Raw genomic sequence first — 115,343 nt, 5'->3', positions numbered from 1 at the left:
CGTCGCCCAGCGGCCGCTGTCGGCGGCCGCCTTCACCGAGCCCGCCGGTGCCGCGGCCTGGAGAACGAAACCGGGCTGGGGCATCGTCTCCGCGGCCGATCACACCATCAACCCGGATGTCGAACGATTCGGGTACCGCCGCGCCGCCCTGCGCTCGATCGTGGAGATCGACGCACCGCATCTGGTGATGCACACCCACCCCGGCGAGGTGGCCGCCGTCATCACCGGCGCGCTCACCGAACTCGCCTGACCCGCTGTTCCATTCGACAACCCGGAAGGTACATCCACAGTGACCGGAAATCCGCTGAACATCTCGCTCGAACAGGCCGCACAGGAGTTCGTCGACGCGACCTCACAGCCGCCGTTCCTCTACCAGTTGCCGCCCGAGGAGGGACGTAAGGCGGTGGATTCGGTACAGGATTCACCGATCGACAAACCCGAGGTCGCCGAGGAATGGATCACCGTCGAGGGCGGGCCGACGGGTTCGGTGCGGGCCCGGATCGTCACCCCGCCCGACGCGACCGGCCCGCTGCCCGTGATCGTCTACACCCACGGCGCCGGCTGGGTTTTCGGCGACGCCCACACCCACGACCGCCTGGTCCGCGATCTCGCGGTCGGAGTCGGTGCGGCGGTGGTCTTCCCGGAGTACGACCGCTCCCCCGACGTTCGCTATCCCGTCGCCAACGAACAGTCCTATCGCGTCGCCCAGTGGGTACGCGCACACGGCGCGGAGAAGGGTCTCGACCCGGCCCGGATCGCGGTCGCGGGTGATTCGGTAGGCGGCAATATGGCCATCGCGCTGACCCTGATGGCCAAGGAACGCGGCGATATCTCCTTCGTCCAGCAGGTGCTGTTCTACCCGGTCACCGACGCAGCCTTCGATACCGGCTCCTATCGGCAGTTCGCGGAGGGCTACTTCCTCACCCGGGAGGGAATGAAGTGGTTCTGGGACCAGTACACGACCAGCGAGGCCGACCGGGCACAGATCACGGCGTCCCCGCTGCGCGCCACCCGCGAACAACTCGAGGGGCTGCCGCCCGCGCTGGTGATCACCGCCGAGGCCGATGTCCTGCGCGACGAAGGTGAGGCCTTCGCGGGCAAACTCCGGGACGCGGGGGTCCCGGTGACGCAGACCCGCTACGGCGGGATCGTGCACGATTTCGTGATGGTCAACTCGATGCACGGGACGCAGGCCGCCCGGGCCGCGGTCGCCCAGGCCGTCGCAGTCCTGCGCGAGGCCCTGCACACCGACTGACCGGCGCGGTCGCCTCCACAAAGAAGCTCCGTGGCCGCTTCGCCCGTCTCGCACGAAGACAGCGAAGCGGCCACACCCGGCCACGGATCCGGACGGGAGCGAGGGTTCGGCGAACCGGCCACTGTCGGCGACCGATCACCCGAACCCCGGACCGCCGGCGCGAAGCCGCCCAGGACCGAATATGCGGCGACACCGATGGCCCGCGAACTCTACGAGAGTTTGCTGACACTCACGGGATGGGCCGACCGGCACAGTCGAACCATCGCCGCGGCACGGCTGGCCTACGACGACCGGGCCACCCGCTCGGACGGTCCGCCCGGCGCGGCCTGAGCGAACGGCCGCGCACCGGTCCGAACGCACCGACCACCAGGGGCGGGACCGAAGGCATCGTGCCGGACCGGATCGTCGCGCCCGGATTTCCACCGCGGCGCCGGGGCACCGGGTGGCGGCCTCCCGCGGACCTGTGCATCTCGATACCGAGAACGGGCGTGATCACTACTCTGGACCCGTCCGGCGCCGCCGGGGAGGGCGGTGATCCGCAGCTGATCACCACTGCCAGTATTTGATACTCTGACGACAACTTGTACCGAAAGGGTGGTTATGCGGTCTACTCTGCTGTCCCGGCGCGACCTCGAATTCCTGCTCTACGAATGGCTCGATATCGAGAACCTCACCGGGCGGCCGCGTTTCTCCGACCATTCGCGCCAGACCTTCGACGCCGTACTCGAACTGAGCGAACAGCTGGCCACCAGGTACTTCGCCACCCACAACAAGCTCAACGACGCCCACGAACCCAGCTTCGACGGCGAAACGGTCACCATCATCCCGGAGGTCCGCACAGCGCTGACCGCGTTCGCCGACGCCGGCATGATCGGTGCGACCATGGACAACGATCTCGGTGGCGCGCAGCTGCCGGCCGCGGTCGCCCAGGCGGCCTTCGCCTGGTTCCACGCCGCCAATCCCGGGACCAGCGCCTATCCGCTGCTCACCATCGGCAACGCCAATCTGCTCATCGCCCACGCCGGTGCCGAGGTGGTAGAGCGTTTCGTCCCGCCCATGCTCGAGGGTCGCTATTTCGGCACCATGTGCCTGTCCGAACCCCAGGCCGGTTCCTCCCTCGCCGATATCGTCACCCGTGCCGAACCGCGCGACGACGGTAGCTACCGGGTCTTCGGTACCAAGATGTGGATCTCCGGCGGCGATCACGAACTCGGCGAGAACATCGTGCACCTGGTGCTCGCCAAGATCCCGGGCGGCCCGGCGGGCACCCGGGGAATCTCGCTGTTCGTGGTGCCGCGCTACCTGGTGGCCGCGGACGGCTCCCGCGGCGAACGCAACGATGTGGCCCTGGCCGGGCTCAACCACAAGATGGGTTTCCGCGGCACCGTCAACACGGTGCTCAATTTCGGTGAGGGCCGCTGGACGCCCGGTGGCGCCCCCGGCGCGATCGGCTACCTGGTCGGCGAACCGCACCAGGGCCTGAAATACATGTTCCACATGATGAACGAGGCGCGCAGCGGAGTGGGACTGGTCGCCGCGGCGCTCGGCTACACCGGTTACCTCGAATCGCTGGAGTACGCCCGCGACCGTCCACAGGGCCGCACCAAGGGCGCCGCGGATCCCACCGCACCACAGCGTCCCATCATCGAGCACGCGGATGTCCGGCGGATGTTGCTGGCACAGAAGAGCTACGCCGAGGGCGGCCTGGCGCTGGTGCTGTACTGCGCCCGCCTCATCGACGAACAGCACACCGCCGGCACCGACGACGAACGCCGCGCGCTCACCCTGCTGCTGGACATCCTCACCCCGATCGCCAAGAGCTGGCCCTCCCAGTGGTGCCTGACCGCCAACGATCTCGCCATCCAGGTACTCGGCGGCTACGGCTACACCCGGGAGTACAACGTCGAACAGCACTACCGCGACAACCGGCTCAACCCGATCCACGAGGGCACGCACGGTATTCAGGGACTGGATCTGCTGGGCCGCAAAGTGACCCAGCAGTCCGGTGCGAGTCTGCGCGAACTCGATACCAGGATCCGGGCGACCGTCGCCGCCGCACAGGAACTCGGCGGTGAGACCGCCGATCTGGCCGACCGGCTCGACAAGTCCTGGACCCGGTTGGTCACCGTCACCGGCGGCCTGTTCGCCACCGGTGATATCGAGGTGACGCTGGCCAACAGCTCGGTCTATCTGGAGGCGTTCGGCCACCACGTGGTGGCCTGGATCTGGCTGTCGCAGACCGTCGCCGCCCACGGCCGCGACGGTGACTTCTACGCCGGGAAACGACATGCCGCCCGCTATTTCTTCCGGCACGAACTCCCCCGGACGGGCCCGCAACTCGATCTCCTCGCCGATCTCGACACCACGACCCTCGATATGCGCGAGAGCTGGTTCTGATACCGGCGGCGGGCCGCTCCGGCCGAAAAGAACTGGCGCCCGCCGATACGGTGACCGGATGAGCTGGATCGCGCCCCCGGTGAATCTCGTCGATACCGTGCCCAACGGTATGGAACGGCCGATGCTGCAGTCCTGGCTGGACCGCCACCGGCGGATACTGCTGCACCGATGCGCCGGCCTGGACGCCGCACAACTCGCGCACCGCAGTGCGCCCCCGTCGGGACTGTCACTGCACGGTCTGGTGCGGCATCTGGCCGAGGTGGAGCGCGGCTGGCTCCGGATGGCGGCCGCCGGCGAACAGTTGGACTACCTGTACTGTTCGGCCGCCGACCCGGACGGAGATTTCGACAATGTCGAATCCGCCGACCCCGCTGCTGATTTCGCCGTGTACCGGCGGGAGATCGAGCTGGCCGACGCGACGGTGGCCGGTCTCGCGCTCGACCACCGCTGCCGTCATCCCAACGGGACCGAGTACAGCCTGCGCTGGGTGTATCTGCACCTCATCGAGGAATACGCGCGCCACAACGGCCACGCCGATCTGCTGCGCGAACGGATCGACGGCCGCGTGGGCGACTGAGCCGCGTCCCGGTCAGGCCGGTCCGGTACCGGCCGCCGCGCGCACCGCCGCCGCCACCCCGGCGGCCGCCGCCGAATCCCCACGCGCACACGACCATCCGGTCCGGCCGCCGCGCCGGTACTCGAGGTAGGCGATGTCATGACCGGCCACACGATGGCCGGTCAGGGCCAGGACCTCGATATCGCGACCGGCCGCCGCGAGGGCGCTGACCACCGCGTCCACCGGATCGACGCCCGCGTGCTCGGTACGGTGGGCGCGGCCGCCGACCACCAGCCCCACCGCGACAACCGAGCCCCGGTCCGGCCCGGACACCCGCAGATCCTTCAACTGCACGTCCGGCGGCTCGACGGCGTCGATATAGGCCGCGTCGAACAGGGCACGCAACTCGGCGGCGCTCACCTCGCCGCCGGTCCCGTCGACATGGCCCTGCACCCGCGCGGCGAAGTCGATCTGCAGCCGGCGCGGCAGTTCCAGTCCGAATTCGGTGGCCAGCAGATAGGCGATACCGCCCTTACCGGACTGTGAGTTGACCCGGACCACGGCGTCGTAGCTGCGGCCGATATCGGCCGGGTCGATGGGCAGATACGGTACGCGCCACTCGATCTCGCGTTCGGCACGCCCGGTGACCGCGGCCCGGGTCCGGTGTTCGGCGAAACCCTTCTTGATCGCGTCCTGATGAGTCCCGGAGAACGCGGTGTGCACCAGATCGCCCACATAGGGGTGGCGGGGATGAACGGGCAGCCGGGTGCAGTACTCGACGGTGCGGCGGATCTCGTCGATATCGGAGAAATCGATCATGGGGTCCACCCCCTGGGCGTGCAGATTCAGCGCCAGCGTGGCGATATCGACATTCCCGGTACGTTCGCCGTTGCCGAATACGCAGCCCTCCACCCGCTGTGCCCCGGCCAGCACCGCGAGTTCGGCACAGGCCACACCCGTACCGCGGTCGTTGTGCGGATGTACCGACAGCACGATGCTGTCCCGGCGGGCGAGGTTGCGGTGCATGTACTCGATCTGATCGGCGTACACATTGGGTGTCGCGATCTCCACCGTGGCCGGCAGGTTCAGCGTCACCGGACGTTCCGGTGTGGCCTGCCACAATTCGGTCACGCTGTCGCAGATCTCGAGCACGTACCCGGGTTCGGTCTGGTTGAACACCTCCGGAGAGAACTGGAAACGCACCCGGGGCAGGTCCGCGGCGAATTCGAGCACATCGCGGGCACCGGCCAGGATCAGCTCGCGCACGGCTCCGGCGTCCTTGCCCAGCACGGTGTCCCGCCAGATGGGCGCGGTGGCGGTGTACAGGTGGATCACCACCTCGTTGTCCATCCCGCGGACCGAGTCCACGGTACGGGCGATGAGATCGCGCCGGGCGGGGGTGAACACCACCGGGGTCACATCCGGTGGAACCGCACCGGTATCGGCCAGCATCCGGACGAAATCGAAATCGGCCCTGGAGGCCGAGGGATAGCCGACCTCGATCTCCTTGTAGCCCATGGCGACGAGCATGGTGAAGAACCGCATCTTGCGATCCGGGTCCATCGGCTCGGCCAGGGCCTGGTTGCCGTCGCGCAGATCCACCGGGACCCACAACGGCGCCCGGTCGATCCGGGCCTGCGGCCACCGGCGTTCGGCGACGGGGATATCCACCCGGTCGTAGCTGTCCCGGTACCGGTGCGAGGGCAGCTGGGAATGCCGCTGCCGGTACCACTGTGGCGCGTCGCCGGGGATCGGACCGGCGGGAGTATCGATGGTGGGATGGGCCTGCGTGGCCATGGGGCGCTCTCCGGATTTCCTGTTCGTTCGGCCGTCTCCGCGACGGTGATCGGCCGACGACAACCCCACGGCGGGGCGGCCGATCGATCAGGCCCCGCCGTGGCGGTCGAGGAGAAGCTCCGGGTGCGACATATGGCAGACTGTACACGACTCCTCAGACAAGTAGCGAGGCTCGAATTGGTTTCCCAGGTACGACGACATCCGCTGGCCGAGCAGACGGCCGAACTCCTGCTCGCCCGGATCCGCGGCGGCGAATGGCCGCTGGGGCATCGACTACCCGGCGAGACAACGCTCGCGGCCCAGCTCGGCGTGGGACGTTCGACATTGCGCGAGGCCATCCGGGAGCTCGCCGGGCGCGGAGTGCTGAGCAGCCGGCAGGGCGCCGGCGTATTCGTCACAGCCCTGGATATCGCCGAGGACTGGGATATCGTCGTGCGGCGCGCGAGTATCGCCACGGTCGTCGAGGCCAGGATGGCCATCGAGACCGAGGCCGCCGCCCTGGCCGCGGATCGGCGCACCCCCGCCGATCTGCGGACGATCCGGCGAACTCTCGCGGCCCGGGCCGTACCGGGACTGTCGGTGCCCGAGCACGTCGATGCCGATATGGCTTTCCACCGGGCCGTCATCGTGGCCGCGCACAACGACATACTCATCCAACTGTTCGATACCTTCCTGCCCCGGCTGCGGATCGCGATGATCGATATGCTGCACATCCGCCCGCTGCCCTCCCCGCCCGCCGACCACGCGGCGCACGAACGGCTCGCCGCCGCCGTCGCCGCCCGCGACCCCGACGCGGCGGCCGCACTCAGCCGCGATCATCTGCGCGCCATCAAGGAGGCCTTCTCGTGAACACACCCGTCCTGGAGCTGACCGATGTCACCTTCCGGCGCGACGGCAACCAGATCATCGACGGCATCTCGCTGACGGTGCGCGCCGGTGAGCACTGGGCCCTGCTCGGCCCGAACGGCGCGGGCAAGAGCACCCTGCTCGGCTTCTGCGGTGCCCTCACCCATCCGACCACAGGTACCGTCCGCGTCCTCGGCGCGCAGCTGGGACGTGTCGAGTTGCAGAAGCTGCGGCGGTCGATCGGACATGTCGACCCCCGGCACCCGCTGCGTTCACCACTGCCGGCGCGCGATGTCGTACTCACCGGACTCACCGGGTCGGTCGACACCCCGATGCGCTGGACCGCGACCGCCGAGCAGATCGACGCCGCCACCGCCGCACTCGATGCCGTGGGCATGGCGGCCAAGGCGGAGCGGAACTGGTTCACCCTCTCGCAGGGCGAACGCGGGCGCACCCTCATCGCCCGCGCCTTGATCACCGCGCCCCGCCTGCTGCTGCTCGACGAACCGACCACCGGCCTCGATGTGGCCGCCCGCGAACAGCTGCTGCATACGATCGATTCACTGGACCGCACCCATCCCGAACTCGCCTCGGTCCTGGTGACCCACCATCTCGAGGAGCTCCCGACCACGACCGGGCACGCCCTGCTGATCGCGGACGGCCGCACGGTCGCCGCGGGGCCGGCCGCCGAAACCATCACCACCGCACATATTTCCACGGCTTTCGACCATCCGGTCCGGGTCACCCGGGAAGGCGGCCGGTGGTCCGCGCGGTCCCCGCTGGCCCAGCCGGTCTGATGCGCTCTACACTCGATAGCCCGTGACCGGGTCGTCCACGGTTTTAGATACACGAAGCAATGTGTGTACCATAACGAGGTGACCACCGCGAGCCGCACCTCCAGACCGCCCGGCCGCCCGGCCTCGGCCACCCGTGAAGAAGTCGTAGCACTGGCCCGCCAGGCCTTCCTGGCCGGGGAACGGGTCGATGTCCAAGCGATCGCCGCCCAGCTCAAACTCAGCCGGGCCTCCATCTACCGCTGGTTCGGTTCCCGCGACGGTGTCCTGGGCGCCGTCCTGGCCGGGGAATTCGAATCCCTCATCGAACGCGCCGACGCCCGCCGCCGCGAATCCGGCGCCCGGCGCATCCTCAGCGTCCTCGACCGGGTCAACCGCTGGATGGCCGGGAACGAACCGTTCCGGCAGTATTTCGAGAACGAGCCGCTGGCCGGCCTGCGCATTCTCACGGCGAGCGACGGCCCGGTACAGCCGCGCATCCTCGTGGCGGTGGAGCGGCTCATCATCCGCGCCGAGGAACAGGACGGCTACGCGCCCCGGCTGGAACGGTCACTGCTCGCCTACTCCCTGGTGCGGCTCGGCGAGGCATTCCTCTACCAGGACAACGTGACCGGTCTGCGCGGCGATGTGGACCGGCTGCACCAGGTCCAGACGGCACTGCTGGGCATCGATCCGGTCGAGGACGAAGATCCGCGATGATCTCGGTATGGATCCACTGACGGCGCCGACGGAGGCGACCGGGCTGGTACTCGCCGCGGGCGCCGGGCGCCGATTCGGAAAACCCAAGGCAGAGGTCCTGTTCGAGGGTGAACGGCTGGTCGATCGGGCCGTGCGGCTGCTGAACGACGGCGGATGTGACCGGGTGCTCGTGGTATCCGGCGCGGTGGAACTGCGAGTGCCCGGAGCCACCGTGGTGCACAACCCGCACTGGGCGACCGGTATGGGCTCCTCGCTGACCACCGGCCTGGCGGCGATCCACGGCAGCGCGGCGGTTGTCGTCCCGGTCGATATGCCCTGGCTGGGCGCCGATGCGGTCCACCGGCTCCGCGCCTGCGGCGCGCGCCTGGCCGTCGCCACCTACGCCGGCCGCCCCGGCCATCCGGTACTGCTCGGCGCCGAGTACTTCCCGGCGGTGGCCGCCCGGGCGGTCGGCGATATCGGCGCCCGGAAGTTCCTGGCCGCCAATCCCGGACTGGTTCAGCGGGTGCCGTGCGACGGGACGGGTTCGCCCGAGGATGTCGACACCCCGCAGGACCTGATGCGGTGATCAGCGGCGCGCACCGATTCCGCGGGCCCGGAGTCCCCGGATCCCGGCACGGTGGCGTGGATCGGCCGCTGGGTGGCCGACAAGGGATGCGCTGACCCGCCGTGCCGTAGCGCGACGATCTCCGCGCCGATGGCCACCGCGGTCTCCTCCGGTGTCCGGCCACCCAGTTGCAGCCCGATCGGGGAACGCAACCGGACCAATTGCTCCTCGGAGAGCCCCGATTCGCGCAGCCGCGCCCGTCGTTCGGCGTCCGCGCGGCGCGATCCCATGGCGCCGATATAGGCGACCGGCCGCCGCAGCGCTTCGACCAGTATCGGGATATCGAATTTCGGATCGTGGGTGAGGACACACAGGACGGTCCGCGCGTCCAGCGCGGTGTCGCGGAGATAGCGGTCGGGCCAGTCGGTCACCACCTCGTCGGCCTCCGGCAGCCGCATCCGGTCCGCGAAAGTCGCCCGGGCCTCGCAGACCGTGACGTGATACCCCAGCAGTTTGCCGACCCGGCAGAGTGCGGCCGCGAAGGCATTCGCGCCGAAGACGATCATGCGTGGGGGCGCGGCGAATACGGCGACGAAGATCTCGCGCGCCGAAGCACCGCAACCGATCACCTGCAGCGCGCTCACCCCCTGGTGGAGCAGGTCACGCGAACGCTCCAGCACCTCGTCCGGCCAGGACCCACCGGCCGTGATCACCGCCCGGGGCGTCACCGCCACCATCGCACCGGTGGTGAGATCGCGGACCAGCGCCACCGGTTCGGCGGGGTCCAGCGCGGCCTCGATCACCGGGTAGTGCGCGGGCGTGATCCGCTCGACGACGATATCGAGTTCACCGCCGCAGGTCAGGCCGACCGCGAAGGCATCGGAATCGCTGTAGCCGAAGGTCTGTCGTGTGGGCGCGCCCGAGGCCAGCACTTCCGTGCAGAGTTCGTACACCGCGCCTTCGACGCAGCCGCCCGAGAGACTCCCGCGCACCGCACCCGCCGCGTCGACGGCCATTGCCGCCCCCGGCGGCAGCGGCGCGCTCCCCCGGACCGCCACCACGGTCGCCAGGGCGTAGGAGGCCCCCTCGGCATGCCATCGGACCAGGTGCGTGGCCAGATCGCGCATCTCCACCTCCGCACCGCAACACTGCCGTAAAACCAGGAACAACATGCGAGAATACCACTTCCGCAAACCGACATTCTAATTCTTCAAGACGGCATATCCTGTATTGACACTGTCCGCGCGCCGGTGCTAAACAAGTGCTCAGCATCGGCGTGCCGGAACCCGGGCGCCCACGTTGCCGGTGCCCGTGACATCCCGCGAACGGAGGAACGGCCGGATGGGTCGAATCAGGCCGGCGCGCAGCGCCCCACACCACATCCCGACGCGACGGAGCCGACGATGAGCACCACCGAGAAGACGACGGCCGTCGGCGCCCGGGTCCCCCGGATCGAGGATCTGCGCCTGCTGACCGGCGCCGGAACCTTCGTCGACGACATCACCCGGCCCGGTATGGTGCACGCCTGCTTCGTACGCAGCCCACTGGCCCGGGCCCGGATCACCGCGATCGATACGAGCGAGGCCGCCGGGCTCGAGGGCGTGGTCGCGGTCTACACCGCCGCCGAGCTCAACCCCCGGGTCAGCGAGATCTCCTACGCACTGGACACTCCCGGCTTCCCCGAGGTACCCCGGCCGCCACTGGCCGAGGGCGAAGTACGTTTCGTCGGCGACCCCGTCGTCCTCGTACTGGCGACCGACCGCTATATCGCCGAGGACGCCGCCGAACTGGTGATCGTCGACTACGACCCACTCGATCCGGTCGTCGACTACGAAACCGCCGCCGCCGCGACCGAACTCGTCCACGCCGAATATGCCGGTAACTCGGCCGGCGGCCTGGCCGGCCGGGCGCCGGCGGATCTGGCGGCGGTCATGGACGCGGCCCCGCACGTGGTCCGCCAGACCATCCACCAGCAGGCCTACGCACCGGTACCGCTGGAAACCCGCGGGGTGGTCGCGGAATGGACCGCGCCCACCGGCGAGATGACGATCTGGATCTCCACCCAGTCACCGCACGAGGTCCGCGGCTTCTGCTCCCGGCTGCTCGGCATCGACGAACACCGGGTCCGGGTCATCGTGCGCGATACCGGCGGCGGCTTCGGGCAGAAGGTGGCGCCCCAGCGCGAGGAGACCTGCGTGATGCTGGCCGCGCGCACCGTGCGGTACGCGGTGAAATGGATCGAGGACCGGCAGGAAAGCCTCATGGCGGCCGGTATGGCCCGCCACGAACACGGTGACGTCGCCATGGCCTTCGACGAGGACGGACATATCCTCGCCGCGACCATCGAACACGTCCAGAACGTCGGCGCCTATCCGGTGCCCTCACCGCTCACCTCGTCGATCGCGGTCGGGATGCTCTTCCCCGGCCCCTACCGGGTGCCCGAATCCGGTTTCAGTACCGCCTCCTACTACTCGAACACGGTGGGCCGGGTCGCCTACCGTGGACCCTGGCAGTTCGAATCGGTCTCCCGGGAACTACTGCTGGACAACGCCGCCCGCCGGCTGGGCCTGGACCCGGTGGAGCTGCGCCGGCGGAATATGCTGAGCCACGACGAGATGCCGGTCGCCAATCCGAACGGCATGCCCTACTCGGACGCCTCACCGCGCGAAACCTTCGAGCAGGCCCTGCAGATCCTCGACTACGACGCCTTCCGGGCCGAACAGGCCGCCGCCCGCGCCGAAGGCCGCTATCTCGGCGTCGGTACCTGCACCTATGTGGAGCCGACCACCGGCGCGACCCCGTTCCTGAGCACGGAAGGGGCGACCATCCGGATCGCGCCGACGGGCAAGGTCAACGTCTATCTCTCGGGCGGTTCGGCGGGTAACAGCCTGGAGACCACCGCGGTCCAGCTCACCGCGGACGCGCTCGATATCGATATCGCCGATGTGCAGACCATCCAGGGCGATACCGCTGTCGCGCCGCAGGGCGGCGGTACCAACGGCAGCCGATCCGGATCGATGGCGGCGGGCGCGATCCGGCAGACCGCACAGGTTCTGCGCGACCGGATCGTCGCGATCGCGGCGAAACAACTCGGCGTCGCCGTCGAGGACGTGGAGTTCGCGCACGGCCGCGCGGGGGTGCCGGATTCGGAGAAATCCCTGTCGCTCGCCGAGATCGCCCAGATCGCCTACTACCAGACCGAATTGCTCCCACCCGGGGTGCCGCCCGGATTGGAGGCCACCGGCCGCCACCGCGCCGACCAATTGATGATCTGGGCCAACGCCACCCATGTGTGCACCTGCGAGGTCGATATCGAAACCGGCCATGTCACCCTGCTGCGGTTCGTCGTCAGCGAGGATGTCGGGCCGATGATCAACCCGAACGTCGTCGAGGGCCAGATCTACGGCGGTACCGTCCAGGGCATCGGGGGCGCGCTCTACGAGCATCTCGCCTACGACGACGACGGCAACCCGGTCGCCACCACCTTCCTGGACTATCTGCTGCCCACCGCGACCGAGGTACCCGAGATCGAACTCGGCCATATCGAAACCCCGAGTACCGGGCCGGGTGGATTCAAAGGTGTCGGCGAAGGTGGCGCCATCGGCGCGACGCCCGCGGTACTCAACGCCGTCGCCGACGCGCTGGCGCCGTTCGGGGTCGAGATCGACCGGCTCCCCCTGTCCCCCGCCCGCATCGTATCGATGATCGAAGCGAGCGGCACCTCGGAGGTCACCTCATGAAACCCGCTGCCTTCGAGTATCACGCGCCCACCACCGCGGACGAGGCCGTGACCATGCTCGCCGACCTGGGCGACGAAGCCAAGATCATCGCGGGCGGGCAGAGCCTGGTACCGATGCTGGCCCTGCGGCTCGCCGTTTTCGATCACCTCGTCGATCTGCGCAAACTCGAGGAGTTACGCGGTATCGAAGCCCGTGGCGACACGATATGGGTCGGCGCGGGTACCACGCACGCCGCCGTCGGCCGTGACCCCGGTATCCGCCGGGATATCCCGCTGCTGCATCGGGCGACACCGCTGATCGGGCATTTCCAGATCCGCAATCGCGGCACCATCGGCGGCGCCGTCGCGCACGCCGATGCCGCCGGCGAGTACCCGGCGGTGGCGCTCACCCTCGACGCGCGGATGCACACCTTGTCCCCGCGCGGCACGCGGGAGATTCCGGCCGCCGAGTACTTCACCGGTATGTGGAGCACCGCCATGGAACCCGACGAACTGCTCACCGGGATCACCTTCCCGGTATGGCGGGGCCGGACCGGTTTCGCGATCGAGGAATTCGCCCGGCGCGCGGGTGATTTCGCGATGGCCGGCGCCGTGGTCGCGGTGCGGCTGGACGCCGATTCGCGGATCGAGCGGGTCGCGCTGGGGCTCATCGGCCTGGCACCCACCCCGCTGCGGGCCACGGCGATCGAAACCGAGCTGGTCGGCCGCCCGGCCGCGGAGATCACGGCCGCGGAGATCGGCAATTCGGTGACCGCGGGACTGAATTCGGTACCGGCCGATATCCACGGCTCCGCCGATTACCGGCGCCGGATCGGGGCGGTCATGGTCGCGCGGGCCTGGACCCGCGCGGTAGAGGAGGCGAGCAATGACTGATATCGAGATCTCGGTGGTCGTCAACGGGCGCAAGCGCCGGGACCGGATTCCGCCGCGCCGCACGCTGGCCGACTACCTCCGCGAGACCTGCGGCCTCACCGGCACCCATCTGGGATGCGAACACGGGGTCTGCGGCGCCTGTTCGGTACTGCTGGACGGGGCCGCGGTACGCGCGTGCCTGATCTTCGCCGTACAGGCCGACGGTGCCGAGGTGACGACGGTGGAGGGACTGGCCGATACCGACGGCACCCTGTCCCCCGTCCAGCAGTCCTTCCGGGACCATCACGGCCTGCAGTGCGGTTTCTGCACACCGGGTTTCGTCGTCTCCGCGACTGCCTTCCTCCAGGAGACACCCGACCCCAGCGACGACGAGATCCGGGAGGCCCTGTCCGGCAACATCTGCCGCTGCACCGGCTACCAGGGCATCATCCGCGCCGTCCGCGACGCCGCCGCCACTCTCAGCGCCGAAACATCCGCGCACCCGCAGGCCACCGCCGGTGCCGACGCCAAGGACCGCGTATGAAACTAGAGAACACTTTCCAGATCCCGGTTCCCGCCGCGGATGCCTGGCCGGTACTGCTGGATCTGGAGCGGATCGCGCCCTGTGTCCCCGGGGCCGTCCTCACCTCCCGGGACGGGGACGATTTCCACGGCAAGATCAAGGTCAAACTGGGGCCGGTCGGGCTCACCTACAACGGCATCATCAAGGTCGTCTCCCAGGACGAGACCGCGCGGGTGGCGGTACTCGAGGGCGGCGGCCGGGAGACGCGCGGCAACGGTACGGCCAAGGCCGTGATCACCTGCCGGCTGGTCGAATCCGAGGGCATCACCGATGTTTTCGTCGATACGGATCTGGCGATCACCGGCAAACCGGCCCAGTTCGGCCGCGGCGCCCTCGCCGATGTGGCGGGCAGCCTGATCGGTACCTTCGCCGATAATCTCGCGGCCGAGATCACTGCTTCGGCCCCCGGAAACGCCGAACCGGACACCGCTGCCGCAACCACCACGCCGGAAAGCGGCCGAGCTACGGTGACCCGGCTCGATCCCCGCCCGGGCGCCGAACCCATCGATCTGATGGCAGCCGCCGGCATCACCGCCAACCGGCAGGTGATACTCGGCCTGGGCGCGGCGGTCGTGGTACTGCTGCTGTTGCTCACCCGGCGGCGCCGCCCCGCCCGGTGACGCGGTAGTACCGCGAGCTGCGGCCGGCACCCGGCATTCGCGCTCGGTCAGGCGTTCGGCGACCACCGTTTCCGGACCGAGGTCGGCGGTCGGCGTGGCAGGCAGCCCGGGACCGGGTGCGGTCACGATCCGCGAAATCGGCGGACCGCCGAGGGGCTCCCGCACTGCCGAGCGCGCCGGGGCCGGGCTGCTCCGGCACCGAGAACGCCACACCGGTATCCCCCGTGGCCGGCCCGGCGGAGCGTTCCCGAGGGGCCGGACCGAAATCGGCTCTTGTGTACCGTCGTCGGTGTACAAAAGTACACAGACGGAGGGATCGGTTATGTCGCTGGCGCTGCTCGGGGCGGCCATTGTCGCCGAAATCGTGGGCACCAGCCTGCTCAAGGCCACCGAGGGTTTCACCCGGCTCTGGCCCACCGTCGCCTCGCTGTCCGCCTACGCTCTCGCCTTCGTACTGCTCGCCCAGGCCATCGCTCGCGGGATGAACGTCGGTTTCGCCTACGCGGTCTGGTCCGGACTCGGCACCACCCTCATCGTCATCATCGGCGCGCTGTTCCTCGGCGAATCGCTCAGCGCCACCAAGATCGCGGGGGTCGCCCTGGTGGTCGCCGGCGTGGTCACCCTCAATCTCGCGGGTGCGCATTGACCCCCCGCGACCCGCATCGCCGCCAGCGCATCCTCGATGCCGCGCGTGCGCTGATCCCGGCCCACGGGATCGCCGGCCTGACCCATCGCCTGGTGGCCGCGGAGGCCGGGGTCCCGGTCGGATCGACGACCTACTACTTCGCCGATCTCGCCGACCTCACCGCCGCCGCACTCGCCGATACCGCGACCGCCACCCGCGCGGCCCTGGCCCACTGGTCCGCGGCACTGGACGGCAGCGCCGATCTGCCCGCGACCCTGGCCGGACTCACCGCGGAGTATCTCGCGCACCCCGGTCAGCCGATCACCGTCAACGAACTCTGTCTCGCCGCGGCCCGGCTACCGGAACTGCGTCCGCCGGCGCGGGTCTGGTTCGACGGCCTCGTCGATATCCTCACACCGCACACCGGACCGGACGCCGCCCGGGCGATCGCGATATACCTCGAGGGCAGCCTGCTGCACGCACTGACGACCGGGTCGGCACCGGACACCGCCGACCTCATCGCACCGATCGCCGCACTCACCGGGATCACGCCCGGCACCGCCCGCTGACTCACGACCGTGTTCCGCCGGCCGGTACGGCGTCCGGACGCAGGTCCAGCCGGCGGAGCAGCTGGGCGTTGAGCGCGACCACCACGGTCGATACCGACATCAGGATCGCGCCGACCTCCATCGGCAAGGTGATATGCCAGGGGGCCAGCACACCGGCGGCCAGCGGAACGGCGACGATGTTGTATCCGGCTGCCCAGACCAGATTCTGGACCATCTTGCGATAGGTCGCGCGCGATAATTCGATCACCGAGAGCACCGCGCGCGGATCGTCACCGGCCAGCACGACACCCGCAGACGCGATCGCCACATCGGTCCCGGCGCCGATCGCGATGCCGATATCGGCCCGGGCCAGCGCCGGAGCGTCGTTGACACCGTCACCGACCATCGCGACGGTCCGGCCCGCCGCCTGCAGTTGCCGGACCTTCTCCCCCTTGTCCGCGGGCAGTACTCCGGCGAACACCTCGTCGATACCGAGTTCGGCGGCCACCGACCGGGCGACGGGCTCGGCATCACCGGTGATCATGGCGACGTGGATACCGTGGGCGTGCAGCGCCGCGACCGCCGGCGCCGATTCGGGCCGGACCGCGTCGGCCGCGGCCAGTGCGCCCACCACCGCGCCGTCGCGGACGATATGCAGGACAGTCGATCCCGCGCCGGCCCATCCGGCAGTTCCGGGAAGCGGTGTGAGCCCGTATTCGGCGAGCAGCCCGGGCCCGCCCACCTCTACGGTCACGCCGGTAACCGTCGCGGTGACCCCGATGCCGTTGCGGGCGGTGAAATCGGTGGCTTCCGGAACCGCGAGGTTCCGGTGCGCGGCGGCCGCGACGACGGCGCGCCCGAGCGGATGCTCGCTGTCGCCCTCGACCGCGGCCGCCAGAGCCAGTACTTCGTTCTCGTCGTATGCCGCCGTTCCGGTGACCGCCACGACAGCGGGGGCACCTTCGGTCAGCGTGCCGGTCTTGTCGAAGAGGACCGCGTCGACGGTACGCATCGCCTCGAGCGCGCGCCGATCCGTGATCAGTACACCGGCCCGCGCGGCACGCTCGGTGGCGAGGGCGATCACCAGCGGGATCGCCAGGCCGAGCGCATGCGGGCACGCGATGACGAGCACCGTGATCGTCCGGGTGACCGCGGATTCCGGCTGCCCCAGCAGCAGCCAGGTGAGCGCGGTCAGTACAGCGGCTCCGGAGGCGAACCAGAACAGCAGGCCCGCGGCCCGGTCGGCGAGCACCTGGGCCCGCGAGGAGGAGTTCTGCGCCTCGGCGACCAGCCGCTGGATCCCGGCCAGCGCGGTATCGGCTCCCACCGCGGTGATCCGCACCCGCAGCGCGGAATCGGTGCTGACCGTGCCCGCGACCACCCGGTCGCCCGGTTCCCGCCGGACCGCGCGGGATTCACCGGTGATCATGGACTCGTCCACATCGGCGGTGCCGGATTCGACCGTCCCGTCCGCGGGAACCCGCCCGCCGGGCCGGACGATCACCAGATCCCCGGGGACCAGATCTCCCGCGGGGACAACGGCGGTACCCGTGGGGTTCACGCGTTCGGCCTCATCGGGCAGCAGTGCCGCCAGCGACGCCAGCGCGCTCGTCGCCTGCCCCAGCGACCGCATCTCGAGCCAGTGCCCGAGCAGCATGATCACGATGAGCAGCGCGAGTTCCCACCAGAAATCGAGTTCGTGCGAAACCGCTCCGAGCACCGCGCCCCACGAAGCCAGGAAAGCGACCGTGATGGCGAGCGCGATGAGCAGCATCATGCCGGGGCGCCGGGTCCGGATCTCCGATACCGCACCGGTGAGGAACGGCCGACCGCCCCAGACGTACATCACGGTGCCGAGCACCGGAGACACCCAGGTCAGGGCGGCGGGGACGCTGTATCCGACCAGATCGGCGAACATCGCGTCGGCGGCCACGACGGGTACGGCCAGCAACGACATCCACCGGAACAACCGGCCGAATATCGCCGCGTGATCACCGTGCCCACCGTGCCCGCCGTGGTCGAGGTGGTCGACGTGCCCACCGTGGTCGATGTGCCCACCCGAGTCGCCGTACGCCTCGTGGGTTCCGGTGTGACCACTTCCGTGCGACGGGGCGATATCTGCTCCGGCGTCGTGGGGCACCTCCGGTGACGTGGGCGCGCCCCCGTACCGGGTGTGCTCGGATCCGTGTTCGGTCGCCATACCCCGACCATACCCCTCCGGGGTATCCAGAGGGCGCGTTCGGACCGGATGAGGACGCGGAGCCGGATGACGGCCCGGCGCTCGCAGCACCGCGAACACCGGACCGCCCGCTCGATCAGCCGTTCAGCATGCTCTGCATCTGCTGGATCTCGGCCTGCTGCGTATCGATGATCTGCTGTGCGAGCGCCACGGCGTCAGGGTCGACTCCCTCGACCAGTTCGGTCTCGGCCATCCGCACCGCGCCTTCGTGGTGGGCGATCATCATGGTGAGCCACATCCGGTCGAATTCCGGACCCCGGGCCGCCTCGAGCTGTGCCATCTCCTCGCCGGTCATCATGCCCGGCATACTTCCGTGATCCATTCCGGAATGATCACCGGCCTCGGGCGTCGCGACACCCCATGCCTGCAGCCATCCGGACATGGTGGCGATCTCGGGGTCCTGGGCCGCCTGGATCCGTGCGGCCAGATCGATCACCGCCGGATCACTGGAGTGGGACGGCACCAGCGCGGCCATCTCCACCGCTTGGCGATGATGCGGGATCATCTCCTCGGCGAAGCGGATATCGGCCTGATTGTGCTCACCGGCCGCCGGTGCGGTCGCCGTGGCGGAAGCGACCGGCGATGTGGTCACGGTATCGGTCGCCGGAGACGTGTCCGCGTTGTCGTCGCTACAGCCGGTCAGTACGACGGCGGCGGCGAGGATCGCGAAGGCGGTTCCGGTGACAGGTTTGCTGATCATGGATGTACTCCTGGGAGTTCGGGTGTGTTGCGTACGACGAAGCAGCGCCGCGACCCGGACGTACCGGACCCGGCGGGCGTCGATCACAGCCGCAACACGCCCAGAACTGCCAGGCGCCGCGATATCGGAACAGGCGGCGGGGGCCGGGCCGTCGCTCCGGGCCGGAACACCGCCGCGCGCGTGGGCTCCGTCGTGAACAGATATCGGCCCAGCGCCGCGAAGATCAGCACCGACGCCAGAGCCGCGACCAGGATCGCCAGGCACAAGTGCAACAACTCGTGGCCCGCACCGTGGCCGGCCGGGGCGTCGTCGCCCGGGGCCGCCGAGATCGCGGCCGGCGGCCGCGGACAGCACCGCGCCGCCTCGCCGTGCGCCTGCCACCCATCCGGGGCAGGCGCGGCCGATACGAGGGACCGGGGGCTGGACACCGAATGATGCGTATCACCGCCGGCTCGCGCGGGCAGGTGGTGCATCCCCGATACGGCCACCGCGAGCACGACCGGTAGCAACCAGCGCACCAGCGTGCTCGCGAGACCGGAGTACACAGCCCGAATCTAGCATCGGGCCGCCGGGCGGACCGCCACCGCACACCGCTGCCGCAGATCGGCGCGGTCGATGGAGCGGACGTCGAGTCCGAGTCCTCGATCCGGCCCGGCCGGCCGCGAGAATTCGATGTGGTTCAGCCCATGATCGCGTTCATGATCGTGCCCGCGCTGGTCGCCACCGCGCCTCCGGCCATGGCACCCGCGATCTGCTTGGGAGCCGTCAGTGCCCCACCGTTCCACTTCTCCCACGCGAACTTGCCGCCGCCGAAGACGATCGAGGTGACGCCGGACAGCAGGACGAACCAGGTGAGATACCTGGTCATCTGGATGATCTTGTCCGACAGCGGGGGCGCTTCCGGACTCGGATTGCCCAGCTGGGCGAGTACGTAGTGGTCGTGTAATGCGGGAAGGCCGTCGTGCAGTGCAGTGAGAATCGTGCTCATCTGGTCGTGCCCCTCTCGGATGCCGGTATATGCGGTGACGACGAATGCCGATTCCGTAAAGCCGAACCCGACCGGTTATTGAAGCGCAAATGGGCGCACAATGGGGGGAGACTCACCGAAATTATCTGGTCGGGCCGGTGGGAAGCGGCGTGTCGCCGATGCGACACGCCCCCGGCATGCGCGCCAGCACTCGATCAGCATCCGGATCAGCGCCCCGGGCTCCGGTCCACGAACCGGCGTCATCGATCGGTCACAGCCGGGCCTCGACACGGCCGCCACCGCGGCGCGGGAGCGGGAACCGGGACGCGTCGCGCGGAACCGGGGCAGCCGGTCAGGAGGTGGCGGCGATACGCACGCCCAGCAGCTCCGTGAACTCGCCGAACGTCCGCACGGCGGCGACCCGCCGCGGCGGCAGTTCGAGCCCGTACTCCTTCTCGACCAGCACGACGATCGACAGGACGGTCAGCGAATCCACCTCGAGGTCGTCGAGGGTGGCGTCGGCCGGTATCTCGTCGAATTCCAGATCGCAGTGGATGCGCAGGAATTCCGCCACATAGTCCCGGATCGGCACGGTATCGGGCACAGCGATCGACCTTCCTGCGCTGTCGGAGATCCGGCACACCGGGCGAACGACGCTGTCCACCCGGCCATGTGCAGGATGGACCCCGGATACGACACCGGGATGTTCTGTATCCGAACAGATTTCGTCGCGAAAGTGTCCGGATGCCGAACGGCCGAGCGCCTTACCAGGTGAGCACGGGTTTGATCACCGAACCCGCATATTGTTCCGCGAGTGCCTTCTCGATCTCGGTGTAGGGGAAGCGGGTCACCAACCGGTCCACCGGCAGCAGACCGCGGGTGTGCAGATCGAGTAGATGCGGGATGAATGTGGCCGGTACCGCGTCGCCTTCGAGGCAGCCGCGGACTGTCCTGCCGCTCAGCACCAGATCGCGTACATCGATCTGCGGGACACCGGCGCCGAGCCCGACCGCGACCACCGTGGCACCGGTTCCCAGCGCCGCGAAGGCGTCGGCGAGGACCTTCGGCGACCCGGTGGTGTCCAATGCGTGTGTCGCGCCGCCGCCGGTGATCTCACCGATCGCGGCGATCGTATCGACCCCGGCGGGATCGAGCACCTCGTCGGCGCCCAGATCCCGGGCCAGCGCCCGCCGCGACGCGGCGGTTTCCACCACGATCGTCCGGACCCCGGGCACGGTACGAGCGGCCAGCAGTGCCGCCGAACCCACCGCGCCGGCGCCGTAGATCGCCAGCCAGGCCCCGGATTCCGGCCGCAACGCGTTCAGTACCGCGCCCGCACCGGTCTGGAAGCCGCACCCGAACGAGGCGGCGACGGCCGGATCGGCCGCCGGATCGACGGTTATCGTATTGTCCGCGGTGGTCAGTGCGTATCCCGCGAAACTGGACTGCCCGAAGAAACCGTCGCGCACCGGCAGGCCGTCGACGGTCACCCGCGCGGATCTGTCCGGCCGCCGGCCGAAATGGTTGAGCGCGGTCGAGTTCCGGCAGTAGGCCGGCCGTCCGGACGCGCAGTTGGGGCAGGTACCGCAGTGCCGGAAGGTCAGCACTACATGGTCGCCGGGCGCGACCGAGGTCACCGCCGCACCGACCGATTCGACGACTCCGGCGCCTTCGTGGCCCAGCAGTACCGGCCGGTCGGGTCTGCCCAGCGCCCGGTTGACCAGATCGGTATGGCAGATCCCGGAGGCGACTATGCGGACCAGGATTTCGTTGTCGCGTGGCTCGTCGAGGTCCACCGTCTCCACCGAGAACGGTGCCGCCGGATCGCGGGACAGTACCGCCGTCGTCCGCATGGCTACGCCCGTTCCAGCAGGAAGTAGAAGTACTGGCCGTCGGCGAGCACCAATTCCGGGCGACCGTTCATGATGCCCATCAGAGTGGTGTCGTCGAGCCATTTGAAGTGGTCGAATACGGCCCGGCCGTCGTAGACCATGGTGGCGGTCACTTCCCCGCGGAACTCGATGTTCCACAGCGTCGCCTCACCCTGCCCCAGTTCGACATCGGAGAAAAGGGTGCCGTCCTCGGCGCGGCAGATGAGCGGTTTCGCGTCGCCGAGCGAATGGAAGGTCTTGCCGTACCAGCGGCTCTCGGGCAGGGCCCGGCACAGCGGATGGCCGGTCTGGAACGCGTCACCGCGCCACTGGCCCAGGATCTCCTCGGCGCGAGCGGGCCGCAACCGGGCCCACAGATCGTCGAGTTCCGTCACCGAAACGCCCTCGGCCTGCTCCCGCAACTGCTGCCACCGTGGTTTGTCCGCGCTCATTGCTGTCCCATCGACTGGATTCGGCGAACCATCTGGTTCGGCAACGACCATAGTTCCGAACCATCCGGTTCGGCAAGATAGGATTCACGGTATGCGCGCGGCAGGCCAGGCAACCCGGGACCGGATCCTCGTGGCCGCCAAAGCGGAATTCGCCGAATACGGAGTCGCGGGCGCCCGGATCAACCGGATCGCCGCGGCGGCACAGGCGAGCAAGGACCGGCTCTACGCCTACTTCCCCGGGAAATCCGAGCTCTACGCGGCGGTCACCGAGCAGTGGACCCGGCAGACCACGGCCGAGACCGCACTACGCGCCGACGATCTGCCCGGCTACGTCGGCCGGCTCTTCGACCATTTCCTGGCCCATCCGGAGAACGCCCGGCTCCAGGCCTGGGCCGATCTGGAACCGGCCGACGAACGGATCGAACAGGTACTGCGCCGCACCGTCGACCCCAAACTCGCCGAGATCCGGCGCGGCCAGCGGATCGGCCTGGTCACCCCCGATATCGCGGCGCCGATGCTGTTGCGCATGCTCACCGAACTGGCCCGGACGACCGCCGTACACGCGGGCCCCGGCCCGGCCGGACGGATCGAAGCACAGCGATCCGCCGTGGTACTCGCCGCGCAACGCCTGGTCGGAGTACCGGCGGACCCCACCGGCCGCCTTACCGCGGGTGCTCATCCGAGCGCGGACGGCTCCCCTTCGGCCGGGGCGTCACCGTAGACGACCAGCCAGATCGCCCGGCCGAGCGCGGCCGCCAGTTCCGCATCGCCGATCCCGGTGCGCACCGCGAAGGCGGTGGTGATGGAGCGCTCCACCATGGCCGCCAGGACCAGGGCCGTCGCCGCGGGATCCAATTCCGGCGCCACCAGGCCGGCCGCCCGGTCGGCTTCCAGACGGATGCGCACCAGGTCGACGAAGATGGCCACCCGCGCGCGCCAGTAGGCACCCACATCACGGTCGTAGGCGGCGAGCTCGCTCAATGCCAGCAGCAGGTAGCGATGCCGCCGGAACCCGGCGATCATCGCGCCCATCGCCCGCCGCACCCCCGCCTCCCGGTCGGTGTGCTCGGCGCCCCACCACCGCTCGGCGGCCTCGAACAGATCAGCGGTGGCCAGATCCGCCGTCCGGATCAGCAGCTGACTCTTGTCCGGGAAGTACCGGTAGAAGGTGGACCGGGCCATCTGCGCGGTAGCGGCGATCTTCTGTACCGCGATCTCGGTGAACGGAGTCCCGTCGGCCAGCAGCTCCTCGACGGCGCGCAGGACCCGCTGCTCGAATTCGGCCCGGCGGTCCTCGTCCGGCTTCCGGGCGGACCGCGGGGGCCGGGTCAGCGAGGGCATTCCGCGCCCGCCGGATCGTTCGTGCGGTGCAGTGGATATCGGCTCGCAAGGTGCATGGGGCCATTGTGCCCGCTGCCGCGCGTTCCGCCGCGGGGCCCGGCAGCGCAGCCGGCTCGCCGACCGGCGCGGCGAGCACGAGTGGCCGGTTTGCCGCAGGTCGCGGAAAACTGTGCGGGACAGTGCCGCTCGGGCTGTTGACAATCGCGGCCGCGGACCGCACCATCAATCGGACATAGTGTCCGAGACTCGATGACCGAGGCGGTACCGATGGCTGACTCCCCCGACGCGGTCGAGCACGCCGATACCGTGGTCGTCGGCGCCCGGTGCGCCGGTTCGGCCACCGCGACCACGCTGGCCCGGGCCGGCCGCCGGGTCGTCGCACTGGACAGTGCGCGCTTCCCCTCCGACACCCTCTCCACCCATCTGCTGTGGCCCGCCGGCGTCGCGGAACTGTCCCGGCTGGATGCGCTCGAAGCCGTCGAAGAACTCGGCGCACCGCACCTCACCAAGGCCTACGCGGCCGGCGGCGGCCACGCGATCGCCAGCACCTTCCAGCAGGTAGAAGGCATCGACTACACGCTCTGCGTCCGCCGGGCCGGACTCGATCACGCGTTGATCCGCACCGCCCGTGCGGCCGGTGCCGAGATCCGCGAGAAATGCCGGGTCACCGATCTCGTCTGGGACGGGGCGCGCTGCGCCGGCGTCCGCTACACCGATTCCGGCGGCCACCCGGCCGAGATCCGCGCCGCCCTCGTGATCGGCGCCGACGGCCGCCGCAGCACCGTCGCGAAACTCGCCGGCGTCACGGACCCGTACGAATCCGAGCCCAGCGGTCGCGACTGCTATTTCGCCTACTGGCGTGATACGTCCACCGAATGGCGCGATACCGCGGCCCAGTGGCGGATCGGTGCCGATCTGGGCACCGCGTTCCCCTGCGACGACGGATTGCTGCTGAGCCTGGTTCAACCGCCCGCGGAATCCGGCAGGTTGCGCCCCGGCGACGCCGAACGCCGCTACGCCGCCGCGATCGACCGCCTCCCACCGCTGCGGGAACGCCTCCGCGGCTGCGAACAGGTGGGCCGGGTGCGCTCGGCTACCGATATCGTGTCCTATTTCCGCCGCTCCAGCGGACCGGGCTGGGCCCTCCCCGGCGACGCCGGGCATTTCAAGGATCCGGTCACCGCGCAGGGCATCCGCGACGCGCTGCACTACGGGCGACTGCTGGCCGAGACCGTCGCACCGGTACTCGACGATCCGGTACGGCTCGACCGTGCTCTCGACGCCTGGGAACGCCGCCGGGTACGCGAATGCCGCGAGATCTATCACTGGACCAACCGGCTCGCCCGCGGCACCGAGATGAGCCCACTGGAAGTCGAGCTGTACCGGGCCGCGACCGGGGACCGGGCACTCGCCGCGATCACCACCGGCATCTTCTCCCGCACCCGGCGTCCCGCCGAGCTCTACACCCCGGCCCGGATGGCCCGCCTCACCGCCGGCGCACTGTGGCGCCACCGCGACGACCCGAAACCGGTGCTGGCCGATCTGGCACACGAGATCGCCACCACCGCCGACGAATTCCGCACTTCGTGCACCATATTGCGCGGCACGCCGCCTGCTGTCCCCCCATCCTCCACCGGTACCGCCACCGCTTGACCAGGAGTACACAATGTCGGATCAGCTGCCGAAGAAGTCAGCCTCGATCGACCGCCGCACCGCCCTGCGCGGCGCCCTCACCGGTGCCGCCATCCTCGCGGCCGGTTCGGCGGTGGGCGGTACCGCCAACGCGGCCGTGCCCCGCCGCCGGACGCCGGGCCTACGCACCGGCGGACGAGAGGTCGCCGTCTTCGGCGGCGGTATGGCCGGACTCTCCGCCGCCCACGAACTCGCCGAACGCGGTTTCCGGGTGACCGTCTACGAACCGTCGTTCCTCGGCGGTAAGGCGCGCAGCATGCCGGTCCCCGGCACCGGTGCGGGCGGCCGCGCGGATCTGCCCGGCGAGCACGGTTTCCGCTTCTTCCCCGGCTGCTACCAGAACATTCCCGACACCATGCGCCGGATTCCCTTCCCCGGTAATCCGAACGGAGTGCTCGACAATCTGATCCGGGTCGAGGGGACGGTCGCGGGATTCCGTGACAAACCGCCGATCTTCGCCCCGGTGGAAGTGGGCGCCCTGGATCAGCTCACCCCCGAACGCCTGCAGAACAGCATTATCGGAGCATTCGGCTTCATCCCGGAACTACCACCGCACGAATTGGCCTTCTTCGCCAAACAGATGCTCATGTGGTTCACCTCCAGTACCGAACGGCGGTTCGGGCAGTGGGAATACCTGACCTGGGAACAGATCATGCGCGCCGACGGGAAATCGCAGGCGTACCGGTCCTATCTGGTGAACGCACTCACCCGGATCACGGTCGCGGCGAAACCGCACCTCAGCTCGGCACGTACCATCGGCACCATCGGCGAGGCACTGGTCCTCGCGGGGAGCGGGATCGTCCCCGAATTCTCCGGCGGTGTGGACCGGATACTGAACCGCCCGACCAATACGGCCTGGATCGACCCGTGGGTGGCCTATCTGCAGTCGCGCGGTGTGCAATTCGTGATGGGTCAGCGGGCGAGCCGGCTGCACTACGCGAACGGCCGGATCGAATCGGCGACGGTCACCGACAGCGGCGGCACCACGACATCGGTGGTCGCGGACCATTACGTCTGCGCTATGCCGGTAGAGAAGACCGTGCCCCTGCTCGACGGCCCGATCCTGTCCGCTGATCCGCACCTGGCCGGGATGCGGGAACTACTCACCGACTGGATGGTGGGAATCCAGTTCTACCTGCGCCGCCCCACCGATATCCCGGAGGGCCATATCGCGGCGCTCGGATCACCGTGGGCGCTCACCGCACTGCGCCAGGCGCCCATGTGGGTAGGTGATTTCGCGGCCCAGTACGGCGACGGTTCGGTCGCGGAGTGTTTCTCGGTGGATATCTCCGATTGGGATACCCCGGGAATTCTGCACCACCGGCCGGCCAAACAGTGCAGCGCCGAGGAGATCGCGAGCGAGGTGTGGGCACAACTGAAGATGTGGTTGAACAACGGGACCGGATGGCTGCGCGACGAGGATATCCATTCCTGGCACCTCGATCCCGGAGTGAGCTGGTCCGGCGGCACCACGCACAACGAGACTCCCTTGCTGGTCAACACCGTCGGTTCCTACGACAATCGGCCGACCGCGCACTGCGCCGTACCGAATCTGTTCTTCGGCGGAGACCATGTGCGCAGCAATATCGACCTCGCGACCATGGAGAGCGCCAACGAATCCGGCCGGTCGGCGGCCAATGCGATCATCGATGCCGCCGACGATCCCGCACCGCACGCGCCGGTGTTCCCGCTGGTGGCGCTGCCTGCCTTCGAGGCAGCGAAACGACTCGACGCGGATCGCTTCCGGGCCGGGCTGCCGCACATCCTGGACGTGTGAGGGTATGGCCGTATGCGGCAGGGCGGCGTCCTGCCGCATACGGTGCGGGGCCGGCGGACGAACCCGCTGGACTCGCACGGCGGCGGCAGTGCGCATTCCCCGGTGCACCGGGATCCGGCGCACCGGCAATTCCCGGAAAGCGGCAATTCCCGGAAAGCATTGTCCGACCGATCTTGTTCCGTGAGAATGGGTTCCGAGCCGAGATCCGGCTTCCTGGGGACCCGTCGGCGCGACTGTGCGCCGGCAGAACAAGTGGGGAACACCATGAGAATCAAGCAACTCGCCGCAACCGCACTGCTCTCGATCGGCGCCCTCGGTATCGCCGCGGGTACGGCGCAGGCGCAGCCGGCCGACAGCGCGATCGCCGTACACGGGGCCGAGCAGGGGGTCGGTTATGTCGTGGCGCCGAACGAGGCGGGTACCGCGATCGTCACGACCCTCGAATCCGGGAGCTTCGCGCTCACCGCCGACGGCGCGGCCGTCACCCTGGCGGACCCGTCGGGCCGCGTACTCACCACGCTGCCGCTGGGTGTCGCCGCCGCCGGGCAGACCGCACCGCTGGCCTCGGCGATCTCCGCCGACGGCCGTACTCTCACCCTGACCCCCGATGCGTCCACCCCGGCCGGACAGCATGTGGCCCAGCTCGTCGCCGATCCGGACACCGAATCGCGCAAACTGCACAATGCCGGAATCGGCGCCCTGATCGGCGGCGGTATCGGTGCCGTTCTCGGTTTCTTCCTGGGCGGCGTGGGCGCCCTGATCACCATTCCGATCGGCGCCGGTGTCGGCGCGCTCATCGGCTACTCCACCCCGTGATCGACGAACCCGGCTGCGGCCCACCGCAACAGGTGGGCCGGGCCGGGTTCGCTTCCCTGGCCGGCACACCGAAGCTGTTGCGCCGGAACGGGAAACCTTCACACGGCCCCGGCCCGGACAGGCGCCGACGGGCCGTTTTCTGTCGGACCCCCACCGTAGAATCATGCAGGTAGGACACAGTCGGAGGGGTTATGGGCAGTCGGCGAACCGGCTGCGTGACACACCCTTCCGGCGCTTCGGAACCGGGGGTTCTGTGATGAGTGAAATCGGACAGGAACGACTGCTGCCGCCGCGTCAGCACGGGACGTCGTGGCGCGAATCCGAATACCGGGCCGTCGCCACCGAACTGCGAGCGGGTAAGGGCTTGCCCGAGATCGCCGCGGAGCTCGGCCGCACACCGTCCGCCGTACAGGCGGCACTGCGGAATTTCGTGCCGCCGGAGGAGAAGGTGCGGGCCGGTGATCGCGCCGGCTGGATCCGGGACCGGATGGCGGCCGAACCCGGATGGGACTGGTGGTCGGTGGTGCTGGACCACCATCGGCACGGCCCCTCCGCGCTCTGGCTCACCGAACACGAGCATATCGCCCGAGGAGCCTGGCGCGATCGCACACCGATGCCGGTACTGGCCCAGCGGCTCGATACCGCGGAAATCGAGGTGGCCGGTTTCCTGCGCGCCCTCGGGCTCGCGGAGAACATGGCCGAGGTCGCCGACCGGCTCGGCGCCACACCGGGTCAGGCGCTGGCCAAACGGGTGAACGCGGCGCGCGATCAGGAACAGTCGGCGAACTGGATCCTGGTGGTCGACGGTGCCGCCGGCACGGTGAAACCGCGGAGTGCGCCGGTCCGCCGGCATGTTTCGGTACACGAGAGCCGGGCGGCCGCCGAAGCGGACCGGGATCGGGTGCTGCGCTGGCATCGCCGGTCCGCGGGCGACAGTTCCTCACCCGTCTGGTGGACCATCGCCCAGCGCGGAGTCGGTGATACCGCCGGCCGCACCTACTGCGGCGTGCTCGCGCCGCGTCTGGTGGACAGCGGAGTCCGCGCCGACGCGCTCGAGATCGGCGATCGCATCCTGATCGCCGGATCGGACGGCCGTCCGCAGGAGGCATCGGTGGAATCGGTGGCGCAGCGCGGCGAAGTGGTCGTCGCGGATCTGGGGCCGGTGGGAGATTCGCGGGTGCACCAGGTGATCGAGTTCGATGCCGGAGAGCGTGTGGAGGTGCTCACGGCTCGGGAGTGACGGCCGGCCGGCCGCCGGGATCCCCCCGGCCGCCGGGCATGAAGGCAGCGGCGACCACGACGGCCACGGCCATCACCGCCACTGCCACGAACACCAGATGCACCCCCTCGGCCAGCGCCGCGGGCGAGGGGGTGCCGGTATCGCCCACGCGGGAATTCACCAGCGCACCGAAAACGGCCACGCCCACCGCGCTGCCGATGGACCGCGCGAACATGTTCGCCGAAGTGACCACGCCGCGTTCGCGCCAGGTCGCACTGGTCTGGGCGGCGATCAGCGTCGGGCTCGCCACCAGACCCATACCCAGCCCGATGACGAAACAGGTGACCGCGACCTGCGCGACACTCGACCCGGGACCGATGAACAATGTGCCCGCCGCACCGAGCGCGGCGGTGACACCGCCGATGAGGGCGGTCCGGCGGAAGCCGATCCGCAGATACACCCGGCCGGATTGCGATGCCGAGACCGGCCAGCCGAGTGTCAGCGCACCGACCGTCAGGCCGCCGATCACCGCACCCGCGCCCAGCACACCCTGGGTGAAAGTCGGAACATAGGACGTGAGGCCGAGCAGTAGCGCGCCCACCAGTGCCGAGATCGCCGAACTGGCCACCACGACACGGCGGCCGAACAACCACAGAGGTAGCACCGGGTCGGTCGCCCGGCGTTCCACGAGGACGAATGCCACCAGTACGGCCGCACCACCGGCGAAGATCGCGATACTCACCGGTGCGTTCCAGGCCCACGCACGGCCACCTTCGAGGAGGCCGAGGATGAGCGCGCCCGCGCCGGAGGTCAGCAGTACCGCGCCCGTGTAGTCCACCCGCCGGCGCTCCCGCGACGGGGTTTCGGTGAAGTGGCGCAGCAACATCCACCCGGCCCACGCCGACAACGGCAGATTGACGAGGAAGATCCAGCGCCAGCCGACATATTCCGCGAACACCCCGCCCAGTAACGGCCCGCACACCGAGGAGAAAGCCCAGACGCCCGCGAGATATCCCTGCACCTTCGCGCGTTCCGCCAAGGTGTACAGGTCGCCGGCGATGGTCATGGTCATCGGCTGGATGGCGCCCGCACCGATTCCCTGTACAGCTCGGAACACGATCAGCCACAGCATGCTGCCCGCGAGTCCGCACAGCAGGGAGCCGAGGGCGAAGACCGCGATACCGAACAGGATCACCGGTTTACGGCCCACCGTATCGGCGATCTTGCCGTACACCGGCACGGTCACGGCCTGCGCGAGCAGATAGATGGAGAACAGCCAGGGGAATTGGGCGAAACCGCCCAGACTGTCGGTGATGGTCAGGACCGCGGTCGCGATGATCGTGGAATCCAGTGCGATCAGACCGGTGCCCAGCATGAGCGATGCCAGGATCGGGCCGCGTTCGGAGCGGAGCCCTACTTCGGTTCGCACCGTCTCCGCCACCACGTACCGCACCCCTTCTCCACCGGACCGGAAAGATCAACACGGCCGCCCGTCCACCGTATTCCCCGCACCGCCGGATCCGCCGCCGGTTTTCCATATGGTGGGAGCACAGACAGTGCCGGGGATGTCGCGGCGCCGCGCCGCGGCTCGGATCTGCCTGCCCGCCGGGCTCGGCCGGTTCGGCGTAAAGCCTGCCACACACCGACGGCCCGGCGTTGTGGCACAGCGCAACACCGCTCGTGAAGCGCCTGTGAGCCCACACAGAGTGCCTGTGACACCGTGGAACAGACGGATAGCATCCGCGGCATGAGAGCACCGGTATCCCCTCTCGACCGCCGGGTCCACCCACGAATCCTGCTGAGCGCAGTGATCTCCGCGGTCGCGATCCTGACCGCGGGATGTGGCGGCGCCCCGGAATCGGCGGATCCCGCGGCCGTCTGGGACCCCTGCGGTCTGCCCGCCGATCTGCTCACCGAATCGGGATTCGCCGCCGGTTCGATCCGGCGCGATGTCGCCACCGAACCCGGCTGGGCGGGATGCGGATGGAGTAGTGCGGATGCCGCGCTGCGGGTCCTGTTCGCCACCTCGGGGTCACCCGAGGAGGTGGCCGGTGACGGCGATACTCGCGCCGAGGTCACCGTCGCGGGCCGGACGGGCCGGCGATTACACACCGGCACCGCCGATACCGCGGCAACCTGCACGATCGCCCTGCCCACCGCGGACGGCGGGGTGGTCCGGGTACGGGTCGACAGTACGCCCGGCGGTACCGAGGGCGCCTGCGCCGGGGCCGAACGCGCGGCAAGCACCCTTGCACCCGCGTTTCCCGTCTGAGCAGGCGGTTAGACCATAACTCACACCACTGTGAACGATCACAAGGCAGATGGTTCGCCCCTGCACGGTCGTCCAGTCGAGTCCGCAAACCCGCCCGCGATCCGGCACATGATCATTACTGTTGAGCCCCAGTCTCGCCACCAGGGGTAGAAGGAGTCAGCAGCATGACCGTCGATACGACCAGAACGAAGCTGACGCTATCCGGCCAGCCCATGTCGGCCCCCCTCCAGGACGTGCGCAAACTGTCCCGGCGCATGGTGGGCCATTTCGTGGAGAACGTGGTCCCGTGTGGCACGCTGCCGGGTGACGCGATCCACGGTGATGTCACCACCATCACCCGTACCTGTCTCGAACTCGCGGTCAGCATGCTCGACGGCAAGGACATCCCGGAGAAGACGCGGCGGCTGGAGAACGCCGCGGCCGGCTGGGCGCGTGAGGGGGTACCCATCGACACCATCCATCACGCCGTACACGAGGGTTTCCGGCTCGGCCTGGAGCTGGTGGTGTCCAATGCCACGGTCACCGACTACTCGGCCCTGGTCGACGGAGCCAAGCTCGTCGTCGAGATGCTGGACAAGATGACCGTCTGCATCTCCATGGCCTATGTCCGTGAACTGCGCTCGGTGGTCAGCGAACACCACACCGCCGTCCATACGCTGACCTCCGCGCTGCTGGGCGGGCACAGCACCTCGACCATGGCCCGGGAATGCGGTATCGAGATCGCCCCCGCCTACACCGTCCTGGCGATGGCGATCCCAGCACATCCGGACGAAGCGGTCCCCGCGCTCGACGGCAAGGTGGTGGCGCGGCGCAAACTGCGCCGGGTCCAGGCCGAACTGGCGACCCGCTGCGAGGATTCGGCCCTGTCGCTGCTGAGCGTCGACGGCGGCACAGTACTGCTGCCGTCGGAGATCCTGACCGGCGCGGCGCTCGACGAACTGGTCACCCATCTGTCGCGGGCGGCACAGGTGCCCGTCAGCGCGGCAGTGGTGGAGGCGCCCACCGCGGACGTGCCCTCGGCGGCCGATCAGGCCCACGAACTGCTGGATATGGTGCAGCGGCTCGACTGCGTGCCCGGACTGTACCGATTCGACGATATGGCGCTGGAATACCAGCTCACCCGCCCGGGGCCGGGCCGGGAGTATCTGGGCTCGCTGCTGGATCCGCTGGACGATCATCCGGAGTTGCTGGAAACCCTGCAGCGGCACATAAGCAACAACCTGAACCGGCAGCGCACCGCGCGTCTCATGCATATCCACACCAACACCATCGACTACCGGCTCAAGCGGGTCGCCCAGCTCACCGGCTTCGATCCCACCCAGCCCTCGGGACTGTGGTACCTGCGGTCCGCGCTCGTCGCGCGCAGTTACCGCGCGAGCTGATCCTCACGCCCCGCCCTGTCCGCTGCGCACCTGCGCCACATAGGCGCGCGATACCGCCGCGGTCAGCGTGCCGAGTACATCGACCACGAAACAGCCGTCCACGCCGTCGGCCGCGGCGTCGGGTGTCCGCGGCGCCGACGGGTAACGAAGCCCCAGACCACTTTTCACACCCTCGTGCAAGGCGTGCTGGATGACCTCGAGCGGTATCTCCTCACGGGCCCAGCGGGCGGCGGCCACCTCCAGCCGGGCCAGCACCCGGCGGCCGGAGGGATCCGAATCGTCCAGCAATGCCAGTGCCAGACCCAGCCCCACCCGGAAGGCCGTCTCGAAATCCGCGCCCGGCCGCTCGGTCGTCGCCGGGCGCGCACCGCCGGCCGACCAGATACGCATCAGCTCGGCCGGATCCGGCACCTCGAACAGTTCCCGGGAGTCCCCGGGCTCGCGGTCGTACTGCCCACTCGTGCACATACGTGCTCCCTCCACCAGCGACCGGTAACCGATATGGACAAACGTACAGTTACCCGGCTGTCGCGGTACGACACAACGACCGGACTTCGGTCCACCTCGGAAAGCGACCGGGCAAAGATAGTGAGACGTCCCATCAACACATACTTCGATTTCGTGTAGTCGCCCACCGGCACCGCCCGCTCGTCCCGCCCGGCCACACGACGAGCGCCCCGCCGCTCCCCCCGGTTAAGGTGCGGCGGTGGATACCGGTGATCTGATAGACCGCAGCAGTTCCATCGCGGAGCGGCTCACGACGACCCAGGCGGCGCCGCCGCCCTGGCTGGTACTGGCCACGGCGGTGGCGGCACTGATATTGGTCGCCTACCGGCCGCTGTGGCGGATCACCCGCAATGTGGTCACCATCGCGCACGAGGGCGGGCACGCCCTGATCGCCCTGCTGAGCGGACGCCGTCTCAACGCCATCACACTGCACTCCGATACCTCCGGGCTCACCGTATCCAGCGGAAAACCCTACGGACCGGGCATGATCCTGACCGCGCTGGCCGGATATCCGGCGCCACCCCTGGTCGGCCTCGGTTTCGCGGCGCTCCTGGGCGCCGGGCGGATAACCCTCATGCTGTGGATCGCGATCGCGTCACTGGCCGTGATGCTGGTGATGATCCGGAATGTGTACGGCGTGGTCTCCGTGGTGAGCACCGGCGCGCTGGTTTTCGTGGTGTCCTGGTTCGGTTCCGATGCCCTGCAGGCCGGATTCGCCTACCTGGCGACGTGGCTGCTGCTCCTGGCGGGCAGCCGGCCGGTACTGGAACTGCAGCGCACTCGCTCCCGGATGCGCGACGGCACCACCGACGCCGACCAACTGGCCCGGCTCACCCGGCTGCCCGGCCTGTTCTGGGTGGTCGTATTCCTGGCCGTCGCCCTGGGCGCGCTCGTACTCGGGGCCGGACTGCTGCTGTCGGCGACCCAGGGAATCTGCCTCCCGATCCCCAACGGCGCCGACTGCCCGGCGAACTGAGCGCGCCAGGGGCGGACTAGCCCGCGCTCTCGGCCTCGGCGAGTTCGCGCTTCCACGTCCGGAAGGTCTCCTCGGTACGACCCCGGCGCCAATATCCGGAAATGGAGGCGAATTCCGCCGAGACGCCGCGCTCCTTGCGGATGTAGGGGCGCAGATTGTGCATCACGGTCTGCGCCTCGCCGTGAATGAACACCTGCGCCCGGCCCGGCAGCCACGGTGCCGCGCGCACCGCGCCGATCAGCGGCGCGTTATCGCCGGCCCGATCGTCGCCGACCTCGTGGGCGGCACCGCCGCGATGCACCCAGGTGACGTCCACCAGCGCTTTGGATGTCAGGTGGATCTCGTCGGCGGCGTCGGCGACCTCGATGAACACCTTCGCGGGCGCACCCTCCGGTAGCGCCTCCACCGCGGCGGAGATAGCCGGTAGCGCGGATTCGTCACCGGCGAGCAGATGCCAGTCCGCGTCCGCCCGCGGGGCATACGCCCCACCCGGCCCGAAGAAGGTGACCGGTTCACCGGGGCGGACCGCGGCAGCCCAGGGTCCGGCGATGCCTTCGTCACCGTGCACCACGATATCGATGGCGATCTCGCGGGCCGCGCCGTCCACCGAACGGACGGTGTAGGTGCGCGTGACCTCGCCGTCCGGGCGGTCGAAAAGCAGTTTCACGTAGGCGTCGGTGAACGCGCTCGTATCGAAATCGTCGAATCCGGGGTCACCCAGGTACACCCGGACGATATGCGGGCCGAGCCACTCCGTCCGGGCGACGGTCATGGTCGTGCGCTTCCTGGCCATCCGGCCTCCTCAACTATTTAGGCTTACCTAAGCAACGTACCAGCCGACTCGGGCACGTTGTGTAGCGTCCGTCTCGTACTGACCGAAATATCAGGCAAGGAACCGTTATTGGGTTAATCTCACACAAACTTCCGGACGAAGGCACCGATCATGACCGCGGCAACTGTCATCCGCCCGCTCGCGCCGAGCGAACAGATCTTCGCATTCAGCGAAGTTTTCGTCGGATACTGCGCCCGAATGTCCGGACGGCTCGACCTCAGCGCACTGTCCACCGCCTTCGAAGCCCTGGTCACAGCCCATCCCATCCTCGGCGCCCAGCTCGCACCCACCGAACCGGTCGGGCACACTCTGGTCACCTCCGGACCGCCCGAGATCGTGCTGACCGTCGCCGACGGCGATCCGGAACTGCTGCTCACCGGTGCCGATCCGGATCAGCGGAAAGCCCTGGGGACCCTGCATGTGGTGCGGTCCGGGGATACCGCGAGCGTCACACTGCTGGTTCATCACAGCATCGCCGACGCCACGCACGCGCTCAACCTGCTCGAACAACTGTGGCACTGCTACGTGGCGGCCACGGCCGGGCGGATACCCTCGCTACCGCCGACCGGGCAACCCATGCCGGTGGAGGATCTGCTCGCCGCGCGAGGGGTCGTGCGGCGGCCGGTCCCCGGTAGCGACGGCCCGCCCCGCACCGCACCGCCGTTGCCCCCGGCGGAGGCGCTGACCGCGAACGAGAACGTGTATCCGCCATTGCGCACCACCCGCTGCCGGCTCAGCCGGGAACAGACCGCCGCCCTCGTCGCCCACGGACATCGCGCGGGGGTGACAGTACACAGTCTGGTGGCGGCGGCGCTGCTGCTCACCGAGTCCGAGGCCCGGCAGCTACCGGTGGACGAACTGCTGTGTTCGTATTCGGTGGATCTGCGCCGCCGGGTCGCGCCCCGGATCGGACCCACCGAGGGCACGAACGTACTGGGCTTCGCCGGCTACCGGCCGGACCCCGGGACCGAGGGCACGCTCACCGCGCTGGCGCACGGAGTTCTCCACGCGCTCCGCGCGGGACTCGCCTCCGGCTACATCCAGCAGACCCCGCTACAACTCCCCGACACCCTGGCCGCACCACCGGCGAATCCGTTCGACACGGTGATGACCACCAACTGGGGCCGATTACCCCGGCTCTCGGTCCCGACATTGCGAATCCACGATTTCCGCACCACCATGATCGCCAAACCCGACCCGACCGGGCGCCGGCCCCCGCAGGCCGGCGGCGGCACCAGCATCATCAGCACCTACGACGACCGTCTCAGCGTCGAGATCCACCATCCCCCCGAGTTCACTCCGGTGCAGACACCCCGGATCGAACGGCTCGAGAATCTGCTCGCCCTCCGCTGATCCCGCCGCCGGGTCACACGCCCTGCAACGACGCCAGCTCGAGCACGGTGATGTCCGACGGAGCCGCCACCCGCACCGGCGGGCCCCAGGCGCCGGCGCCGCGGGTCACATACAGTGCCGTACCCCCGTACAGTTCCAGCCCCGCGACGGTCGGATTCGCCAGCCGCGCGATCAGATTGCCCGGCCACAGCTGCCCCCCGTGCGTATGCCCGGACAGCTGCAGATCGACCCCGTGGGCCACCGATTCGTGGATCACCACCGGCTGATGGGCCAGCAGTACACAGGCCCGGCCGGTATCGCGACCATCCAGGGCAGCCGCGAAATCCGGCCCGCGGCCGATACCGGTTCCGCGCGGGTCGTCGACACCGGCGAGATCGAAATCGGGCAGTGACACCCGATCGTTGAGCAGTACCTTCATCCCGAGTTCGCCGACCCGGGTGAGCCAGGAGTCGGCATCGGAGAAGTACTCGTGGTTACCCGGTACGAAGAAGACGCCCAGCGGTGCGTCGAGCCCGGCCAGCGGTTCGGTTTCGGCCCGCAGGTCCGCGGCGGTGCCGTCGGCGAGATCGCCCGCGACCGCGATCAGGTCCGGCCGGGTGTCGTTCACCGTACGCACCACCCGTTCGCAGAACGCGCGCCCCAGCACCGGGCCCAGATGTAGATCGCTGACCAGGGCGATCCGCAGACCGTGCGCCCGGGCGGGCAGCTTCGCCAGCGGAACGGTCACCCGGCGGACCACCGGACCGTCCAGCACTCCGTAGGTGCCGGTACCGACCAGCGCTCCCGCCGCGATCACGGTTGCCCCGGCCGCCATCCGCGAGACCAGCATCCGCCGTGAGATCGGCGGCCGCTCCGGTGCCGGTTCCGCGTGCGGTCCCGGCGCCTCCGGCCCACCGGCCGCCGCCCCCTGCGGACCGGGCGTACCACCCCGCGGGACACCCTCGCCGGGGACTTCGCCGACGGCCGCGCCGACCGGTTGCGGTACAGCGGTCGCGGCGACGGGTTCGGGGGCGGGGGCCGCATCCGGTGCGGTGGAGCCGGCACCCGCCGGCGCGGCGGTACCGGCGTCCCGGCGCACCAGACCGCGCAGCAACAACGGCCGGACGACCTCACCGGCCAGCACACCGAGCAACAGATAGAGGAACAGCGCGGCCCACAGGAAGCCGGGCCAGGTCAGCCAGCGCCACGAAGCCCGATCCACCTCGGCGAACATCACCGCGAACGCGCCACACATCGCGCACGTGCCGAGCGCGAGCACCACGGCGCCGGGTATCCGCCAGCGGGACCCGTCCCGGGTGGTGTCACGCACCAGCCGCCGCCACAGGTACCAGTGCAGCGCGGCGATCAGCCACACCACCGCCAGTCCGGTGAGCACGGAAACTACTACCACGGAGGATGCCTCTCCCGACCGATTGATTGTGCGGCTGATGAATCTACCCCTCGCCGCCCGGCCCACCGTGCCCCCCGCACCTGTTACCGCACCGCGTGACGGTTCCCGCAGCGGCGCGCGACGACCGGCAACCATGGATAACTCCATGTCGCGGTGATCATCGGGTCCCTCGGCATCACACCGGCATTCAGGCGTTCGAGGTCACCGCCGCATTCGCGTGCGCACCGCCGGAATCACACCGATCCGGTGACTCCCAGTCCGCCCAGGCCCGAGGGCGGGAGGTCTCCGTCCGGCCGTCCGGCGAGTAGCCATTTCAGGATCTTCCCGGTCTCTCCGCGCGGCAGCGCCGACATGAAGGTCACATCGCGGGGCACGGAGAATCGGCTCAGTCGATGCCGGATATAGGTGCGCACCATATCCGAGTCCAGTCCGGCCCCTTCGTGTTTCACCACGAACGCCGCCAGCCGCTGACCGAATTCGGGGTCCGGGACGCCCACCACCGCGACTTCGCTCACCTGGGGCAGATGCGCGAGGGCTTCTTCCACCGGCCGCGGGAAGACGTTCTCGCCGCCGGAGATGATCATCTCGTCGTCCCGGCCGGCGATGAACAGTCGGCCGTTGACGTCGAAATAGCCGATATCACCGGTATCGAGCATTCCGTGCGCCTCGTCGGGCGGCGCGGAGTTCACATAACCGTCGAAAAGCATATGGTTGCTCACGAAGATATGTCCGGTGGCGCCGATCGGGACGGGTTTGTGGTCGGGCCCCAGCACCGAGACCCGGGTGCCCAGCGGCGGGCGGCCCGCGGTGGTGGGGGCGAAGCGCAGATCCGCGGGAGTGGCGATGGTCGCCCAGGAGACTTCGGTGGATCCGTAGACGTTGTAGAGGATATCGCCGTAGGTGTCCAGGAAACGCAGTACGGTGGCTCCCGCCAGCGGCGCCCCGCAACTGATGACGTGCCGCAAGCTGGAGGTGTCGTAGCGGGCACGTACGGCCGGGGGCAGATCGAGGATCCGGTTCACCATGGTGGGCACCACGATCATGGTGGTGACCCCGTGTTCGGCGACCGCGCGCAGACAGTCCTCGGCGTCGAAACGTTCCGGCAGAATCACCGTGCACCGCAGTGCGGTGCTCAGCTGTAATCCGGCCAGCCCCCAGGTGTGGAACAGCGGGGCGGGAATGAGCATGGCCGATTCCATCTCCATCGGGATCCGCGACAGCAGCGCGGCAATGGTGCCGAACCCCTTGGGGTGTGGCCGGCGCGCCCCCTTCGGGATCCCGCTGGTGCCCGAGGTGAGCACGATCAGCCGGCCCGGCTGGGTGGGCTGACGGAAGTCGGTCTCCCCCGCCTCGATCAGATCCTCGACGGTGTACCGATCGGGGAACGGCGGCCGCAGATCGGTGTTGTACCGGGGGATATCGTCGTGCAGATAATGCACCAGCTGTTCGAGATCACCGTCTACGAACAGTGCGGAGAGCCGGTGCCGTTGCACGATCTGCTCGATGGTCCGCGCGGACAAACCGGCATTGAGCAGGGCCACGTCCACACCGAGTTTCCCGGCGGCGACCATGGTTTCGACCATGCCCGCGTGATTGCGCGAGAGCAGACCGATGGCATCACCCGAGCCGAACCCCACCGCCGCCATCGCCCCGGCCAGGGCGTTGCTGCGCCGGTCCATCTCGGCGAAGGTACGAGACCCCCGATCGTCGACCACCGCGGCACGGCCGGGGGAATACGCCGCTCCGGCCGCGTACCCACCGGCCAGGTTGAAACCCCATTTGTTCAGTGACAGAAGCTGTTTCAGCACCGCGTTCGGCCGGGTCCGTACCACACCGCTGACGGTGACCTGCCGCAGCACCTCGAGCTGGAGCCGCACCAGCGCCCCCTCGCCGTTGACCACCGTCGAGGTGCGCGCGCCGCGCAGGATATCGGCGATCCGCCGCAATCCCTTGGCGGTCCAGTCCTGGATCGCCGCGTTGGACAGATCCGCGATGTGGGGGTGCACCCGCCCGGGTGCGAAATAGGTGATCGATACCGTGCAGCGGTCGCCTTCGCCGTACATCCGCAGCGCCGCGAAACTCCCGAGTTCCGGGGTGTGCAGTTCCAGGCTCTCGTACCACCGGCCGGTCACCACCCGGACGCGCAGTGCCCGGATGCCGGCGTCCGGTGTGCCGACCCGGAATTCGAATACGGTTTGCTCGCCGGGAACATCCAGGCGCGCGCACGCGCCGATACCGGTGAACACCCGCGGATAGGTCTGCGGGTCGAGGAGCAGATCCCAGACAGCGGCGCGCGCTGCGGGGATTTCCGCGACCATATCGATGACGTCGGTAACCAACTCCCGCAACTTCTCGTCGGCCCGCAACGAACAACTGGGCCGGCGGGGTAACCCATCTGTAACGTCCCTCACAATAGCGCCGCGGCACGGTTGTTACCAGCGAGTAGGAATGGTCTGTGACAGGTCACGAAGCCGGTTGCCCGCCGTTCACCCACGCCGCCGGATCCGCTGTTGGAGGTTGTCCAACCCCGTCACCGACCAGGGTGTGAGAACTCCCAGCGACCGCGCAGTCCACCCGTATCTCTGTTGTGCGCGAATTACATTCGGCCGCGTACCACTCGCTCCGACCTCGGAGGACCCACGATGCACCAGACCCGCCGCCGGGTGGCCATCACCCAGATCGACGAGATCCTCGACTATTTCGGCAAATGCGCCTCCTGCGGGTATCCGGCACGCGCCGAATCCACCCGCCGCGTCTTCGACAACGGCGAAATCGAGAACCTCGTCATCGCCAGCTGCGCACTACCCTGCGGATGGTCCGACCGGGTCCTGCCCACCCGGATGACCGGACCCGCCGCCTGAGCGCCGGGACGCCACCCGGCAGGTCCGCCGGGCCGGTGCGGCACGATGAGGTACATGGAACTGCGAATCTTCACCGAACCACAGCAGGGCGCCGACTACCCGACGCTGCTGCAAGTGGCCCGCGCCGCCGAGGACCTCGGCTTCGGGGCATTCTTCCGTTCCGACCACTATCTGCACATGGGCTCGGTCGACGGTCTGCCCGGCCCCACCGACGCCTGGATCACACTGGCCGGTCTGGCCCGGGAGACCAGCCGTATCCGCCTCGGCACGCTCGTCACCGCTGCCACCTTCCGCCTGCCCGGACCCCTCGCGATCCAGGTCGCCCAGGTCGATCAGATGTCGGGTGGGCGGGTCGAGCTCGGGCTGGGCACCGGCTGGTTCGCCGACGAGCACACCGCCTACGGGATACCGTTCCCCGACGACCGGTTCGGCCGTTTCGAAGAGCAGCTGGCCGTCCTCACCGGGCTCTGGGAGACCGCACTCGGCGAGACCTTCGACTTCACCGGAAAGTACTACGAACTGGTGAAATCCCCCGCCCTGCCGAAACCGGTGCAGCGCCCCGTACCGGTGATCGTCGGCGGGCAGGGGCCGAAACGTACCCCGCGGATCGCCGCGCGCTACGCCACCGAGTTCAACAACCCGTTCGTCTCGGTAGCCGACAGCGCCGCGCAGTTCGATCGGGTACGCGCGGCCGTGGCTGCGGCGGGCCGGGCGGCCGACAGCATGGTGTACTCCAACGCGCTGGTGGCCTGCGTGGGCGCGAACGAGGCCGAGATCGCGCGCCGCGCCGCCGCGATCGGCCGCGAGGTGGACGAACTGCGGACCAACGGGCTCGCCGGTTCGCCGGCGGAGGTCGTCGACAAGATCGGGCGTTATCGCGAGATCGGCACCCAGCGGATCTACCTGCAGATACTGGATCTGGCCGATCTGGACCACTTGGCCCTCATCGCCGACGAGGTCGCCACGCAGCTGTGAGATCCGGCGTCGGACGGCGGCCCCGGCGCCGTCCGACGCAGCAGCGGCTCACCGGTAGGCCGCGGCCACCCCGTCGATCAGATGCTCGAGAGTTTCATAGGCCGGAACGTCGACGATATCGACCAGGTCCGGGGATACCGCCACGTTGTGCTCCGCGATCACCTCGTCGAAGCGGGCGACATCGCCGGTGCGGAAACCGTGCTCGGCGGCCAGCGACTGCAACTCGGCATCGTTGTGCAGCAGTGCGCCGATCTCCTCGCCCTCCGAGTTCAGCGGAACGACCGTATGCCGGGACAGCACCGTGGGCGACGGATACAGCAGGACCATATCGGGCCGCAACCGCTTCTCGACCGCCGCCGCCACGTACTGCGCCTCGTAGATCCAGGTCATCGGCGTCGGCCCCATACCGGCGGTGAGGTATTCCTCGAACGGCCCCGTACTGGAGCCCTCGGTGTAGCCCTGGGCGAGGAACAGACGCTGCAACGTGGGCAGTACATGCTGCTCGGCCGTCGCTCCGCGCACCACCGCGTGATCGTTGACGACATAGCTGGCCACCGCCAGGTACATGGCCGCCGAATTCGAGGTCCGAGCGTCGGTGGTGCTGACCAGGATGTTCTTACCCACCCGGTAGGACGAGTTGCCCTCGAGTTCGTCCCATTGCACACCGCGTTGCACCAGATCGATATAGGCGGCGAAATCCAGGGTGGGTGCGGGACCGTCGAATTTCACGACCCCGGCCGCGTCGAGCAATCCCACGATCGGAGCGAAAGTGGCGATGGCCATCGGCGAATAGAACGGAACGAACTGGTTGTTCACACCGACTTCGCGTTTCAACCGCTCGGCCGCGGGCAAGCTGGACGGAAATGCGAAAGCCCGGCCGTCCAGATCGATGGACGTGGAGATCTCCCGTGAACCGGCCGCCTCCACCCGCACCTCGTACCCGTGCGCGGCGAACACATCGGCCACCCGCTCGTCGGCGAAGAACGCCGACTTCTCCGACCCGACCACCCCGGTGACCTTCGTCAGCGGTGACCCGGCCACCGGGGCCGCCGGGGCGGGAGTCGAATCGGGCCGCGATACCGCCCAGGCCGTGGCGCCCACCGCCACCACACCCGCGGCTCCCGCCAAGGCGAACAGCCCGCGCCGGTCGGTGATCGGGTTACGCGGACGCTCCTCGCCGGGAAGCTCTCCGCTCACGGCCGGTTCCGCCGCTCTCCCCGAGGCCACCGGGGTGACACTCGGCGCGGTGACCGCGGTGGTGGTGCCCGTTTCCTCGGGTGTTTCGAATTCCCGGCGTACGACCCGCTCCACGAGAATGGGAACGAAATCGCGAATCCTACTTCGAGCGAACCGTTCGTGTGCCGATCGGATCGCGGTGTCCACCTCGTCCGCAGAGCGATTCTCGGAATACGCGGCGGCCAGCCGGCCGGCGAGTTCACGGATCGCTTTCTGCTCGCGAGCCGCCTTGTCTTCAGCGGCCCTGTGCTTCGGAACAGTATCGAGTGCCACGTTTTCTCCTCGGCGCCGGCATGCAATCGAAACGACCCGCCGGGCCGATCCACAGCCGACAACCCTACCGCCACAAAGTATTCGAATACTCCCACCGGTGAGCGGCGCAGCCGATTCTCCGACCAGAATTCACCCGGCATTTCCCGGACGCCGGTCTGTGGTTTCCTCGAGCACGGCCATGGCCGCATTGTGCCCACCTATTCCGCTCACCCCGCCGCCGCGCACAGTGCCCGCCCCACAGCGCAACACATTGGTGTGGCCGGTATCCACACCCCAGCGTTGCGCTGCGGTATCGGCCGCCCCGGGGAGATAGGGGAACGACAGATCTCCGTGGAAGATATGCCCGCCGGGTAGCCGGAGCGAGCGTTGCAGATCCACCGGAGTAGCGGCGTCCAGACACGGCGCACCGTGCGCGTCGGCGGCCAGGCAGTCGCGCACCGATTCGGCCAGCACATCGTCGAGCGCGGCCAGGACGGCATCGATCGCGGCATCCTTGACGCCCGCCGGATCGTCCGCGAAAAGACTTGCCGGAGTATGCAAACCGAACAGGGTGAGAGTATGCCGTGCGGCACCGTCCGCACCGGGTGCCGCGATACCGGGATCGGTCAGCGTATGGCAGTAGATCTCCGCCGGCGGGGTCGTGGGCAGCCGTCCCGCCGCCGCCTCACGATAAGCGTGTTCGAGCTGTGCGTAGGATTCGGCGATATGGAAGGTACCGGCGAAGGCGTCCCGGGCGGGCACCTCGGTATCACGAAGCCGCGGTAACCGGTCCAGCACCATATTGATCTTCAACTGCGCGCCTTCGGGTTCCGCGCCCGCGGGCTCGCCCAGGAGCCGGGCCGCTTCGGCGGGTGACGCGTTCACCAGCACATACCGCGCCGCCACCCGCCCGGTCGCCGCGCCGGCGAAGGCGACTTCCGCCGTGCGCTCGTCGGTCGACACCGCGGTCGCTTCGGTACCCGTCACCAGTTCCGCACCGGCCGCACGAGCCGCCTCGGCCAGCGCATCGGTCAACGCGCCCATACCGCCCACCGGCACATCCCAGTCGCCGCTGCCGCCGCCGATCACGTGATACAGAAAGCACCGGTTCTGCCGCAGGGACGGATCGTGCGCGTGTGTGAAGGTGCCGATCAGCGCATCGGTGAACACCACCCCGCGGACCAGATCGTCGGCGAAATACTCTTCGATGGTCTCGCCGAGGGGCCGTTCGAACAGTTCCGCCCATGCCCGCCCGCCGACCCGCTGCCGCAACTGCGCACGGGTGGGCAGCGGTTCGGTCAACGTCGGGAACACGGCTCGGGCCACCGCACCGGTCATCTCGTAGAAGCGCTGCCAGGCTTCGAATTCGCGCGGCGACCCGATGGCCCGCGCGAAACTCTCCCGGGTCGCGGCCGGTGACCGATTATCGATCAGCAGCCCCGACGAACCGGCCGGGGTATAGGAGGAGATCCGTCGCTTCCGTGTGCCGAACCGCAGACCCAGATCGCGCACGATCCGGTCCGGTAGCAGGCTGACCAGGTACGAATACCGGGACAACCGGACATCCACACCGTCGAACACGCGCGCCGAGACCGCCGCGCCACCGACTGCCGCAGCCTGTTCCAGCACCAGCACCGACCGGTCGGCGCGGGCCAGATACGCGGCCGCGACGAGACCGTTGTGCCCGCCGCCCACGATCACCACGTCGTACCGGGACCGCATCACCATAGGACGTCGATACCACACCGGAGCCGCTGTCGCGGTGAGGCTACCCGAGCAGACCGCCCAGCAGTCCGCCGCTCTGCCCGGCTTCCTGGCCACCGCCGGTCCCGCCGATCATTCCACCGGGTGGCAACTCCGAGGGCTGCACGATGACGAAACCCCGGCCGGAGAACGACAGCGTCATACCCTCTCCGGTACTCCGGCCGATCAGCCGTCCCAGACCGAACGAGTCGTTACGTTTCACCCCGGTCTGCAGACTGGAGGACCAGGCGATGGCCGCCTGCGGATCGGCGTAGGTGGGCTGATCGACATTGAGCACGACCGGGCTGCCGTCACTGGTGATGGCGATCCGGCCCCGGCCGGTGAACACACAGTTGAACAGGCCGGCGTTACTCGCGTACCCGGCCGCGCCCTGCACCATCTGGATGTTGTAGCCGAGGGTGGGGTCGAACGCGAGCACATTGGATCCGTTGATGGTGAGTCCGTCGGTACCGTCCAGATCGATGATGTGCACATCGGCCGCCCCGTTGGCGACGAACAGGTCGCCGCGTCCGGACACCTTCATCAAGGGCACGCCCTCGCCGGTGAGCCGTTGCTGGATCGCGCGGCCGATCCCACCGGAACCGAGCGCCTGGAATTGCAGTTCCCCCTGGTAGGCGACCATGGATCCGGCGCGGACCAGCGTTTCGCCGTTCACCCCGACCTTGATCATCTTGCTGCCCTGCTTCTGAATGCCCATCCCGGACACTTCGGCATGACGCGGGTCGAACAGCTCGCTGTGCATCGGCTGAGCTCCTTGCTGAGAAGAATGAGCGGGGACGGGCGGCGCAGGCGGCTGCGGCGGAGGCGGGTGACCCGGCCCCGGTGGCGGATGCCCGGCGACCGGATACGCGGGCGGCGATCCGGGCGGCGCCTGATATTGCGGCGGCTGATGCCGAGGTGCCTGGTATTGCGCCGGCTGATGCTGGAGTGGCTGGTATTGCGGCGGCTGATGCTGGGGCGCCTGAAATTGCGGCGGCTGATATTGGGATTGCTGCTGCTGCGGCGGCTGATATTGGGGTTGCTGCGGCGGCGGCGAATATTGCTGCCCTGCTACCGGGTTGGCGACCATGGTCGGATCCGTGCGCGACGACTGCGGTGCGGGCGGCGTCGGCGGGACCGGCTCGTCGTCGACATTCACCCCGAAATCGGTCGCGATACCCGCCAGCCCGTTGTCGTACCCCTGGCCGACGGCACGCACCTTCCACGCCCCGACCCGCCGATAGATCTCCACACAGACCACGGCCGTCTCGGTACTCAATTTCGATACCGGGAAGGTGAAGGTGCCCTGCCCGCCGGTGACCGTCGCCGTCAGCGAACCCACCGCACCGAATGTGGGCGGCCCGCTACCGTCCAGGCTCGCGGTCACCACCACTCTGTCGATATCGGCAGGAACCGCCGGAGTCTGTACCTCCACCACATCCCCGCGCCCCTGCCCGTGCCGATACGTCACACCCGGCCCGACCGGCTGATTGAAGAAGACGAAATCGCCGTCGGAACGGACTTTCCCGTCGGCGGCGAGCAACAGCGCCGAAACATCCACCGGGGCGGAGCACGTCACGGTCACCGTCAGCCGGTCACCCGGCGCGGGCCGGTTCTCGCCCGGAGCGAGCGCGGTCACCTAGTCCCACCCTGTACACACCGGACCGGGTATCCGCCGGCCCCCCGAACGACTCGGCACCCGGCCGCCCGCCCGCATGACATCTGATCCACACCGACGAGTCTGACCGATAGCGCCCGCACCGCGCCACCTCGGCACGCGCGACACCGCCGGCGAACACACCATTTGCGACGAAACACTCGACCCCCCGAAACCGATCACTCCGATGAACCGCCGTCGGAAACTGAGAATTTTCACAGCCGCAGCACAGCCAACGGCCAGAACACGACGGCATCCTGGAAAACAGACGAGCGGAACTCGGCATCAGGGAGGAACCCATGGTGGACTTCGAGATCACCGGCACCACCGTCACTGCCCACGTGCGCGGCGCACACCGTGTGCTGTCACTGTGCGACCGAATCACCTTCGACCTGGCGAACATCGTGACGGTCGAACCGGCCGAAATCGACCGCCGGCCCCCGTGGGTACGCGCACCCGGCGTATTCTTCCCGGGCGCAATCGCCGCGGGAACATTCCGCGGCAAAGGGCGGAAAGAATTCTGGGACACTCTCTTCGGCGGTAACGCCGTACGCATCGACCTGCGCGGATGCGATTACACTCGCCTGGTCGTCGATGTCGACGATATCGATATCGCGATCGGTTCGCTCCGCCACGCCGCCGCAGCCTGAGCGGCGGCACTCCCGATCCGCCGATCGACCTCCTCGCCGCGGGGCCGATCGGCGGATCTGTATTTTCGGCGCCGCCTCCGGCGGCGCAGGGCGGGGCCCTATTAACCCCGGTTCTTCACTCCGGCGCTCAGTCGCTGCGCTCCTTCGCTCTGTCGCTCCAGAACCGGGGCGGGCCCCGCCTGCGAATGCTGTCCATCCGGAGTGCCGGGGAAGGTATGTGGGGTGTGGCTACGGTGGAGAGCAGGGACGCGTGCCCGTGCCTCACCACACGGTCGCGCGGTATGCCGGCAGCTCGACGACCCTTTCGGCCGCCTGCGCGATGCTCGGCGGCGGGGGTGCTCGAGTTCTTCAGCGAACTCACCGACTATGGATTCGCCGACCACCTACATGTCCCCGGACTGTCCGATCGGAACCGAGCTCCGCAAGGAAACTCGACAGCCGGTTCACGCACCCGCGGCGTAATCCGGTACACGGGACCGGCACGTGTGGTCGAAATCGGCGTCGCTGCGCGTACCGCCCGGGCCGGGTGAGTCGAGGATTCCTGCGAAGGTTCGTCGGCGGCTGGTCGTCGGGCAGCCGATCACACGCGCTCGGTGGCGGCGCGGGACCACTCCGCCCGGCTCGCAACCGGCGCGTCCCACGGCCACCCGAGGCGACCGGTATGCATCGCTGGCGGAACTCCACGGCGCGCGCAGCGGCCGCGAATGCCCCGGATGTTTCCGGGGGTCCGGGGTCCGGGGTCCGGGGTCCGGGGTCCGGGGTCCGGGGTCCGGGGTCCGGGGTCCGGGGTCCGGGGTCCGGGGAAAGGCAACCTCGGCATCGACTGTGGACCCGATGTCCCCACACCCGTCGGAGGTGAGCGCAGGTCGGACCGACTCGCCCACCGCACACCGGGACTCCCCTCGGGATCGCGATCGGCCGGTAGGGTACGGGCGGCGCGGCCGCCGGATCCCGGATGCCGTGCGAGGTGTAGGACGTGAGACCGAACGGCCGGCGGTCCCGGCGCAGCTGTTCCCGGAGCCCGCGCACAGGTAGTCCCCTGCAATCACTCACCGATATCGCGGAGGAGATATGGCGGAGTTCACCGGGAAAGTCGCGCTGGTCACCGGAGCGGGGTCCGGTATCGGGAAGGCGACCGCGCAGCGACTCGCGGGGGCGGGCGCGCAGGTCGTGCTGGGCGATGTGGATCTCGCGGCGGTCGAGCGGGTCGCCCGGGAGATCGGCGAAGCGGGCGGTACGGCGGCCGCCGTCGCGCAGGACACCTCGAAGCTCGCCGACCACGAGGCGGCGGTGAATTTCGCGATCCGGACCTACGGGGCGCTGCATCTCGCCGTGAACAATGCCGGTATCGGTGTGAGCCCCGGGCCGATCGGGGAGCTGGATCCCGAGAAATGGCGGTTGCTCATGTCGATCAACTGTGACGGTGTGGTGTACGGGATGAAATACCAGATCCCGGCCATGCTGGCCGCCGGACCGCACCGCTGCGCGATCGTCAATATGTCCTCGGTGCACGGCAATGTCGCCACCGACGCGCCGGGATCCGCCTACACCGCATCCAAACACGCGGTACTCGGGATGACCAAGGCCGCCGCGGTGGAGTACGGCGCGACCGGACTGCGGATCAACGCGGTACAGCCCGGTGTCATCGCCACGCCGCTCACCGAAATGCCCGCCGAGGCCAGGGAATTCCTGGAGAACAAGCATCCGCTGAAACGGTTCGGCCGGGCCGAGGAAGTCGCCGCGGTGATCGCGTTCCTGCTCTCCGAAGACGCCTCGTTCGTCACCGGATCCGGATATCTGGTCGACGGCGGTTACACCGCGCTCTGATCCGGTGCCGGTTATTCGTCCGCGGTATCGGGTTCGGGTTTGGGCTGGCGCGTGGCGATCCGCAGCGCCGGTTCCACCACACGTGCGACGATCGGCCCGAGCGAGGCCATCAGCAGCACATAAGTTGTTGCCAGGGCGGCGAATTCGTCGGGCACCGCCCCTGCGGCCACCGCCAGACCGGCGATGACGATGGAGAATTCACCGCGGGCCACCAGGGCCGCACCGGCGCGGGCCCGGCCCAGTCGCGACGAACCGGCGTGCGCGGCGGCCCACCAACCCGTGGCGATCTTGGTGACCGTGGTGACCACCGCGAGCAGGATCGCCCAGCCCAGCACCGGGGGGATACTGCGCGGATCGGTGGTCAGGCCGAACAGGACGAAGAACATGGCCGCGAACAGATCCCGCAGCGGTTCCAGGATCTTGGTCGCGCTGTGCGCGGTGGTATCGGAGATCGCGATACCCAGCAGGAAGGCCCCGACCGCCGCCGAAACCTGTAGCGCGGAAGCGAATCCCGCCACCAGCAGCGCCGAGCCGAGCAGTTTCAACAGGAAGATCTCGTTGTCGTCGCTGGCGACGACGGCGGATACATACTTGCCGTAGCGGAAGGCGACCACGAGCACGACCGTCACCGCGAGCAACGCGATTCCCAGGGCCTGCAGGCCCGCCACGAATCCCAGGCCGGCCAGCACCGCGGTCAATACCGGTAGATAGGCGGCCATCGCGAGATCCTCGAAGACCAGGATCGACAGGATCACCGGGGTCTCCCGGTTACCGAGCCTGCCCAGATCATTGAGCACCTTGGCGATGATCCCGGAGGAGGAGATATAGGTGACCCCGGCCATCGCCAGGGCACCGACCGGGCCGAGCCCCAGCAGTAACGCGACCACCACACCGGGTGTGGTGTTCAGGACGAGGTCCAGCAGGCCGGCCATCCAGGATCTTCGCATCCCGGTGAACAATTCGGCCGCACTGTATTCGAGTCCGAGCAGCAGGAGCAGCAGCACCACACCGATTTCGCTGGCGAGATGGATGAACTCATCGGCCTCGTGTAGTTCGAAGAAACCTCCTTCCCCGAACACCAATCCGCCCACCAGATACAACGGGATTGGGGACATGCCGATCCGGGCCGCGATGCGTCCGAGCACTCCTAGCCCGAAGAACACCGCCCCCAGCTGGATCATCGCCAGCGTGGTCGCATTCATTGCTACAGGTTCAGCCGTCTTTCAGAATATCCGCGGCACTGTCCAGACCGTCCGAGGTCCCCACCACGATCAATACGTCGCCGCCGGTGAACACGAAATCCGGGCCGGGAGCCGGCATCGCCTGACCCGCCCGCATCACGGCCACGATGGAGGCCTTGGTCCGGGTGCGCATCCGGGTCTCACCCAGGGTCCGCCCGTCGTAGGGCGAGTTCTCGCTCACCGGCAACTGCCGGGTGTTCACACCGTCCATATCCCGGTGCTCGTTGCGCAACTGGCCCACCAGCTGCGGGGCACCCAGCAGATTGGCCAGGGTCCCGGCCTCCGCCTCGGTCATCGGGATCTGGGTGGTGGCGTCGGGATCGCCGATCTTGGTGAAGATCAGATCGATCGTCCCGTCCTTGTGGTCGACGACCCCGATCCGCCGGCGTACAGCGGTAAGCGGAAAATCCTTGCGCACGCCTATTCCTGGCAAGGGTGTCACTTCGACGTTCACGATGTCACCTTAACTCGACTGCGAGTGCGGACCGATAGCCGCACACACACTAGCGCTACCCCGCGCGACCGGGTATCGAACCTCGGCGGCGCCTCCGATCGGCGCGGGCGGCCGATCGGAGCAGCGCCGATCACCGCGCGCGTTCGGCGGCGATCACGACATGACGCATGAGCAACGCCGTGGTGACCGGGCCGACTCCGCCCGGTACCGGGCTCAGTCCGCCGGCGATCCCGCGGACCGATTCGGCGTCGACGTCGCCGACGATCTTCCCGTCGGCCGATTCGTTGGTGCCCACATCGATCACCACCGCGCCCTCGCGGACATTCGCGCCGGTCACCAGGCCGATCCGGCCCGCGGCGGCGACGACGATATCGGCGGCCGCGGTCACCGCGGGCAGATTCACGGTGCGGGAGTGGCAGACGGTGACCGTCGCGTTCTTCGCGAGCAGTAGATGCGCCAGCGGTTTGCCGACGACATTCGACCGTCCGACCACGGCCACATGCCGCCCTTCGAGGGCGACCCCGTGATGTTCGAGCAACTCCACCACCGCCTCGGCGGTGGCCGGAGCGAAACCGGCCGATCCCGCGGCGAGCAGCCCGAGCGACAGCGGGCTCACCCCGTCGACATCCTTGGTGGCGGCGATCGCGGGCGAGACATCGTCGAGGGTGACGCCCGCGGGCAGCGGTGTCTGCAGCATGATGGCGTCGGTATCGGGGTCGGCGCTGCGCACGGAGAGTTCGGTGCGCAGGGTGTCGGCGGAGGCATCGGCGCCCAGATCCACGGTATCGCAATCGATTCCGCGGTTCGCGGCCGATTTCTTCAACGAGTTCACGTACCAGGCACTGGCCGGGTCGTCGTTGGCGACCACCAGGGCCAGTCGCGGGGCCCGGCCCGCCCGCTCGGTCAGCGCCTTCGCTCGCGCGGTGGTGTCGGCGTTGATGGCGGCGGCGAGATCTTTCCCGGTCAGCGATGCGGTATCCACGGATATTCACCCTAACGGTCGCCGCCCGGCCGGACCCACCCGCAACCCCGCGGATCGCCGGGTACTAGTGTGTCGGTGGCACCGATACGCCCCGCTGTGCCGTAGCCAGCGGGTTTACGGGACATGTCCCCAATCGGTCAGCCGCAAATCCCGGGTTCCGGCCGAGACCGGACCTATGGTGGGTTGCCACATACCGCACCCCGAATTTCATCGAACGAATCTCCTGCGAGAACCCACTCCACCCGTGGAAAGGTGTCGCCGTAGTGCACAGTCGAAGAGGTCTGCAGTATCTGGTGGCGGTCAGCGCCGCCGCGACGAGTATCGCGTTCGCCGGTTTCACCGGCGCGCCGGCCCAGGCCAGTCCCGAAACGGACGCCCTCTACAACACAGCTCAGCGCCATTTCACCGACGGTGACTCCGTCGCCGGCCGAGCCGCCCTGAACGATCTCATCGGACGCGATCCCACCGATGCCGAGGCCCTGTCTCTGCAGGCGATCTGGTCCCATTACGCGGGCGATCTCCCGGCCCTCAACGATGCGATGGGCCGGCTGCGCGCCGTCGACGGCGCGATGGCCGCGGGCACCGACGGCGTGCTGCACGGCGTCAGCGCGGGTGTCGCCACCCTCCCCAACCCGCTTCCCGCACTGGTCGGACCGCAGACCGGCATCGTGGTCTTCGGGTTCGGGCTGCTACCCGACGGTACGCCCCGGCCCGAACTCGCCGAACGACTACAGGCTGCCTGGCTGCAGGCGATCGCCTCACCGTTCTCGCCGATCGTGGTCAGCGGTAACAACCCGAGCAACGGGATCACCGAGGCCCAGGCCATGGCCGGCTGGTTGATCGGCCGGGGAATTCCGGCCGAGCGGATCCACGTGGAGAACCGGGCCGGTTCGACGGTGCAGAACGCGCTGTTCAGCGCCGATATCCTGCACCGCGTCGGCGCCACCAGCGCGGTGGCGGTGACCTCGCCGAACCATATCCGGCGCGCGGTGGCCGATCTCTACGTGGCCGGGATCCCGGTGGTGGGCGCCACCACCTCGCTGAACCAGCTGGTCTCCCAGCTACCCCCGCCGAGCAAGCAGGCCCAGTACAGCATCTATCTCGACGCGACACGGACCTTCCAGCTCGCTACCAGCCGCTGACCCGCGGTAGGCCGTGGCGCCCGGCTCGGTGAGCCGGGCACCACGGCCCGGTCGGTGGCACGGTCCGATCCACCGGCGCCACCCGTCCGATCACTCGTCCCGGTTCACAGCGGACCGGGTTCCGGGATCGACGCCACGGCGTCCCGGATCCGGGCGGCCGCCGCGTCGGGCGGGATATCGGCGATGAAGGCCCCCATGGCAGACTCCGATCCGGCCAGATATTTGATCTTGTCCGCACCGCGTCTGATCGAGGTCAGTTGCAGATGCAGGCGCACGGTATCGCGGCCGGTATGGACCGGCGCCTGATGCCATGCCGCGATATAGGGGGTCGGATCGTCGTAGAGGGCGTCGATCCCGCGTAGCAAACGCAGGTAGAGGGTCGCCAATTCATCCCGCTCGGCCTCGTCGGTGGCCGCGAGATCCGGGATCTGCCGATGCGGTAGCAGATGCACCTCGACCGGCCAGCGCGCCGCGAACGGCACGAAGGCGGTCCACCGCTCCCCCGCCAGCACGACCCGGCCGCCCGCGCGTTCACTGTCCAGCACGCGTTCGAAGAGATCCGGGCCGAGCCGGCGTACCGAATCGAGCAGCCGGGCTGTCCGCGGTGTGATGTACGGGTAGGCGTAGATCTGACCGTGCGGATGCGGCAGCGTGACGCCGATGGCCTTGCCCCGGTTCTCGAAGGGGAACACCTGCTGCACCCCGGGCAGCGCGGACAGCGCCGCGGTGCGATCGGCCCAGGCCTCGATCACGGTGCGGGCGCGACCGGGGGTGAGATCGCCGAACGCGCCCTCGTGCGCCGGGCTGAAACACACCACCTCGCATCGCCCGACCGCCACCCGTTCCCGGCCGAAGCCGATATCCACGATATCGGCGAGACCGGCCGGAGCGGGCGGTTCACCGGCCACCTCGTCCGGTAGCGCGGGACCGAAGGACGGGGACCGGTTCTCGAAGACCGCGACATCGTACTGATCGGGTATCTCCGACGGATTGTCCGGCGTCTGCGGCGCGAGCGGGTCGCGGTCGGCCGGTGGTAACACCACGCGGGTCTGCCGGGCGGCGGCGATGGACACCCATTCCCCGGTGAGCACATCCTGGCGCATCACCGCGGTCGGCGGTCTCGGGTCCAGGTGGCGGGTGTCGATACGGCGTTCGGGGCCGAGCCGGGTATCGGCGTCGTCGTAGTAGATGAGATCCCGGCCGTCGGCCAGTTTCGCGGTGCGCTTCACGATTCGGGTCGGCACCCGACCACGATAACCAGGCCGCCCCCGCCCATCTCCCATCCACGGCACCGGCGGGTCAGCGCCGACAGCGCGCAAGCCTTCCCGTCCACCGCCCGCCACCCGGGCCGAAAAGGTATGGACTCTTGCCCACCCGGCACGTTATGGTCGTATCGACCAAAACAATCGAGGAGGCCCGAGATGGGTTACGGAAACTGGGATCACAGCGCCTACCACGCCGCCAAGGCCTACCGGGCACACCGGGGTATGGACGATTTCGGCTACACCGCGCAACTGCGCGACCAGCCCCACGACACCTGGACCGTCCACCCCGACCTGGACCCGTTCGGAGTGGCGGCACGGGAGTGCCGCGATTCCGCCGAGCACGGGAATTCCCTACCGATCGCCGTACTCTTCGACGTCACCGGATCCATGGGCCGGGTCCCGATGATCATGCAGGGCAAACTCGGGAAACTGCACGGCCTGCTGGCGGACAAGGGCTATGCCGACGATCCGCAGCTCCTCTTCGGCGGTATCGGTGACGCCGATACCGATCGGGCACCACTGCAGGTGGGTCAGTTCGAATCCGACAACCGGATGGACGAACAGCTGCGCAATATCCTCCTCGAAGGCGGAGGCGGCGGTCAGAAGTCCGAAAGCTATGAACTGGCCGCCTATTTCATGGCCCGGCATGTGGTGACCGACGCCTGGGAACAGCGCCGCAAGAAGGGATACCTGTTCCTCATCGGCGACGAGCTCAACAAACCCCGGCTGGCCTCCCGGCATATCCGCGCTGTACTCGGCGACCACATCCGTACCGATATCGCGGTCGATTCGATCTACCGGGAACTCGCGCAGCGCTGGGAAGTGCACTACATCCTGCCGAACCAGTCGTCCTACTACCACGATCCGGATATCGCGGAACATTGGCGCGCACTGCTGGGGCAGCGGTTCCTGCGGCTCGACGATCCCGCGGCGGTCTGCGAGCTGATCGCGCTGACGATCGGGCTGGCGGAGAACCAGGTGGATGTGCACACCGGGCTGGCCGACCTCCGCGATGTCGGCTCGGCCGCCGAGGCCGAGATCGTCGGCCGGGCGCTGCGTGCGACGGAGCCCAAGGCCCTCCCCGGCGGCACCCACTGAAACAGCGACCGGATACCGGAGCCCCACTTCCGCACCCTTCCCCGACACCCCGGATGGTCAGCATTCGCCGGTGGGGCCCGCCCCGGTTCTGGAGCGACAGCGCGAAGGAGCGCAGCGACTGAGCGCCGGAGTGAAGAACCGGGGTCGATAGGGCCCCACCCCCGCGGCGCCGAAGGCGCCGCCATGGACACAGCCCCGCCCGTCCCGCCGGAGGCGGGACACATAGATGAGGAGCAGTGATGAGTACGGAAGCGATAGCGGCCGGGTGCCATCCGGTCGTGGTGGATCTCGGATTCGGCGACGCGGGCAAGGGCGCGACCGTCGATTGGTTGTGCTCCCCCGAAGCCGGCCTCGGCGTCTCGGCGGTGGTGCGGTTCAACGGTGGGGCGCAGGCCGCGCACACTGTGGTCGCCGGCGAGCGCCACCACACCTTCGCCCAGTTCGGGTCCGGCACCTTCTCGGGAGTGCCCACCCTGCTCTCCGAATACGTGCTGGTGGAGCCACTGGCCCTGGCCGCCGAAGCCGAGCAGCTCGCCGGGACGGGTGTCGCGGACCCGCTGTCGCTGCTGTCCGTGGACGGTCGGGCGCTGCTCACCACTCCGATCCATATCGCCGCCAACCGAGCCCGTGAGGATGCCCGTGGTACCCGGCGCCACGGATCGTGCGGGATGGGGATCGGGGAAACGGCCGCCTATGCCCTACGCCACGACGCACCGCGGGTCGCGGACTGCCGCAGGCCCACCGCGCTCCGGCGGAAACTGAGCGCACTCGCCGCGCACTACCGTCCACTACTCGCGTCGAGCCCGTATCAGCACGAATCGATCGACGCACTCGTCGGCGCGTACCGCGAATTCGGCGCGGCAGTGCGGATAACCGGCCCGGACGAACTGCGCCGCGCGGCGCGGCGCGGACGGCTGGTGTTCGAGGGCGCGCAGGGGGTGCTGCTGGACGAATGGCGCGGATTCCATCCGCACACCACCTGGTCGACGGTCGAACCGCGCAATGCCCGCGCACTGCTGGCCGGAATCGGCGCCCGCGGGGTCACCCTCGGGGTGACCCGCACCTATATGACCAGGCACGGCGCCGGACCCTTCCCCACGGAGGATCCGGATCTGCGGAATCCGGAGCCGCACAACGGTTCCGGTCGATACCAGGGCGCGTTCCGGCAGGGATATCTCGATACGGTGCTGCTGCGGTATGCCGTCGCGGTGTCCGGTGGTGTGGACGGTCTGGTGGTCAACCACCTGGACGCGATATACGGCGGACGGGCGGCCACTGCCTACGCCACCCGGGACGGCGTCCGGACCGCGCTCGAACCGGGCTCCTGGCAGGACCTGGGTCACCAGCGGGCGTTGACCGGATTACTCACCGCGGCAACGCCGTTGTACGCCGAACTGCCCACCGATGTGGCCGGTTGGTTGCAACATCGGCTGGGCCTACCGGTGGTACTCACGGCGTCCGGCCCGGACCGACGGGCGCGACGGCCGAGCGCGTTCTTCGACGCGGTGCTCCGCCCCGGGGCACCCACGATCTCCGGTACGGCACCGTCCCGAACAGCGTGAGGCGATCCGCGCGCAGCCGGTATGCGGCCGGAGCGACACCGGTCCGTTCAGCGGAGAATCGTCCCGCCGTCGATATTGATGATCTGCCCGTTGATCCAGGCGGCGTCACCGGAGAGCAGAAACGTCACCGCCGCCGCGATATCGGCCGGCTCACCGACCCGCGGGCTGTGCATCCGGTCCAGCGCCGCCTTCTCCAGATCCGGCCACTGTGGTGCGGAACGGATGGCCTCGGTCGCGGTGAATCCGGGTGCCACCGCGTTGCAGCGGATCCCCTCCCGGCCCCACCGGGTGGCCACGTGCCGGGTCAGCGCACCGATTCCGGCCTTGCTGGTCGCGTAGGCGGGGCGGGTGGGTTCACCCTGGAACGCCGCGGCCGAGGACATGTTGACGATCGCCCCGCCCCCTCGTGCCAGCATCAGCGGGATCGCGTTCTTCATGGTGCTCAGGTAGCCGCGCAGGCTGACCGTCATCACCCGGTCCCAGATATCCAGATCGATATCGACGGCGTCGGTGTCGTGACGCAGGGTGCGCATATCGGCACCGACATTGAACAGCGCGTCCACCCCACCGAACCGGCGGGTGGTGGCCGCGAACAGCTCCGCGATCGATTCCGGGTCGGCGAGATCGAAGGCCACTGCCGCCGCGTCGCCACCCGCCGCGGTGATGGTGTCGGCCGTGACCGCCGCGTCGGATTCACGCAGATCACCCACGACGACGCGATAGCCCTCCGCCCCGAGCCGCACGGCCGTCGCGGCCCCGAGCCCGGTGGCACCGCCCGCCACGACCGCTACTTTTCCGTCGAGCCCCGATGAACCCATCTCCACACGCCCACCTTCCCCATAACAAGAATGTCATTCTCTTTTCAAAGAATGACAATACCCAGCGCACGGTCTCCCACGCGAGATACGGCAGTATGGGAGCTGTGGACCAATCGGCGGTATCGGTGGATGTCGTGGCGTTGCGGTTCTGGGCCGACGACGCCGCGGCCACCTTCGGCATAGCGGCACGCCTGCACGAGCCCTTCACCGGGCAGCTGGCGTTACCCGGTGTACTGCTGGGCCGCGGCGAACGTCTCGCGGAAGCGGCGCGCCGGGCCGTGCGCACCAAACTCGGTGTACCGGACGAGGCCATCGGCCCGGTCGGCCAGCTGGTGACCTTCGACGAACCGAATCGCGATCCGCGCGGGCCGACGCTGTCGATCGTCATGTGGGCGGTGACCGGCCGTCACGAAGGCCCCGCCCGCTGGGTGTCCTTCGGCGAACCGCCGGCACTGGCCTTCGACCACAACAGCATCGTGACCGCCGCGCGTGGACTGCTCTCGGGGCTGCTCTGGAAGGATCTGCCACTGACCCGGGCACTGCTCGGTGACCAATTCCCGGCCACCCGCGCGGTCAACCTCGCCACCTCCCTCCTCGGCGGCCGCCCGGACGCGGCGAACCTGAACCGCACCCTCGCCGGAATCCCCGGACTGCGCAAAACCGACGAACGCCGCCGCACCAAGGCCACGGGCCGGCCCGCCGCGGTCTGGGCCTTCGGCGGCGAGCAGTAGCAGCACGAACGGCCGGAAGCGACCCGCCGACCGCACCGAACGAGACGACGGCGACACCAGCCGGTATTTCCGATGCGCACGGCGCCCGCAGTCGCCAGACTTGTGCCCATGACCGCATTCGACATCGCCGATATCACCCGGCAGCTGCGCGCGGCCGGATGTGTATTCGCCGAGGACGAGGCCCGGTTACTGGTCGAGGCGGCCGCCTCGGAAACGGAACTGGCCGCACTGCTGGCACGTCGTATCGCGGGCACACCGCTGGAACATCTCCTGGGCTGGGTGCAGTTCCGCGGCATCCGGATCGGCGTCCGCGACGGGGTATTCGTACCGCGGCAGCGCTCCGCCCTGATGGTGGACGAGGCGCTCGGCCTGGCCGCTGTCCACCCGGTGCGCGCGGTGGTCGATCTGTGCTGCGGATCGGGAGCACTCGGCCTGGCCCTGCTCACCGAACTCGGTACCCGTTCGGCGGAATTGGTGGCCGCCGATATCGACCCCGTGGCGGTGGCCTGCGCGAAGGAGAACCTGGCAGCGGTCGGCGGCCGGGTCCATCAGGGCGATCTGTTCGACGCGCTACCGCGGGCGCTGCGCGGCCGGATCGATATCCTGCTCGCCAACACTCCGTACGTACCCTCGAGCCTGATCGCGCGACTACCGCCGGAGGCTCGCGATCACGAACCCCCGGTAGCCCTGGACGGTGGACCCGACGGCCTGGACCTGGCCCGGCGCACCGCGGCGGGCGCGCCGGGCTGGCTGGCGCCGGGCGGAAGCCTGCTGATCGAGATAGGCGTCGATCAGATCCCGGCCGCCACCGAGCTGCTCACCGGCAGCGGGCTCGTCTCCCGCATCGTCCGCTCGCCGGACCTCGACGCCACGGTGGCCGTCGGCCGGCGTCCGGCGGCTACTTCCGGCCGGTGAACGCGTCCATCGAGTGGTACACGCCGACCGTGTTCAGGAACAGATCGCGGAGTTTGATCGGCAGCACCCCGGACAGCGCCTTGTTGAGTCGCGAGGTCCACGGCAGGATCACGACCGGTGTGCCCTTCTTCATCTCGGTCCAGGAGGTATCGACGACCTTGTGCTGGTCCAGGATGGGAGTGAACCAGAAACCCTTGGCGCCCTCGAACATTCCGGTGTCGATATAGGTCGGGCATACCGTGGTCACCTTCACATGATCGTGACCGGCCTGCTCGAGTTCGATCCGCACCGAATCCGACCAGCCCAGGGCCGCCCATTTCGACGCCGCGTACACGCTCATCCGCGGGTTGTGCACGAGCCCGGCGGAGGAGGAGATGGTGAGCACCCGGGCCTCGGAGCTCCGGGCGACCATCCCCGGCAGAAATTCCAGAGTCACATACATCGGCGCCAGCGCGTTGATCGCCATGGTCTTGTCGATATCGCCGCGGTCCGTGGTTTCCCAGAAGTAGGTGTTCCCGCGGACGATACCGGCGTTGTTCACCAGGACATCGATTTCGCCGACCTCCGCGCGCACCGACGCCGCGGCCGACGCGACCGACGCGCTGTCGGAGACATCGACCGCGTAGGTGTGGACGGTACCGCCGGCGGCGGTCAGCTCGGCCGCGGTATCCCGCAGCGCGGTGTCGTTGATATCCCACAGCACCACGGCGGCGGCGCCCTCGCGCACCGCCCGGGCTGCGAACAGTTTGCCCAGGCCCATCGCGGCCCCGGTGATCAGCACCTTCTTACCGGCCACCGTATCCAGTTTCATCGGTTTCGAATCCTTGTCGTCGGAATTAGCGAGCGAGCGCGGCCTACTTCTGGCGCAATGTCTTCATCACCCGGAAGTAGAGGGTCATCGTTTTCGCCCACGTCGCCTCCGACATCCCGGGCAGCGGCGCGATCGGGAGCATGCGCTGGACCGCGATCGTCTGGGTGTCGACATACTTGAGCAGGCCCTCCGGACCGTGCCGACGGCCGGTGCCGGAGATCCCGACGCCCCCCGACGGCGCATCGGCACTGCCCCAGGCGGCGATGAAACCCTCGTTCACGTTCACCGAACCCGCGTTGATCCGGGCGGCGAATTCCCGGCCGCGCGACGCGCTGCGCGTCCAGACACTGGCATTGAGCCCGTAGGGGGTGTCGTTGGCCAGGGTCACGGCCTCGTCGTCGGTGGCCACCCGGTAGACCGAGACGACGGGGCCGAAGGTCTCCTCGCGATACACCGTCATATCGGCGGTGACATCGGTGAGCACCGTGGGTTCGTAGAAGTAGGGCCCGAGGTCCGGACGGTGCACACCGCCGGCCAGGACCGTCGCACCCTTGGCGACCGCGTCGTCGACATGGGCCCGGACCGTCTCGAGTTGCCGCGGGAAGGTCAGCGAACCCATATCGGTCGAATAGTCGAGCGGTGAACCGAGTTTCAGCGCCTGCACCGCGGCGACGAACTCGTCCACGAACCGGTCGTGGACCTTCTCGTGGACGTAGATACGCTCCATCGATTCGCACAGCTGACCGGCCGAGGCGAAACTGGCCCGGACCGCGGTGCGAGCGGCGGCGCCTGGATCGGCATCCGACAGCACCAGCAGCGGGTTCTTACCGCCCAGTTCCAGCGAACAACCGATGAGACGCTCACCGGCCTGCCGGCCGATGGTGCGGCCGGTGGCGCTGGAGCCGGTGTAGTCGACGTAGTCGGCGCGGTCGATCACCTCGCCGCCGATCACCGAACCACGGCCCAGCACGATCTGCCACAGATCCTCCGGGAGCCCGGCCCGGATCGCGGCGTCGACGGCCCACAGCGCGGTGAGCGCGGTCTGGTTGTCCGGGCGGCCCACCACCGCGTTACCGGCCACCAGGGCGGGCAGCGCATCCGAGACAGCCAGCGCGAGCGGGTAGTTCCACGGCGAGATCACCGCCACCACGCCCTTGGGTCGCTGGCGCACCTGCACATCGGTGAGCACCGGCAGTACCCCGCGCGGATTGCGGCGGGCGAGCAGTTTGGGTGCGGTGGCGGCGTAGTAGCGGGAGTTGACCGCGACATCACCGACCTCGTCGAACGCGTGCGCCCGGGATTTACCCGTTTCGGTCTGGACGATATCGAGGATGGTGTCCTGTTCGGCGAGCACCAGGTCGTGGAAGCGGCGCAGGACGGCGGCCCGCTCCCGCACCGGGACCTGCGCCCACCGGCGCTGCGCGATGCGGGCACGCTCGAACGCGGCGTCGATATCGGCGACCGAGGACTGCGGCAGTTCGGCGATCTGTTCACCGGTGGCCGGAGCGGCTACGGCGACGGCGGGAGCACCGCCGGCCGCGGCCCGAGCGAGCAGTGATTTCACCATATCCGGGGTCACCGCGCCGGTGGCGGCTGGACGCTGGGCGGTCGTCATCGTCGGGGTGCTCCTGGGCGTTGGCGCGCCGCGGCGGAACCACAGCGGAAATGATTAATTGAACAGTGGTGTTAGGGTAATCCCCGTGCCGTACGCCGTGTCAAGGGCTCCGTTCCACGCAACAGCCCGGAACCGCCGGGAGCTGTGGGATCTCACAGACCGGCCGGCGGACCCGTCGTGAGCACCCCGAACGCCGAGCGGCCCGCCCGTCGGGGCCGGCCGCCACAGACGCACGAACAGGCCGAACAGGTGCGCGCCCGGATCGTGCGGGCCACCGCCGCGGTATTCACCCGCAGCGGTTCCCGCGGATCGAGCGTCGCGCAGATCATCGAGGAGGCCGGGCTGTCCCGCCCCACCTTCTATCGCTATTTCGCCAACGCCACCGAACCGCTCAACGCGGTTCTCGATATCTCCAATGCCGAACTCGTCGGTGGGATCGGTGCCGCGGTCGAGGCGTCCGGCGAGGGCGTGGATCTCGGTATCCGGCTCATCGACGCCTATCTCGACTGGGCCCGCGGCCACGGCCCGATGCTGCGGCCGCTGTTCGCCGAACTCCACGACCCCGGTTCGCCGGTATCGGGATACCGCAACACCGCGCTGGACGGGATCCGCGCGATCGTGCGCACCAAATTCGCCGAATTGGGGCGCCCGGTACCGGCACCGCTGGACCTGGATGCGGCGCTGCACGTCTGCGAGTACGTGGTCTACCGGATCTCGGCCGCGGCCGAACCGGGCCGCGAGCCCGCTCCGGAAACGGTTGCCGCGGCCCGGCTGACCATGATCCGGGTAGTGCTGGCGACGCTCGGCAATACCGACGATGTGCACTACGCGATGAGTCTGCCCGGTATCTTCCCGGCCGCGGCTTCCATCGGCGACTGATCGGCACTGCTTTCCCGGCCACCGCTCGGGCGGCGGCGCAGGACACGACGGGGCAAAACACTCCTCCGCGGCCGCCGGACCTCCGACCGGTGCGACTCGATGGCCGGCGAAGCGGGTGAATCAGGTCTACTCGACCCGAAATGTCACGACTCCGGCCCCCGGCCCGGTTTCATACCGGACCCATATCGTCCAGACTCAGGCCGCTGGCGCGCAGCACGTGCCGGTCGATCGCCGCGCGAATGGCCTCCTCGGTCCCCAGGATGCGGACGTGCCGACGCGCGCGGGTGATCGCGGTGTAGAGCAACTCCCGGGTGAGCAGACTCGAACCCGGCTCCGGCAGGACGATGGTCACCGCGTCGTACTGGCTGCCCTGGCTGCGATGGATGGTCATGGCGAAAACCGTGACCACCGCGGGGAACTGAGTCGGGTGGACCAGATACGGCTCGTCCCCCCGCTGTAGCGCCACCCGCAGCGATCCGTCCGGCCGGGATACCACCACTCCGGTGTCACCGTTGTAGATCCGGGCCTCGTGATCGTTCGCGGTCACCAGCAGCGGCTGGCCGGGATACCAGGTGCCGTAACGGTTTTCCGGACCCGAACCCGACACCGCGGCCCATTCGGCCGCGAGCCGATCCCACTGTTCGACGCCGTACGGTCCACGCCGGTGCGCGCACAGCAGACGATGGGATTCGAAGGCGCCCAGCGCGGCCGCCGCGTCACCGGCACGCGCGGCGGTACCGACCCGCTGCGCCGTCGTGACGATATCGGCACGGACGGCGGCGAGATCGTCCGGACCGCGCAGCTCGAGCATCTCGCCGCCGGCCCGCAGCAATGCCAGCGCGGCTTCGGTATCACCGGCCCGCACGGCGACGGCGAGATCGGCGATCCGGCCGCCGAACCGGCGGCCGCGGGTCAGCCGGACGATCCCGCCGCGTAACCGGTCCCGTTCCAGTTCGGTGAGTGTTTCGGTATCTCCCGATTCCATTTCCGGAGCACCCTCCGCTGCCGCGAGTTCGGCGCCCAGCACCTCCTCGAACGCGGGGTCGGCGCTCCCGGGAAACGGTGCGGCCACCAGATCGGCGAGGACCGCCCCGGCATCGACCGAGGCGAGCTGATCCGGATCGCCCGCCAGGACGAGCCGGGTATCGGGCCGCAGCGCCGCCAGCAGCCTGCTCATCATGGTCAGCGAGACCATGGATGTCTCGTCCACGACCACCACGTCGTAGGGCAGCCGATTGTGTTCGTGATAGCGGAACCGGGTGGCGCGCCCGCGTTGCCAGCCCAGCAGCCGGTGCAGGGTCGCGGCCGACAACTCCGGCAGGCCCAGGGCGGGCGCCTGATCCCGGACGGCCTCCTGCAATCGGGCCGCGGCCTTACCCGTGGGCGCGGCCAGCGCGATCCGCGGCGGCGCACCACCACCGCCGGGACCGGCGGCATGCTGGGCGACGAGCAATGCCAGGATCCGGGCGATGGTGTGAGTCTTACCGGTGCCGGGCCCGCCGGCGACGACGGTGGTCCAGTGGGTGGCGGCGAGCGCGGCGGCGATACGCTGCCGGTCCACGCCCCCTTCCGCCGCACCGAACAGCCGGTCGAGTTCGCGGCGCACCACGGCGGGGTCGCTGTGCGGATGATCGGCGGCCCGGGCGGTGAGCACTCGCCGGATGATCTGTTCCTGCTGGTAATAGCGATCCAGGTAGAGCAGCGGGCCGGTCTCCGGACGGGACGGATCGGTGAGCCGCAGCGGGCGCAACGGACCGTTCGGACCGCCCAGGACCAGCGGACTCACCCGCAACGCCGCGACGACCCCCGCCTCGTCGGGCCACGGCAGCTCCGCGGGATCCACCGGTAGTTCCGTACGTTCCTCGTCGGCGTCCACACCGATATCACGCATCCGGGTGAGATCCAGGCATACCGACCCCGACCGCACCGCGCGAACGGCCAGGGCGGCGGCGAACAGCACCAGTTCCCGGTCTTCTCCGCCGAGCCGGCCCAATCGTTCGGCGACGTGCACATCGGCGGCCGACAGGACTCCCGCCTCGTTGAATTCGCGCAATATCCCGGTCCCCCGTTGCGCTACCCGGATGGGTATCACGAACCACCTCCGGCGAGTAGATCCGACAGCGCGATGATCAGCCCGGGTGGCGGGGTCCAGTCGAAAACACCGGCACCCGCGGGGGTCTCCGGCCCGATCATGCCGCGCACGAAGAGATAGCGGATACCGCCCAGGTGCACCGCCGGGTCGTATCCGGGCAGTCGCCAGCGCAGGTACCGGTGCAGCGCGACCGAATAGAGCAGCGCCTGCAAGGGATAGTGCGAGCGGACCATCTCCGCGAGCATGCGTTCCCGGGTGTAGTGGGCGACCGTCAGATCACCGGTCCCCAGCCGGTTCGTCTTGTAGTCCACCACGACACAGCGTCCGTCCGGGGTACGCAGTACCGCGTCGATACTGCCGGTGAGATACCCGCGCAACGGAAGATCGTCGAGGGTGTCGAGTTCGTCCGCGTAGCTGTGGAAATCGTCGCCGGGGTCCAGATGCGCGCGGACGGTGGCGGCGATACCCCGCAGAGTGGCGGCCGCGCCGGCCGGATTGTCGCCACCGGCCAGCGGTAATTCGAATTCCAGTTCACACAGGCGGTCCCGGCCGGGGATATCGGCGAGAGCGCCGAACCCGATCGGGGTCCGCAGTACCTCCACCAGCGCCGTCGTCAGCAGCTCCGGGTCGGCGGCGGAGAGCATCTCACCGATCGATTCGGTGCAGCGCGCCCGCACCTCGGCGACCAGATCGGCGGCACCGGTATCCACCAGCTCCAGCACGCCGTGCACCAGCGTGCCGAACTCCGCGCCGTAGGGCAGATCGTTCATCAGCGACGGCACGCCGGGTTCGGGTTCGGCCAGGGGGGCGGGGACCTCGGGCTCGTCACCGGGGCCGGGGGCGTCCTCCGGTTCGGACTCCGGCGCCACCGCGTGGGCGGTCGCGGTGAGTGCCGAATAGGAGGTGCGCCGCCAGTACTCGTCGATCTCGCGGTCGAAGGTGGCCACGGCCACGGCACCGGATCCGGTATCGCCCCAGGGTCGGTACACCGGAGGGTCGGCGGCGGGGTCCGCGGCGGTCACCGAAATCGACTCGCCCGCACCGGCAGCCCGAGCGCGCAGCCGATCGACCACCGCGCCGTCGTCCGGAACGGCAGCCCGTACGCTCGGTCGCGCCGCATCCGGTGAACGGCCGAACAGCAAGCGGTGCAGCGGCGCGATCGCGGTACCGAACGAAGGCGCCCACCAGGCGACCACCTGACAGCACGCCCGGGTCAGCGCCACATAGCAGAGGCGCAGTTCCTCACCCGCGGATTCGCTGTCGGCGCGTTCCTTACGGGCCGGGTACCCCGGGGCATCGGGACCTCCGATATCCAGCACCCGGGCGTCCTCGTCGTGCATCAGCAGGGTGGCGGGTTTGGGATCCGCGGAGCTGTCCCAGGCGAACGGCAGGTAGACGACCGGGAATTCGAGACCCTTGCTGGCGTGCACCGTCGCGATCTGCACCGCCGCGATATCGCGGTCCAGGCGCCGGCCGCGGCCGGGCACCGACCCGGACGCGGGTTCGCGCACCCGGTCGGCCAGCCACCGGGTCAGCGCGGTGAGACCCATCCCTTCGGTCACCGACACCTCGTCCAGCAGCTGGGCGAGGTGCCGGAGGTCGGTGAGCCGCCGTTCGCCGTGTTCGACGGTGAGCAACCGCGGTGCCAGCCGGGTCCCGGTGGCGAGTTCGTCGAAAACGGCAGCGAATCCCGCACGGGCGAACAACCGTGCCGCGTCACGTAATTCGGCACTGACCCGGCCGACCAGATCCGCTCCCCCGCTGTCGAGGTCGGCGCCGGTATACCCGAACAGCGGGGTCAGCGCCGCCAGCCGCACCCGGTCCGCGCGATGCGGTTGTTCCAGGGCCCGCAACACCCACAGCCAATCGGTAGCGCTGCGGGTGGCGAAGATACTGCTGCCACTCGCCAGCACTACGGGGACACCGGCTCGTTCGAGCGCGGAGCGCACCACCTCGAGCTGAGTGTGGGTGCGGACCAGCACCGCGATATCGCCGGGTCCGATCGCTCGTTCGCCGGTGGCGGCAGCGTCCGGGTCCCGCTCGGCGGGCCGGGGTCGGGGGGCGTCCGTCAGGACCGTGCCGGATTCGAGAAGCGCGACGATATCGGCGGCCAGATCGGCCGCGACCCGGGCCCGTTGCCGATGGATGTTCGGGAATCCGGAGGCGCCGCGTGGTCCCGCACCCGTGCGGGGCAGGCATCGCAACCGCAGCGGCGTGATGAGCTCGGCCGGACCGCGCAACCTGGTCCACGGCTGGGTGGGGGTGACCGCGGGCACCACGATCTCGTCGTGACCCAGTGCCGCACCACCCAGCAGCTGTTCGAGCGCGGCGAGCAGTCCGGCGTCACTGCGCCTGTTCGTGGTGAGTTCCCGGCGCGCGGTGGCATGCCCCACCGCGTCCAGGTAGCTCAGGACCTCCGCGCCCCGGAACGCGTAGATCGCCTGTTTGGGGTCGCCCACCAGCACCAGCGGATTGTGCTCGTGGAACGCCCGGTGCAGGATCTCCCACTGCAATGGATCGGTGTCCTGGAATTCGTCGACGAGGACCACCCGGTAGCGATCGCGGATACGGCGGCACGCGGCCGGGCCGCGGGCCGGATCGGCGAGGATATCGCGCAACAACACCAGCAGATCGTCGAAATCGCGCAGACCGGCGAGACGTTTGCGGCGTTCGGTTTCGGCGCGGACCGCGGTCGCGAAGGAAATACGTTCCGCCGAGGCGTCATCGGTATCGGGGGCGAGCCGGGCCTGTCTGTCCCGCACCGCCGCCGACGCGAACCGGTGGGCCTGTTTCACCGAGAACGGTGCCCGGGTACGCGCGTAACGGCTCAGGTACAGATCGTCGACGACGGTACGGATGAGATCGTCGGCCTCTTCCACCAGCCGGGCTCCGGGCTCGTGATCGCCGGCCAGGCCGAGTTCGGCCAGCATGCGCTGACAGAAACTGTGCGTGGTGGCGATGACTCCGGCGTCGAAATCGGAGAGCGCGGCACGCAGCCGGGTGCGGCGGGCACCGACCTCCGCGGGATCCGCGTCGGCCAGATGCCGGATCAGCTCGTCGGAGGAGCTCCGGGCGGCGTCCGGATCGGCGAGCGCGGCGGTCACGGCGACGAACCGATCGCGAGTGCGTTCGCGCAGTTCCTGGGTCGCGGCCCGGCTGAAGGTCACCAGCAGCAGGCGGGAGATGTCCACGCCGGCCTCGGCGACATAGCGGACGGCCAGCCCGACGATGGCATAGGTCTTACCGGTTCCGGCGCTCGCCTCCAGCACAGTGGTGCCCTGCGGCAGCGGGCCGCACAGTTCGAACGCGTTTCCGGGGGCGTCCGTCGTGGTCGTCGCGGTCGTGATCGTCACTTCTGCTCCGTCCCGCTGCTGCGCGTATACCCGGTACTCACGGCGCCCCCTGCTGTTCGGCACGCAGCAGGGGTACCCACAGCCGGCGGGCGATCGACCCGAAACGGGTGTTCTCCACGGGTTCGCCGGCGGGTGCGGGCGCCGCGGTGAGATCACGCAGGTCCGGGGCCGGACCCCAGACGTAGCGCAGATTGCGGTCGGTGTGTTCGGCGAAATCGCGGGTCTTGTCGCCGCCACCGAATTCGCGGTCGGCGGCGGCGATCGCCTCCTCCGGGGTGAGCCGCCGATACCGCGCTTCGGCATAGGCCGCGGTGGTGGCCGTGGAGATGGGCAGCGGTTCGGTGAGACCGGTATCGCGCAGCGCGACCAGGGTGCGCAACATGGCCGTGGCGTCGGCCGCACCGGGGGCGGTGAGCTCGGCGCGCCAGGCCGGGGTCGGGAATCGACCCCGGCCGGTGACCGCGGCACGCCAGGATCGTTCATCGGTGACCGCCAGCGCCAGCAGCGAAACCCACGCCGCGATCCGGTGTTTCGGCGCGACCCGTGAATAGGTGGTCCGTACCAGCAGTTCCCCGCGCACATCGGCGACCGTGCCGGTGAGCCGGCGGCCGTCGCCGAGATCGAGCGCGATATCGATATCGCGTGGTGGCTGGGTGTAGTCCGGACCGGCCGCACGAACCAGGGTCTCGACGGTCCGTTCGACCTCGTCGAGCACGGCCCGCCCGAGTTCGGCCGGGGGCAGGATACCGCGTCGCCATTCCGCGGCCCGCAGCTCGGCCGGGTCGGCACCGGCCAACCGTGCGGCGAGCATCCGTTCGCCGAGTGCCCAGGTGTCGAGCCCGCCGAACTCGATGGGCAGCCGGTCGGCGATATCCTCCTCCTGGTCGGGGACCCGCACGCCCAGCCGCTGCCACAGGAAACCGCGCACCGGATGTTCCAGGAAGGCGATGAGGTCGGCCAGTCCGATCTCGGTGGTTTCGGTACCGGGCAGGGTCCGGGTGAGCAGTTGCGGAGGGGGAGTCGGTATCCCGCCGATCGCCCGGGCACCCGCGAACGCGACGGTATCGAAGCCGAAGGGCCGATCCGCGGCGAAATTGCGTGGATCGTATGCCTGCAGCGGATGCCGGGTGAGCAGCCGCGCCATACCCGCGGCCCCGATATGTGCGCGGAGCACGTCCAGGAGTTCGGCGATCGGCACCGCGGGTGGCCGGTAGGCGCCGGTCACCGGGTCGGCACCGGTGTGCACGATCACCAGGGTGTCGCGGGCGGCCGTGATCGCGTCCAACAGGAGCTGGCGGTCCTCGGAGCGCGGATCGCGTTCGCCCAGTAGGGGTTCGCGGGCCGGCACCTCGTCGCCGTCGATGCCCGCACCGCGCGGGAAGACGTCGTCGTCCACCCCGAGCAATACCACCACGCGGTGCGGGACCGACCGCATCGGGGACATGCCGCATACGGTGAGTTCCCCGGTACGGAAATTGGCGCGGGCCGGCGCGGCCGCGAGCCGGCCCTGCAGCAAGCCGGTGATATCGGCGAGCCGCAACTCCACCTCGCCGGCATGGGCGGTCGCGGCCGCCAGTTCACGGCGTGCCTCGGTACGGATCCAGGCCTGCGATTCGGGTACCTCGGTCAGTAGATCCAGTGCCCGGTCCAGCACGGCCGACCACCGGGCGGCGGGTGCGGGCCCCTGCAGATCCCGCAGCACCGCGGCCAGCCGGTCGACGTACTCGGCGAACCGGCCGGCCACATCGATATCGTTGCTGTCCACATCGTCGAGCGGCAGGACCCGATCCAGCCAGCCCTGCGAGCTCTCGTCGGCAGTGACGCCGAGCAGGATCCGGTCCACCGCCGCGTTCACCGTGTTCTGTTCGAAATCGCCGAGGCCGAACGCGGCACGCTGCCGCCGGCCGATACCCCAGCGGGCGCCGGCCTCCACCGCCCATTCCCGTATCCGCTCGATATCGTCGTCGTCGAAACCGCAGGCACGCCGGACCGGTTCGCACGCCGCCAGATCCAGCACCTCGGTGACCGTGACCCGGCTGCGGGCGAGTTCCAGCAGGGTCACGACCACACCCAGCAGCGGATTCGTCACCGCCCGGCCGCGGTCGGCCGGCCGCAGCCGCAGCCGATGGCCCGGATGCCCTGCGGCGGTGCGGGATTCCACGGCCGCCGCCGCGGGATGCCCGAACGCGGCACGCAGCAGCGGCGCGAACGTCTCGACCTCCGGGCACATGACGAGTACATCGCGCGGCTCGAGCGACGGATCGGCGGCGAAGAGCCCGAGCAGGCACTCCCGCAGCACCTCCACCTGCCGGGCCGGACCGTGACAGGCGTGCACCTGCACACTGCCGTCGGCGCCGCACTCCCCCTGCTCCGGCGGCCATTCGTCGTCGCGGATACGCCGCTGCACACACTCCAGCAGCGTCGCCGGTTCGTCACCACGGCCGGAACCGTTGCCCGGCCGGACCGCCGCGGCGCCGGGTGCGGACACACCGGACGGCGCCGGGTATCGGCGATCGGTGGCGGCCACGGGCAGGCGCAACTGGAGCTCCCGGATATCGCGGCCCAGCCCAGCCAACAGCGGATGACGTACCCGGGTGGCCGAATCATCCTCGACGCGTAGGGATTTCGGAGCCGAACCGGCCAGCGCGTCCCACATGACCGGGCTCGGGTGGGTCAGCCACAGATGCAGATCCCGGTGTTCGGCCAGCGCGGTGAACACCGCCAGGTGCGCGGCCGGAAACCGGGTCGCGCCGAAAAGGGACAACCGCGGCGGCAGATCCACCGCTCCCGGCTCGGCCCGCAATCGCGCGCAGAGGGTCTCCAGCCGTTCGGCCGGGTCCGGCGCATCGATGGCCGCGCGCAGCCGACGCCACAGCGCCGGCTGCCAGATCAGGTCGTCGGGTAACGGGCGGCCGGTGCCGTCGGTATCGGCACCGCGCGACCATTCGGCGATCAGGGCCGGGCGCGCGACCGCGTAGCCGTCGAACAGCGCGGACAACCGGGCGGCGGTCGCGTATCGGCGGCCGCGGCGATGATCGGCATCGGCCGCGAGGTCGCCCACGGCGCCGGTGTCCTCCGGTCCACCGCGGGTATCCAGTCCGAGATGCCGGGCGAGGACGGCACACCACGGTTCGTGCACCGATTCGTCGATCACCCGCAGCAGGGTCCACACCGTCCGGTCGGGCGACCACGGATCGTCGTGCGGGCCCGGACCGCCTGCGCCCGCCGATATCTCCTCGACCAGCGCGGCCGGCATCGGGAACCGGATATTCGCCGCGATACCGTCACCGGCGGCCGTGGAAATCCCCAGCACACCCGAGAGTTGCTGCGTCAGCCAGCGTTCCACCCCTTTGGCGGGAACGGCGACCACTTCGGCGGCGAAGGGATCGGGCAGCGGATCCGCGAGGATCCCGGCCAGCGCGGTGACCAGTGTGTCCGCGCGTTCGGCACGGTGGATGTGCAGCGGCATCTCCGCCCTTTCGCTCGGTTCCGATCACCATCCTCCGCCCCGTCCGCACGACTCGGGCGGGCGCATCGTCCACCCGTTTATACGCCCGGCCTCCGACACCCCTCGCCAAGCCCCCACGACGGACCGGACAACCCGGGGACAGCAGATCATCACCCGAATGTCCCTAGCGCCAACGGCTTCTACCGGATAACCAGTCGATGCGCACAGTGATTTAGCGCACACGAGTCACCGACACGCGGTCGTATGGCCGCGATCTCGCGCACGCGCTGTGTCACAGTGCAAGCCCGGGAGGAACGGTTACCGCACGAAAGGCTGGTTCGCGTCGATGAAAGCGCTGGTTGTGCCCTTGATCCCGAAAGACGGATTCACCGTCCGCCGGTCCGGTGACAGGTGGGAGCTCGTCAACTCCCGACACTACGGACGCACCGTCGTTCTGCACACGTGGCCGCGTGAGCAACACACCGAAGCCTTCGAACACTGCTACCGCCTCAACGGCCGCGCCGCCGCCGCGCTGAAGGCGACCGCGCGGGTCCGCTAGCAGTCCGGGGGAAAACGTGCGCGCGGAGCGCCGATATGACAAGGTGTTTCCTCGTGCGTTACCCCCAGCTCACCGGTGCGGCTCCCCGCGTGGCCGCACCCGCCACTGTCCTGGCCGCCGCCGCGATCCTGTTCGCCGGTGTGCCCTCCGGCCTGCCCTCGGCCGATGCCGTCCCGCACGCCCACGCCCAGGGTTGCGCGAACGGCTTCGACTGCGATCTGGCCGCTCGCATCGAGGCGGTGAACTCCTACCTCGACACCCGGCCGGGGGTGACCGGTTTCGTCGTCCGCGATCGGCAGACCGGCGCGGTGTACGCGAGCCCGCATGCCGAGGATATGGTGTGGACCGCGTCCACCATCAAGCTCGCCATCGCCTCCGACCTGCTCAATCGCGCCCGTATCGGTGCGATCGCGCTGGGACCGGAGGATCGTGGGCTCATGGAGCAGATGATGTCGACCTCCAACGACCAGGCCACCGACATCCTGTGGAACAAGTACTCCGGCTTCGACGGCCAGGCGTTCAACAACGCGTTCCGCGCGAACGGTATGACCAGCCTCCGGCCCGAGCCTTCGCCCAACGGTCGCCCGAACTGGGGTTTCCAGAAGGCGACGGCCGCCGATCTGGATCGGCTCATGTCGAATGTGCTGGACCGGATGCACCCGGACGATCGCGGCTATCTGCTGGACCTGATGCGCCGGGTCGATTCCAACCAGCACTGGGGCGTCTGGGGCGCCGGTTCGGCCATGCGCCCCGGCCTGAAGAACGGCTGGTCGCAGGAACAGGGCGGCTGGGTGGTCAACTCGGTCGGTTTCGCCGGAGCGGGTGAGCGCTACACGCTAGCCATCATGACCGCGATGAACGGTGAGGGTGGCTACCAGGAGGGCGCGGAAACCGATACGACCATCGCCGAGAAGCTGCTGTCCGGCCGCTGATCGCCGCGAACCGTAGAACGACTCCGGGCCCCGTATCGATACGGGGCCCGGAGTCGTTCACGGGCCGGCGGTCCCGGCGTCAGGTGAGCCGGCGCAACCGCATCGGAGCGTCGTCACGCGGGAACGGGATCGTGGTGAAACCCCACGGCATCCGATAGTTCTCCGGGAAGCTCCACTCGTAATCGCGTACCAGCGCCGAGATGATCGTTTTGACCTCGAAGGTGCCGAAATGCATCCCGATGCATTTGTGCGAACCGGCGCCGAAGGGCATCCAGGCCAGCCGGTGCGATTTGTCTTCGCGCCGTTCCTCGGAGAAACGCAGCGGATCGAAGATCTCGGGGTCGGTCCACAGCTCCTCGAGCAGGTGGTTGACCTGGTAGCCGAGATCGACGGGTGTTCCGGCGGGAACGTAGTGACCGAGGATCTCCGTATCGCGGACAGCGCGGCGGACCATACCCGGTACCGGCGGCATGAGTCGCAGGCTCTCTTTCACGACTAGGTCGAGGCTGCGCAGCGATTCCAGGTCGGCGATGGACGGAGACTGGTTGTCCAGATCCAGTGCCAGCACCTCCTCGCGGACCTGCTGCTGCCATTCCGGATGTTTGCCCAGGTAGTAGGCGACGGCCGTGGCAGTGGTCGTGGTGGTATCGTGCGCGGCCATGATCAGGAAGATCATATGGTTGACCACATCCGCGTCGCTGAACACCGATCCGTCCTCGGCCCGCGCATGACACAGTCCGGAGAAGAAATCCGGTGCGTCGCTGCGCCGCTTCTCGGGCAGCATCGCGGTGAAATAGTCCTCGAGTACTCTGCGGCCGCGCAACCCGGCCCGCCATTTCCCGCCGGGCACGTTGTGGCGCACGATCGCGAGCCCGGCGTGGGTACAGGCCACGAAGGCATCGGTGAGATCCTTGCGCTGATCACCGACCTCGACGGCCATGAACGTCTCACCGGCGATATCGAGGGCGAGTTCCTTGATCGCCGGGAACAGCTGGACGGTGCTGCTCGCGCCCTGCCCGGCCGGCACCCAGCGGCCGATACTCGACCGGACCACGGGGGTCAGTTCGGCGAGATGCGCTTCCAGGCGTTCCCGGGTGAAAGCCTGCTGCATGATCCGGCGGTGGAACATATGTTCGTCGAATTCCAGCAGCAGCAGGCCGCGGCGGAAGAACGGCCCGATGAAGTAGTCCCAGCCCTGCCCGAAATCGCGGCGGCGGCGGCCCACCACCTCGTCCAATGCCTCGGGTCCGGCCGCGAACACGCGGTCCATCCCCAGCGAACTGTTGATGCTGACCGGCCCGAAGCGGCGGTATTTGTCCAGCATCTCCGCCGGACCCCAGCGCATGTAGTGGAAGGTGCGCCCCATATAGGGAAGGCCCGCGTCACCACGGACCGCGACGGTATCGCTACCGTGGGGCGGGGTGGCCAGCGTCCGCGGCCGGTTGGGAACCTTCAACAGCAGACGGTCGACCATACTTCGGTGCGGTATCTCGATGAGCGCCGAATTCTCGGTATCGGTGCGCGCCCGCGCTCGTGGCGTGGCGGCACGGTCGACGGTGACCATGGCGAAACCTCCTGAGAGACAGTACCCATCGTATTGTCTTTGTTGCATCGGCTCAGCTGTTTCCACCGAATCGGTATCATCCCGCCTCCCGCCGTGACCACGACGCAATGGCTATCGTGGTGAGTTGCCGCACCACCGCGGGTGAACAACGGACATCTCGATATGTCGTTCACGGGTACTGCTACTACCGTGTGCGTTGTCAGGAAATGATCACCACGGCACCGGCCCACCGCCGGCGAGGAGCGACCATGAGCACGCAACCTGTTGGGAACGGCCGGCACCGCGTCGTGGTGATCGGATCGGGTTTCGGCGGCCTGTTCGGCACCAAACACCTCAAACGTGCCGATGTGGATGTCACCCTCATCTCCAAGACGACCACGCACCTCTTCCAGCCGCTGCTCTACCAGGTCGCCACCGGCATCCTGTCCGTCGGCGAGATCGCCCCGGCGACCCGGCTGGTGCTACGTAAGCAGAAGAACGCCCGGGTGCTGCTGGGCGAGGTCACCGAGATCGACCTGGAGAAACGTACCGTCACCTCGGTACTGCTCGGCGAATCGACGGAAACCTCCTACGACAGCCTCATCGTCGCCACCGGCGCGCAGCAGTCGTATTTCGGCAACGACCAGTTCGCCACCTTCGCACCGGGGATGAAAACCATCGACGACGCCCTGGAGCTACGCGGCCGGATCCTCGGTTCCTTCGAACAGGCCGAGGTGGCGCAGACCCAGGAGGAACGCGACCGCCTGCTCACCTTCGTCGTGGTCGGCGCCGGGCCCACCGGGGTGGAACTGGCCGGGCAGATCGCCGAGCTGTCCGACCGGACCCTGGAGGGCACCTTCCACAACATCGATCCGCGTGACGCCCGGGTGATCCTGGTCGAGGGCGCGGGCGCGGTCCTCGGGCCGATGGGCCCGAAACTGGGCGGTAAAGCCCAGCGGCGCCTGGAATCCATGGGCGTGGAGATCCAGCTCAACGCACTGGTCACCGATGTGGACGCGCACGGGGTCACGGTGAAGGACGGTGACGGCACCAGCCGGCGGATCGAATCGGCGTGCAAGGTCTGGTCGGCCGGCGTCCAGGCCAGCCCGCTGGGCAAGATGCTCGCCGACCAGTCGGACGGCACCGAGGTCGACCGGGCCGGGCGGGTCGTCGTGGAACCGGATCTCACCGTGAAGGGACATCCGAACGTCTTCGTCGTCGGCGATCTGATGTCGGTGCCGGGGGTTCCGGGGCAGGCCCAGGGCGCTATCCAGGGCGCTACCTACGCCGCCAAGCAGATCCGGTCGGAGCTCGCGGGTAAGCAGACGACCCAGGATCGCAAGCCGTTCAGCTATTTCAACAAGGGCAGTATGGCGACGATCTCGCGGTTCAGCGCCGTCTGCCAGGTGGGCAAACTGAAGTTCGGCGGATTCATCGCCTGGCTCGCCTGGCTGGGTCTGCACCTGTACTACCTGGTCGGCTACCGGAGCCGGATCACCACGATCTTCCAATGGTTCGTCACCTTCCTCGGTCGCACCCGTGGCCAGATGGCGGCGACCGAGCAGTGGATCTTCGCCCGGCTGGCGCTGGAGGCGGTGTACAGCGACAGCGAGGCCGGCGAGGAGATCGTGCGCGGCGCGGCGGGTCGCCGGCCACCCGCGCCCTCCCCCGGCACCCCGGCCGTCACGGCGGAAGCCGTCGACACGGGCGCGGCCGAGAAACCGGGTGACGATCGCAAGGTCGGCTGAACCCGCCGACCTCCCCGATCCGGCGCCACTCTGGAGCTAATATCTGGCAATCAGATTTATCCCCGGAGAGAGGCGGCCATGGGTAAGCACAGGACAACCGGCACGTCCCGGCGTGCTGCCGGATCGGTCGTGGCGGCGGGCGCCGTCCCACTCATCGCGACACTGATCGGCGCCGGCACCGCCCACGCCGAAGCGATACCCCCCGCGCCGGCCGCGCCCGTTGCCGTTCCCGCCGCACTTCCGGCGCTGCCTCCGCTACCTTCACTACCCGCGTTACCGGCCGGGCTGCTCCCGTCCGCACCGAACCCTGCCGTGGATCCGTTCGGCGCGGCCGTGGGCGCGGTCCAGGAAACGGCCCGGGCCGCGGCCCGGTCGGTCACCGACGCCGTATCCGCGACCGCCGAACAATTCACCCATCCGGTGCCGGGGTCACTGCCGAATGCGGATCCGATCCCGGCGACGGCTCCCGGAATCGAGCCCGGGGAAAGCTATCCGGCCCTCGGCGACGCGGCGAGTCCCGATCGGTCGGCCGCACCGGTCGAGTCGCCGCCGGGCACGCTGCGATTCGGCGATCTCGAGATGACACTGCCGTTCGATGTGCGCGAGCTGGACACCCGGGCCGCGCAGACCGAAGAGCAGTTGGCGGCCTTCCTGGACTCCGCCGGTATCGACCGCGGCCGGGCGGACCGGGTCGCCGCCCAGTCCATGAGCTCGGGGCTGATCGGTGCCGGTATCGGTGCCGCGGTGGCGGCACCGGTGGCCATCCCGTTCGCCATGCTCGGCGCCGCCGCGGGTTTCGTGGTCGGGCTCCCCTTCCTCCCGACCGGTCTCGTCGTCGGACCTGTACTCGGCGCGACCCTCGCCTACGGCATCGTCACCGTGCCGGCCGTGATCGCCGGTGCGGCACTCGGCGCGGCGTTCGGGGCGACCGACGGTTTCACAACGCAGCCGTTCGGCCCGCTGTAGCCGCACACCGCGGCCTGCCCGGGCCGATATCCTGCCGGGGATATCGCGTCGCCCGCGGGTCGGGTGACCCGTCCGGGGCGCCGACGGGTGGAACCGGAAGGAAACCGGTCCCGAAGCGGTTGCCCGGCCCGGAGGTCCGCGGGATCCGGTCACTCCGGCAGCTCGGCAACACACACCGGCGAACCGCCGGACAACGACGGGTCCGCGACCGGAAAAGTGGGGCCACCTGTTGTTGTAAGACCGCTGAACGGGCTCGACCCATCCGTTATGCCCTCCGGAACGAATGTCTGGCAAACCGACAATCACCGGAGAAAGGCGACCATGGGTAAGCACAGGGCAACCGGCACATCCCGGCGTGCTGCCGGATCGGTCGTCGCGGCGGGCGCGGTCCCGCTCATCGCGACACTGATCGGCGCCGGCACCGCCAATGCCGAGGTACTCCCCGCTCCACCCGCGTCATCCCCGATCCCCGCCGCACTAGCGGCGCTGCCCCCGGCCCCGATCGCCACGGTGGACCCGTTCGGCGCGGCCACCGACACCGTGCAGGAGGCGGCGCGGGTCGCGGTCCGATCGGCCACCGATACCATCACCGCGGCCACTGCGCCGTTCACCCATGCCGCACCCGCGGTGCCCCCGGGCCCACGGCCGGCCGTGATCACGGACCCGGCCGCCTCGGCGCCGGCCCTCGCAACACGCCCGGTGCCGAACCCTGCCTACCTCGCACCGCAGGGTGAGCTGCACGCACCCGAACCGGTCGCGCCGGTGGCGCCGATCGAGGCTCCGCCCGGCAAACTCCGAGTCGGCAGCGTCATCATCGATGCGCCGCCGTTCGATGTCCGCGAGATCAACACCGGCGCCGCACAGGCCGAGGCACAGCTGGCGACCTTCTACGATTCGGTGGGTGTGGAACGGAACCGGTCGGACCGGATGGCGGCGCAGACCGTGGGTTCCGCGGCGATCGGCGCATCGGTCGGCAGTACGGTGGCGGCCCCGGTCGCCGGGGCCGCTGCCCTGATCGGCGGTGCGGTGGGTCTGGTCGTGGGCATACCGTTCATGCCGGCCGGTCTGGTGTTCATGCCCGTAATCGCCGCGACCACCGCATACGCGATGGTCGCGGCGCCTGCCATGCTCACCGGCGCAGCGATCGGCGGGGCGATCGGCGCGGCCGAGGGCTATACCGCCGCACCGTACGGCACACCGTCACAGTGAACCCGGGTGTCCGGCAGGCGCGTGCCCGCCGGACACCCGACGGCCCCAGGCCGGGCCTATCCGGCGCGGCAGACGGTTTCGCCGAGGTGCCGTACGGCACCCCCGCCGAGTGTGTGACACCTGGTCGGCCTGCCCGAGAGCAGGCCGACCGACTTCACCGGCTGCCGGCCGTCGCCGGGGCGGCGCGGTCTCCTCGGCCGACGGCGAAGGCGATGACACCCATCAGTGCCAGTACCCCGGCTCCGGCCGCGAGGGAGATATGCGCGCCGGTGACGAACGATTCCCGGGCCGCGGCCAGGATTTCGGCATCGGCGCCGTAACGATGGATCGTCTCCCCCAGGGTCGGCGCGAACTCGCCGCCGGATCGGAAGACCAGCGCCGCGAGCGAACCCAGCAGGGCGAGACCGAGGGCGTTGCCCAGTTCGAAGCTGGTCTCGGAGATACCGACGGCCGAACCGGCCCGTTCCGGTGGTACCGCGGCCACCGCGACCTCGGACACCAGCGTGAACACGATCCCGTAGCCGATACCGGCGATCGCCGAACCGGCCAGATACCAGCCCGCGCCGCCGTCGGCGCCGATCCCGAGCACCAGCAGGTTACCGGCCGCCGCCAGCAGCAGCGCCACGACGAACGCCCATCGCACGCCCAGCATTCGGCCCACCGCCGACCCGTTCACCGAGAAGATGAACACGGTGACGGCCATCGGGATCCCGAGGACCGCCGCCTGCAACGGGTCCCGTCCGGTCACCGATTGCAGCCAGATACTGCTCAGATAGCTCAGTCCGGCCAGCGACATCATCGCGGCGGTACTGGATCCGATGGCCACCGAGAACCGGGCCCGGGCGAACAGACTCAGGTCGAGCAGGGGTTCGGCCAGTCGCCGCTGCCGGCGCACGAACAGGACCAGCACGACCGCACCGACGACGGCACTGCCCAGCGCCTCGATATCGGGTCCGTATTCCGCGATATGTTTCACCGCGTACACCGCCGGCAGGATCCCGCCGATCGACAGCACCACGCTGGGCAGATCCAACGGTCCCAGCGCGGTGGCGCGGTGCTCGGGCAGCAGCAGCGGCGCGAATACGAGCAGGACCAGCAGCACCGGCACATTGATCAGGAATACCGAGCCCCACGAGAAATGGTGCAGCAGCACACCACCGATGATCGGCCCGACGGCCGAACCGCCGGCGAAGAAGGCCGTCCACACCCCGATGGCCGTCGAACGCTGCCGCTGGTCCGGGAAGAGATTGGAGATCAACGCCAGACTCGACGGCAGCAGGGTGGCCCCGCCGACCCCCATGAGCGCGCGGGCCGCGATCAGCACCGCCGCGCTGGGCGCGAATGCCGCGAGCGCCGAGGCGAGACCGAATACCGTGGCACCCGCCAGGAGAATGGTGCGCCGGCCGATGCGGTCACCCAGATTGCCCATGGTGATCAGCAGACCGGCGATGAGGAACCCGTAGATGTCGAGAATCCACAGTTGCTGGGCGGCGGTCGGATCGAGATCGTCGGTGAGGGTGGGCAATGCCAGGAACAGCACCGACATATCCATCGATACCAGCAGCACGGGCAGCAGGAGTACGGCCAGACCGAACCAGGCGCGCCGCCCGGTACTCGTATCCGGTGCGGCCCGCGCCGCCTCCACGTTCGTCATCGATGGTCCTTCCAGCTCGTCGGTTCACCCAGTCGTAACACGCCCGCCACGGGCTCCTGTTCCGCGCGGCGGCGTGCCACGGCGATGATCACGGTCACCCCGGCGTCCGCGGCACGGCGGTGCCGTGATTCGATCCGTCGGTGACCGCCGATATCGCCATCTGCGGGCTCGGGCCGGCCGGGCGCGCACTCGCCCACCGCTGCCTGGCGCACGGTATGTCCGTCCTCGTCGTCGACCCGAATCCCGGGCGACGCTGGCGCGCGACCTATGCCGCCTGGTCCGACGAGCTCCCTGCCTGGCTGGACCCCGCCGTCATCGCGGCCACCGTCGCCGAACCCCGTGCCCACGGCCTGCGCGAGCACATCATCTCCCGCCCGTATTCGGTACTCGACACCGCCCTGCTCCAGCAGTCCCTCGACCTCACCGGAGCCACTGTGCTGCCCGGCCGGGCGATAGCACTGGGCCGACATACGGTGACCCTCGACAGCGGCCGGGTCCTGCGCGCGCGGCGGATCGTCGACGCCCGCGGGCTGCCGCGCCGCCCGCGCCGGGCCGAACAGACCGCCTTCGGCCTGATGCCGGCCGCCGACGCGATACCGGAGCCGGCGCTGTTCATGGACTGGCGCCCGGACAACGGCGCCGAGCCCGGAACGCCGCCGTCGTTCCTGTACGCGGTACCGCTCGGCGGTGGCACCGTCCTCTATGAGGAGACCTGTCTGGTGGGCGCACCCGCCCTCGGACTCCGGGAGCTGGCCCGCCGCCTGCACCACCGGCTGCGGGCCCGGGATATCACGCTGCTCGGCGACGAACCCGTCGAGCGGGTCCGTTTCCCGGTCACCGGCGGCAAGCCCGGAGCCGGCCGCTTCGGCGCGGCGGGCGGATATCTGCATCCGGCCACCGGGTACAGCGTCGCGGCCGCGCTGTCGGCGGCCGATAACGTCGCCGCGGGTGGTTCGGGAGGGACGGCCGCCGCCCGCGCTGTTCACCGGATCCGGCAGGCCGGACTGCGCGCCCTGCTGGCGCTGCCACCGGACCGGATACCCGGATTCTTCGATACCTTCTTCGACCTCGATATCGAACTGCAACGCGCCTATCTCTCCGGGCGCGACGATCCGGCCGGCACGCTCACCGCCATGTCCGAGCTGTTTTTCGCACTTCCGGGCAGCGTCCGGCCCCGGCTCGCGGCGGCGACACTCGGCCTGCGACCCCTCTCGCCCCGGCGGCCCGGTTCGGTCATCATGGAGTGATGCGGTCAATCTGGAAAGGCTCGATCGCGTTCGGCCTGGTGAACGTCCCCGTGAAGGTCTACACCGCCACCGAGGACCACGACATCAGGTTCCATCAGGTCCACGCCAAGGACGGCGGACGGATCAAATACGACCGCGTGTGCACCGTATGCGGGAAATCGGTCACATTCGCCGATATCGATAAACAATACGAATCACCGGACGGGGAAAAAGTCGTCCTCACCGATGGTGATTTCGCCAAGCTCCCGGTCGCCGAGAAACACGAGATACCGGTGCTGCAATTCGTACCGTCGGATCAGATCGATCCCATCCTGTTCGACAAGACCTACTATCTCGAGCCCGACTCCACCACGCCCAAGGCGTATGTGCTGCTGGCCGCCACACTCGAACGGATCGACCGGACCGCACTCGTGCATTTCACACTCCGCCAGAAGACCCGGCTGGCGGCCATGCGGGTGCGGGACGGAATGCTGGTGCTGCAGACCCTGCTGTGGCCCGACGAGGTGCGGTCGGTTTCCTTCGAATCCCTGGAGGACGCCACCGCACCGCGGCCCCAGGAGATCAAGATGGCCGAAACGCTCGTCGAATCGATGTCGGAGGATTTCGATCCCGGCCAGTACACCGACGAATATCAGGTCGAACTCCAGCGGCTGCTCGACGAGGCCATCGCCAGCGGTGACGGAAGAGCACCGGAACGTGCCGAGGCGGCCACCGCGGAATCCGATGCCGAGGTGGTCGATCTCGTGGCCGCGCTGCAGCGCAGTCTCGAAGCCAGCGGCGCGGGCGGCGGCGAATCCGGTACGGAGAAGAAACCCCGCAAAGCGCAGCCCCGGAAAACGCCGGCCCGGAAGACCGCCGAGCCGAAGGCGCGCAAAGCCGCGCAGAAACGGACACGTAAAGGCGCGTAGCAGACTCAGACCGCCTGGATGAACCAGTCCAGCCGACCCTCCGGACCCGCGCTGGTGTGGTGGTAATGGAATCCGAGACGGTGTGCCAGGGCCACCGCCGCGGAATTGTCCGGATCTATTCGCAGAATCGCTTCGTCGGCCAGATCGTGGCGGGCCAGGTATCGGCACGCCAGGACCACGCTGCGGCCCGCGACTCCCCGCCCTCGCCACGGCGCGTAGATTCCGTAGGCGATATCGGCCTGGCGTCTCGCCAGGAATTCCTGTTCGACCGCCAGATCAAGGGTTCCGGCCAGTGCATGGGATACGGCATCCACGACGCCGAATGTCTTGCACGGACCGTCCTGCGCCCATTCCGCGGCGCAGCGCTCGAAATCGGCGACGATATTCGGGGTTCCGGGCCCCGGAGCACGGCGCACCGATTCCCGGTCCCGGGCAGCCAGATGCGCGGCGGCGTCGGCCACCTCGATCGGCCGTAGCCCGATCACCCCATCCGATATCAGCACGTGATCATGATCTGCACAATCCGCGGTATTCGACAAGCGTCGACTACGGCGCGCCGCCGACGAAAAACGCAGGTAGCGCACTTTGTGGTGCCGAGCAACAAATCAACGGCATTCCCTATCGGGACACGCCTGGAGAGTATCGCCGCGACCGTTTGCCGGAGGGATACTCGGCCTATGACCGAACACGAAGACGATCCGCACCGGCTCGTATCCGCTGCCGTCGTAGTGGGTGCCGACGGTTCTCCCGCCGCGCATTCGGCGATCCGCTGGGGAGCCACGGTGGCCGCCCGGCGGGGCCGGCGCCTGGTCATCGCCTATGGCATGAACGCGACCCCCGCCAGGACCTGGCTGGTCGCCTATCAGCCGATGGTCGACGAGGCCGTACAAACGCTGAAAACCCACGGTGAGCAAGCACTCGCGACGGGAACCCAGGTCGCTCAGGAGGCCGCGCCGGGTATCGCGGTCGATACCCTGCTCTCGGAGCAGAGCCCCGCGAAAATGCTGATCGAACTGTCGAAATCGGCCCATATGGTGGTGCTCGGATCGCGGCGCGGCGGCGCGGTCGCCCATCTGGGATCGACCATTCTGGCGGTGGCATCACACGGCCGGGGCACCATCGTCGCCGTCCGGGAGAACGGTGAGGACATCACCAGCGGGCCCGTGGTCGTCGGTGTCGACGGCAGTCCGGTCAGCGATACGGCAGTGGCCGCGGCGTTCGCCGAAGCCGCCGAACGCGAAACGGAACTGGTCGCGGTACACACCTGGAGCGATCTGACCTTCACCGAGTTCGCCAGCACCGGATTGATCGAGATCCCGGCCGAGGATCTGCAGACGGCCGAACAGGCGGTGCTGGCCGAGCGGCTGGCCGGCTGGCAGCAGCGCTATCCCGAGGTCACGGTGCAGCGTGAGGTGTACCCGTCGACACCCGCGCAGCATCTGCGCGAATGGTCCGAACGCGCACAACTCGTCGTGGTCGGCAGCCGAGGGCGCGGCGGGTTCCGGGGGCTACTGCTGGGATCGACCAGTCAGTCGCTCGTCCAGCATTCCGCCTGTCCGGTCATGATCACCCGGCCGAGCTGAGCCGTGGCGCCGGCCGCGGTTCAGCCGATCAACCCGGCCAGCAGCTCCCGGGTGCGGCGCGCCTCGGCGCCACCGGCGAACACCGAGGCGACGAATTCGGTGGCTCCGGCGTCGAAGATATCGCGAATCCGGGCCGCGACCTGCTCCTCGGATCCGATAACGGCCAGATCCGCGGGGCCCGCGGCCCCTTCGCGGTCCATCATGGCCCGATACGACGGGAGCGTGCCGTACATCGCGAAGGTCTCGGCCGCCCGCGCCCGCGCGCCCGCCACATCATCGGTCACCAGGACGGGCAGCGAGCACACGATTCGAGCCGGCGGCCGACCCGCTTCCGTGGCGGCCGCGGTGATGGTCGGCGCGATATGGTCACGAATGGTGGCCGGTCCGGTCATCCAGAGCACTGTTCCGTCGGCGCGGCGCCCGGCCAGGCGCAGCATCTGCGTACCGAGAGCGGCCAGCAGGACCGGGATCCGGCCCTCGTCCGGGATACCGAGTTCCAGGTTCCCGCTCAGGGTTTCACCGGTGAAGGACACCGGCCGCCGTTCCAGCAGCGGATCCAGCACCATGAGGTACTCCCGCATATGGCGGGCGGGGCGTTCGAATCCGTACCCGTACATATTCTCGATGACGACCTGGTGGGACAGGCCGATCCCGAGAGTGAGGCGGTCCGGGCCCACTGCGAGCGCGGTGGTCCGCGCCTGCTGGGCCAGCGCACCGGGATGCCGCGGATAGGTCGGCACCACCGCGGTACCGAGTTCGATACCGGGGACCTGGCTACCCGCGACCGCGAGTGCGGTGAGTGCGTCGACCCCGAAGATATGCGAGAGCCAGGCCGAGGTGAATCCCTCGTCCGCGGTCCGGCGGAGATCGTCGGCGAGCCGGCGCAAAGCGTCGGCTCCGGACCGTTCACTGAGCAGTATGCCGATACGCACGGTGCGCCTCCTGGTCCCTCGGTCGGATGGGGAGCACCGGATCCGTTATCCGGTGTGTGTTCCGGGCGTAGAGCCTACTCCCGCCCCGGGCCGATTCCGGCCGTCGCGAGGTCGCGCCGACGCGCCCGTGACATCCTCGACCCGGGGCCCGCGGCGGGGCATGCTGGAACCATGGACGAGTTTGCGAGCTGGCGGTCGAACGGAGCGCGTTTCACCCATCGCGGACACCAGATCTTCTGGCGCGCGGGCGGTACCGGATCGTCCGGGACACTACTGTGCCTACACGGTTTCCCGACCGCGTCCTGGGACTGGCACGCGCTGTGGCCGGAGCTGTGCGAACAGTTCGAGCGGGTACTGGCCCCCGATCTGATCGGTTTCGGCTGGTCGGCCAAACCGCAACAGTACGATTACACCATCGTCGATCAAGCCGATCTCACCGAACAGCTCCTGCGGGAGCAAGGGGTGGAGAGTTTCCACATCCTGGCCCACGACTACGGCGATACGGTGGCCCAGGAGCTGCTGGCCCGGGATGCCGAACGCCGGGCCGCCGGCGACCGGTCCCTGGTGATCGAATCCGTCTGCCTGCTCAACGGTGGACTGTTCCCGGAAGCCCACCGGCCGCGCCCCATCCAGCGGCTGCTGGCGAGCCCGCTGGGTCCGCTGGTCGGCCGGTTCGGCAGCGAGAAGACCTTCGCGCACAGTCTGAACGCGGTGTTCGGTCCGGATTCCCGGCCGGACGAGGAGCAGATGCACCAGTTCTGGATGCTGTGGTGCAGTAAGCACGGAAAACGCAACGGCCACAAACTCATGGGTTACATGGCCGAGCGACGCACCCACCGGCAGCGCTGGGTCGGTGCGCTGACCCGTCCGCAGGTTCCGGTCCGGTTGATCGACGGCCTACTCGATCCGGTGTCGGGCGCGCGGATGGTGCGCCGCTATCGTCAGCTGGTCGCCGACCCCGATGTGGTCGAACTGCCCGGCGTGGGTCACTACCCGCAGCTCGAGGCCCCGGTCGATACGCTGCGCGCCTTTCGTGAGTTCCACACGACCCGGGTGGGGTGAGCACCCGGGCGCCGAGGTACCGGACGGGTTGTGCGCCAACGGAACACGGACGGGCAGAGTCGAGTGATAGCGTCGCCACGGCGCCGTATCGGGCGCTGTCCCGACTCCGCTGTCCACCGCCACGGTTCGCATATCCGGCCGTGAGGAATAGATGAGGTTCTCCGAATTGGCCGAGACGGAATTCGCTTCCGAACCCGACCGGCACACCCAGGGTGTGCCGGAGGAGATCAGCACACGCGAGGGCCGGCCACTGCACGCCATGGTCCTGCCGGGTCCGCCGGAATCCACGGCTCCCACGGTGGTGTTCGAAGCCGGCGCCGCCGCGACGCGCTCCACGTGGGGCCTCGTACAACCTGCGGTCGGCCGATTCGCGCGAGCGGTGGTCTACGACCGGGCCGGACTGGGCCGGAGCCCGGCCGATCCGGCGGGTCGCGCACTGGACCGGATGGCCGGGGATCTGCTCGATGTACTCGATCACTTCGGGCCGGGGCCGTTCGTCCTCGTCGGGCACAGCGCGGGCGGGGTCATCGCCCGGCTCACCGCCTCCCGCTGCCCGGACCGGATCGCCGGACTCGTCCTCGTCGATCCCGCCGACGAGGCGGCGGACGTGCTGTTCGGTCCGGGCTTCCGCCGGGTGGAACGCTTCTCCCTCGTAGCGCAGGCCGTCCTCGCCCGGCTCGGACTGCTCCGCCGGATGTTCGGCCCGATGCTGGCAGCGCTCCCGGCCGACGTCCGGCGAGATATGGAGCGAGAGGCATTCACTCCGGGAATCGTACGTACCCACGCGATCCAGGCCCGCACCTTCCTCGACGAACTCGCCACCTGGCGCGCAACGCCGCCCGATCTCGCGGAGATACCGACCACGGTGATCTCGGGTGGCCGCCCCGGCGACGGTATGAATGCCCGGGTCCGCGCCGACGCCAACGCTGCGCACGCCCACCGCGCGGCGGTATCACCCGCCGGCCGCCATGTGCTCGCGCCCGGGTCCGGTCACTATGTCCCGATCACCGAACCCGACGTGGTGGCCGCGGAGATCCGCCGCCTCACCCATCCCTGACCCGGCCCTCCACCGCGGTGACCGGATAGGACTCCGCCGCGACGGCGGTCAGCCGCCGACGATGCGCGCCAGCGCGGCGTCGGAGGCGGCCAGGGCGGCCCGGTCGTAGGTCGAGGTGGTCGCCAGCAGTTCACCGGCGCCGGTCCGCTCGGCGAGCTCTTCGAGCCGACGGCGCACAGTCTGCGGTGTTCCCGCCACCGCGTGGCGCAGGGTGGCCTCGACGCGCCGGCGCGTCTGATCTGTCCACGGCCGGTCCGCGATCGCGGCGGCCGGCTCCAGCGGCGGGAATTCACCGGTCGCCCGGGAGCGGGCCATGGCCCACGCCTCGGGGAGGACGAGGGCACGGGCTGCTTCGTCGGTCTCGGCGACGGTGACGTCCAGCGCGATCGTCACGCGTGGCCGCGGAGCGCGCGGGCCGGGCCGGAAATCCCGGCGGTAGGCGGCGAGCGCCGCCGCGAGATCCGGACTCTCCAGCAGCGGTCCGCCGAGTACCGCCGGCAGCCCGAGCCGCGCGGCGACCGCGAGCCCCTGCCCGGTGGCCAGCACGAACATGGGAACTGTCCGGTCACTCACCGGATGCGCGGTGACCGGGCCTGTCCCGTCGAGATAGTCACGGAGTTCGGCCAGCTCGTCGGCGAACCGGTCCGGCGCGTCCTCCTCCCTGCGCATGGCCCGGCGCACCGGAGCCGTGAACGCCGGCGAACGACCGAGTCCCAGATCGATACGTCCCGGGAACAATGCCTCCAGCATGAGGAACTGCTCGGCCACCACCAAGGGCTGATGGTGGGGCAGCATCACACCCCCGGACCCGATCCGGATCGTCGATGTCCGGGAGCCCAGCGCCGCCAGCAACACCGGTGGTGAACCGGACGCGATCCCGGGTACCGCGTGATGTTCGGCCACCCAGAAACGCCGGTATCCGGATTGCTCGGCCGCGACCGCACGATCGACGGTATGCCGCAACGCGGCTGCTTCGGGTTCGCCGATCCGGGTCCGTGACCGGTCCAGCAGTGACAATTCCACGCTCGTAGAACACCGTGTGTGTCCCAGGTCTTCCGGCGGCGACCGGACCGACTCCGCTGCCGGGTTCCGGGTGGGCGAGCACCTATGGCTACCATTGTCCGGATAGTTTGCCCACCGTTCGGAGGACTGTATGGCGCGCAAGGTCATCGTCGAGCTCGTCGACGACTACGACGGAACTTCCATTGCCGAGGAAACCGTTACGCTCGCGCTGGACGGTGTCACCTACGAGATCGATCTCTCGGCCGACAATGCCGAAAAGCTGCGCAGCGCAATCGGATTCTGGACCGAACACGCGCGCCGGACCGGTGGCCGGGTCAAGGGTAAACAGCGCCCGCAGGCGGCGAACAACAATGCCCGGACGCAGACGATCCGCGAATGGGCACGTAAGAACGGTTTGGAAGTGTCCAACCGGGGCCGGATCTCGGCGGAAATCGCCGAGGCCTACCAGAAGGCCAATCCGTAGTATTGCACCGGCGCGAATTCCGTTCGCCGCCAGCTGATTCCCGGTACGGCCGGTCGCGGAACCGGCGCCGGTCGCCCACGGCCACGGTCGCGGGGATCAGGTATCCGGTGCCGATCGGCGTCGACACACCGATCGTGCCGGTCCTCGGCCGACCAGCACACCAGATTTCCGGCCCGGCGGGCGGCAGCGGGCTCACACCGGGCGCCCGGTGGTAGGTCGTCGGCAGGGTCGATCGAGACAGTCCGGCCGGCCGCGCACCGGACGAACCCGAGGTGCCCGGCCGCCCCGCTGATCCGGTCGCGGCACTCACCACCTGTCCGCTCGCGGCCCCGCCGCGAATCGGAGTGCGCGCGGGAGGCCGATCGCACCCGGCACGGGCGAGCTCGGGTCGGCGGGCTGACCGCGCCATCGGCTTCCGGACCTTCGGCTTCGCCGGTGGCCGCGGCGATCTGTGGGGGGGCTGGACGCGGACACCCGCGGGGCCCGGAATCGGGTCGGCTCGACGACGAGCACTCCTCCGGCGAGCGCGAACGGAGGTCGCGTTGTCTCCGGGCGCCACTGGTCACGTCCGTCGGGAACCGGTGATACCCGAACCCACACCGGGGCGAATCAGATCACAGTTGGGTAACGAACCGTAACCCGGGTACGACGAACCGGACGGTATGCCGAGCCCGTGGCGGGGGCCGCGCGCTGTTCGGCACCGGTCGGGAACTGCGTGACCCGCGCAAGCAGGCCACCCCCGACCCTGTGCTCACCCGGACGAAAGGCCCTGCTCCGCGATGCGAACCCGATTATCTCCCGCGCCGGTGGTCGCCCTGAACCGCCGCGCCTTCTGGCTGGTCACCGCCGCCCTCGCGGTGCTGCTCCAGACGGTTTCCCTGGTCGGCGGTGGCGCCGCCCCCGCGCGCGCCGCCTTCGACCCCGCCGGAGCGGATTTCTGGGTGGACTCCAGTATGGGTCCGATCAAATCGCGCGTGTTCCGGGCCGCCGACGGCAACACTTCACGCGTGGTCTACGCCCTTGACGGGATGCGGGCCCGCGAAGATCTCAGTGGCTGGGAGATCGATACCGATATCGCCCGGAAGTTCACCGAATGGAATATCAATGTGGTGATGCCGGTCGGTGGGCAGTCCAGTTTCTACACCGACTGGAACGCGCCGAGTTCCTTCCTCGGCGTACCGCCCGGATCGGGTTCGGCGGGCGGTTCGGCTTCCGGGTCGTCGTCGGGTTCCGGCGGGTTGCAGGCCCTGTCCGCGGGCCCCGGCAAGTCCTACACCTACAAATGGGAAACCTTCCTCACGCGTGAACTGCCCGCCGCGCTGCGGGACCGGCTCGGTTTCGCCACCCAGCGCAACGGCGTCTTCGGACTCTCGATGGGCGGCAGTGCCGCCTTGACCCTGGCCGGAGATCACCCCGGCCAGTTCAGTTTCGCTGGTTCGTACTCGGGCTATCTGAATATCTCGGCGCCCGGAATGCGCGAGGCGATCCGGGTGGCCATGATCGACGCCGGTGGGTACAACGTGGATTCGATGGCCGCTCCCTGGGACCCGAAATGGCTGCGGATCGATCCGTTCGTCGCCGCGCCCCGGCTGGTCGCGAACAACACCCGGCTCTGGGTATCGGCGGCGAGTGGACTGCCCTCCGCGACCGACGGTCCGAGCGTCGGCACCGTCAACGGAATGGGCCTCGAGGCGCTCGCCCTGGTGAACACTCGCGCCTTCCAGGTCCGGATGGCGACACTCGGCGCGCAGAACGTGCACTACGACTTCCCGGCCTACGGTATCCACGCGTGGAACAACTGGGCCGATCAGGCAGTGCGCATGTTGCCCGACCTCTCCGCGAATATCGGCTGAGCGGGCCGGTGCGTAGCGCGATCACCGAATTCGTCACGCCGGCCGGGGAATCGGCCGGCCGGCGCGGCGGACCCCGCGACTGCTCACCCGGCACATATCGCGTGAATCGGTAAAGTGAGGCGTCGTGAGTTCAGAAGATACTGCCGTTTCCGGAATACGAGAATCCATCTCCACAGCGGGCCCGGGGCTCCCGGTGGGCTTTCGGTACCGGGCCCGCGACCACTATGTCGTCGGGCGGGAGAAGATCCGTGAATTCGCCCGCGCCGTCCAGGACCACCATCCGGTCCACTGGTCCGAGGACGCGGGAGCGGACTACGGGTACGGGGGGCTCGTCGCGCCGCTGACCTTCTTCTCGGTACCGGGTTTCCTGGCCCAATCGGAGATGTTCGCCTCGGTCATGACCGGGTACGACCTCAGCCAGATCATGCAGACCGATCAGGTGATCCGCTACTACCGGCCGATCCGGCACAGCGATGCGCTGTTCTTCGAGGTACGCCTGGAATCGTTCCGCCGGGCGTTCGGCGGCGATCTGATGGGGTTCCGGACGCTGGTCACCGACCGCGCCGGTGAACCGGTACTCGTCTCGCACACCAGCATCGTGGGCCGGACCGGTGTCGAATCCGATCTCACCGAGATCGGTGCCGCCGTTCTCATGCATGGATTCCGTCCGGGCAGCGCACGCGATATCCGGCCGGCGCAGCCGCTGGCGGATCACGATCTCCGGGAGGACCTCGTACTCGATGCGCTTCCTTCCGCACCGGTGAGCGACTACACCCGCACCTTCGATTCCGTATCCGCCGGCGACGAACTCCCGGCCCGGTCCATCCGGTTGACCACGGGTGATCTCGTGAACTATGCCGGTGTATCCGGTGATCCCAACCCCATCCATTGGAGCGGTGAGGTGGCCGGGCTGGCCGAACTGGATTCCCCGGTCGCGCACGGCATGCTCACCATCGGTATCGGCGCGGGATTCGTCACCTCGTGGCTCGGTGATCCGGGTGCGGTCCGGGAATACGCGGTACGGCTGACCAGTCCGGTCCATGTCACCGAAGAGGGCGCCGATATCGAGTTCTCCGGCAGGGTGAAGACGGTGGACCCGGCGACACGGACGGCGACCGTCGCCTTGACCGCGCGGCACGGCGGCCGCCGGGTATTCGGCCGCGCGACCGCGGTGGTCCAGCTCCGCTGACCGACTCCGCGAAACCGCGGCCCCACCACCCGTTGCGATCCCGCCACCTGCGCCGGGCCGCTCTCCCGACCGGACCGCTTGACCTCGAGTCACCTTCAGGTTCGAGGATGATCCCGTGAGTACGCACAACAGCAATGCCCCTGTCATCGGCGATTCCGATACCGACCACACCGCCGATACCGCCGCGATCGAGCAGCTGATCGCGGATGTCGAAACCGGATACAACACCAACGACCCCGAACTGATGGTCAGCGGATTCGTCGCGAACGCCGCCGCCGGCAATGCCGTCGGCACCGTCGTCACCGGCCGCGACGCGCTGCTGGAAGCCGCCCGCCGCGGACTGGCCGGTTTCTTGAAGGACGAGTACGTCTCCTACGAAGTCACCGATATCGTCTTTCTCCGTCCGGATATCGCGATCGCCCACAAGGCGGCACGGGCCACGACCGCCGACGGTCAACTGCTCGACCGGGACCCGGCGATGGTCGCCCTGTACGTCCTGGTGCTGGAGAACGAGCGCTGGTGGGTGGCGGCCCGGCAGAATACGCCGGTCCCCGCGGCCGGCTGACGATCGCGTAGTCCCGATCCGTCCCCGGTTCGTGGCCCGGCGTATCGAATCGAATCGCGCGCGGCCCATGAGTTACCGGACATTCTGCACGGCATCGGGTTTCCGGGTCGCCGGTTCGGGCGCGGCGGCGGCGGGCGCACCCCGCCACCGAGCCGCGTTCGCGCCGACCCGGGCATGTTACTGTCCAGTAGGTCACGCCGATGGCACAGATCATAGCGAGCCGTCGATGTGACCCAGAACTCGGAGAAGGGTTCCGGGGCGGACAACATGGAGAGTTATCGATGTTCGGACAACGACGGCGTTTCCGGCCGGGCGCGCGCGGATGGGCGGGCCGGATCACCGCGGCGGCAGTGGCGGCGGCCTGTCTCACCGCGGTGGCGGCAGTAGCGACCGATCGACCGGAGGCCGCGGCCGCCCCGGAGAGTTTCTACACTCCACCCGAGCAGATTCCGGCCGAACCGGGCACGGTGATCCGGACCCAGCCGATGTCGCTGCTGGCCACGCTTCCCTCGGACCAGGGATGGCCCGGTAAGGCCGACCACATCATGTACACGACCCGGCTGCAGGACGGGTCGCCGGTGGCCGTTACCGGTACCTATATCGATGCTGCGGGCCCGTGGCTGGGTGCGGGTCCGCGCCCGACCGTGGTGATCGGTCCCGGAACCTCCGGCCAGGGCGATCGATGCGCCATGTCGAAGGCCTTCTCGACGGGGATCACCGTCACCACCGATCCGTCGCCGTCGTTGTCGGCGAACCAGGAGCTGCCGTCCTCGGCGGTATGGAGCCGGCTCGGCGCACGTGTTCTGGTGACCGACTACATCGGACTGGGCACTCCCGGAATCCATACCTACGCCAACCGGATCGAAGAGGCGCATGCCGTACTCGACGGGGCTCGGGCGGCCAACAGCCTCGCGGGCGCCGGACCCGATACCCCGCTCGTGTTCTGGGGCTACTCCCAAGGCGGCGGCGCGGTCGCGGCGGCAGCCGAGATGCTGCCCGACTACGCACCGGAACTGAACCTGAAGGGCACCTGGGCCGGTGGTCCGGTGGCGGACCTCGCCGCGATCCTCGAACGGATCGACGGGGCGCTCATCGGCGGCGCCATCGGTTTCGCGATCAACGGGCTGCTGGCCCGCTATCCCGAACTGGGGAAAGCGGTCGACCGGGTGACCAACCAGCACGGCCGCGACACCCTCGCGGCACTGAGCGATGCCTGCATCGGCGATGTCATCACGCACTACCCGTTCCTGAAGACCAGCTCGCTGACCAATGACGGGCAACCGCTCAGTACCCATCTGCAGGCGATTCCGGAGGCTGCCCCCGCGCTGGCCGAACTCCGGGTGGGCACGCTCACGCCCACCTCACCGGTACTGATCACCAGCGGTCGCAACGACGACACCGTCCCCTACAACCAGGCCCGGCAACTCGCCGACGACTGGTGCGCCGCGGGCGCGACGGTCACCTTCCGCACCAACGAACTCCCGCCGCTACTGCCCGGAACCACCATCCCGGGACATTTCGGTCCGGAGATGATCGACGGTTTCGGCCCCGACAACGCGATCACCTATCTGCTGGATCGGCTGGCCGGTAAGCCGGTGTCCGGCTGCACCATGAACTGAGAGCCGAACGGCGGGAACCCATAGCGCCGATCGTCACCCGGGCCCGGATATCGCAGTGCGGTATCCGGGCCCGCCTCATACGAGCTCGACGCGGCTCGCGAGCCAGCGCCCGCCGATATCGTTCATCGTCATCAGGATGCGATTGCGGTCGATCCGGGGCGCGGGCATGGTGGTGTTGGTGATCTCGGCGTCGACGAAGAGCATCACCACCACCTCGTCCCGGGCCGCCGACCGGATACTCGCGGCGATCACCTGACCTCTGCTCACCGATCGGGCCTCGACCAGCAGCGGGCGCAGATTCTGGGCCGATTGCGCGTACATATCCTTGAACTCGCCGGTGGCGCCCGCCTCGATCGCCGCGAAATCCTGGTCGATATGGGTGGCGTCGATGCTGGTCAGCACGACCGCGTACTGCTGCGCCGCGCCCAGGGCCGCGGCCGCGGCGCGGTCGATATCGCGCCGGTCCTGCCACTGCCGGCCGAGTAGCACCGACAGGACAGTGGTCGCCACCAGACCGAGCACCAGTGCCGCGAGAGCAGCCCGGCGCCATATCCGCGGCCGGCGCGACACCGGGTCGCCGGCCGCATCGGTGCCGGTATCGCCGTCATCCGGAGGAGCCGGCTGCGCGGGGCCGGACTGTACTTCCGGTTCGGTGCTCGTTCCAGCTTCCTCGGTGGCCGATCGCGTCATCGGGAATCTCCTAATTGGGCGGCACGTACGACGGCGCCGGGGCCCCGCCGTAGGGGGTGGGAACTGTGCTCGGCCCGCTCGGTGTGGGATCGGCGGTCGCCAGCGGATCCGCACCCGGCGGCGGCGACCCGCTGTCGGATCCGGGCGGCCGAGGGGCGTTACGGGCGCCCCGGGGCAGCAGCGCCGGATCGGGATCGGTGCAGTCGGTGTGCAGGTAGGGCTCGGGGAAGTCCGGTACGGTGCCGGGCCGCCGGGGCACGTCGTAATCGCACTGGCGCCGCGGATAGATACTCACCAGTGCCCAGACCGAGCCGTCGTGGAATACCGAGGTGATCGCGTCGAGCGCCGATCCCGCGCGCTGCGTCGGGAAGAAGAACTCGTTGAACGCGGGCACCCGGACCTGAGCCATCTGCGTCACGGTGGTCAGATTGCCGAGCAGCCCGACCATTGTCGGCGAATTCGTCTCGATGATCGAGTCCACGGCCGTCAGGGTCTGCGGTGCCGTGCCGACCAGTTCGGTGAATCCACCGCTCATTCCGGCAACGCCACCGAGCGTCGCCGAGAGATCGGCGGCGGTATCGCGCAGTCCGGCACCGGAATCGCCGAGCGTGGTCAGGACGACCTTGCTGTTACGCAGCAGGTTCACCGTCTGCGGCAGCACTCCGTCCAGCGTCGAGATCATGAACAGACCGCCGTCGATGATGGCCGCGAGTTTGTCCGGACCGGCCACGCCGACCCCGAGTTCCCGGCTGATGGCCCGCAACTGCGCGGGATCCACCTGGCTCAGTGTCGCGCTCAGGCTCTCCAGCATCCGCGACAGCGGAATCGGACTCGAGGTCCGATCGGCGGTGACCGTTTCGCCGGCCGCCAGATACGGGCCGTGATCCCCGGCGGGCACGAAATCCAGATACTGTTCGCCGGCCGCGGACAGCGCGGCCGCCCGTACGACCCCCAAGGCCGGGATCCTGGTGTCACCGTCGACGGCCGCCACGGCGATCACCTTGTCCCCGGCCACCTCGACCGAGAGGATCTCGCCGACCCGGGCACCCCGCAGCGTCACGTCCTGGCCGGGCAGCAGTCCCCCGGATTCCACGAGTTCCACTCGTATCCGGTAGCGGTCGGCGAACGGGTCGGTATCGAGCGCACCCATCATCAGATATCCACCGCCGGTGAGGAATACGAGCAGCAGACCGAGAAAGGAGGCCGGCGTGCGGTGCCGCCGCGCGGCGTGGACGGATACGACCACGGCCCGGGCCGGGCGTTCCCATCGGCTCCCGGCGCCACCGGCCCGGGTCATCGTGGGGCTCCGAGCACGCGGCCACCCAGGCGGTCGAGCATATAGCGCAGCGAACCCACGAACGCCGTCCAGTCGCCGGGCTCCGGTGGCCGGGCGCCGGAGTCGCCCGGGAAATTGGGATCGGGGGCGGCGCCGAGGGCCAGCTGGACGATATCGGCGCGGACATTCGCCGACGATGCGGTGGTGACCTTGAAAACGATGGCGAGCACACTGTTGAGGACGTCGAGATCCGCTTCGGGATTGAGCGCCGCGGCGTTCATACCGGCCGCCAGCGCGTCGATATCGGCGACCATACCGCCGGGCCCGGTGCCCTGGAGTGACGGGAACCGGGCCAGCTGCCCGGTGATCGTATTGATCCGGTCCACCAGATCCAGCAGGGCTTCGGTGTTGTCGCCGAGCACACTCAGCGCGGGTCCGGCGGCGGCCACGGCGTTACCGATCTCGGCTTGCCGGGCGGCCACCGCCGCGCTGAGGTCGGCGGTATCGGCCAGGACGGCGCGGATCTCGCCGGACCGGTTCGCCAGGGTCGTGAGCAGCTGCCGGGTCTGCGCCAGCAGATCGGCGAGCCGGCGGCCGCGGCCGTCGGTGTACTCCCCCAGCGCGGTGATCACCTGGGTCAGATTCTCGACGGCACCACCGCCGACCAGTAGCGAGGCACGGCTGAGCACTTCCTCGATCGTGGCGGCCGCGGAGGTGGCGGCGAGCGGGATCTCGGCGCCGTCCGCGAGTACGGGTCCGTCGGGCGGCGCGTCCCCGGGTGGTGTCATCGCGACGAACACATCACCCATCGGTGTCGCCGAACGCAGTTCGGCGGTCGTGCCCACCGGTAGGCGCACGCCGAGCCGGATCCGCAGTGTCGCGACGGCGGTGTAGTCCTTCGCCTCCATCGATTCCACCTGGCCGATATCGGCACCGTCGAGTTTCACCTTCGCCTTGGTCGGCAGGTTCAGCGCGTTCGCGAAAGTGGCACGCACCGAATACGATCCGTCGCCCAGGCCGGGCGCGGGCAGCGGCAGCCGGTCCAGGCTGACCGCACAGCCGCTGAGCGCAAGGGCGAACGCCATCGAGACGGCGACGGCCGCGTACCGGATCCGGGAGCCCGGGATCATCAGCGGCCCCCCTCGGCGTCCGCGAGGGCCTGCAGGATCGCGGTGATTCCGAAATCCGGGCCCATATCCCGCATGGTTCCGGTATCGCAGCCGAGATTCGTCAGATGCAGCAGATTGCAGACTTCTTTGACCATCTGTCCGTCCAGCAGGAAGCGGTTGATATCGACGGTGGCGCGGACAGCTCCGATGTTCTGGTCGATCGCGTTGTAGGTGTTATCGGTGACCAGCGGGAACACATCGAGGAATTCGGCGATATTGCGGTTGTACGCGGCCAGCGACGTGGTGAGAACACCCGAATTGCCGGCGAGCGCGGCGATCTTGTCCTGGTTCTGCTGCAGCAGCGCGGTCACCGCGCCGAGGATCCGGTTCAGGCGCGCACCGGTATCCCCCGTGCCCAGCCCTTCGCCGGCCAGCAGATCGGCGAGTTGATGGATGCCGGAACCGAATTCCCGCAGCGTGGCATCGTTGCGGGCGGCCAGCGCGGTGAGCGAATCGAGATCGGTCACGACCGTCGTCAGTGCCGCGCGGGTCGCGGCCCCGTCGTCCGCGCCGAGCCGCAGCGCGGCGGCGAGTTCGCCGAGGGCGGTACGCATCCGGTCGCCGTTGTCCTGGGTCACCGCCGTGCCCAGGCCCATGACGTCGGCCACGGGTCCGCCGCCGTGGCCGTCCCCGCCGAGAGCAGTGGTGAGCTTATCGGCCATCGCCAGCAGACTGTCGAATTCGACCGGGACCGCGGTGCGTTCGGCGCCGAGGACGGCGTGCTCCGGCAGTTCGGGCCCACCCCGGTACGGCGGGGTCAACTCGATGCGGCGGTCGGTGAGCACCGAATCCGAGAGGGCGACCGCGCGCACATCCGCCGGCAGGGGTATCGATCCGTCGATCCGCAGGTCGATATCGACTCCGGAACCGCGCGGCCGGATACCGGCGATCTCCCCGACCCGCATTCCGAGGACCGATACGGCGTTTCCGCGGAACAGTCCGTTGGCGTTCTCGAAGCGGGCGGTGATGACGGTATCGGCGGGTTGCAGCGGGCCACCCGAACAACCGGCGAGCGCCGCGGCGGCGACCACGATGATCGCGAGCACCGTCCGGCGCAGCAGGAGTCTCATTCGCAGTCCTCCCGGTAGGGGGCCTTGCCCAGCTGTACGGCGCGCGCGCTCAACGCGCACATGAAGGTGTCGACGAACGCGCCGTCGGGAGCGTTGGCCGACAACTCCATCCCGGTCCCGGTGGCGTTGGCGAACAGCCGCCACGGGACAGGCAGGATCTGCAGCAGATTGCGGAGTAGATCGTCGTGCCGGGCGATCATCCCGGTCATCTCGGTCAGATCGTCGAGCAGGGCCTGCAGTTGCGCGCGATCGCCCACCACGATCGGCTCGAGCTGCGCGACCAGGGTCGCGGTGGCGTCCAGCAGCCGGTGTAACGCCGCCTGCCGGTCCGCGAGTTCCAGCAGCACCGAGCGGCCCGCGGCGACGAGCGAGGCGAGATCGGCCTGCTGATCGTGTAGTACGGTCGTCACCTGCTCGGTACTGGTCAGCAGGGTACCGATCTGTTCGCGCCGCTGCGCGATCACCGTCGACAACGACTGCACGTCCTGCAGCACCTCGGGGACCAGCGGTGGCAGGCCGTGCAACTGTTCGGCGAGGGTCGTCATCGACTGGGCGATCCGGTCGGCATCGACCGCCGCGAAGGTCGAGGTCGCGTCCTGTAGCGCGGTTTCCAGGTTGTAGGGAACGACGGTCTGCGCCAGCGGGATCGCTCTGTCGGGCAACGACCCGGTGCCGTCGGACCGGAGTTCGATATACCGTGACCCGAGCAACGTGGTCAGTTTGACGGCGGCACGGGTATCGGCGCCCAGCCGGACGTCGCGCTCGATCTTCATGGTGACCACCACATGGTCACCGGCCAGCCGCGTACCGGATACGGTTCCGACGGGGACCCCGGCGTAGGTCACCGAATCACCGGCGGCGATACCCGCGGCCTGGGCGAAATCCGCCCGGTACGTGATCTTTCCCAGCTGCAGCGAGTTGACGAACACTGTGCCCAGCAGCACCACGGCGACAACGCTCACCGCGAGGATCCCGACCCGGAGCGGGCTCGGGGGGTGCGCCCGTGCGCCGGCGCGCGCGGCTCGTCCGGGTAGTTTCATCAGATCACCTGCACATCGCGGAATGTTCGACCTGCCCGCTGGGCGCGGCGAGCGCCAGGATCTGCTCGACCAGCGGGTCGATCCCGGGCAGGATGCCGAACCCGATATCGCAGACGTAGGCGTTGAGATACGCGCCCTGGTCGGTGATCCGGGCCAGCGATTTCAGCAGCAGCGGCATATTGAAGCCCAGATACGCGAACTGCTCCCTGTTCTCGATGAAGTGCCGGGCGAAACCGGGCTGCCGGTCGACGAACCGGTCCAGTGCCGGGGCGGCGCCCTGCACGACATGAGCAGCTCGATCCAGGACGGCGGCGATATCGCCGGTCTGGGTGAGCAGGGTGTCGCGGCGCGCCGCCAGGCCGTCGAAGATCCGGCGGGCCTGGGTGATCGTGGTCCGCAGGCCGGTGCTCTGCCGCCCGAGTTCGCCCACCACCCGGCTCAGGTTGTCGATGACCGATCCGAGGATCTGGTCGGGGCCGGCGAACGAGCGTGCCAGGGTCGCGGTCTGCGCGATGAGGGCGGGTATCGCGCTGTCCTCGCCCTGTAGTGCGCGGATCAGGGCATCGGTGACATTGTCGATATCCTGCGGGTCCAGTAGATGGAACAGCGGCTGGAATCCGTTGAGCAGTTCGGAGAGATCGAACGAGGGTTCGGTGTGGTCCACGGGGATCCGGGCGCCCGGTTCGAGCAGGCGGGGATCACCGAAATCGGCGAGCGACAGTCCGAGATAGCGCTGCCCGATCACATTCTGATAGGTGACCGAGACCAGCGTATTGCCGTACAGCGAATGCTGCCGCGCCACCTCGAAGGTCACCCGGGCGTGGGTGCCCTCGATCTCGATCGTCTCGACCCGCCCCACCGGTACACCGGCCATCCGGACGTCGTCGCCCGGCCGCAACCCCGAGACATCGGTGAACAGTGCCGAATACGTACTGGTGGGCCCGGGTATCTCGCGCTGCAGCGTGGTGTGCACCATCCAGGTCAGCACCATCGATACGGCCAGGAACAATGCCAGGCCGAGCAGCGGCCGCCGTGTACTCATCGAGGACCTCCGGGGTCACCGGGCACCTCGGTGACCCGGATATCGTTACCCCGGACCAGCGGTCCGAGCAGCAACTGGGTCAGCGTGTCCGGAGGTGCGCCGAGAAGCGCGGCGATCCGGTCCCGCTCGGCCTGTCCCCCGGCCGTTCCACCGCTGTCCAGTGCGACGGGGGCGGCGGTGCCGGGTAGCGCTGCCGGGCCTTCCGGCGCGGTGGCACAACTCGCGCCGGCGAGATCGCCGTACCGGGGGCAGTCGGCCCGGCTGTACAGCTTGTGCGGAGTGAATTCGACAATGATCTTCCCGGTGGCACTCTGCGATTCGGGCCGCCAGAAGTCGGTCGCGAACCGCTGGGAGAGGTTGCGCTGGGAGGTTGTCATCTGGACGAAATTCGGGCTGCCCCTGGCCAGTACATCGAGAACGGGCGCCATCCCGCCGGTGATCCCGGTGATTGTGCCGGTGTGGTTCCGCAGCGCGCCGCCCACCTGCTCCGCGGTCACCAATCCGCCGGACAGCAGGTTGGCGAACTGCGTGCGTTGCTGCGCCAGGGTCTGCATCGGCACGGTCGCCCGATTGACCGCGTCCAGCAGATCGGGAGCCGAGGACCGCAGACCGGTCAGCGCCTCGGACAGCGCCGCGAGAGTCGAGGCGTTTCCATCGGGAGCGGCCACCTCGTTCAGTGCCGTCACGATCCGCTCGAGCTGGGCGGCGGCCTGCAGCATTTCCGGGCCCCGGCCGCTGGTGGCCGCCCGCACCGTCTCCAGGACCCCGACCATGGGATCGGCGGGGGAACGTCCGGCCGCCGCGGCGATACTGCTCAGCGCGGTCAGCGAAGTCTGTAGCCGGACTGTCGCCGCACTGCGGTCCTGTGGGATCTCCGCGTCCGGGCGCAACGCCGGGCCGGGACCGTTGTCGACCAGCTGCACCGACGGAACCGCGAACACATTGCTGGGCACCACCCGTGCGGTGACCGTGCCCGGGATTCCGCCCACATGTCCCGGTTCCAGGTCGATACGCACCCGACTGGTGCGTTCCCCCGACGGCTCGATCCCGGTGACCGTGCCGACCAGCACTCCCCGGTACTTGACATCGGATTTCACCGGCAATCCGTCCCCGATATCGGTCATGATCGCGGTGATACCGACCGTCTGCTCGAACGCACCCTGCGAACGCGCGATACCGGCCGCGACGGCCGCGGCCACCACCACCGCGAACGCGATACCGCGCACCACCAGTTTCCAGCCGGGCAGATTCCGGTCGTCTGCTTCGAATACGGTCGCCACAGGTCTACCCGCTGATCCTCGAACCGGCGTCGAATCCCCAGAACACCAGCGTCAGCAGCAGGTTCACCGAGATCATCACCGTGATGGCGGCACGCATCGCGCGCCCCGCCGATATCCCCACTCCTTGCGGCCCGCCGGTCGCGTAATAGCCGTAGTAGCACTGGATGGTTGTCGTGATGATCACGAAGACAACGGCTTTGACCAGCGAATAGACAATATCCGCACTGCCCAGTACCAGGGTGAAATAGTGCTCGTAGGTTCCGGTGGCATCACCACCGGAGATCCGGACGAACAGGTCCACGGCGAGATAATCGGCGGCCAGCGCCGCCAGGTAGAGCGGAACGATCGCGACGATGGAGGCCAGCAGCCGGGTCGAGACCAGATACGGAATGGGCCGAATGGCGACGGCGTGCAGGGCGTCGATCTCCTCGCCGATCCGCATCGCGCCCAGCTGTGCGGTGAACCGGCATCCGGCCTGCGAGGCGAACGCTATCGACGCCATGATCGGGGCCAGCTCGCGGGTGGCGGCGGTGGCCGCGATCATCCCGGTGGCGGGTTCCATCCCGAGTAGTTTCAGCGCGCTGTAGCCCTCGATACCTACGATCGCCCCGGCGGCGGACCCCAGCACGATGATGACCCCCGCGGTCCCGCCACCGACGACCAGCGATCCGTTGCCCCAGGTCACATCCGAGAGGATGCGCAGCGATTCTCGGGTGTAGTGCCGCAGCGCCAGCGGTATCGACACCACTGCCCGGACGAAGAAGGTGATCATATGGCCGAGCCCGGTGAACAGGCGCAGCGGACCCGCGAACGCGCGTGCTGTCCGGGTCCCCGGATAACGGTACGGCGCGGCCATCACAATGTCGTCCGGGGGAAGAGGATCGTGTACATCTCGGTGAAGCCGACATTCACCACCATGAGCAGGATCATCGAGGCCACGACGGCGGCGTTCACCGAATTCGCCACGCCTCCCGGGCCGCCCGCGGTGGCCAGGCCCTTCTCACAGGCCACGATGGTGACGATCATGCCGAAGACCACGGCCTTCACCATCGCGAGATACAGATCGCTCGCGGTCGCGAAGGACGAGAACGTCGCCATGAAACTACCCGGGGTGCCGTCCTGGGCGTAGACGTTGAACAGATAGCCGGCCAGGAATCCGATGAAACAGCTGAGTCCGGTCAGCGCCACGGCCACCACGATTCCCGCGGCCATTCGCGGTACGACCAACCGCCGCAGCACCGAGACGCCCATGACCTCCAGGGCCGCGATCTCGTCCCGGATCGTCCGCGCGCCCAGATCCGAGCAGATCGCCGAGCCCACCGCGGCCGCGAGCAGGATCGCGGTCACCATCGGGGCCGACTGCCGGATCACCGCCAGGCCACTCGCCGCGCCGGCCAGCGACGAGGCCCCCATCTGCCCAGCGAGCAAACCGAATTGAATGGACAGGGTCGCGCTCACCGGTAGCGCCACCGCGACGGTGGGGATCCACGATGTCCGGACCATGAAGGCGGCCTGTTCGACGAATTCGCGGACCGGGAAGCGGCCGCGTACCGAATCTTCGGCCAGGTATCGCAGCGCCGCGCCGCCCATGAGGACCTGCCGGCCCAGAGTTTCCAGTGCGGCGACCGGATGCCGGTCACGATAGCCGCGGAACCAATCGGTTATTTCCCGAGTTGCGGAGGCGGTGTCTGCGCTGTCCTCGATCGCATCGAACCTGTTCACAAAAACTCCTCGCACCGTCGACCGGTGATCGAGTAGCGCCGATCGGCCGGACCCGGTCGGCTCGGTCTATCCCTGTGTGCTCGAAGGTGTTTGCAGCAGGCTAGCCCATGAGACGGTCCCGTACTAGTCGATCGGCTAGAAAAGTTACCGAGCCCCAGAGGCGTTCGATACCGCCGGTCACGGAACCCGATCGAGGGATCGACTTTCGCGCGATCCGGCCCTACCATCCCTTCTAGCCGATCGGCTAGAAAGCGGCCGGCGGCCCCGGTGACGCGGCGGACGAATCCGCCACGGACCGGGCGCGAACCGATGCGCCCATCGAATCGAGGTTCCATGCCCACCCTCGCCGAACCCGTCGCTCCGACCTCCACCACGGATATCAGAATCCAATCGATCTGCGCGTGGACCGGCCCGATCACCGGTTTGATCCTCGTGGTCGCGTTCCTGGCGTTCCCGGGATTCCGGCCGCCGATGTCACCGGATATGAGCGCGGACCAGGTCGCGGCGTTCTACCGGGACAATCGGGCGCTCATCGGATTCAGCATGATCACCTTCAACCTCTGCGGAATCATGCTGGTGCCGTTCTTCACGGTCATCGTCGTACAGATGAAACGAATGGTCACCCAGAGCCATGTTCTCGCCTACTGTTATCTGACCGCGACCGTCAGCGGCGCAACCATATTCGCCCTGGCCGATATCTGCTTTCTGGTGGCCGCCTTCCGGCCGGAGCGCGACCCCGAACTGATCCTGCTGCTCAACGATATGGCCTGGATAATCCTGATCGCCCCGGTCGGCATCCTCGTGGCCCAGAATCTACTCCTCGCCGCGGCAGTCTATTTCGATTCCGGTCCGCGACCGGTATTCCCGCGCTGGGTGGGCCATTACGCCGTGCTCACCGCGGTGGCCATGGCGCCGGCCGTCGGTGCGGCCGTCACCACCAACGGCCCACTGGCCTGGGACGGCGCGGTATCGTTCTGGCTCCGCAACAGCGCGTTCGCACTGTTCATCCTGGTGATGTTCGTGGTACTGCGGGCGACGTTACGGGAACAGGCCGCGGCGCGGAGCGTCGCGTCGTGAACGGCGACCCGCCGATCGGCACCCGGCTCGCCGAGCCCATCCGGCGCCTCGCGGCGCGACCGGCACCTGCCGGAAAGCGCGATGTATGGCTATGTTTCGGCATCGTTCCGATCTTCTATACCGCGTTCGGAATCATCTTCGTTCTGTTCACCCGTGTCATGCCCCCACCGCGCCCCGATATCACGACGCCGCAGATGCGGGATTTCTTCCTCGAACACACCGTGACCATTCAGATCGGATTCGCGGCACTATTGCTGGTGATCGGCGGTGCGGGAATCGCCAACGGTGTCGTCGTCTACCATATGAAGCGAATGTCGGCGGGTTCGGTATGCGCCTACATCTACCTGGCCGGAATGGCGGTCGGCGCACTCCCGGGATGCCTGCTCGTCGCGTTCTGCTTTCTCGTCGCGGTGTACCGGCCCACACGTGATCCGGAAATCACGGCGCTGCTCTACGATCTGGGCTGCCTGTCCTATGTCGGTTCACTGGGCTGTTTCGTCACCGCGTATTTCGGATTCGCGCTCGCGATCTTCTACGACCGGAACCGGATATTTCCCACCTGGCTCGGCTACGTGACTGTCTGGCAGATAGTCACCGAAATCCTGGCGGTACCGGTATTCGTCTTCCACGCCGGGCCTTTCGCCTGGAACGGTTCGATGTCGTTCTGGACCGGGACAGCGGTATTCGGCTGCTGGCTGCTGTGCGTGATCACCTTCCTGCGCCGCGCCGGTGAATTGCAGGCCGCCGACGAACCACCGGTCCCATGAGCGTCCGGCCCGGCCGCCGGTCATCGATACGCGGGAACGTCGATACGCGGGAACGAGGACACCCCATGACCGATACCGATCTCCCGGCCCGCACCACCGACCGGCCCACCCGGCCACCGGGTGCACGACTGCCCGGCGACAATGCCATGTGGGTCATGGTGCTGGGCGATCTGGTCATCTTCGGGTCCTATTTCGTCATCTTCATGGTCCACCGAGCGCTGGAACCCGCCGAGTTCCTGGCCGCCCAGCAGCACCTCGAACTCACGGTGGGCACCGTCAACACCGTGCTCCTGCTGACCAGTTCCTGGTTCGTGGCCTGTGGCGTACAGGCCGCGCGCCGGGGCCAGGCCCGCAGCGCGCGCCGGCTGATCTACGCCGCGGCGGCGCTGGGGGTCGCGTTCGTCGCGGCGAAGAGCTACGAATGGTCCGCGGAGATCACCGGCGGTCATACACTCGCGCACAATCAGTTCTTCGGCTTCTATTACATGCTCACCGGAGTCCACCTGTTCCATGTCGGGCTCGGACTGCTCATTCTGGGGCTGGTCGTCCGCGAGCTGCGCCCGTCCGGCCGCCACCGGATCGCGATGGTCGAATCCGGTGCGCTCTATTGGCATCTGGTCGATCTGCTCTGGATCGTCATCTTCGCCCTGCTGTACGTCCTGAGGTGACATCGTGACAGGTCAGCGCCCCGACTCCGTCCGCGTCATCACGATTGTCTGGCTCGCGCTCTCCGCGACGACCGTCCTGTCGTGGTGGCTGGCCCCCGGCCATTCGGCCGCGCCGGTCTCGCCCAGCACTGTGGTAACCGTCGCGGCGATTCTGCTCGGTGCGCTGAAGACCCGCCTCGTCCTGCGGTATTTCCTGGAGGTCGGGACCGGACCGCGCTGGTTGCGCGTATCGACCGACGCTTGGCTGATCGTGGTCTGGGGTGCGGTACTCGGAATCTATCTGTGGTGACTCCGCGCGGCCCGGTTCAGTCCGGCAGATCGAGCATCCGCTGGGTGAGCTGGATCAGCGTGCGCCGCAGCGTCTCGTCGTCGAGGTCGGTGACCAGTGGGTTGACCACCGATCCGGCGATGGCGGCCGACAGTACCGCGGCCGAGACTCTTGCCAGATTGTCGTCGTCGCGTTCGTCGAGCAGTACTGCGTAGAGCCTGCTCATGAATGCCCGGAACGGCTCGTGCTCCCCCAGCAGCCGGACGATCACCGGGTCGCTGGTCAGTGTGCTGACCCATTTCCGGCGCTGCACCGCCATATCGATGACCTGGGTCAGCAGTACGCGCCGGGCCTGCAGACGATCCGGTTCGGCCTCCGCGGCGAGCAGGGCGTCCTCGAGAATCGCCAATTCGCCGGTGGTCACGGCGATCACGATCTGGTCCTTGGTCTTGAACTGGTAGTAGATCGCCGCCTTGGTCACGCCGATGGTATCGGCGATCATCTGCAACGACGTACCGCTGACCCCGTGCATGCCGATCAGCTCCAGCGCCGCCGCCATGATGCGCCGCTGCGCCCCGGTCCACGCGGTCGCGCTGAACGGACGCTGGGGTGGGGTTTCGGTACGCATGTACAGAGGCTACCGACCAGCGGCGGTGCGGCGGAAAACCAGGCGGCCCGGGCTGCTCGAGCACCGTTCCGAGAAATTGGAACAAATTTTAGGTTACACTCGTCCCACTCCACACGCTCATCGAACGGGCCGACGCGGCCGCACCGGCCCCGATCCGGGACGCCACCCGCCTCGACGGACATCCCGCCGTCGGCCAGCAAGGAGATCCCATGTCGGCTCCGATACGAACTGTCGTCTGGTCCACCGGCGGCGTCGGCGCCATCGCCGTCGACGCCATCGACCGCCGACCGGACCTGGAACTCGTCGGTGTCTGGGTCCATTCGCCCGCCAAGGTGGGCCGGGATTCCGGCGAACTTGCCGGTGGCCGCCCGAACGGTATCGCGGCGACCGGCGATGCCGAGGCGCTGCTCGCCCTGCGGCCCGATTGTGTCGTCTATGCCGCCAGTGGCCCCGAGCGCGACGCCGGCGCCGTACCCGATTACCTGCGCTTCCTCGAGGCGGGGATCAATGTCGTATCCACGACCTCGACGAGCCTGGTGTACCCACCCGCCTACTACTCCCCGGAATGGCGCGATCAGCTCCAGCTCGCGGCGAAAGCCGGGAACGCGTCGTTCTATGCCTCCGGGATCTTCCCCGGTTTCGGCTCCGATCAGCTGGCGCTGCTGATGACCACCCAGTCGAAGACGATCCGCCGGATCACCGCTACCGAGATCGCGCTGAACGATCACTACCCGGTGGCCGAGGTGATGATGGACGGGATGGGGTTCGGCCGTCCGCTGGATTTCGTCCCGATGCTGGAGACCCCTGGGTTCGTCGAAATGGCCTGGAAGGCGCCGATTCACCTGATCGCCGAAGGTCTCGGCGTCGAAGTGGAACAGGTACGGGGCTCGCTCGACCGGCGGCGCACCGACCGCGATATCGAAGTGGCCTTCGGGACGATCGCGGCGGGCACCTGCGGCGCCGTCCGCACCCGCGCGGCGGGTGTGGTCGACGGTGCCGAAACCATCGTGATCGAGCACATCATCCGCATGTCACGTGAGGTGGCACCCGATTGGCCCACCTCGGAATTCGACGCCACCTACCGGGTGGATATCGACGGCGATCCCGATATCCACTGTGCGATGAACCTGGGTGACGCCGCGGGGCACGGGGCGGGGCGGGCCGCGATGGCCGCGACGGCGATGCGAGTCGTGAACGCGATACCGTTCGTCGTCGACGCCCCGTCCGGCCTGCTCAGCTCGCTCGATATCCCGGCCACGCTGCCGCGGTATGTTTTCGGCTGAAACCGGTCCGGCCGATCATCGTGGAGTTCGCTCCACGCGGCGATCGAGTGCGGCAGCACACCGTCCCCACTCATTCCCTTGCTGTCCACGCGGCCGCGGGCGACCGCGCGGGATATCGGTCGACACCCTCCCCGTCATTCCGGGCGCTGGACGACCCCGCGCAGGACGGTATCGCGGACATGGATCTGCGAAGCGCGGGTACCCAGATCGCGCACGATGTTCTCCGGGAACCAGCCCAGGCCGATGACGCACCGCGCGAGCATTTCGTTCGACGGGCTGTCGATCCTGATCTCACCGGCCCGGATCGCCGCGGCGAGCAGCGTTTTCATCTGCCGCACCCGTTCGGCGAACAACCAGCCGGGGTTCGGGGTGTCCGGGGGCGACTGCCGCATCCAGGCCAGCTGGATGCGGAACTCGTCCCCGAAACAATCGAGCGCGTTGGTGTTGATCCAGCTCAGCGCGTCCAATTTCTCGATGGCGGAGGATTCCGACCGCAGCACCGCCGTCCAGCCGTCGGCCACCTTCTCACCGAACGACTGCATGATCGTCGCGAGCAACTGCTCCTTCGAGCCGATCAGCCGGTATACCGTACCGGTCCCGAGACCGGCGGCCGAGGCGATATCGCGTACGGTCGTGCTCTCGTAGCCGCGGCGGCCGAACTCCGCCCGCGCGACCGCCCGGACATGCGCGGCCTTGTCGCCGGGTTCTTCCGTGGTATCGGCCCAGGACCGCACGACCGCGTCGGCCGCGCGGAAGGCGGCCGATCCGTCGAGCTCGACATCGGCCGGCGGCCGCGCGGCCAGCCCCTCCAGCAGGATCCGGCACAGCAGGACGGCCACCCGGTCCGCGGGGGCGTTGTGCCGGATGACATCCAGCCCCACCTGCAGCATCGACTGGCATATCCGGTCGGCCAGAACCGGTAGATCCACCTCGGACCGGAGATAGCCGCCCCATTTGGCGGCGCGCAGCGTCTGCAGCATCGCCTCCAGGATCGCGGTGGGTTGCTGCCGGGTCATGGCGATGAGCTCGGGGTTGGCGCTGGGGCCTTCGTAGAACGACATCTGCAGGGCCGCGCGGTGCGCCACGGCGCATTCCGCGATGGCCGAACCGAGATCGGCGATCCGCTCGAAGGCCGTCCGGGAATCGGCACCGTTCAACCGCTCCTGGGCGCGCGCCGCGACCTGGTCCATATCGGCGTGATAGCGCCGGAGCAGTTCGACGAGAATCGCTTCCTTGGACTCGAAGTGGTGGTACAAGCTCCCCGGCAGGATCCCGCAGGCGTCGGCGATCTCCTGGAGCGAGGTGCGCAATCCCGAACCGGCGATCAGTGTCGCGGCCGTCCGGAGGATCTCGGTGCGCCGGGTCCCGTCGTCGTAGGCGTGGCCGGTCCCGGCCGCGCGGGCCGGGGCGTTCGGCTTACCGTCGCTCGGCCCGAGTGTCACTCGCGCACGCCCCACAACACCTCCACAGCACCTGCTTCCGACCGCCTCCGGCGGCGGTTCCGCCGCCCTGACCACCGGTTTCGGGCTACCCAATATTTGTTCAAAGGTACCAGAGGGCCGGTGCCCCGCCGCAGTCTCCCGGGCCGCACGAAGCGTGGGCGGTCGCGGGCACCACCTCGATCGCACCGCCCCGGTGCGATACCGCCGCGCCGGCGGCTATCGGCTACTCCGCGGAGGTCGGCAGCTGCTGGGCGAGATCCAGCACGGTCACGGTATCGGTGCCGGTCTTCTTCAGTCGCTGCGACGAACGGAATCCCAGATCGACATCCGCGGCCTGCGCTCGCAGGGCCCCGACGGTGACGTCCGTTTTCTTCAGGTGCCGGAACATATCGAAGGAGTAGAGCCGGAGGGCGTTCTCGTGGGTGATCTTGTCGATCTCCCTGTCGGGCACACCGTCGAGATATCCGGCCAGTGATTCCGGGGCCAGCGGCCAGGTCGAGTCGGAATGCGGATAGTCGCATTCCCACGCCACCATGTCCAGGTTGAGTTTGTGCCGGCTCTCGACACCGAACCCGTCGTCGATGAAACACAACGCGATCCGGTCGAGGAAGACCTCACTGGGCAACTTGTCGCCGAAATCCTGATGTGTCCAGGCGCGGTGCATCTTGTACACCCGGTCGACCCGTTCGAGGAAGTACGGAACCCAGCCGATACCACCTTCGGAGAGGGCGAAGGTGAGGTCCGGGAAGCGTCGGAGGGTCGGCGACCAGATCAGATCGGCGGCCGCCTCGACGATACTCATCGGCTGCAGGGTCATCATGGTGTCGACCGGCGCGTCGATCGAGGTGATCACCACGCTCGACGACGATCCGATATGCAGGTTCACCACCGTGTTCTGCTCACTGCAGGCCTGCCAGAACGGATCCCAGTGCGGATCGTGCAGCGAGGGGTACTGCAGTTTGGTGGGGTTCTCGGAGAACGTGACCGCGTGGCAGCCCTTCTTCGCCACCCGTCGGACTTCCGCGGCCATCAGCTCCGGATCCCAGATCGGTGGCAGTGCCTGTGGGATCATCCGGCCCGGATAGGCACCGCACCATTCGTCGATATGCCAGTCGTTGTAGGCGCGCAGTACCGCCAGACCCAGATCTTTATCCTTCGCGCGAGCGAAGTACTGGCCGCAGAACTGCGGATACGAAGGAAAGTTCAACGCGGCGGCGACCCCGTTGACGTTCATATCCCGGATCCGCTCGTGGATGTTGTAGCAACCCTCACGGATCTCGCTCAGTTTGGTCGGTTCGGCGCCGTATTCGTCGGGCGGGCGGCCGGCGACCGCGTTGAGGCCCACATTCGTGGCCTCCTGCCCCTCGAAGACCCAGGCATCCGTACCGTCGGCCCGCTGCACCAGTTGGGGCACCTGGTCTTTGTACTTGCCGGGAATATGCCCGTCGAACATATCCGGCGGTTCGACGAGATGGTCGTCGACCGAGACGAGTACGAAATCGTTCATGTCCATACCGCGCTCCTTGTCCTGGTCGTGTGGCCCGGCGTCGTCCGTGGCCGCACGTGATCTGCGGGGTCGCATCGACGGTGTCCGGCCGGTGGTTCCGAGGGCGGCCCGGCAACTCTCGACCACACCGGTTCCCGACCGGCGGTGCACGAGGGTGAACGAGCCGGCGGGTGCTCGCCCGATACGAGCGCTGCCGAGCCGACCTCGACTGTGGATTATTCGAACTGTAGCCGGGGAACAGATATTTGGTCAATCATTCGCAGCGGCAGCCATTGTCGACGCGCCCCGGTCGGCCGGCCGCAACGACGCGCCGACCGATACATCATCAGCGGTCAACGGCAGGCCCGCGCAGCCGCGGCACCCCCATCGAACCGCGATCAACCATTGACCGCGACACCCGGGCTCGTTACTCTCTGAACAAAAGTTAGGTTTGCCGCTCGTAATCGGGATCCCCGTCCGAGCCGCATACTCAGCACGCGCTCCCCCGCCGGGCCGGACATTTCCCCCGTGCCCGAACACATTGGGGGACAGCGCGTTACGAGGAGGCGTCAGATGACCGAGCCGACCGTGACCGACGAACCCGCGCCCGGTGCCGGCGCGCTGTCCCAGGATGTGAAGGACGCACAGGCCCGATTCGATGCCGGAATGGGTGCCGGCGGTTCCGCCTCGCCCTATCCGATGCTCGCCGGGTTGCGGGCACGAGCGGCAGTACATCCCGGCTGGCCGGAGATGTCGATCTTCGAGAATCCCGCGCAGGGACCACAGATCTTCAGCGCCTACACCTTCGACGCGGTGAAGGCGGTGTTCACCGACCACCGGACTTTCAGCACGAAATGCTACGAGGCGATCGTGCGGCCGCTGCAGGGCCCGACCATCCTCGAGATGCAGCAACCCGAACACCAGATCTACCGCAGACTGCACGAATTCGTCTTCGCGCGATCGTCCATGCGCCGCTGGGAAGCCGAGCTGGTCCGCCCGCTGGTCGAGCGGACCGTCGATCGCCTGCGCGAGGCGGGGGCCGCGGATCTGGTGGAGGAAGTCTTCATGCCCGTCCCGGTCCGGGTGATCGCGGCACTGCTCGGACTACCGGAATCGGATATCTCCGAATTCCACCGGCTGGCCATCGAACTGCTCGGCTTCCACTCGGATATGGACGGCGCACTACGCGCTTCGGCCCAGCTGCGCGACTATTTCGCCGGAATCCTCGCCGAGCGGCGGCGCTCGCCCCGCGACGATATGGTCAGCGTGCTCGCCGCGGCCGATATCGACGGGGTGCGGATGTCGGACGAGCAGATCTACGGTTTCCTGCGCAATCTGCTGCCCGCGGGCGCCGAGACGACAGCACGGTCCACCGCCAGCCTGGCGTTCGGCCTGCTCACTCATCCCGAACAGCTGGCGGCCCTCCGATCCGATCCGGATCTCCTCCCCCAGGCGATCGAGGAAGGTATCCGCTGGGAGACACCGCTGCTGAACTTCATGCGGGAGACCACTCGCGATATCGAGTTCCACGGGGTCGCGATCCCGGCCGGTGCCACGATCGCGGTGAATCTCGGCAGCGCGAATCACGACGAACACCGCTGGGCGGATCCCGAACGCTTCGATATCTTCCGGGAACGCCGCCCGCACATCGGTTTCGGTCACGGCGCGCATGTCTGTCTCGGTATGCATCTCGCCCGGCTCGAGAGCACCCTCTTGTTCCGGACCTTGTTCGATCGCCTGCCCGGTCTCCGTCTCGACCCCGGGGCACCGGCCCCGCATATCGCCGGAACCTATTTCCGGTCGCCACCACATCTGGCAGTGGTCTGGGACCCACCGAATACCCATGGCTCGCGACGATCCGGCGGACAGCGACGGTGAGGAGGTCCCGGCAGTGAGCACGACGATGGATCTGGATACGGTGCGGCCCTACTACGAACCGGTCGGCGACGAGGTCGAGGTGTTCCGGGCCGCCTACCGGCAACGGCTCCCGGTCGTCCTCAAAGGCCCGACCGGTTGCGGGAAAACACGTTTCGTCGAGGCCATGGCCCACGAGCTGGGCCGCCCGCTGGTCACCGTGTCGTGCCACGACGATCTGACCGCGGCCGATCTGGTCGGCCGGTACCTGCTGCGCGGCGGCGAGACGGAATGGGTCGACGGCCCGCTCACCCGGGCGGTCCGCGAGGGCGCGCTCTGCTATCTCGACGAAGTGGTCGAAGCGCGTCAGGACACCACCGTGGTGCTGCATCCGCTGGCCGATCACCGCCGGCGGCTGCCGATCGAGCGACTGGGCGTCACCCTGGACGCGGCGCCGGGATTCGGTCTGGTGGTCTCCTACAATCCGGGCTATCAGAGCGTACTGAAGGATCTGAAGGATTCCACCCGGCAGCGAATGGTCGCGATCACCTTCGGCTATCCCGAGCCCGGTATCGAGGAATCGATCATCGTCGCCGAATCGGGTATCGCGCGCGCGGGGGCGGCGGATCTGGTGCGGCTGGGTCGTGCGATCCGGCGACTGGAGACCGGCGTAGTGCGTGAGGTCGCCTCGACCCGGGTCCTGATCTCGACGGCCCGGCTGATCACCGAGGGGCTCCCCGCGCGAGCCGCCGCTCGCGCTGCCGTGGCCGGCCCCTTGACCGACGATCCGGTCACCCACCGCGGTCTGTGCGAACTGATCGAGGCATACCTGGCCGATACCGGTCCCTAGCGCACACGATATCGACCGGCTCGCCGGTCGGCGCCCGACTGAACAAATATTAGGTATCGCCATCGCGGACGCGGCGGCGAACGACCGGAGAGAGGCGTCATGGCCTACGAGAGCACCGCGGAGCCGATCAAAATCGGCTATCTCATGGACTTCCGGCTACCCGAATCCTTCCCCAGCGAAATGCGGGCGGATTTCTCCCTGCCGTTCGACCTGGTATTCGACGAAGCGCTGGCGGCCGGCGTGGTGGACCGGCCGATCCAGATCATCTACAAAGAGGTCGAGGGCCTGCCGAAGGGCACGGTCAAGGCGGTGATCGACGGGTTCGGCGAACTGGTCGACGAAGGCTGCCTGCTGGTCTTCGGCCCCAACATCACCGATAACTGTGTCGCCGTCAAGGAAGCCATCGAGGAACGCTTCCGGATTCCCGCGGTATCGGTCACCGGAACCGACGACTGGCTCGGGGAATGGACCTTCTCCTTCCCGCAGGGATCGATGACCGACGAGCCCGTCTTCTGGGCGGATCTGCTGGCGCGAGCCGGACATTCGACCGTCGGCATGCTCGTCGAGGATTCGCTGATCGGCGAAACGTACCTACGCAATTTCCGGCGGGCGGCCACCGCCCGCGGTATCCGGATCGTCGCCGAGGCGGCGATCGCCCAGACCGGACAGGACATCTCCGGAGCTGTCGCGGCGCTGCATGCCGCGCGGCCGGACGCGCTCGTGCACTGCGGGTTCGGGTTCGGCATCGTATTCATCAATCCCGCGCTGGCGGCCATGGACTGGGACCCACCCCGCTACACCAGTACCGCGTTCCAGAACGCCTGGGTGAACCCGGTCATGTGGCAGGCGTTCACCGGCTGGATCGGCATCGACCAGTACGACGAGCACAACCCGGTGGGCCGGGCCTATCTCGATCGGTTCGAGAAACAGTACGGGCGCCGCCCGCAGTACTGCGTTCCGGTGGTGAACCACGATATCGCGCAGGCACTGCTGGCCGCGATCACCGACGCGCATCCGCTCAGTCCGCGCGGTCTCAAAGAGGCACTCGAACGGGTCAAGATGCTGCCCGCGGCCGCCGGAGCTCCGGGTACCCGGGTGTCGTTCGGCAAATGGACGCGCCGGGGCTGGATGGGCGCGGGCTATCTGGTGGCCCGGCGGCTCGATCCCGACGGAGTGACCTCCTATCTCGTCGATCGCTTCGGATCGGAGCAGCCGTGACCGCACCCGACCCCGTATCGACGCCGCACTCCGCCGGAGTACCCGGCACACGAGGCGAGAACGCGACACCGGCGAAGAAGAACTATCCGGGGTGGGGTCTGCTCGCATTCGCCGTGGCGATCGTCGCGGTGGTCGCCGCGAACGCGCGGCGCGGCGCGGTATCGGACCGTATCCGCGATCCGGAGGTCACCGGTGCGCCCCGGCCGGTGGAACCACTGTTCGGCTTCGAGCACTGGATCGACGTGATCCATATCGGCACGCTGGCCGCCGTCGTACTCGTCATCGCGATCTGGGTACGGATGTTCCGCCGCAACCCACGGGATCCGGTACTGCTGATGGGTTTCATGACGACCGCGATCGTCTGGCAGGACCCGATCATGAACTGGGCCCCCTTCGCGGTCTACAACCCCGAACTCTGGCATTGGCCCGAGGACTGGCCGCTGGTATCGCTGTCCCCGACCGTCGAACCGTTCGTCGTCTTCGGATACGTCCTGTTCTATCTCGGACCCTATTTCCCGGCGATCTGGATCCTGCGCCGGCTCCAAGCCGCGCGAACCCCTGATTCGTTCGTCTGGAAACATCCGCTGATCAGTCTCGCGCTGCTGATTCTTCCGCTCGGCTTCGTATTCGACATGATCCTCGAGGTGTCCCTGGTCCGCACCGGAATGTACATCTACTCCCAGGTCATCCCGTTCGGATCGTTGTTCGCCGGGTCGGCCCATCAGTTCCCGCTGCTGTGGGAATCACTGTCGGTGACCTTCGTGATGATCCCGGCCGGCGTGCTGATCTATCGGGACGACACCGGCCGCACCGTCGCGGAGAAACTGGCCGCGCGGGCCCGGATCTTCGCCGGGCGCCCGTTCGTCGGAATGCTGCTGGTCATGTTCGTGATCATGAACATGTCCTATTTCGTGTACGGCGGATGGTTCGCCGTCATCAAATGGACGCGAGTGGCGACATCGGTGGCCTGCCCCTGGCCCTATCCCGAGGCCAAGGTCTACGACCCGCAGGGCTTCTACGAACAGAACGGGCAACCGGGACCCTACTCGGCCGGTATCTGGTCGACCTGGATGAGCGCCCAACCCGACGGCAGGCCCCAGGTCGAGGCTCCCGCCGACGGCGGGCGCTGTGGGGAGACCCGATGAGCGGC

The 115,343-nt window shown here is 68.7% G+C and carries 104 protein-coding genes (2 of these 104 only partly in view); 59 read left to right on the top strand and 45 right to left on the bottom strand.

What is annotated here, in order from left to right:
- The 5 genes from ACWEWT_RS03485 to ACWEWT_RS03465 form a co-directional block, all read left to right on the top strand.
- Positions 1-250 carry the 3' portion of an alpha/beta fold hydrolase gene (locus ACWEWT_RS03485; RefSeq protein ID WP_452555737.1) on the top strand. Its footprint begins 470 nt before the window's first position, so 250 of the gene's 720 nt are visible here — the last part of the coding sequence; the start codon falls outside the window, past its left edge; the stop codon is at positions 248-250.
- A 39-nt stretch (positions 251-289) separates the two neighbouring features.
- On the top strand, positions 290-1,255 hold the full coding sequence (locus ACWEWT_RS03480) for an alpha/beta hydrolase (protein WP_452555735.1): 966 nt from the start codon (positions 290-292) through the stop codon (positions 1,253-1,255).
- A 30-nt stretch (positions 1,256-1,285) separates the two neighbouring features.
- Positions 1,286-1,585: a hypothetical protein gene (locus tag ACWEWT_RS03475; RefSeq protein ID WP_452555733.1), complete on the top strand. Its 300-nt coding sequence runs from the start codon at positions 1,286-1,288 to the stop codon at positions 1,583-1,585.
- Between the two features lie 270 nt (positions 1,586-1,855).
- A complete protein-coding gene (locus ACWEWT_RS03470; protein WP_452555731.1) occupies positions 1,856-3,652 on the top strand; it encodes an acyl-CoA dehydrogenase in 1,797 nt (598 codons plus the stop codon).
- Positions 3,653-3,710: 58 nt separating this feature from the next.
- A complete protein-coding gene (locus tag ACWEWT_RS03465) occupies positions 3,711-4,229 on the top strand; it encodes a DinB family protein (RefSeq protein WP_452555729.1) in 519 nt (172 codons plus the stop codon).
- Positions 4,230-4,241: 12 nt separating this feature from the next.
- Here ACWEWT_RS03465 and ACWEWT_RS03460 read toward each other — a convergent pair whose 3' ends face one another.
- The gene (locus ACWEWT_RS03460) at positions 4,242-6,005 is read right to left on the bottom strand and encodes a 2-isopropylmalate synthase (protein WP_452555727.1); all 1,764 of its coding nucleotides are present in this window, start codon (positions 6,003-6,005) and stop codon (positions 4,242-4,244) included.
- A 177-nt stretch (positions 6,006-6,182) separates the two neighbouring features.
- On the opposite strand from ACWEWT_RS03460, the gene ACWEWT_RS03455 reads away from it, so the two are divergent.
- From ACWEWT_RS03455 to ACWEWT_RS03440, 4 genes are all read left to right on the top strand, one after another.
- Complete coding sequence (locus ACWEWT_RS03455) at positions 6,183-6,854, top strand: FadR/GntR family transcriptional regulator (RefSeq protein ID WP_452555725.1); 672 nt, start codon at positions 6,183-6,185, stop codon at positions 6,852-6,854.
- A complete protein-coding gene (locus ACWEWT_RS03450; RefSeq protein ID WP_452555723.1) occupies positions 6,851-7,648 on the top strand; it encodes an ABC transporter ATP-binding protein in 798 nt (265 codons plus the stop codon). Before ACWEWT_RS03455 ends, ACWEWT_RS03450 begins: the two co-directional genes overlap by 4 nt.
- Before the next feature lie 78 nt (positions 7,649-7,726).
- Positions 7,727-8,344 (top strand): QsdR family transcriptional regulator, encoded by a 618-nt coding sequence (locus ACWEWT_RS03445; RefSeq protein ID WP_452555721.1) that lies wholly within the window; start codon positions 7,727-7,729, stop codon positions 8,342-8,344.
- Positions 8,345-8,351: 7 nt separating this feature from the next.
- Positions 8,352-8,912: a nucleotidyltransferase family protein gene (locus ACWEWT_RS03440; RefSeq protein ID WP_452555719.1), complete on the top strand. Its 561-nt coding sequence runs from the start codon at positions 8,352-8,354 to the stop codon at positions 8,910-8,912.
- Here ACWEWT_RS03440 and ACWEWT_RS03435 read toward each other — a convergent pair.
- Positions 8,843-10,018: an XdhC family protein gene (locus tag ACWEWT_RS03435; RefSeq protein WP_452557654.1), complete on the bottom strand. Its 1,176-nt coding sequence runs from the start codon at positions 10,016-10,018 to the stop codon at positions 8,843-8,845. The two genes, ACWEWT_RS03440 and ACWEWT_RS03435, sit on opposite strands and share 70 nt — an antisense overlap.
- A gap of 276 nt (positions 10,019-10,294) precedes the next feature.
- On the opposite strand from ACWEWT_RS03435, the gene ACWEWT_RS03430 reads away from it, so the two are divergent.
- The 6 genes from ACWEWT_RS03430 (at position 10,295) to ACWEWT_RS03405 (ending at position 15,879) form a co-directional block, all read left to right on the top strand.
- A complete protein-coding gene (locus ACWEWT_RS03430; protein ID WP_452555717.1) occupies positions 10,295-12,631 on the top strand; it encodes a xanthine dehydrogenase family protein molybdopterin-binding subunit in 2,337 nt (778 codons plus the stop codon).
- A complete protein-coding gene (locus ACWEWT_RS03425; protein WP_452555715.1) occupies positions 12,628-13,503 on the top strand; it encodes an FAD binding domain-containing protein in 876 nt (291 codons plus the stop codon). Before ACWEWT_RS03430 ends, ACWEWT_RS03425 begins: the two co-directional genes overlap by 4 nt.
- Positions 13,496-14,026, top strand: coding sequence for a (2Fe-2S)-binding protein (locus ACWEWT_RS03420; RefSeq protein ID WP_452555713.1), 531 nt, complete (start codon positions 13,496-13,498; stop codon positions 14,024-14,026). The genes ACWEWT_RS03425 and ACWEWT_RS03420 overlap by 8 nt, the downstream gene beginning before the upstream one ends.
- Positions 14,023-14,685, top strand: coding sequence for an SRPBCC family protein (locus ACWEWT_RS03415; RefSeq protein ID WP_452555712.1), 663 nt, complete (start codon positions 14,023-14,025; stop codon positions 14,683-14,685). Before ACWEWT_RS03420 ends, ACWEWT_RS03415 begins: the two co-directional genes overlap by 4 nt.
- Positions 14,686-15,007: 322 nt before the next feature.
- On the top strand, positions 15,008-15,331 hold the full coding sequence (locus tag ACWEWT_RS03410) for a DMT family transporter (RefSeq protein ID WP_058856314.1): 324 nt from the start codon (positions 15,008-15,010) through the stop codon (positions 15,329-15,331).
- Positions 15,328-15,879: a TetR/AcrR family transcriptional regulator gene (locus ACWEWT_RS03405; RefSeq protein WP_452555710.1), complete on the top strand. Its 552-nt coding sequence runs from the start codon at positions 15,328-15,330 to the stop codon at positions 15,877-15,879. Before ACWEWT_RS03410 ends, ACWEWT_RS03405 begins: the two co-directional genes overlap by 4 nt.
- 1 nt (position 15,880) lies before the next feature.
- Here ACWEWT_RS03405 and ACWEWT_RS03400 read toward each other — a convergent pair whose 3' ends face one another.
- The 7 genes from ACWEWT_RS03400 to ACWEWT_RS03370 all read right to left on the bottom strand — a co-directional run bounded on the left by ACWEWT_RS03400 (position 15,881) and on the right by ACWEWT_RS03370 (position 22,087).
- Entirely contained in the window at positions 15,881-18,058 is a 2,178-nt protein-coding gene (locus ACWEWT_RS03400; RefSeq protein WP_452555708.1) for a heavy metal translocating P-type ATPase, read from the bottom strand.
- 115 nt (positions 18,059-18,173) lie between these two features.
- A complete protein-coding gene (locus ACWEWT_RS03395; RefSeq protein WP_452555706.1) occupies positions 18,174-18,797 on the bottom strand; it encodes a DUF305 domain-containing protein in 624 nt (207 codons plus the stop codon).
- 83 nt (positions 18,798-18,880) lie between these two features.
- Positions 18,881-19,342, bottom strand: coding sequence for a hypothetical protein (locus tag ACWEWT_RS03390; protein ID WP_452555705.1), 462 nt, complete (start codon positions 19,340-19,342; stop codon positions 18,881-18,883).
- Positions 19,343-19,476: 134 nt separating this feature from the next.
- Positions 19,477-19,785 (bottom strand): hypothetical protein, encoded by a 309-nt coding sequence (locus ACWEWT_RS03385; protein ID WP_452555703.1) that lies wholly within the window; start codon positions 19,783-19,785, stop codon positions 19,477-19,479.
- 331 nt (positions 19,786-20,116) lie between these two features.
- On the bottom strand, positions 20,117-20,368 hold the full coding sequence (locus tag ACWEWT_RS03380; protein ID WP_452555701.1) for an acyl carrier protein: 252 nt from the start codon (positions 20,366-20,368) through the stop codon (positions 20,117-20,119).
- Between the two features lie 160 nt (positions 20,369-20,528).
- Positions 20,529-21,617, bottom strand: coding sequence for an NAD(P)-dependent alcohol dehydrogenase (locus ACWEWT_RS03375; RefSeq protein ID WP_452555699.1), 1,089 nt, complete (start codon positions 21,615-21,617; stop codon positions 20,529-20,531).
- Positions 21,618-21,619: 2 nt separating this feature from the next.
- Positions 21,620-22,087, bottom strand: coding sequence for a DUF4334 domain-containing protein (locus ACWEWT_RS03370; RefSeq protein WP_452555697.1), 468 nt, complete (start codon positions 22,085-22,087; stop codon positions 21,620-21,622).
- 91 nt (positions 22,088-22,178) lie between these two features.
- Here ACWEWT_RS03370 and ACWEWT_RS03365 point away from each other — a divergent pair, with 91 nt between their 5' ends.
- Entirely contained in the window at positions 22,179-22,808 is a 630-nt protein-coding gene (locus tag ACWEWT_RS03365; RefSeq protein WP_452555695.1) for a TetR family transcriptional regulator, read from the top strand.
- On the opposite strand, the gene ACWEWT_RS03360 is transcribed toward ACWEWT_RS03365, so the two are convergent.
- Entirely contained in the window at positions 22,763-23,428 is a 666-nt protein-coding gene (locus ACWEWT_RS03360) for a TetR/AcrR family transcriptional regulator (protein WP_452555693.1), read from the bottom strand. The genes ACWEWT_RS03365 and ACWEWT_RS03360 overlap by 46 nt on opposite strands.
- Before the next feature lie 267 nt (positions 23,429-23,695).
- Here ACWEWT_RS03360 and ACWEWT_RS03355 point away from each other — a divergent pair, with 267 nt between their 5' ends.
- The 4 genes from ACWEWT_RS03355 to ACWEWT_RS03340 all read left to right on the top strand — a co-directional run bounded on the left by ACWEWT_RS03355 (position 23,696) and on the right by ACWEWT_RS03340 (position 28,953).
- On the top strand, positions 23,696-25,081 hold the full coding sequence (locus ACWEWT_RS03355; protein ID WP_452555691.1) for an NAD(P)/FAD-dependent oxidoreductase: 1,386 nt from the start codon (positions 23,696-23,698) through the stop codon (positions 25,079-25,081).
- Between the two features lie 13 nt (positions 25,082-25,094).
- Positions 25,095-26,897, top strand: coding sequence for an FAD-dependent oxidoreductase (locus tag ACWEWT_RS03350; RefSeq protein WP_452555689.1), 1,803 nt, complete (start codon positions 25,095-25,097; stop codon positions 26,895-26,897).
- A 264-nt stretch (positions 26,898-27,161) separates the two neighbouring features.
- Positions 27,162-27,713 carry a hypothetical protein gene (locus ACWEWT_RS03345; protein WP_452555688.1) on the top strand — a complete coding sequence of 184 codons (552 nt, stop codon included), beginning with the start codon at positions 27,162-27,164 and terminating at the stop codon, positions 27,711-27,713.
- A 256-nt stretch (positions 27,714-27,969) separates the two neighbouring features.
- Positions 27,970-28,953, top strand: a complete 984-nt coding sequence (locus ACWEWT_RS03340; RefSeq protein WP_452555686.1) for a hypothetical protein — start codon at positions 27,970-27,972, stop codon at positions 28,951-28,953.
- Here the strand turns inward: ACWEWT_RS03340 and ACWEWT_RS03335 are convergent.
- On the bottom strand, positions 28,937-30,376 hold the full coding sequence (locus ACWEWT_RS03335; protein ID WP_452557653.1) for an MDR family MFS transporter: 1,440 nt from the start codon (positions 30,374-30,376) through the stop codon (positions 28,937-28,939). The two genes, ACWEWT_RS03340 and ACWEWT_RS03335, sit on opposite strands and share 17 nt — an antisense overlap.
- Before the next feature lie 303 nt (positions 30,377-30,679).
- On the opposite strand from ACWEWT_RS03335, the gene ACWEWT_RS03330 reads away from it, so the two are divergent.
- Positions 30,680-31,204, top strand: a complete 525-nt coding sequence (locus ACWEWT_RS03330; protein WP_452555685.1) for a DUF3558 family protein — start codon at positions 30,680-30,682, stop codon at positions 31,202-31,204.
- A 164-nt stretch (positions 31,205-31,368) separates the two neighbouring features.
- Positions 31,369-32,586, top strand: coding sequence for a PucR family transcriptional regulator (locus ACWEWT_RS03325; protein WP_452555683.1), 1,218 nt, complete (start codon positions 31,369-31,371; stop codon positions 32,584-32,586).
- Between the two features lie 3 nt (positions 32,587-32,589).
- On the opposite strand, the gene ACWEWT_RS03320 is transcribed toward ACWEWT_RS03325, so the two are convergent.
- Positions 32,590-33,054, bottom strand: coding sequence for a hypothetical protein (locus tag ACWEWT_RS03320; protein ID WP_452555681.1), 465 nt, complete (start codon positions 33,052-33,054; stop codon positions 32,590-32,592).
- A gap of 238 nt (positions 33,055-33,292) precedes the next feature.
- Here ACWEWT_RS03320 and ACWEWT_RS03315 point away from each other — a divergent pair, with 238 nt between their 5' ends.
- The gene (locus tag ACWEWT_RS03315) at positions 33,293-34,069 is read left to right on the top strand and encodes a M50 family metallopeptidase (RefSeq protein WP_452555679.1); all 777 of its coding nucleotides are present in this window, start codon (positions 33,293-33,295) and stop codon (positions 34,067-34,069) included.
- A gap of 16 nt (positions 34,070-34,085) precedes the next feature.
- On the opposite strand, the gene ACWEWT_RS03310 is transcribed toward ACWEWT_RS03315, so the two are convergent.
- Positions 34,086-34,862, bottom strand: a complete 777-nt coding sequence (locus tag ACWEWT_RS03310; protein ID WP_452555677.1) for a siderophore-interacting protein — start codon at positions 34,860-34,862, stop codon at positions 34,086-34,088.
- 150 nt (positions 34,863-35,012) lie between these two features.
- Here ACWEWT_RS03310 and ACWEWT_RS03305 point away from each other — a divergent pair, with 150 nt between their 5' ends.
- Positions 35,013-36,254, top strand: coding sequence for a phthiocerol/phthiodiolone dimycocerosyl transferase family protein (locus ACWEWT_RS03305; protein WP_452555675.1), 1,242 nt, complete (start codon positions 35,013-35,015; stop codon positions 36,252-36,254).
- A gap of 13 nt (positions 36,255-36,267) precedes the next feature.
- On the opposite strand, the gene ACWEWT_RS03300 is transcribed toward ACWEWT_RS03305, so the two are convergent.
- Together ACWEWT_RS03300 and ACWEWT_RS03295 are read right to left on the bottom strand one after the other, a co-directional pair.
- Complete coding sequence (locus tag ACWEWT_RS03300; RefSeq protein ID WP_452555673.1) at positions 36,268-37,644, bottom strand: metallophosphoesterase; 1,377 nt, start codon at positions 37,642-37,644, stop codon at positions 36,268-36,270.
- Positions 37,645-37,877: 233 nt separating this feature from the next.
- Positions 37,878-39,983 (bottom strand): AMP-binding protein, encoded by a 2,106-nt coding sequence (locus ACWEWT_RS03295; RefSeq protein ID WP_452557652.1) that lies wholly within the window; start codon positions 39,981-39,983, stop codon positions 37,878-37,880.
- Positions 39,984-40,286: 303 nt separating this feature from the next.
- On the opposite strand from ACWEWT_RS03295, the gene ACWEWT_RS03290 reads away from it, so the two are divergent.
- On the top strand, positions 40,287-40,505 hold the full coding sequence (locus tag ACWEWT_RS03290; protein ID WP_452555671.1) for a hypothetical protein: 219 nt from the start codon (positions 40,287-40,289) through the stop codon (positions 40,503-40,505).
- 54 nt (positions 40,506-40,559) lie between these two features.
- Positions 40,560-41,480, top strand: coding sequence for an LLM class F420-dependent oxidoreductase (locus tag ACWEWT_RS03285; protein WP_452555669.1), 921 nt, complete (start codon positions 40,560-40,562; stop codon positions 41,478-41,480).
- Positions 41,481-41,528: 48 nt separating this feature from the next.
- Here the strand turns inward: ACWEWT_RS03285 and ACWEWT_RS03280 are convergent, their stop codons facing one another.
- The 3 genes from ACWEWT_RS03280 to ACWEWT_RS03270 form a co-directional block, all read right to left on the bottom strand.
- Positions 41,529-42,989 carry a three-helix bundle dimerization domain-containing protein gene (locus ACWEWT_RS03280; protein ID WP_452555667.1) on the bottom strand — a complete coding sequence of 487 codons (1,461 nt, stop codon included), beginning with the start codon at positions 42,987-42,989 and terminating at the stop codon, positions 41,529-41,531.
- 129 nt (positions 42,990-43,118) lie between these two features.
- Entirely contained in the window at positions 43,119-44,696 is a 1,578-nt protein-coding gene (locus ACWEWT_RS03275) for a phytoene desaturase family protein (RefSeq protein ID WP_452555665.1), read from the bottom strand.
- A gap of 40 nt (positions 44,697-44,736) precedes the next feature.
- Entirely contained in the window at positions 44,737-46,350 is a 1,614-nt protein-coding gene (locus ACWEWT_RS03270) for an AIM24 family protein (RefSeq protein ID WP_452555663.1), read from the bottom strand.
- 317 nt (positions 46,351-46,667) lie between these two features.
- Here ACWEWT_RS03270 and ACWEWT_RS03265 point away from each other — a divergent pair, with 317 nt between their 5' ends.
- Together ACWEWT_RS03265 and ACWEWT_RS03260 are read left to right on the top strand one after the other, a co-directional pair.
- Positions 46,668-47,018 carry a hypothetical protein gene (locus ACWEWT_RS03265; protein WP_452555661.1) on the top strand — a complete coding sequence of 117 codons (351 nt, stop codon included), beginning with the start codon at positions 46,668-46,670 and terminating at the stop codon, positions 47,016-47,018.
- A gap of 1,071 nt (positions 47,019-48,089) precedes the next feature.
- Positions 48,090-48,845 (top strand): SDR family NAD(P)-dependent oxidoreductase, encoded by a 756-nt coding sequence (locus tag ACWEWT_RS03260; RefSeq protein WP_452555659.1) that lies wholly within the window; start codon positions 48,090-48,092, stop codon positions 48,843-48,845.
- Between the two features lie 11 nt (positions 48,846-48,856).
- Here ACWEWT_RS03260 and ACWEWT_RS03255 read toward each other — a convergent pair whose 3' ends face one another.
- From ACWEWT_RS03255 to ACWEWT_RS03245, 3 genes are all read right to left on the bottom strand, one after another.
- Positions 48,857-50,047: a cation:proton antiporter gene (locus ACWEWT_RS03255; RefSeq protein WP_452555657.1), complete on the bottom strand. Its 1,191-nt coding sequence runs from the start codon at positions 50,045-50,047 to the stop codon at positions 48,857-48,859.
- A gap of 10 nt (positions 50,048-50,057) precedes the next feature.
- Positions 50,058-50,540 (bottom strand): cation:proton antiporter regulatory subunit, encoded by a 483-nt coding sequence (locus ACWEWT_RS03250; RefSeq protein ID WP_062996757.1) that lies wholly within the window; start codon positions 50,538-50,540, stop codon positions 50,058-50,060.
- Positions 50,541-50,670: 130 nt separating this feature from the next.
- Positions 50,671-51,522 (bottom strand): bifunctional 5,10-methylenetetrahydrofolate dehydrogenase/5,10-methenyltetrahydrofolate cyclohydrolase, encoded by an 852-nt coding sequence (locus ACWEWT_RS03245; RefSeq protein WP_452555655.1) that lies wholly within the window; start codon positions 51,520-51,522, stop codon positions 50,671-50,673.
- A gap of 263 nt (positions 51,523-51,785) precedes the next feature.
- On the opposite strand from ACWEWT_RS03245, the gene ACWEWT_RS03240 reads away from it, so the two are divergent.
- Entirely contained in the window at positions 51,786-52,664 is an 879-nt protein-coding gene (locus tag ACWEWT_RS03240; RefSeq protein ID WP_452555653.1) for a YdcF family protein, read from the top strand.
- 104 nt (positions 52,665-52,768) lie between these two features.
- Here the strand turns inward: ACWEWT_RS03240 and galT are convergent, their stop codons facing one another.
- Positions 52,769-53,947: a galactose-1-phosphate uridylyltransferase gene (gene galT, locus ACWEWT_RS03235; RefSeq protein ID WP_452555651.1), complete on the bottom strand. Its 1,179-nt coding sequence runs from the start codon at positions 53,945-53,947 to the stop codon at positions 52,769-52,771.
- A 138-nt stretch (positions 53,948-54,085) separates the two neighbouring features.
- On the opposite strand from galT, the gene ACWEWT_RS03230 reads away from it, so the two are divergent.
- Complete coding sequence (locus tag ACWEWT_RS03230; protein WP_452555649.1) at positions 54,086-55,027, top strand: hypothetical protein; 942 nt, start codon at positions 54,086-54,088, stop codon at positions 55,025-55,027.
- Positions 55,028-55,266: 239 nt separating this feature from the next.
- Complete coding sequence (locus ACWEWT_RS03225; protein WP_452555647.1) at positions 55,267-56,589, top strand: adenylosuccinate synthetase; 1,323 nt, start codon at positions 55,267-55,269, stop codon at positions 56,587-56,589.
- 47 nt (positions 56,590-56,636) lie between these two features.
- Here ACWEWT_RS03225 and ACWEWT_RS03220 read toward each other — a convergent pair whose 3' ends face one another.
- On the bottom strand, positions 56,637-57,407 hold the full coding sequence (locus ACWEWT_RS03220; RefSeq protein ID WP_452557651.1) for an SDR family NAD(P)-dependent oxidoreductase: 771 nt from the start codon (positions 57,405-57,407) through the stop codon (positions 56,637-56,639).
- 104 nt (positions 57,408-57,511) lie between these two features.
- Here ACWEWT_RS03220 and ACWEWT_RS03215 point away from each other — a divergent pair, with 104 nt between their 5' ends.
- Positions 57,512-58,138 (top strand): NUDIX hydrolase, encoded by a 627-nt coding sequence (locus tag ACWEWT_RS03215; protein ID WP_452557650.1) that lies wholly within the window; start codon positions 57,512-57,514, stop codon positions 58,136-58,138.
- A gap of 108 nt (positions 58,139-58,246) precedes the next feature.
- Positions 58,247-59,053, top strand: coding sequence for a putative protein N(5)-glutamine methyltransferase (locus ACWEWT_RS03210; protein ID WP_452555645.1), 807 nt, complete (start codon positions 58,247-58,249; stop codon positions 59,051-59,053).
- Here the strand turns inward: ACWEWT_RS03210 and ACWEWT_RS03205 are convergent.
- Together ACWEWT_RS03205 and ACWEWT_RS03200 are read right to left on the bottom strand one after the other, a co-directional pair.
- On the bottom strand, positions 59,037-59,864 hold the full coding sequence (locus tag ACWEWT_RS03205; protein ID WP_452555643.1) for an SDR family NAD(P)-dependent oxidoreductase: 828 nt from the start codon (positions 59,862-59,864) through the stop codon (positions 59,037-59,039). The genes ACWEWT_RS03210 and ACWEWT_RS03205 overlap by 17 nt on opposite strands.
- 43 nt (positions 59,865-59,907) lie before the next feature.
- Positions 59,908-61,479, bottom strand: a complete 1,572-nt coding sequence (locus ACWEWT_RS03200) for a succinic semialdehyde dehydrogenase (RefSeq protein WP_452555641.1) — start codon at positions 61,477-61,479, stop codon at positions 59,908-59,910.
- 177 nt (positions 61,480-61,656) lie between these two features.
- Here ACWEWT_RS03200 and ACWEWT_RS03195 point away from each other — a divergent pair, with 177 nt between their 5' ends.
- Entirely contained in the window at positions 61,657-62,358 is a 702-nt protein-coding gene (locus ACWEWT_RS03195; protein ID WP_452555639.1) for a TetR/AcrR family transcriptional regulator, read from the top strand.
- Positions 62,359-62,527: 169 nt separating this feature from the next.
- Here ACWEWT_RS03195 and recD read toward each other — a convergent pair whose 3' ends face one another.
- From recD to recC, 3 genes are read right to left on the bottom strand one after another with little or no spacing between them, the layout of a single operon-like run.
- On the bottom strand, positions 62,528-64,450 hold the full coding sequence (gene recD, locus ACWEWT_RS03190; protein WP_452555638.1) for an exodeoxyribonuclease V subunit alpha: 1,923 nt from the start codon (positions 64,448-64,450) through the stop codon (positions 62,528-62,530).
- Positions 64,447-67,797 (bottom strand): UvrD-helicase domain-containing protein, encoded by a 3,351-nt coding sequence (locus ACWEWT_RS03185; protein ID WP_452557649.1) that lies wholly within the window; start codon positions 67,795-67,797, stop codon positions 64,447-64,449. The genes recD and ACWEWT_RS03185 overlap by 4 nt, the downstream gene beginning before the upstream one ends.
- Positions 67,798-67,840: 43 nt before the next feature.
- Positions 67,841-71,272 carry an exodeoxyribonuclease V subunit gamma gene (gene recC / locus ACWEWT_RS03180; protein ID WP_452555636.1) on the bottom strand — a complete coding sequence of 1,144 codons (3,432 nt, stop codon included), beginning with the start codon at positions 71,270-71,272 and terminating at the stop codon, positions 67,841-67,843.
- Positions 71,273-71,597: 325 nt separating this feature from the next.
- Here recC and ACWEWT_RS03175 point away from each other — a divergent pair, with 325 nt between their 5' ends.
- Together ACWEWT_RS03175 and ACWEWT_RS03170 are read left to right on the top strand one after the other, a co-directional pair.
- A complete protein-coding gene (locus tag ACWEWT_RS03175) occupies positions 71,598-71,810 on the top strand; it encodes a hypothetical protein (RefSeq protein WP_452555634.1) in 213 nt (70 codons plus the stop codon).
- Between the two features lie 53 nt (positions 71,811-71,863).
- On the top strand, positions 71,864-72,742 hold the full coding sequence (locus ACWEWT_RS03170; RefSeq protein ID WP_452555633.1) for a serine hydrolase: 879 nt from the start codon (positions 71,864-71,866) through the stop codon (positions 72,740-72,742).
- Between the two features lie 79 nt (positions 72,743-72,821).
- On the opposite strand, the gene ACWEWT_RS03165 is transcribed toward ACWEWT_RS03170, so the two are convergent.
- Positions 72,822-74,306, bottom strand: a complete 1,485-nt coding sequence (locus ACWEWT_RS03165) for a cytochrome P450 (RefSeq protein ID WP_452555630.1) — start codon at positions 74,304-74,306, stop codon at positions 72,822-72,824.
- Positions 74,307-74,554: 248 nt separating this feature from the next.
- Between ACWEWT_RS03165 and ACWEWT_RS03160 the strand changes: the two genes are divergently transcribed.
- The 3 genes from ACWEWT_RS03160 (at position 74,555) to ACWEWT_RS03150 (ending at position 78,208) form a co-directional block, all read left to right on the top strand.
- Complete coding sequence (locus tag ACWEWT_RS03160) at positions 74,555-76,033, top strand: NAD(P)/FAD-dependent oxidoreductase (protein WP_452555628.1); 1,479 nt, start codon at positions 74,555-74,557, stop codon at positions 76,031-76,033.
- A 78-nt stretch (positions 76,034-76,111) separates the two neighbouring features.
- Positions 76,112-76,999, top strand: a complete 888-nt coding sequence (locus ACWEWT_RS03155; protein ID WP_452555626.1) for a hypothetical protein — start codon at positions 76,112-76,114, stop codon at positions 76,997-76,999.
- A 321-nt stretch (positions 77,000-77,320) separates the two neighbouring features.
- Positions 77,321-78,208, top strand: coding sequence for a hypothetical protein (locus ACWEWT_RS03150; protein ID WP_452555625.1), 888 nt, complete (start codon positions 77,321-77,323; stop codon positions 78,206-78,208).
- A 154-nt stretch (positions 78,209-78,362) separates the two neighbouring features.
- On the opposite strand, the gene ACWEWT_RS03145 is transcribed toward ACWEWT_RS03150, so the two are convergent.
- A complete protein-coding gene (locus ACWEWT_RS03145) occupies positions 78,363-79,862 on the bottom strand; it encodes an MFS transporter (protein ID WP_452555623.1) in 1,500 nt (499 codons plus the stop codon).
- A 140-nt stretch (positions 79,863-80,002) separates the two neighbouring features.
- On the opposite strand from ACWEWT_RS03145, the gene ACWEWT_RS03140 reads away from it, so the two are divergent.
- Both ACWEWT_RS03140 and ku read left to right on the top strand, forming a co-directional pair.
- A complete protein-coding gene (locus ACWEWT_RS03140) occupies positions 80,003-81,109 on the top strand; it encodes a lycopene cyclase family protein (protein ID WP_452555621.1) in 1,107 nt (368 codons plus the stop codon).
- On the top strand, positions 81,109-82,017 hold the full coding sequence (ku, locus tag ACWEWT_RS03135) for a non-homologous end joining protein Ku (protein WP_452555619.1): 909 nt from the start codon (positions 81,109-81,111) through the stop codon (positions 82,015-82,017). The genes ACWEWT_RS03140 and ku overlap by 1 nt, the downstream gene beginning before the upstream one ends.
- A gap of 5 nt (positions 82,018-82,022) precedes the next feature.
- Here the strand turns inward: ku and ACWEWT_RS03130 are convergent, their stop codons facing one another.
- A complete protein-coding gene (locus ACWEWT_RS03130) occupies positions 82,023-82,520 on the bottom strand; it encodes a GNAT family N-acetyltransferase (protein ID WP_452555617.1) in 498 nt (165 codons plus the stop codon).
- 174 nt (positions 82,521-82,694) lie between these two features.
- Here ACWEWT_RS03130 and ACWEWT_RS03125 point away from each other — a divergent pair, with 174 nt between their 5' ends.
- Positions 82,695-83,600, top strand: coding sequence for a universal stress protein (locus ACWEWT_RS03125; RefSeq protein ID WP_452555615.1), 906 nt, complete (start codon positions 82,695-82,697; stop codon positions 83,598-83,600).
- A 20-nt stretch (positions 83,601-83,620) separates the two neighbouring features.
- On the opposite strand, the gene ACWEWT_RS03120 is transcribed toward ACWEWT_RS03125, so the two are convergent.
- Positions 83,621-84,532, bottom strand: a complete 912-nt coding sequence (locus tag ACWEWT_RS03120; RefSeq protein WP_452555613.1) for an LLM class F420-dependent oxidoreductase — start codon at positions 84,530-84,532, stop codon at positions 83,621-83,623.
- A gap of 171 nt (positions 84,533-84,703) precedes the next feature.
- On the opposite strand from ACWEWT_RS03120, the gene ACWEWT_RS03115 reads away from it, so the two are divergent.
- Entirely contained in the window at positions 84,704-85,594 is an 891-nt protein-coding gene (locus tag ACWEWT_RS03115) for an alpha/beta fold hydrolase (RefSeq protein WP_452555611.1), read from the top strand.
- A gap of 151 nt (positions 85,595-85,745) precedes the next feature.
- Complete coding sequence (locus ACWEWT_RS03110; protein WP_452555609.1) at positions 85,746-86,651, top strand: alpha/beta fold hydrolase; 906 nt, start codon at positions 85,746-85,748, stop codon at positions 86,649-86,651.
- Between the two features lie 48 nt (positions 86,652-86,699).
- Here ACWEWT_RS03110 and ACWEWT_RS03105 read toward each other — a convergent pair whose 3' ends face one another.
- Complete coding sequence (locus tag ACWEWT_RS03105) at positions 86,700-87,674, bottom strand: MsnO8 family LLM class oxidoreductase (RefSeq protein ID WP_452555607.1); 975 nt, start codon at positions 87,672-87,674, stop codon at positions 86,700-86,702.
- Between the two features lie 130 nt (positions 87,675-87,804).
- On the opposite strand from ACWEWT_RS03105, the gene ACWEWT_RS03100 reads away from it, so the two are divergent.
- The 5 genes from ACWEWT_RS03100 to ACWEWT_RS03080 all read left to right on the top strand — a co-directional run bounded on the left by ACWEWT_RS03100 (position 87,805) and on the right by ACWEWT_RS03080 (position 93,363).
- A complete protein-coding gene (locus tag ACWEWT_RS03100; RefSeq protein ID WP_452555605.1) occupies positions 87,805-88,137 on the top strand; it encodes a histone-like nucleoid-structuring protein Lsr2 in 333 nt (110 codons plus the stop codon).
- A 779-nt stretch (positions 88,138-88,916) separates the two neighbouring features.
- The gene (locus ACWEWT_RS03095; protein WP_452555603.1) at positions 88,917-89,990 is read left to right on the top strand and encodes an alpha/beta hydrolase; all 1,074 of its coding nucleotides are present in this window, start codon (positions 88,917-88,919) and stop codon (positions 89,988-89,990) included.
- 124 nt (positions 89,991-90,114) lie between these two features.
- Complete coding sequence (locus tag ACWEWT_RS03090) at positions 90,115-91,179, top strand: fused (3R)-hydroxyacyl-ACP dehydratase subunits HadA/HadB (RefSeq protein WP_452555601.1); 1,065 nt, start codon at positions 90,115-90,117, stop codon at positions 91,177-91,179.
- Between the two features lie 115 nt (positions 91,180-91,294).
- The gene (locus tag ACWEWT_RS03085) at positions 91,295-91,744 is read left to right on the top strand and encodes an SgcJ/EcaC family oxidoreductase (protein ID WP_452555599.1); all 450 of its coding nucleotides are present in this window, start codon (positions 91,295-91,297) and stop codon (positions 91,742-91,744) included.
- A 281-nt stretch (positions 91,745-92,025) separates the two neighbouring features.
- Positions 92,026-93,363 carry a lipase family protein gene (locus ACWEWT_RS03080; protein WP_452555597.1) on the top strand — a complete coding sequence of 446 codons (1,338 nt, stop codon included), beginning with the start codon at positions 92,026-92,028 and terminating at the stop codon, positions 93,361-93,363.
- A gap of 75 nt (positions 93,364-93,438) precedes the next feature.
- Here ACWEWT_RS03080 and ACWEWT_RS03075 read toward each other — a convergent pair whose 3' ends face one another.
- Genes ACWEWT_RS03075 through ACWEWT_RS03035 form a run of 9 tightly spaced genes read right to left on the bottom strand, consistent with a single transcriptional unit; the run spans position 93,439 to position 102,652 of the window.
- Positions 93,439-94,053 carry a hypothetical protein gene (locus tag ACWEWT_RS03075; RefSeq protein WP_452555595.1) on the bottom strand — a complete coding sequence of 205 codons (615 nt, stop codon included), beginning with the start codon at positions 94,051-94,053 and terminating at the stop codon, positions 93,439-93,441.
- 10 nt (positions 94,054-94,063) lie between these two features.
- The gene (locus ACWEWT_RS03070) at positions 94,064-95,350 is read right to left on the bottom strand and encodes an MlaD family protein (protein ID WP_452555593.1); all 1,287 of its coding nucleotides are present in this window, start codon (positions 95,348-95,350) and stop codon (positions 94,064-94,066) included.
- Positions 95,347-96,459 carry an MlaD family protein gene (locus ACWEWT_RS03065; protein WP_452555591.1) on the bottom strand — a complete coding sequence of 371 codons (1,113 nt, stop codon included), beginning with the start codon at positions 96,457-96,459 and terminating at the stop codon, positions 95,347-95,349. The genes ACWEWT_RS03070 and ACWEWT_RS03065 overlap by 4 nt, the downstream gene beginning before the upstream one ends.
- Positions 96,459-97,568 carry an MlaD family protein gene (locus ACWEWT_RS03060; RefSeq protein WP_452555589.1) on the bottom strand — a complete coding sequence of 370 codons (1,110 nt, stop codon included), beginning with the start codon at positions 97,566-97,568 and terminating at the stop codon, positions 96,459-96,461. Before ACWEWT_RS03060 ends, ACWEWT_RS03065 begins: the two co-directional genes overlap by 1 nt.
- On the bottom strand, positions 97,565-98,608 hold the full coding sequence (locus tag ACWEWT_RS03055; protein WP_452555587.1) for an MCE family protein: 1,044 nt from the start codon (positions 98,606-98,608) through the stop codon (positions 97,565-97,567). The genes ACWEWT_RS03060 and ACWEWT_RS03055 overlap by 4 nt, the downstream gene beginning before the upstream one ends.
- Positions 98,609-98,612: 4 nt before the next feature.
- On the bottom strand, positions 98,613-99,650 hold the full coding sequence (locus tag ACWEWT_RS03050) for an MlaD family protein (protein ID WP_452555585.1): 1,038 nt from the start codon (positions 99,648-99,650) through the stop codon (positions 98,613-98,615).
- Entirely contained in the window at positions 99,647-100,930 is a 1,284-nt protein-coding gene (locus tag ACWEWT_RS03045) for an MlaD family protein (protein ID WP_452555583.1), read from the bottom strand. Before ACWEWT_RS03045 ends, ACWEWT_RS03050 begins: the two co-directional genes overlap by 4 nt.
- Positions 100,931-100,934: 4 nt before the next feature.
- Entirely contained in the window at positions 100,935-101,786 is an 852-nt protein-coding gene (locus tag ACWEWT_RS03040) for an ABC transporter permease (protein WP_452555581.1), read from the bottom strand.
- Complete coding sequence (locus ACWEWT_RS03035; RefSeq protein WP_452555579.1) at positions 101,786-102,652, bottom strand: MlaE family ABC transporter permease; 867 nt, start codon at positions 102,650-102,652, stop codon at positions 101,786-101,788. The genes ACWEWT_RS03040 and ACWEWT_RS03035 overlap by 1 nt, the downstream gene beginning before the upstream one ends.
- A 333-nt stretch (positions 102,653-102,985) precedes the next feature.
- On the opposite strand from ACWEWT_RS03035, the gene ACWEWT_RS03030 reads away from it, so the two are divergent.
- The 4 genes from ACWEWT_RS03030 (at position 102,986) to ACWEWT_RS03015 (ending at position 105,453) form a co-directional block, all read left to right on the top strand.
- Complete coding sequence (locus tag ACWEWT_RS03030) at positions 102,986-103,729, top strand: hypothetical protein (protein ID WP_452555577.1); 744 nt, start codon at positions 102,986-102,988, stop codon at positions 103,727-103,729.
- Positions 103,726-104,496 carry a hypothetical protein gene (locus ACWEWT_RS03025; RefSeq protein WP_452555575.1) on the top strand — a complete coding sequence of 257 codons (771 nt, stop codon included), beginning with the start codon at positions 103,726-103,728 and terminating at the stop codon, positions 104,494-104,496. Before ACWEWT_RS03030 ends, ACWEWT_RS03025 begins: the two co-directional genes overlap by 4 nt.
- Before the next feature lie 65 nt (positions 104,497-104,561).
- Positions 104,562-105,164, top strand: a complete 603-nt coding sequence (locus ACWEWT_RS03020) for a cytochrome c oxidase subunit 3 (RefSeq protein ID WP_452555573.1) — start codon at positions 104,562-104,564, stop codon at positions 105,162-105,164.
- A gap of 4 nt (positions 105,165-105,168) precedes the next feature.
- Positions 105,169-105,453 carry a cytochrome C oxidase subunit IV family protein gene (locus ACWEWT_RS03015; RefSeq protein ID WP_452555571.1) on the top strand — a complete coding sequence of 95 codons (285 nt, stop codon included), beginning with the start codon at positions 105,169-105,171 and terminating at the stop codon, positions 105,451-105,453.
- A gap of 16 nt (positions 105,454-105,469) precedes the next feature.
- Here the strand turns inward: ACWEWT_RS03015 and ACWEWT_RS03010 are convergent, their stop codons facing one another.
- Positions 105,470-106,060, bottom strand: coding sequence for a TetR/AcrR family transcriptional regulator (locus ACWEWT_RS03010; RefSeq protein ID WP_452555569.1), 591 nt, complete (start codon positions 106,058-106,060; stop codon positions 105,470-105,472).
- 209 nt (positions 106,061-106,269) lie between these two features.
- Between ACWEWT_RS03010 and ACWEWT_RS03005 the strand changes: the two genes are divergently transcribed.
- On the top strand, positions 106,270-107,343 hold the full coding sequence (locus ACWEWT_RS03005; RefSeq protein WP_452555567.1) for an NAD(P)H-dependent amine dehydrogenase family protein: 1,074 nt from the start codon (positions 106,270-106,272) through the stop codon (positions 107,341-107,343).
- 134 nt (positions 107,344-107,477) lie between these two features.
- Here the strand turns inward: ACWEWT_RS03005 and ACWEWT_RS03000 are convergent, their stop codons facing one another.
- Both ACWEWT_RS03000 and ACWEWT_RS02995 read right to left on the bottom strand, forming a co-directional pair.
- Positions 107,478-108,785, bottom strand: a complete 1,308-nt coding sequence (locus tag ACWEWT_RS03000) for a TetR/AcrR family transcriptional regulator (protein ID WP_452557648.1) — start codon at positions 108,783-108,785, stop codon at positions 107,478-107,480.
- Between the two features lie 223 nt (positions 108,786-109,008).
- A complete protein-coding gene (locus ACWEWT_RS02995) occupies positions 109,009-110,298 on the bottom strand; it encodes an amidohydrolase family protein (protein ID WP_452555565.1) in 1,290 nt (429 codons plus the stop codon).
- 546 nt (positions 110,299-110,844) lie between these two features.
- On the opposite strand from ACWEWT_RS02995, the gene ACWEWT_RS02990 reads away from it, so the two are divergent.
- From ACWEWT_RS02990 to ACWEWT_RS02970, 5 genes are all read left to right on the top strand, one after another.
- On the top strand, positions 110,845-112,149 hold the full coding sequence (locus ACWEWT_RS02990; protein WP_452555564.1) for a cytochrome P450: 1,305 nt from the start codon (positions 110,845-110,847) through the stop codon (positions 112,147-112,149).
- Between the two features lie 25 nt (positions 112,150-112,174).
- Positions 112,175-112,975 carry an AAA family ATPase gene (locus ACWEWT_RS02985; protein ID WP_452557647.1) on the top strand — a complete coding sequence of 267 codons (801 nt, stop codon included), beginning with the start codon at positions 112,175-112,177 and terminating at the stop codon, positions 112,973-112,975.
- 99 nt (positions 112,976-113,074) lie between these two features.
- Positions 113,075-114,193, top strand: coding sequence for an ABC transporter substrate-binding protein (locus tag ACWEWT_RS02980; protein ID WP_452555562.1), 1,119 nt, complete (start codon positions 113,075-113,077; stop codon positions 114,191-114,193).
- The gene (locus tag ACWEWT_RS02975; protein WP_452555560.1) at positions 114,190-115,338 is read left to right on the top strand and encodes a spirocyclase AveC family protein; all 1,149 of its coding nucleotides are present in this window, start codon (positions 114,190-114,192) and stop codon (positions 115,336-115,338) included. The genes ACWEWT_RS02980 and ACWEWT_RS02975 overlap by 4 nt, the downstream gene beginning before the upstream one ends.
- Positions 115,335-115,343, top strand: partial view of an SDR family NAD(P)-dependent oxidoreductase gene (locus ACWEWT_RS02970; protein ID WP_452555558.1) — the 5' portion only. It continues 1,038 nt past the right edge of the window; the window shows 9 of its 1,047 coding nt (coding positions 1-9); it begins with the start codon at positions 115,335-115,337; its stop codon lies beyond the right edge, outside the window. Before ACWEWT_RS02975 ends, ACWEWT_RS02970 begins: the two co-directional genes overlap by 4 nt.

It is taken from the genome of Nocardia sp. NPDC003963 (assembly GCF_053605105.1).
Note: the sequence above shows the minus strand (reverse complement) of the source record. Positions and strands in the feature narration are given on the sequence as shown.

What these genes read in the sequence shown, in the direction of transcription:
- ACWEWT_RS03470 (WP_452555731.1), top strand. Translation starts at nt 1,856, where the DNA reads ATGCGGTCTACTCTGCTGTCCCGGCGCGACCTCGAATTCCTGCTCTAC.
- ACWEWT_RS03465 (WP_452555729.1), top strand. Translation starts at nt 3,711, where the DNA reads ATGAGCTGGATCGCGCCCCCGGTGAATCTCGTCGATACCGTGCCCAAC.
- ACWEWT_RS03460 (WP_452555727.1), bottom strand. Translation starts at nt 6,005, where the DNA reads ATGGCCACGCAGGCCCATCCCACCATCGATACTCCCGCCGGTCCGATC.
- ACWEWT_RS03440 (WP_452555719.1), top strand. Translation starts at nt 8,352, where the DNA reads ATGGATCCACTGACGGCGCCGACGGAGGCGACCGGGCTGGTACTCGCC.
- ACWEWT_RS03435 (WP_452557654.1), bottom strand. Translation starts at nt 10,018, where the DNA reads ATGCGCGATCTGGCCACGCACCTGGTCCGATGGCATGCCGAGGGGGCC.
- ACWEWT_RS03430 (WP_452555717.1), top strand. Translation starts at nt 10,295, where the DNA reads ATGAGCACCACCGAGAAGACGACGGCCGTCGGCGCCCGGGTCCCCCGG.
- ACWEWT_RS03425 (WP_452555715.1), top strand. Translation starts at nt 12,628, where the DNA reads ATGAAACCCGCTGCCTTCGAGTATCACGCGCCCACCACCGCGGACGAG.
- ACWEWT_RS03420 (WP_452555713.1), top strand. Translation starts at nt 13,496, where the DNA reads ATGACTGATATCGAGATCTCGGTGGTCGTCAACGGGCGCAAGCGCCGG.
- ACWEWT_RS03415 (WP_452555712.1), top strand. Translation starts at nt 14,023, where the DNA reads ATGAAACTAGAGAACACTTTCCAGATCCCGGTTCCCGCCGCGGATGCC.
- ACWEWT_RS03410 (WP_058856314.1), top strand. Translation starts at nt 15,008, where the DNA reads ATGTCGCTGGCGCTGCTCGGGGCGGCCATTGTCGCCGAAATCGTGGGC.
- ACWEWT_RS03400 (WP_452555708.1), bottom strand. Translation starts at nt 18,058, where the DNA reads ATGGCGACCGAACACGGATCCGAGCACACCCGGTACGGGGGCGCGCCC.
- ACWEWT_RS03395 (WP_452555706.1), bottom strand. Translation starts at nt 18,797, where the DNA reads ATGATCAGCAAACCTGTCACCGGAACCGCCTTCGCGATCCTCGCCGCC.
- ACWEWT_RS03385 (WP_452555703.1), bottom strand. Translation starts at nt 19,785, where the DNA reads ATGAGCACGATTCTCACTGCACTGCACGACGGCCTTCCCGCATTACAC.
- ACWEWT_RS03375 (WP_452555699.1), bottom strand. Translation starts at nt 21,617, where the DNA reads ATGCGGACGACGGCGGTACTGTCCCGCGATCCGGCGGCACCGTTCTCG.
- ACWEWT_RS03370 (WP_452555697.1), bottom strand. Translation starts at nt 22,087, where the DNA reads ATGAGCGCGGACAAACCACGGTGGCAGCAGTTGCGGGAGCAGGCCGAG.
- ACWEWT_RS03365 (WP_452555695.1), top strand. Translation starts at nt 22,179, where the DNA reads ATGCGCGCGGCAGGCCAGGCAACCCGGGACCGGATCCTCGTGGCCGCC.
- ACWEWT_RS03360 (WP_452555693.1), bottom strand. Translation starts at nt 23,428, where the DNA reads ATGCCCTCGCTGACCCGGCCCCCGCGGTCCGCCCGGAAGCCGGACGAG.
- ACWEWT_RS03355 (WP_452555691.1), top strand. Translation starts at nt 23,696, where the DNA reads ATGGCTGACTCCCCCGACGCGGTCGAGCACGCCGATACCGTGGTCGTC.
- ACWEWT_RS03350 (WP_452555689.1), top strand. Translation starts at nt 25,095, where the DNA reads ATGTCGGATCAGCTGCCGAAGAAGTCAGCCTCGATCGACCGCCGCACC.
- ACWEWT_RS03345 (WP_452555688.1), top strand. Translation starts at nt 27,162, where the DNA reads ATGAGAATCAAGCAACTCGCCGCAACCGCACTGCTCTCGATCGGCGCC.
- ACWEWT_RS03340 (WP_452555686.1), top strand. Translation starts at nt 27,970, where the DNA reads ATGAGTGAAATCGGACAGGAACGACTGCTGCCGCCGCGTCAGCACGGG.
- ACWEWT_RS03330 (WP_452555685.1), top strand. Translation starts at nt 30,680, where the DNA reads ATGAGAGCACCGGTATCCCCTCTCGACCGCCGGGTCCACCCACGAATC.
- ACWEWT_RS03325 (WP_452555683.1), top strand. Translation starts at nt 31,369, where the DNA reads ATGACCGTCGATACGACCAGAACGAAGCTGACGCTATCCGGCCAGCCC.
- ACWEWT_RS03320 (WP_452555681.1), bottom strand. Translation starts at nt 33,054, where the DNA reads ATGTGCACGAGTGGGCAGTACGACCGCGAGCCCGGGGACTCCCGGGAA.
- ACWEWT_RS03310 (WP_452555677.1), bottom strand. Translation starts at nt 34,862, where the DNA reads ATGGCCAGGAAGCGCACGACCATGACCGTCGCCCGGACGGAGTGGCTC.
- ACWEWT_RS03305 (WP_452555675.1), top strand. Translation starts at nt 35,013, where the DNA reads ATGACCGCGGCAACTGTCATCCGCCCGCTCGCGCCGAGCGAACAGATC.
- ACWEWT_RS03290 (WP_452555671.1), top strand. Translation starts at nt 40,287, where the DNA reads ATGCACCAGACCCGCCGCCGGGTGGCCATCACCCAGATCGACGAGATC.
- ACWEWT_RS03285 (WP_452555669.1), top strand. Translation starts at nt 40,560, where the DNA reads ATGGAACTGCGAATCTTCACCGAACCACAGCAGGGCGCCGACTACCCG.
- ACWEWT_RS03275 (WP_452555665.1), bottom strand. Translation starts at nt 44,696, where the DNA reads ATGGTGATGCGGTCCCGGTACGACGTGGTGATCGTGGGCGGCGGGCAC.
- ACWEWT_RS03265 (WP_452555661.1), top strand. Translation starts at nt 46,668, where the DNA reads ATGGTGGACTTCGAGATCACCGGCACCACCGTCACTGCCCACGTGCGC.
- ACWEWT_RS03260 (WP_452555659.1), top strand. Translation starts at nt 48,090, where the DNA reads ATGGCGGAGTTCACCGGGAAAGTCGCGCTGGTCACCGGAGCGGGGTCC.
- ACWEWT_RS03255 (WP_452555657.1), bottom strand. Translation starts at nt 50,047, where the DNA reads ATGAATGCGACCACGCTGGCGATGATCCAGCTGGGGGCGGTGTTCTTC.
- galT (WP_452555651.1), bottom strand. Translation starts at nt 53,947, where the DNA reads ATGGGAGATGGGCGGGGGCGGCCTGGTTATCGTGGTCGGGTGCCGACC.
- ACWEWT_RS03230 (WP_452555649.1), top strand. Translation starts at nt 54,086, where the DNA reads ATGGGTTACGGAAACTGGGATCACAGCGCCTACCACGCCGCCAAGGCC.
- ACWEWT_RS03225 (WP_452555647.1), top strand. Translation starts at nt 55,267, where the DNA reads ATGAGTACGGAAGCGATAGCGGCCGGGTGCCATCCGGTCGTGGTGGAT.
- ACWEWT_RS03220 (WP_452557651.1), bottom strand. Translation starts at nt 57,407, where the DNA reads ATGGGTTCATCGGGGCTCGACGGAAAAGTAGCGGTCGTGGCGGGCGGT.
- ACWEWT_RS03210 (WP_452555645.1), top strand. Translation starts at nt 58,247, where the DNA reads ATGACCGCATTCGACATCGCCGATATCACCCGGCAGCTGCGCGCGGCC.
- ACWEWT_RS03205 (WP_452555643.1), bottom strand. Translation starts at nt 59,864, where the DNA reads ATGAAACTGGATACGGTGGCCGGTAAGAAGGTGCTGATCACCGGGGCC.
- ACWEWT_RS03200 (WP_452555641.1), bottom strand. Translation starts at nt 61,479, where the DNA reads ATGACGACCGCCCAGCGTCCAGCCGCCACCGGCGCGGTGACCCCGGAT.
- recC (WP_452555636.1), bottom strand. Translation starts at nt 71,272, where the DNA reads ATGCCGCTGCACATCCACCGTGCCGAACGCGCGGACACACTGGTCACC.
- ACWEWT_RS03175 (WP_452555634.1), top strand. Translation starts at nt 71,598, where the DNA reads ATGAAAGCGCTGGTTGTGCCCTTGATCCCGAAAGACGGATTCACCGTC.
- ACWEWT_RS03165 (WP_452555630.1), bottom strand. Translation starts at nt 74,306, where the DNA reads ATGGTCACCGTCGACCGTGCCGCCACGCCACGAGCGCGGGCGCGCACC.
- ACWEWT_RS03160 (WP_452555628.1), top strand. Translation starts at nt 74,555, where the DNA reads ATGAGCACGCAACCTGTTGGGAACGGCCGGCACCGCGTCGTGGTGATC.
- ACWEWT_RS03155 (WP_452555626.1), top strand. Translation starts at nt 76,112, where the DNA reads ATGGGTAAGCACAGGACAACCGGCACGTCCCGGCGTGCTGCCGGATCG.
- ACWEWT_RS03150 (WP_452555625.1), top strand. Translation starts at nt 77,321, where the DNA reads ATGGGTAAGCACAGGGCAACCGGCACATCCCGGCGTGCTGCCGGATCG.
- ACWEWT_RS03145 (WP_452555623.1), bottom strand. Translation starts at nt 79,862, where the DNA reads ATGACGAACGTGGAGGCGGCGCGGGCCGCACCGGATACGAGTACCGGG.
- ku (WP_452555619.1), top strand. Translation starts at nt 81,109, where the DNA reads ATGCGGTCAATCTGGAAAGGCTCGATCGCGTTCGGCCTGGTGAACGTC.
- ACWEWT_RS03125 (WP_452555615.1), top strand. Translation starts at nt 82,695, where the DNA reads ATGACCGAACACGAAGACGATCCGCACCGGCTCGTATCCGCTGCCGTC.
- ACWEWT_RS03115 (WP_452555611.1), top strand. Translation starts at nt 84,704, where the DNA reads ATGGACGAGTTTGCGAGCTGGCGGTCGAACGGAGCGCGTTTCACCCAT.
- ACWEWT_RS03110 (WP_452555609.1), top strand. Translation starts at nt 85,746, where the DNA reads ATGAGGTTCTCCGAATTGGCCGAGACGGAATTCGCTTCCGAACCCGAC.
- ACWEWT_RS03100 (WP_452555605.1), top strand. Translation starts at nt 87,805, where the DNA reads ATGGCGCGCAAGGTCATCGTCGAGCTCGTCGACGACTACGACGGAACT.
- ACWEWT_RS03095 (WP_452555603.1), top strand. Translation starts at nt 88,917, where the DNA reads ATGCGAACCCGATTATCTCCCGCGCCGGTGGTCGCCCTGAACCGCCGC.
- ACWEWT_RS03080 (WP_452555597.1), top strand. Translation starts at nt 92,026, where the DNA reads ATGTTCGGACAACGACGGCGTTTCCGGCCGGGCGCGCGCGGATGGGCG.
- ACWEWT_RS03075 (WP_452555595.1), bottom strand. Translation starts at nt 94,053, where the DNA reads ATGACGCGATCGGCCACCGAGGAAGCTGGAACGAGCACCGAACCGGAA.
- ACWEWT_RS03070 (WP_452555593.1), bottom strand. Translation starts at nt 95,350, where the DNA reads ATGACCCGGGCCGGTGGCGCCGGGAGCCGATGGGAACGCCCGGCCCGG.
- ACWEWT_RS03065 (WP_452555591.1), bottom strand. Translation starts at nt 96,459, where the DNA reads ATGATCCCGGGCTCCCGGATCCGGTACGCGGCCGTCGCCGTCTCGATG.
- ACWEWT_RS03060 (WP_452555589.1), bottom strand. Translation starts at nt 97,568, where the DNA reads ATGAGACTCCTGCTGCGCCGGACGGTGCTCGCGATCATCGTGGTCGCC.
- ACWEWT_RS03055 (WP_452555587.1), bottom strand. Translation starts at nt 98,608, where the DNA reads ATGAAACTACCCGGACGAGCCGCGCGCGCCGGCGCACGGGCGCACCCC.
- ACWEWT_RS03050 (WP_452555585.1), bottom strand. Translation starts at nt 99,650, where the DNA reads ATGAGTACACGGCGGCCGCTGCTCGGCCTGGCATTGTTCCTGGCCGTA.
- ACWEWT_RS03040 (WP_452555581.1), bottom strand. Translation starts at nt 101,786, where the DNA reads ATGGCCGCGCCGTACCGTTATCCGGGGACCCGGACAGCACGCGCGTTC.
- ACWEWT_RS03030 (WP_452555577.1), top strand. Translation starts at nt 102,986, where the DNA reads ATGCCCACCCTCGCCGAACCCGTCGCTCCGACCTCCACCACGGATATC.
- ACWEWT_RS03020 (WP_452555573.1), top strand. Translation starts at nt 104,562, where the DNA reads ATGACCGATACCGATCTCCCGGCCCGCACCACCGACCGGCCCACCCGG.
- ACWEWT_RS03010 (WP_452555569.1), bottom strand. Translation starts at nt 106,060, where the DNA reads ATGCGTACCGAAACCCCACCCCAGCGTCCGTTCAGCGCGACCGCGTGG.
- ACWEWT_RS03005 (WP_452555567.1), top strand. Translation starts at nt 106,270, where the DNA reads ATGTCGGCTCCGATACGAACTGTCGTCTGGTCCACCGGCGGCGTCGGC.
- ACWEWT_RS02995 (WP_452555565.1), bottom strand. Translation starts at nt 110,298, where the DNA reads ATGGACATGAACGATTTCGTACTCGTCTCGGTCGACGACCATCTCGTC.
- ACWEWT_RS02990 (WP_452555564.1), top strand. Translation starts at nt 110,845, where the DNA reads ATGACCGAGCCGACCGTGACCGACGAACCCGCGCCCGGTGCCGGCGCG.
- ACWEWT_RS02985 (WP_452557647.1), top strand. Translation starts at nt 112,175, where the DNA reads ATGGATCTGGATACGGTGCGGCCCTACTACGAACCGGTCGGCGACGAG.
- ACWEWT_RS02980 (WP_452555562.1), top strand. Translation starts at nt 113,075, where the DNA reads ATGGCCTACGAGAGCACCGCGGAGCCGATCAAAATCGGCTATCTCATG.